Source organism: Vibrio antiquarius, assembly GCF_000024825.1.
Classification (GTDB): Bacteria; Pseudomonadota; Gammaproteobacteria; order Enterobacterales; family Vibrionaceae; genus Vibrio; species Vibrio diabolicus.
Genome location: NC_013456.1, coordinates 1,209,440 through 1,324,782, shown reverse-complemented (window position 1 = coordinate 1,324,782; position 115,343 = coordinate 1,209,440). Strand labels below are relative to the sequence as shown.

Below are 115,343 nucleotides of genomic sequence, written 5' to 3'. Positions count from 1 at the left end.
TGGCTGTGCGCCTTGTGGGACATTCCACTCACCCAAATTGGGGGAGTTCAAATACTCGAAGTCATCTTTTGCTTGACGACGTTGATTGGCACCACCTGAACAGGCAGTCAATACGAATACAGCTAATGAACTTAACACTAACTGGCTTGAAAGCTTCATCTATACTCCTAAAACACCGAGGGCGCTTTGGCCCCCAGTATGAACTTCAATCCTAGTAACTCAATCTTAATAGCTCAATTTTAATAAATACCGGCGTCGGTTAACGCCTGTTCAACGATCGGCTGCGATTTTTCAGAAAGTGTGGTTAAAGGAAGACGCAAACCACCTTCTTCAATCAAACCAAGCTTTTGCGCTGCCCATTTTACTGGGATAGGGCTTGCTTCAATGAAAAGGTTTTTGTGTAGAGTCATCAAGCGTTGGTTAATCGCTTCTGCTTCTTCGTACTTACCTTCACTTGCCAAATGGAACATGTCAGCCATGTCTTTAGCTGCAATATTGTTCGTTACCGAGATAACACCATTGCCGCCAAGTTTCACAAAATCGAGACCCGTCGCATCATCGCCACTTAGTAAGATAAAATCTTCGCCACAAAGTTCACGGTGAATTGCAATTCGGTCCAAATCGCCCGTTGCATCTTTTAAAGCCACGATATTATCAAGCTTTGACAAGCGTGCCACTGTTTCTGGCTGCATATCAACAGCAGTACGGCCTGGTACGTTGTATAAAATTAGAGGCACATCACTCGCTTCAGCAATTGCCTTGTAGTGCAAGAACAAACCTTCTTGAGTTGGTTTGTTGTAATACGGTGTCACACTCAGGAAGCCAGCAATACCAGAATCAGCCAGTAATTTGCTAAATGTTACTGCCTCGTGGGTTGCATTTGCACCCGTGCCAGCAATCACAGGGATGCGACCGTCGGCAAACTCAACAGTTTTATTAACGACCTTTACATGCTCTTCAATGGTCAGTGTCGCTGACTCACCTGTTGTGCCTACCGCCACAATACCGTCTGTACCCGCTTCAACGTGGTACTCTACTAGCTTTTGCAGACTGTCAAAGTCTACTTCGCCATCTGCTTTGAATGGCGTAATCAGCGCTACGATACTTCCTGAAAACATGTTTATCTCCCTCATTTAACTCTTTCTGCATGGTACTGTAATGCGATTGAAAAACACAAGAGCGTAAACTCGCTTACAAAGTACAAATGAATGAATAATTATCAGTTGTTAGAGGTCTAGCAACTTAATTGCTCTATTTGGTTTGATTAGCGGCAATATTGATAATCGTGTTGGGCTTTCGAGTGACTTTAGAATCTATCAGTGATTTGGAAAATACTGAAGTGCACAAGCCAGGAAAATATACTCTTTGGTCGTGCTCACCAAGTCAGACCTGAGTGAATAAAAAGACCAAACAACACGCAAGCACATCATGCAAACGTTTTATTCCCTCAACTCCCTCGTTTACTGCTTGCCTCCAATCGTTCACCTCGAGAGCCAACCTACTTTTTTGTAAACTAAAAAAAGAACTGACTCGATATTTCTCCGCAATATCTGTGCTAACATCTCTCTATTGAAGAAAGGACAAGAAGCTCATTTATGAAGCAACATCTGGTACTTACAGCAGTTGGAACGGACCGTCCAGGCATTTGTAACCAAGTCGTACACCTCGTTACTCAAGCCGGTTGTAACATAGTCGATAGCCGTATCGCTATCTTTGGAAGTGAATTTACGCTGATCATGCTCCTAACTGGGAACGCCAGTAGCGTGACTCGGGTAGAAACGCAATTGCCTCTACTTGGCCAAGAGCATGACCTGATTACGATTATGAAGCGTACGTCGGCGCACGAATTGCTCGACAACAGCTACACAATGGAAGTGTTTATTGAGTCTGAAGACCGCCCAGGTCTGACTGAAAAGTTTACTAAGTTCTTCGCGGATCAACAGATTGGTTTGGACTCTCTTAGCGCCCAAACTATCAGTAAGTCGAAAATTCAACTTGATGCGGACCAATTCCACATTGCGATTACCGCATCAGTAAGTGCGGATTGTAACTTAATGCAATTACAAGAAGATTTCGATGAACTTTGTCAGTCGCTCAACGTACAAGGTTCTCTGAATTTCATTAAAAACACACTATAAAGTAAAGGAAATCACCATGAATACGCTGACAGCAGGCTCGCCAGCGCCAGCCTTCTCTTTGCTCGACCAAGACGGAAATACCGTTTCTCTTGAAGACTTTAAAGGCAAGAAAGTACTTTTCTACTTTTACCCTAAGGCGATGACTCCGGGTTGTACTACACAAGCAAAAGGTCTTCGTGACATCAAAGCTGAACTCGATGCACACAACGTGGTGGTACTTGGCGTAAGCATCGACCCTGTAAAACGCCTAGGCAAATTCATCGAGCGTGATGATTTAAACTTCACCCTGCTTTCTGACGAAGATCATGCCGTTGCAGACCAATTTGGCGTTTGGGGCGAAAAGAAATTCATGGGTAAAGTATACGATGGTCTTCACCGCATTAGCTTCCTGATCAATGAAGAAGGCGTGATCGAACACGTGTTCAACAAGTTCAAAACCAAAGATCACCACGAAGTCGTATTAAATTACCTCAACGAAAACGCATAAGCGCGATCCGTTCTTCAAATAACAAAAAGCCCAGCAAACTGCTGGGCTTTCTTTTGAGCATTGTACTTTGGTAACGCCTACTCTTGTTCGACTGGTTCGTTTTCTTCCGTACTTGGTAAAGCATGCCATACGGCTTTAACTAGTGTCGCCAACGGAATGGCGAAGAATACGCCCCAAAAACCCCACAAGCCACCGAAGACTAACACTGCCACAATGATGGCAACTGGGTGTAGATTTACCGCCTCAGAAAACAGAACAGGAACCAACACATTACCATCCAGCGCTTGGATAATACCGTAGGCAAGCAGCAACCAATAAAACGGAGGCGCAAGACCCCATTGGAACAGACCAACGATGGCGACAGGCACAGTTACAGCTGCCGCGCCGATATAAGGAATTAACACAGATAGACCGACAGCTACGGCAAGCAGCGCCGAATAGCGAAGATCTAAAATGGCAAAAGTCACGTAACTCACGCCACCCACTATTAAAATCTCGAGCACTTTACCGCGAATGTAATTGGAGATCTGCTCGTTCATTTCATGCCAAACTTTATTCGCGAGTTTACGGTTTTTCGGCAAAACACCACTCGCGATTCTTAGCATCTCTTCTTTGTCCTTCAGTAAGAAGAAGATAAGTAGTGGCACTAAAATCAAGTATACCGCTAGCGTCGCAATACTGACTAATGACGCAAGTGAGCCTTTTACTACACTCTCACCAAGTCCCAACGCTTGGTTTTTGGCATTTGTCACCACGGTTTCTACAATTTCTAAGTTTGCTAACTCAGGGTGACGTTCTGGTAGCGTGACAATAAACTTTTGTAACCCGTTGTACATATTTGGAATATCGTTAATTAGATTACCGACCTGAGTCCAAATCGTCGGAACCAAACCAAACAAAGCGATCAACATCAATCCGACGAACATTAAGATCACGATGATGACCGACAAAGTGCGCGGCACGCCCATGCGACACATTTTTACGACTGGCCATTCAAGTAAATAAGCCAAAACGATCGCGACAAGCAATGGCGCAATCAAATGCCCAAAGAAGTAAATGGTGATAAAACCAAACAGCAAGATCGCGACGAGACTTACTGCATGAGGGTCTGAGAAACGTCGTTTATACCAACGACTAACCATTTCAAACATCTTATGCGGATTCCTTATTGAATACAGTCAATGTGTAGTGCTCTGATGTAGATTGGCAATCCACTAAGTACCCTTGGGCACTGAGATAGTTCACAATGTCTCGTTTAGAGCTGTTATCCACCACTTGAATAACAAGTTGATGATACTGCTGCGTTTCTCCTTGAAAGACTTCAGCAACGTGACGCTTTGCAAGTAACAGTGCCATAGGGCAACGTTGTTCACGCAAATCAAGTAACATGGATTCCATTGTATTGCTCTGCACTTATGATAGGGTTGTATTGTAACGGCTTTTTGAGCTGGTGCTAGCACTTCTGACATGATTTAACCACATGCTGAAATGACTCGGATATAAAATAATTTACGAAACCAATTCATTTATTTCCGGTCTTATTGCTAGCTTATATCCTCGCGGATAACCAAAACGCATGTGGCGCTGTTGAGAGGTTCTCAGCCTCTAACCACATGCTTATGTATTTTGGAGAACCTTTTAAACGTATGTTAAAACGCACTCGCTCGCTAGTTTGCTTATGTCTTGCAGCTGCAATCAGTTCGCCGACAACTTATGCCAATAGCATTGACTTGCCAGACATTGGCACGGCTGCTGGTGGCACGCTCTCAATAGACCAAGAGTTGATTTACGGCGACGCCTATATGCGTATGCTCAGAGCCAGTAAACCTATCGTTAATGATCCTGTTATCAATGAATATATTGACGCTCTCGGGCACAGACTAGTAGCCAATGCGAACGATGTGAAAACGCCGTTTCACTTCTTTATGATTCGCGACCGCAATATTAACGCGTTCGCGTTTTTTGGTGGTTACGTAGCGTTGCACTCTGGGTTGTTTCTTCATGCGCGTTCAGAAAGTGAGTTGGCCTCTGTTGTTGCTCACGAGATTGCGCACGTCACACAACGCCACCTTGCGCGCAGCATGGAAGAGCAAGCACGTCGCTCTCCGGCCACATTAGCTGCACTCGCTGGCGCATTACTGCTTTCGATTGCCTCACCAGAAGCGGGGATGGCTGCAATTACGGCGGCAACCGCAGGTAACATGCAAAGCCAAATCAACTACACTCGCGCGAATGAAAAAGAAGCGGATCGCTTTGGTATTTCAACACTGGCAAAAGCTGGTTTTGATGTTCAAGCAATGCCACGTTTTTTTGGCCGTCTTGCAGATGAATATCGTTATGCGAGTAAACCGCCGCCAATGCTACTGACTCACCCACTACCTGAAGATCGAATTACCGATAGCCGTGCGCGAGCAAGGACCTATCCACCAATGCGAGTAGTGCCTTCAATAGACTATCACCTAGCGCGTGCGCGCATTGTAGCGCGGTACGCCGGCATTGACGGACAAGCTGCTTTAGGCTGGTTTGAGCGAACTCAAAAGAAAGCCTCTGCGGACATTACACCTGCTTTTGACTATGGGCGAGCACTCGTACATTTAGACAGCAAACGCTTGTCTCAAGCGGAACCTATTTTGAAAAAGTTGCTGGAGCAGGACCCAAGTAACCCGTTCTACCTGGATGCTATGACGGATTTGTATATCGAGAAGAAGCAGCCAGAAAAAGCAACCGAGATGCTCCGTAAAGCGTTATCTCGGAACCCTCAAAATAAAGTATTGACCATTAACTATGCCAATGCGCTACTTGAGGACAATAAAAACGATCAAGCCACGCGAGTTCTTCAAAGATACACTCATGATTATCCTGAAGATACAAATGGCTGGCACCTAATATCGAAGAGCTACCACGCGCTAGGACGTAGTGATGAAGAGTTGGCTGCGCGAGCGGAAATTTTGGCGTTGCGAGCAAACTGGAATAAAGCGATTCAATATTATAGTGAAGCAAGTAAAATGGCCAAGTTGGGCAGCTTAGAGCAAGCTCGATACGATGCCCGTATTGACCAACTCATGATCCAAAGAGATCGATTCATGGCATTACAATAACGAAATGGAGAAAACCATGTCAGTCGTGATTTATCACAACCCTCGTTGCTCAAAGAGTCGTCAAACTCTTGAACTGCTTGAGCAAAATGGTGTTACACCGGAAGTCGTCAAATACCTAGACACACCACTTAACGTAGATGAGCTAAAAGCGCTGTACGCACAGCTTGGCTTTTCATCTGTACGTGAAATGATGCGCACCAAAGAAAGCGAATACAAAGAACTTGGCCTAGGCGAAGACTCTGTTAGCGATGAGCAATTGTTCGAAGCAATGGCGAAAAATCCAAAATTATTTGAGCGTCCGGTGGTAGTTGCCAACGGCAAAGCGAAAATTGGTCGACCACCAGAGCAAGTGTTGGATATTCTATAAATGGATTGCCAGATCCTTATTTTGTATTTCAGCCGTCACGGCTCGACAAAACAACTGGCAAGACAGATAGCAAGAGGAGTCGAATCGACTCCTCAATGCCAAGCAATTTTGCGTACAGTTGAAGAATTGTCACCTCACTCACACTCCCCTTCTGATCCAATTGTTACTCTAGAGGAACTGAAAACGTGCGACGGTCTAGCGTTTGGCAGTCCCGTCTGGTTTGGCAACATGGCTGCGCCTTTAAAGCACTTCTGGGATCAGACTACATCTTTATGGGTCAGTGGTGACTTAATCGATAAGCCAGCTTGTGTCTTTACCTCTTCCTCTTCGATGCATGGTGGTCAAGAAACAACGTTACAAAGCATGATGACCCCTTTATTGCATCACGGGATGATGGTTTTGGGCATTCCTTATGCCGAACCAGAGCTACACACTACGCAGTCCGGAGGCACTCCGTATGGCGCCAGCAGTGTAGGCCATGAGGCAACCCTCAGCAGTGAAGAGATTCGTCTGGCACAACAATTAGGCAAAAGGCTGGCAACTGCAGCGTTAAAACTAAAAGTCTGTTAGTAAAATCAAGGATAGTTAATCGATGTCTGACTCTTTAGACCAAACACCACTCGGTACACAGGCTAAAACCTATCGTTACCTGGCTTTATTTGGCAACTTAGCCTTATTGGCCTGGGTCGCTATTTGGCAGCTTGCGTTGTCCCCTCACCCTCACCTCAGCAGCACAACACTTGCTATTGCTTGGTGTATTCCGCTATTACTTCCGTTGCCTGGTATTTTGGCCGGCAAGCCTTACACTCATGCTTGGGCTAACTTTGTTCTTATGCTGTATTTCTTGCATGCGCTGACCATCCTTTATGTGGATGGCGGAGAACGTTGGCTTGCGGCAGTAGAGTTGCTCCTGACTTCACTCGGTTTCGCTGGCAATATTTTGTTTGCTAGAGCGAGAGGCAAAGAGCTAGGTCTTAAGTTGAAGCGTCTCTCTCAAGTAGAAAAAGAAGAAAAAGCGAAATTCAATAAATAACGCCAATCGCAGTCAATCACTGATCATTGGTTCGAATACGAATTTAGAAAACAAAAAGAGTCGCTATTGCGACTCTTTTTTACGCTTACCACATTGGTGTTTGATCCTTGCGCTTCACGCCTGGAAAGCTATCAATGCGATTACGATGCCGAGCGCCACTCGTAGATCAAGTCATACTGTTCTCGGACAGGCTCCACAATCATCGGCTGAGTTGGTTGCGTTTCGTCCTTTGCTTCCGCCGCGATATCCGCAGGCACTTCAGACTGCACTTTTTCTACCATAGCTGTATCTTTAGCTTCATTCATCGGAGCAATTGGCTCTGCTTCTTGAGTTAAAGCTGGGGCATCAACTTCACCCAAAGGATCTTCAAAAACCATTAATTGAGAAATAGAAGAAGCTTCTTTCTCAAAAGCTTGTTGAGATGCCAAAAGATGGATGTTGAGCGTCAGCTCATCACCTTGGACACGCTTAATTTCCGTACCCGCAACCGAATTAAGTTGTTTTAACGCATTCTCTAAACGGAAGAAGTCCGTGGCAGACGTTACATTAAGGACTTTCACCGCCAACGCTTTTGAAGATTTTCCAGATACTACCACTGCGCTCTTACTCGCGTAATAGTCAGCGATGCCATCAACCATCTCAGCAATGGCATTGGCGCCTGATGCGGAACCGTTACGCGGAGAGCGTTGTGCTTCAACAATTCTCATTGGTGATTGATCGTATAACGTCCAGCGAATTTGTTCACCTTGAGCGCGCACAACTAAAACGGCATCCGCTGGGTAGCGCTGGCTCGCTTGGCCAATAGGTTCAATAAAGCCGCCCCAAAGATCAGAAACATTCACACCAGTTACATCATCAAAATCACCAACCGGGATCGTGATCGGCAAGCCTCTCGATTTCGCAGCACTGCGAAGTGCTACAACGTTTGAAGAGTCGGAATGCTCCCAAGCAATATTACGATCGTAGCTCTGCTCTTCCACCATCCAAACCAAAATATTGGCGCGATTTGGCGACCAAGATGGCAATTGTGCTTGTGTTAAAAGCGAGCTGATTTGGTCACTGTTAAACAACATTTTTAAGCTCGCCTTTCCATCAACCTGCCCATAGCTCAGTTGGGAAATGTAACGCGCACTTGAACCAAGTGCCTTTTTTATCACTGGATTGCTTAAAGAGGATTGAGAACCGGTCGCTCGAACAATCACATCCTGCATACCTTGTTGACGAGCCAGAGACTCACCGTCGTTCTGCTCACTGTCGATAACCACTTCGGCACGATAGATATCCACCTGAGTTAATGCATATACTGGTAGGGACAACCAACCTATCAGTAAGAGAGCTAAATAGCGCATAGTTTTTATAATCCTCTGAACAAGAACCCGAATAATAAGCAACTATCAAATCTTGAGCAAGGTAAGTACTGAGTAAATTGTCTGTATTATGAGCAGCTTTGTTAACTCGGGTCTCAACGAGCACTCTAGTGTTGTTTTTCATAATAAACTCATTGCTTATCCAACTATCCCAACAAGTTAGACAGTTCATTTTTCATCGTCACGCAAGACTCGTAAAAGAGGCCAATTTGCAAGCAACTAACTCTCAAAAACGCTATTTATGGGAAAGATTCAATCGAAAGTTTGATCCATGCAACGTTGCAAACGATTGCAGGATGATAGTATTCGCCGGATTTGTCTGCGTATCTTGAAAATAGGGAATTATTATGAAAAACGCGTTACAAGGCGCTCAAATGCTCTTTGTCGCTTTTGGTGCTTTGGTGCTTGTGCCGCTGTTAACTGGCCTTGATCCAAATGTCGCCCTCTTTGGTGCCGGTGTCGGTACTCTCCTCTTCCAATTAATGACTAAACGTTCTGTTCCCATCTTCCTTGCCTCTTCTTTTGCGTTTATTGCTCCTATTATGTTCGGTATCCAAACTTGGGGTATCGGCGCAACGATGGGCGGCTTAATGGCAGCGGGCCTGGTTTATGTGGCTCTAGGGGCGATGATCAAAGTGCGTGGTGTTGGATTTATCCATAAAATTCTCCCGCCTGTTGTCGTTGGTCCTGTGATCATGGTGATTGGTCTTGGCCTTGCTCCAACAGCAGTGAACATGGCGGTAGGTAAAACCGGTGATGGTGTTGCACAGCTTGTTAATGGTGATGCTGCGATCATCATCTCGGCGGTCTCACTGCTCACAACCATTGTACTAAGCGTGTTTGCAAAAGGCTTCTTGAAGCTCGTTCCTATTGTTGGTGGTATTCTTGCTGGTTACTCTGTTTCTCTATTCTATGGGGTGGTTGATTTCACTCCAGTAACACAAGCGGCTTGGCTAGCTATGCCAAACTTCACCGCGCCAGAGTTCAACATAAACGCAATCTTGTTTATGATTCCTGTCGCTATCGCACCTGCGGTAGAGCATGTAGGTGACATGCTTGCTATCTCAAACGTTACAGGTAAAAACTACCTAAAAAAACCTGGCCTTCATCGCACAATCGCAGGTGACGGGGTGGCAACTATCGCAGCCTCAATGGTGGGTGCTCCACCAAACACCACTTACAGTGAAGTTACAGGAGCGGTAATGCTAACCAAAGCATTTAACCCTGTGATCATGACTTGGGCTGCGATCACTGCAATCGTACTTGCATTGGTAGGTAAGCTAGGCGCGGTTCTTCAAACGATTCCAGTACCTGTCATGGGCGGTATCATGATTCTGCTGTTCGGCTCTATCGCCACAGTAGGCCTCAACACACTGATCAAGAATAACGTTGATTTACATAAGTCTCGCAACCTAGTGATCGTTGCCGTAACACTTGTATTTGGTATTGGCGGTATGGCTTTCGGTATTGGCGAGTTCAGCCTACAAGGTGTGAGCCTATGCGGTATCGTGGCAATTATTCTTAACCTTGTGCTACCAAACGATTTAGGTGAAAACCACGTTGTAGATAACGCACAAATGGAAGAAGAGAACGCGAAATAGTGCGTCTGCGCTGCTTTACTGAATGGCGCATTTTATTCTTCTCGTATTATAGATATAAAAAAGGCTTGGTTTTCACCAAGCCTTTGTTTTTTCTGTTCAGTCGTAGTAATACATTAAAGAATTACTTAGTACCGAAGATCTTATCACCTGCATCACCTAGACCCGGTACGATGTAGCCTTTGTCATTTAGCTTCTCATCGATTGCCGCAGTGTATAACTCCACATCTGGGTGTGCTTTTTCTAGCGCTTCAATACCTTCTGGTGCAGCAACAAGTACCAACACTTTGATTTGGTTACAACCTTTCTCTTTTAGAAGATCAATCGTAGCAATCATAGAACCACCCGTTGCAAGCATTGGGTCAACAACAAGCGCAATACGCTCATCGATGTTAGAAGCAAGCTTGTTGAAGTAAGGAACTGGCTCAAGTGTTTCTTCATCACGGTAAATACCAACAACACTGATACGTGCGCTTGGCATGTGCTCAAGAACACCGTCCATCATACCTAGACCTGCACGTAGGATTGGTACTACGGTTACTTTTTTACCTTTAATTTGGTCTACTTCTACCGGACCGTTCCAACCATCAATGGTCACTTTTTCTGTTTCAAAGTCTGACGTTGCTTCGTAAGTAAGTAGGCTACCGACCTCAGTCGCTAACTCACGAAAACGTTTTGTGCTGATGTCACCTTCTCTCATTAGACCAATTTTATGTTTTACTAGAGGGTGCTTTACTTCAACAACTTTCATGTCCATCTCCGGCTATAGTTGGCAATATTTAAACAAACCTTCAGATTATACATGATTTTGACAGGGATATCAGGATAAATCACTAAAGAAAAAAACAGACGCAAACGTTTGCTATCTATGTTTAAGCACTGTTAGAATAGCGCCGTTTTCATATCCAACTTAATACCGAGGACTTCCCTGTGAGTGGTAACAACTCTTCTCTTAGCTATAAAGACGCTGGTGTAGATATTGATGCAGGCAACGCGCTTGTGGATCGTATTAAGGGTGCGGTAAAACGTACTCGTCGCCCTGAAGTTATGGGTGGTATCGGTGGTTTTGGCGCGCTATGCGAATTGCCAACCAAATACAAACAACCTGTACTGGTTTCTGGTACTGATGGCGTAGGTACTAAGCTTCGCCTAGCACTGGATATGAACAAGCACGACACTATCGGCATCGACCTTGTTGCGATGTGTGTAAATGATCTTATCGTGCAAGGCGCAGAGCCACTGTTCTTCCTAGATTATTACGCAACAGGCAAACTAGACGTTGATACCGCAGCGGATGTTGTTTCAGGTATCGCTGAAGGGTGTGTTCAAGCAGGTTGCGCCCTAATTGGTGGCGAAACTGCGGAGATGCCTGGCATGTATGAAGGCGAAGACTACGACGTTGCTGGTTTCTGTGTTGGCGTAGTCGAAAAAGAAGACGTGATCGACGGCACGAAAGTCGCTGCTGGTGATGCACTTATCGCTGTTGGCTCAAGCGGCCCACACTCAAACGGTTACTCCCTTATCCGTAAAATCCTAGAAGTATCAGGTGCAGATAAGAACGAAGAACTAGCAGGTCGCACTATCGGTGAGCACCTACTAGAACCAACTAAGATTTACATCAAATCAGCACTTAAGATGATTGAGAAACACGACATCCATGCGATTTCTCATATCACTGGTGGTGGTTTCTGGGAAAACATACCACGTGTGCTGCCTGAAGGCACAAAAGCAGTTATCGATGGTAACAGCTGGGAATGGCCAGTGATCTTCAAGTGGCTACAAGAGAAAGGCAATGTCGACACACACGAAATGTACCGCACATTCAACTGTGGTGTGGGTCTAATCGTCGCACTACCGAAAGACCAGGCAGACGCAGCAGTTGCTCTTCTTAAAGAAGAAGGCGAAAACGCGTGGGTGATTGGTCAAATCGCACAAGCAGAAGCGAACGAAGAGCAAGTTGAAATCCAATAATTTGCAAATCGAGCCCACAAGATAAAAAGAATGAGGACACTAGATGACTAGGTCCTCATTTTGCTATCTAGAACAATAAAAACCATTCTATTAGTAGGTAGTTTAGAAGCTACATAACTCCAACCTACAATACCAAGGCACTCTCGACATCATGAAAAACCATACCCTAAAAAACATTGTGGTCCTCATCTCGGGTAACGGAAGTAACCTGCAAGCTATCTTGGAAGCTTGCGAAGACAGCATGCCAAACGCACGAGTAGCAGCCGTGTTCTCTAACAAAGCTGATGCTTTTGGTTTAGAACGTGCAAAAAACTTTGATGTAGACGGTCACTTTGTCGACCCTAAAGCATTCGACTCGCGTGAAAGCTTTGATGCAGAGCTAATGAGTCAAATCGATGAATACCAACCAGACGTGATTATTCTGGCGGGCTACATGCGTATTCTGAGCAGCGAGTTTGTTTCTCATTACATGGGTAAGATGATCAATATCCACCCTTCTCTTCTACCAAAATATCCTGGGCTACACACACACCAGAGAGCAATTGATGCTGGCGACAAAGAACATGGTACGAGTGTGCACTTTGTAACGGAAGAGCTTGATGGTGGCCCTGTCATACTGCAAGCAAAAGTTCCGGTGTTCGAAGACGATAATGCTAGTGTACTTGCAGCACGTGTTCAGGCTCAGGAGCACCGAATCTACCCTATGGTGGCTAAGTGGCTGGTAGACGAGCGGTTGATCATGAAGGATGGTAAAGCCTATTTAGATGGCGCAGAACTTGGCGCACACGGCTACGCCTCCGATGAGTATTCCTGAATACTAAACTCCAAACACAAAAGAGCAGCCTGAGAGCTGCCTTTTGTTGTTTTGAAACTTATAAACTTGATTCAAGAAAGCCGCAGTGCGACTAGAAACCTAAAACCCAACATTCTAAAAAATCCCATAACCACTTGAGTAACACAACACTCGGAAAGTAGATTCTGAATCTGGTTCGTTCCTCACCGTTCAGAATAACGTGGTGTTTCATGAGAAATTTCTATCAGTTACGTCTTTCCAGCAAGCCTTAGCGAGACTTGGAGGCTAGAAAGTATGAGAGTTCACCAGTATCCGCCCTCGGTTTAAACGCATAAAAATAAAGCTCGCGATTAAGCGAGCTTTACGAGTTGTTCCGAATTAACCGCTATTCTAACGGCTCAGTTGGCGCCTGATTGCCCGGTTTCGCCGCTGCAAACGGCACATTCACCAGTTCAGAGGCATTGTTTTTCACTAGTTCACCTAGGTGAAACAAGCCGTACTCGCCAGGTTTCATCCGCTGCCAAGCTTCGTTACCCGTTAAAGGTTGAGTCGCGATCACAGAAACAATGTCATGTGGCGTTGTTTCTTCTTGGAAGTTAATTTCCACATCTTCATCAAGCAAAGCGGCTTTACCAAACGGTGCGCGTCTCGTGATCCAATACAAATGATTGGTGCAATACGTCATTACATACTCACCATCACTCAGAAGCATGTTAAATACACCCTTCTCTCTTAGCTCATCACAACATTTAGCAACATATAAGAATACCGATTCCATATCCTTTGGCGGCTCAGGATATCGATCTTCCATTTGCTTCAGCAACCAACAAAAGGCCAGTTCGCTATCTGTCTCGCCGACAGGTCGGTGTCGACCCGTATGTAAGTCTTGATAGCCTGAGAGCTGACCGTTGTGCGCAAACGTCCAATACCTACCCCATAACTCACGTGTAAAGGGATGAGTATTTTCTAAATTAACACCACCACGATTCGCCTGCCGGATATGACTAACGACAGCACGACTCTTGATAGGATAATTTTGCACTAACTCTGCAATTTGCGACTCACAACTTGGCTTGGGATCTTTGAAAGTTCGAAAACCTTTCCCTTCGTAGAAGGTAATTCCCCATCCGTCACGGTGTGGGCCAGTTCGACCTCCACGCTGCATGAGCCCGGTAAAACTGAAACAAATATCCGTCGGAACATTAGCGCTCATACCGAGCAATTCACACATGATTAAAAAAACTCCCTAACAACACAGCTCGAAAAGGTGGCCGTGAAACGACTATTCCATCTCTTTTTCAATCAACTGAATGATGATATGAATAATCTTAATATGAATTTCCTGAATACGGTCTGCATAACCAAAGTGTGGCACGCGGATTTCAATATCGGCAAGCCCTGCCATTTTGCCGCCATCTTTGCCTGTTAGCGCAATCGTCTTCATGCCTTTCGCTTGCGCCGCTTCAATCGCTTTAAGGATGTTACCTGAGTTACCTGAAGTCGACAGACCAAACAGGACGTCACCTTTTCGGCCAACCGCTTCTACATAACGGGAAAACACGAAGTCATAACCAAAGTCATTACTCACGCAAGAAAGGTGGCTTGGATCTGAAATAGCAATACCAGCATAGCCAGGACGGTTTTCTCGGTAACGGCCTGTTAACTCTTCGGCAAAGTGCATCGAATCACAGTGAGAACCACCGTTACCACATGACAGTACTTTACCATCTTGCTTGAATGAGTCAGCAATCATTTTCGCCGCTGCTTCGATTTGCGCAATGTTATGGTCATCGCTTAAAAATTTGTTGAGCACTTCAGCAGCTTCGTTTAATTCACTTCTAATCAGATCATGGTACATAAGACGTTCTCTTTATTATTTCGGCTTCAGTCAGTCCTAGATTCACTGAGCAAATTGTTCTGATACCAATTTGGTATCGGACATTTCATAAACCTGAACTCGGGTTTGATTACTCTGAGTTTACCCACAAACGAGAATTAGTGTCGATAGTGAACCAACAGATTTAGATTGGTGATGGTAATAAACTTGTCAACTTGCTCATGAAACCATCACTCAAATCGCAACTTTAGAACTTTAACTCTACTTAGATCACTTTTTATCCAATCTTATGTTTTACATTTCCTTAATATTTTGATTACACTTAAACCAACTGGTTAGACCTCTTACCTAACATACAGACGTACAACACTTATAAAGTCTGAAAAGGAAAATACATATGGACATCTTGCTCTCAATCATCACGATGACGGTCGTGTTAGGCATTACGCTCTACCACCGCATGTCTCTCGTGAAATCTATTAGTTTACTCACAGCAGCTATGTTAGCGCTTACAGTAACAGGCGCGGTTGGCGTTACTGGTTGGACGATTTACGTTCTTGCTGCCGCTGTATTCGCGGTTCCTGGCGTACGTCAGTCTTTGATAAGTCGCAAAGCATTAGCGCTTTTCAAGAAAGTGCTGCCAGCTATGTCTCAAACCGAAAAAGAAGCGTTAGACGCAGGTACCGTCTGGTGGGAAGCCGAACTATTTAAAGGCAAACCAGAATGGCAAAAGCTACACGCGATTCAAGCACCTAAGTTAAGTGCGGAAGAACAAGCCTTTTTAGACGGCCCTGTGAATGAAGTGTGCGCCATGGTGAGTGATTTCCAAGTGACCCATGAACTCGCGGACTTACCGCCAGAAGTTTGGCAATACCTGAAAGATCACAAATTCTTCGCCATGATCATTAAGAAAAAGTACGGTGGTCTTGAGTTCTCAGCATACGCTCAATCACTAGTACTACAAAAACTAACGGGTGTTTCTGGCGTTCTATCGTCTACCGTTGGTGTTCCTAACTCTTTGGGCCCTGGTGAGCTACTGCAACACTACGGTACTGAAGATCAGAAAAATCATTACTTACCGCGCCTAGCTGAAGGTAAGGAAATCCCTTGTTTCGCCTTAACGAGTCCAGAAGCAGGCTCTGACGCTGGCTCTATTCCAGATTACGGTGTGGTTTGTAAAGGCGAATGGGAAGGAAAAGAAGTACTGGGTATGCGCCTGACTTGGAACAAGCGCTACATCACCCTAGCGCCAGTCGCAACGGTACTAGGCTTAGCATTTAAACTTCGCGATCCTGAAGGTTTGCTAGGCGACAAAGAAGATCTTGGCATCACTTGTGCGCTTATCCCAACTGATGTCAAAGGTGTTGAGATTGGTAACCGACACTTCCCGCTCAATGTGCCATTCCAAAATGGTCCAACGCGCGGTAAAGACATCTTTGTTCCTATCGATTTCATTATCGGTGGTGAAAAAATGGCGGGCCAAGGTTGGCGTATGCTGGTTGAGTGTCTATCGGTTGGTCGTGGTATCACGCTACCTTCAAACTCAACAGGTGGCATCAAAACTGCGGCAATGGCAACGGGCGCTTACTCACGCATTCGTCGCCAGTTCAAACAACCTATCGGTCACATGGAAGGCGTAGAAGAGCCATTGGCACGTCTGGGTGGTAACGCTTACGTAATGGACGCGGCAAGCAACTTAACCGTGGCAGGTATCGACCTAGGTGAAAAACCTTCGGTTATCTCAGCTATCGTGAAGTACCACTGTACTCATCGCGGTCAGCAAAGCATCATCGACGCAATGGACATCGTGGGCGGTAAAGGGATCTGTATGGGACCTTCTAACTTCCTAGCCCGTGGTTACCAAGGTGCACCAATCGCGGTAACGGTTGAGGGTGCAAACATTTTAACACGCTCAATGATCATCTTTGGTCAAGGTGCGATTCGCTGTCATCCATACGTTCTTGAAGAAATGAACGCCGCGTACTCTGATGCCAGTGACTCTGTAGAGAAGTTTGATAAAGCGCTTGCTGGTCACGTGAGCTTTACCATGAGTAACCTCGTTCGCAGTATCTGGTTTGGTTTGAGCGACGGTTTAGGTTCTTCATCACCAACCAAAGATGCAACCAAGCGTTACTACCAACAGTTGAACCGCTACAGTGCAAACCTTGCCTTGCTATCGGATATCTCGATGGCAGTGCTAGGTGGCTCTTTGAAGCGTAAAGAGCGTCTATCAGCGCGTCTTGGTGACATTCTAAGCCAGCTATATTTAAGCTCTGCGACGTTGAAACGTTTTGAGCAAGATGGCCGCCCAGTCGAAGATTTACCATTAGTACACTGGGGTCTACAAGACAGTTTGAAACAAGCGGAAGTGGCGGTAGACGAATTCTTAGCAAACTTCCCGAACAAAGTGATTGGTCGTGCACTGCGCGTGTTAATCATGCCATTCGGTCGTGTACGCAAAGCGCCAAGCGATAAACTAGACAGCAAAGTGGCGCGCATTCTACAAACGCCTAGTGCAACGCGCTCACGCATTGGTCGCGGTCAGTACCTTGAACCAACCGAGCACAACGCAGCAGGTAAGATTGAGCTTGCCCTGTCAGTCATTCTTCAAGCTGAGCCAGTGTTCGACAAAGTATGTAAAGCTCAAGGCAAACGTCGTCCATTCCTACGTTTGGATATGATTGCTCAGGAAGGGCTAGAGCAAGGCTTGATCACGCAAGAAGAAGCCGACCTACTAAGAGAAGCTGAACAGCATCGTCTGGATACAATCAACGTTGACGACTTTGAGCCGGAATTGCTCGCAGCAAAGCCGCTATACCCTCAGATGGATAGCGTTGCCTAACTCTCTAATCTGAAACCATAAAACGGGAGTGACAACTCCCGTTTTTTATTGCTACCAGAATAGCGTTCATAACACCTCACACCACGAAGAACCTCTGCGCAAGCGCAATAAAATCCACGCACTCCGAACCTTCCCCCCGATTTCCAGTGATAACTAACTCACAGACGTTCCAAGCAAGCGGTGTATACTTTTAAGTAACTCACTCACATATATGGTAAATCCGTTGGCTAAAATATTATTCGCACAGTGGTTCCCTGGGCTTGTTCAGCTTAAGCATTATCAAAAAGAATGGTTTGTTAACGACTTTAGAGCCGCCTTTTCTGTTGTCGCGGTTGCCCTGCCAGTTGCCATAGCTTATGCACAGCTAACCGGTGTATCCGCAATTGTCGGTCTGTACTCGTGTGTACTGCCAATGTTGGTGTACGCCATGATGGGCACATCTCGACAACTGATTGTCGGACCCGATGCAGCAACTTGTGCAGTGATTGCCGCCGTTGTTACGCCGCTTGCCGCGGGTGATCCTACAAAACATTGGCAGTTAGTCATGACCATGACAGCGATGACTGGTATTTGGTGTGTACTGGCCAGTCGTTTCAAGTTAGGGGTGTTTGCAGACTTCCTTTCTCGCCCGATTCTTTTGGGTCTACTCAACGGTGTCGCTCTCACAATTATCGTTGGTCAGTTTGCCAAAGTGGTCGGTTTGAAATACGAACAACGTTATTTGCTGGAACGCTTATGGGAGGCTCCACAACGATTAACCGAGCTTCATTGGCCTACCGTAACTCTGAGTATCGTGACGGTTGTCGTTTATTTACTCACCAAACGCTACCGACCAACTTGGCCTGCTGCCATGCTGGCGATACTCGTGACTACCGCGTCAGTTTGGTTTTTCCATTTACAAGAGATGGGCGTATCCGTAGTTGGGCTCACTCAAGGTGGTTTCCCTCAGTTTCAAACGCCGGAGTTTGAGCTAGGTGAAGTTCGTGAGCTAGTGGTCCCGGCGCTCAACCTTGCGATTGTCAGCTTTGTTAGCATGATGCTCACCGCGCGCAGTTTCGCCGCTAAAAACGGTTATGATATTGATGCAAATAAAGAGTTTCAGGCGTTAGGCTTTGCCAACATTGCCTCAGCGTTTTCGCAAGGTTTCGCGATAAGCGGCGCTGACTCACGCACAGCGGTAAATGATGCAAATGGCGGTAAATCTCAATTAGTTTCGATTGTCGCCGCAATCACCATTGCCATTATTGCGGTATTTATTTATGAGCCTTTACAGTTTATTCCCATCGCATCACTTGGTGTCGTGTTGATCATCGCATCCCTGTCGCTGCTCGATCTCAAAGCCATTTGGAAATTAAAATCTCGTGACAAAGATGCGTTCTATCTAGCAATCATCACTTTTATTTCTGTTTTGATCGTAGGCGTAATACCGGGGATCACTTTGGCGGTACTGCTAGGGCTGTTTCAATTTTTACGTATTGTCATGCGACCGAGTGATCAGCTACTTGGCTTGGATGAAAAAGGCACCATTCGGACCATCGACGACTCAGGAAAAGCTTCGCCTATTCCTGGAATGGTGATTTACCGCTTTAACTCGCCGCTGACTTACTTCAACGCACCGTACTTTAAACGCCGAGTGTTAGAGCAAGTAGAACATCACAAAGACGCAAGTTGCGTTGTCATCGACGCCGTATCGAGCTTTACTCACTTAGATCTCAGTGTGATGGCAACACTGTCAGATATTCACAATACTTTAAAAAAGAGAGGCGTACGCTTAATCCTCGCAGGAAGGAAACGACGCTTACGTCAATGGTGTGAGCTTACTGGTATCAGCACCAGTGAAGGAGGCATCTTACTGCGAGCCGATATGTACCTTGCCATTAAACTTAGTGGCTGTTACATCAGTGCTGTGGGTGAGGGACAAATTCCTACTGTTCAAAAAGAGCCTGATTTAGAGCAGCCACCCAAACCAATTCCAGAAGTGGCTTAAATGGAAATTTAATATAGAAAACAGGAGATTAAACTCCTGTTTTCAAGTACTTATCTTCACAGCTGAATACGTGTTACCCCTTCGGCTTAAACTTTTTTGTCATCCCTTGGCTTTTAGGAGCCACCAGCCTATAACCAAGCTTTTCGTAAAAGACCGGCTCATCAGCAATCATAGAAACGTAAGAGCCTTCAAGTGCAACAGAAGAAAGATAGCCGTCGATGTATTCCATGACTTTTCTACCTAAACCGTTACCTTGATAATCAGAATCAACGGCAACGTCGACAATTTCGAAGTTACACGCCCCGTCACCAACAACCCGACCCATTGCAATGAGCTTTCCCTCATCCCGAACAGATACACCATATAACGAATTGGGTAGACCAATTTCAGCAGCTTTCAACGATTTGGGTGATAGCCCGGCTTTGACGCGCATATCACAGTATTCTTTCGGGCTTGGCACGTGTTCTTCATATCTTATTGTCATTATGTACGACTCCTTTGTATCACCTTGGAGCTTACATAACCAAACTGTATAAATAACCAGTTAAAATTGGAAAGATGTTCCCATTAAGCACACAAAGTGTCGGGTCTGGAAAAGAAGCCACCGACAACTCTGACGCCATAATAGATATAAGTCGCTCTGAATCTAGACATTCCTTTTTCTAAACATGTTTCTCTCAGCAACATATCCGCATGCTTTCGAGCACTTTGAGGCAACACCTCTTCCCTCATGAGTTGGTAAAGAGCATCATGCACTAAAGAAGCTTTCATAATGTTTTTTGTGTCTAATGCTGGCCCACTCGCTCCATCCCAAGCATAGCCCTTTTTAATCGTTAACATGCCTTGTTTGGACAAACTAAGAAAAGGGCTGTCATACGCCTGACTCACTGAAATGTGAGTCTCAATCTTTTCTTCAGAATGGAGAGTGTATTTATACTTCTGACGCTTTTTGTATTTCATCAGAGACCTCGCGTTTACTTATTCTTATTTATCACGCACAGCTGAATATTTATCCAGAAACCCTACAAGATCGGCTCTTGTTATTATGGCGTACTACCTATTACAAAGCCCAAATCAATATAAATAGAACTCCATGCAATCAATAAAGCCAGAACCCCTGACTTTATTGATCAAAATTTAACCAGAAATCCTTATTCTGAAGGAAGTCTACTCAATTTTTTATGGATATCTTCTACAAAATTGGCTTGTTCACTTGGAGAAACCTCTAGAACATAATGAAAAAACGGACTTGTATGCTCAGTAATTTTATACTCTTCACTTAACAGCTTAATTACTTGTTCATGATTAAATCGTGCGGAGACTAAGCCACTCTCGGTTTCTTGAGTTATAACTATATAGTGAGCGGTTGGAAAAACCGTAAACCTTCCTTCGACAGGAAACCAGGGAGCAAAAGAAATAATCTCGTCATCAATTATGTATGCTTGAGGTTTACTGACATAAGTGTAAGGGTACTTTTCATCTAAATAGGGTCTTGCTGTATCAAACAAGCCATCATAATAAGTTGGTATTTCTACTTTTTGGATTTTACTTAAGGGATCAAAAGTGAAGGTATCAAGTGATTTTAAATTATTACTTCCCGCATCTGTATTATTAATACCATTATCAATAGAAGAGCAACCTACAATTATCACTGCACAAAAAAAAGCTAAAATTTTATTCATTATTTCTTTATCTTTAATTGATTATTTTGAAAGTTAGTCACATTAAAAATGCAACCAATTTAGAAAGTAAAAATGATATATTATTTATATAAAATCCCAAACATATATTTGAGTACAGTAAACTTAAATATTCATAATTTATCCATTTTTCTTCTTCCAATTTGGTAACTTGAAAAAAAAACGGAGCCGATTGGCTCCGTTTCTCGCTTCATGTGTTACTACTATTTCTTTGGCACTTCTAACTGCATCTCTGGCATGGCATCGCGCTTCGCTTTAATTTTGCGCCAGACTATCCATGCAATGATCACAATCAGCAGCATTATCACGTTACCCACCGCGATAATAATCATGCTGCGCTTACGCTCAGCCTCCCGCTCAGCGATAATTTGCTTTTCCATTTCAATACGGCGCTGCTCGGCTAATTCAGCTTCTTTTGCAATTCGAGCGGCTTCTAGATCAACTTCATCAACAACACTGAAGGTTTGCTCTGGAATAGGAAACACCAGTGGACGTTGAGTCGCAAAATCAGTGGCAAAGATCTCGCCACGCCATGCGTACTTACCTAGCTCAGCATCGTTATTGAGGTTCAGCGTGGTTCTCATTCCATCTTCAGACACCTGCCCTTGGCTGTAGCTAACGAAGCCATCGGGTGCATCTTGTTCCACCGTGACTGCGATTGAGCCTGGCGCGATCATACCTTGCTCACCACTCACCACCAATTGGTGTGGTTTGTCAGGATTACGCGCCTGAATAAAAGTACGAGAAATGGGGTTCGGATAAACCAAGATGACTTGCTCTTGCGCTCGTAAGAATACGCCATTACCAGAGGTGATTCGCGCACGGTACTTACCGGGCTCAACGTCTATTGGTAGTTGGACAGTGAACACACCATCCCCTGCTTTTTCATCCAAGCCGCGGCCATCATCAGCAAACTCACCCACAACCATCGGCACTGGACGTGCTTCTTTGATCAACTCATCTTCATTTTCGACAAACTTGGTAAATGTCACGCGCAGATTCACGCGGTCAAGGAAGTCACGCAGTACAAGAGGTTTGTCGTCGGAGGTTAGGCGAGCTGTAAACTTAAGCGCTTCCCCATTATATAATCGGTTTGGGAACACATCCGTGCTGAGCTTTAAGTGAGAAATTAAGCGGATGTTATTTTTAGGAGTGACTTTCCCCACAGCCTGCCATGGGCCTGGCATAGGGTTGTCAACGGAGATAATATCGAGTGAGGCTTCTTGGTACCAACGTACATTGTCGTAGGCGTCCCAAGCATAGTACTTTTTACCGTCAGGGCGGACTAAAACAACTGGCTGAGAACTTTGCTCACGATAAACTAAAAAAGTGATCTGCTCGATGGTTGGATCCACTCGAAAGCGATTGTCTAACAAAGACATAGCAGATTCACTCGATGCACTCGAGAGACTACTCCATATCGCTAAAAACGCGACCAACAAAGCCCTCAGCATAGCTTCTCCTATTGATGCCAAATACAGTCGTTCACCAACTCTAATCTTTTTTGGTGAGCTTCTAGTTCATCGGCACTTGCGCGCAAAACCTTTAGCGCTTTTCTTCCTTCAATACGGCGAATGGTTTCTACCCCACCCTCTTGTTTATTCGCGTTAAACTCTAGACTCGTTTGACCACCCGTCATAAAGAGGTAAACGTCGGCTAGAATCTCCGCATCGAGCAAAGCTCCGTGGAGTGTACGGTGCGAGTTATCAATACCGTAACGTTCACATAAGATATCAAGGTTGTTTCGCTTACCTGGGAAGATTTTCTTCGCCATAGCAAGGGTGTCGGTCACCTTGCAGTAGTCGTCCGTTTTGCCGATGTTAGGATCGAGCATGCCAAACTCGTAATCCATAAAGCCCGTATCGAAGGGCGCATTGTGGGCAACAAGTTCGGCGCCTTTAATAAACTCAAGAAACTCTTGGTGCACGCTCGCGTATTCCGGTTTATCAACCAAGAATTCATCCGTAATACCGTGAACTTCAACCGCTTCTGGTTGGATTTCACGATCGGGTTTTAAATAAACGTGGAAGTGACGACCAGTCAGCTTACGGTTGATGATCTCCACGGCACCGATTTCAATAATGCGGTGTCCCATGTAGTGAGGACCACCCTCGCGGTTCATACCTGTGGTTTCGGTATCGAGAACGACAATGCGGTTATATTCAGAATTGCTGCTGGTATTCATAAGGTTATGTATGTCAGACTATGCTTTATTAAATGTTTCGGCTAATAGTACCAAAAAATATGACCAAACACGTTGAGATTTTCACTGACGGTTCTTGTTTAGGTAACCCAGGACCAGGTGGTTACGGCATTGTATTGCGTTACAAAGACGTAGAAAAGACGCTTTCCAAAGGCTACACGTTAACCACCAACAACCGTATGGAAATGTTGGCGGCTGTCGTCGCGCTGCAGACGTTAAAACAACCTTGCAAAGTCACTTTAACGACTGACAGCCAATATGTGCGCCAAGGTATTACTCAGTGGATCCATAACTGGAAGAAGCGTGGCTGGAAAACAGCGGATAAAAAACCCGTGAAGAATGCCGATCTATGGCAAGCTCTAGACAAAGAAACTGCACGCCATCAAGTTGAATGGCACTGGGTAAAAGGCCACGCTGGTCATCGTGAGAATGAAATTTGTGATGAGCTAGCCCGTACCGCCGCAGAAAACCCAACCGAGGAAGATACTGGTTACCAACCCTCTTAACGAGATTCTTTCCTCATAGTATTGCCCTCTCGATTCATCACCCCTAGTGGTGTGAGCTTTTTCTTCAAACGCCAATGCGGTTTGATAGGCTTGAGAGGGTATGTTCGTTTCCTTGCCACAATGTAATACAAACTCCCTGCAGGTGACGCCCAATCACCGAGACTGTTTTCCAACCATGTCCACATCGTGCGGTAACGCTTCATCGGAAACAGCGCGTAACGATCGCAATGAATCACTTGATAATTAAGTAACCCTAACCAGTCGTTGATGCGGTTCGACGTAAACATTCGTCCACTCCAAGGCAAATTATGTTTACGCCATGGAAGCAAACTCGCTAATCCAGTCAAACTTAGTGGGTTAAATCCAGTGATTATCAAATAACCATCATCCATCATCACTCTATCGACTTCCCGTAGCAAACGGTGTGGATCGCTTGCATAGTCGAGCTGATGAGCGAGTATCACAACATCAAAGCTTTTTTCCAAAAAGGGCAATTCGTAACCATCTGCAATCACATTATGCAACGGGTTCTGGATATCTACGTTGACTTGGTGTTGAATGTTACAATTACAGCTGGTTAGCTCACAGCTCAACCCGCCCAGTTTGAGCATATGGTAACCGAAGAGTTTCGGACACCATTCATCAAGTCGGGTCTGGATTGACTCAAGCACCCACGGACCGTTGTTCATTGCTGACCAAGTCGACGGGTGTGGTATAGTTTTGTTGCTGAGTGCTGGTTTCATTAACCACCTGACTAAAATGGGTGACGGAGAACGAATCGTGTTAGAGATCAAAAGCATACCCGCATTTAATGATAATTACATCTGGCTGATACAAAATAGCGATAAGCGTTGCGCAGTCGTTGATCCGGGCGATGCGAAGCCAGTGTTAGAATACTTGCAGGCTAACGAATTAACTTTAGAAGCGATTTTAATTACGCACCACCACAACGATCACATTGGTGGCGTTCCAGACTTAGTGCGTGCCTTTCCTGAAGTCGCCGTTGTGGGCCCGAAATCTGAGCCAATTCCAACCCTAACCACCCCCATGGAAGAAGGCGACAAACTGGAGTTATTTGGCGAAATCTTTTTGGTGCTAGGTTTACCAGGCCATACCTTAGGTCATATCGGTTACGTTGGAGACGGAAAACTGTTTTGCGGTGACGTGTTGTTTTCCGCAGGCTGCGGTCGTATTTTTGAAGGTACGCCAGAGCAAATGTTTGAGTCACTTAACAAACTAACGTCTCTACCAGAAGAAACTCAAGTTTTCTGCGCGCATGAATACACCGCGAGTAACGTGGCGTTTGCTTTAGCGGTTGAGCCTGATAATGAGCAGCTCCGTCAATATCGCGATGATGTAAACCGACTGCGAGCCCTAAACATTCCGACACTTCCAACAACAATACGCAAAGAAAAGTGGATTAATCCGTTCTTGCGAACCACCAACCCTGACGTGGTTCAATCTGTTGCTAGTCGCATTAAAAATAGCGATCCATGCTCGGTTTTTACTGCTTTGCGTGAGTGGAAGAACGAATTTTAACCATTTTCTGCTTGTAAGTTTGCAAGACCCCAGTATTATCAGGGGCTGATTTTTCGAGAAGCGCCACTGGCGCTTCTCTTACGTTTGGGGTTGATATAAATCTATTTGAATTTCTCCCCATTGCATAATTTAGAAGCTCTTTGCCTCTATTAATTAGTTAGTGTTTAAAAGATGTCTATTATCTTGCGACTGCCACGCACATTGTGTTGCGCGACAGGCAGGTGAAGATAAAAAGGCCCTAAATAGGCTGAATCCATGCGTTTGAAGTATACCTGGGCGTTGGCGTTGTTATTATCTGGCTGTCAATTGACTCAGTCAGACTCAACGTCTTCTACACCAGAAACCAATAAATCTGAGCAGACTGCAAAACAAAATGCAGCGAAGACTCAACCGGGCAACACATCGTCTTTAGCAAAAAAATCCGCTAACGACGCGCCTAAAGTTCTTTCCCCTCAGGAACAAGAAGATGTATGGCAACGTATCGCCATGCAACTTGAAATGGATATTCCAAACCATAAGAAAGTGGACTACTACCGTACGTGGTATCTAAAGCACCCGAATCACCTTTACACAGTGTCTAAGCGTGCGACTCCTTTTCTATACATGATCACAAAACGTATCGAAGAACGTGGACTCCCAATGGAGCTTGCTTTGCTTCCTGTGGTGGAAAGCTCATTCGATGCCTTTGCCTACTCACACGGTAGCGCGGCTGGATTGTGGCAATTTGTCCCTGGCACCGGAAAGATGATGGGACTAGAGCAAAACTACTGGTATGACGGTCGCCGAGATGTGGCAGCAGCAACGGATGCCGCACTGGACTACCTTGTACAACTAAACGAGCGTTTTGATGGTAGCTGGGAGCATGCAATTGCTGCTTACAACAGTGGTGGTGGCCGTGTTTCTAGCGCAATTCGTAAGAATAAAAAGCTCGGTAAACCTACCGATTTCTTCTCATTGGACTTACCAAAAGAGACCAGCAGTTACGTACCTAAGCTGCTAGCCTTGGCTGACGTCATCGCAAACCAAGATAAGTACGGACTTAATATTCCTGCGATTCCAAACAAGCCTGTTCTAACGCTTGTCGATCCGAAAGAACAGCTTGATCTAGCCATTGCTGCAGATTATGCCGGCATTGGTGTGAAAGAGTTACAAAGTTACAACCCTGCATACAACCAATGGTCGACTGCGCCTGAAGGTCCGCACAAACTTTTGATTCCGGTAGAGAAAAAAGAGACTTTTCTCTCTAAGGTGGAGAAAAACCGTGGTAAAGGGATGAAGGTCGCTCGCTACAAGGTGAAGTCTGGTGACTCTTTAAGTGTGCTAGCTAATAAATACGGCACAACCACAAAAGTGATTCGACGTGCAAACGGCCTGTCGAATAACAATATTCGTATTGGCCAGTACCTACTGATTCCGACGTCAACAAAAGACGATGCGAAATACGCACTAACGGCACAAAATCGATTAAGCAAGACTCAATCACGTGCTCGTGGACAACTCAAGCTCACTCATGTCGTTCAGTCTGGAGAAAGTTTGTGGTCAATCGCACGTGAAAATAAAGTGTCGTATAAATCGTTAGCAAAATGGAATGGCATGGGCCCTAAAGATCCATTGCGTGTGGGTCAAAAGCTCGTGATTTGGAAGGACTCAGACAAAGGTGCTGTGATCCGTACCGTTTTCTACAACGTTCGCTCCGGTGACACCATTAGCGGCATTGCAAGCAAGTTCAAAGTAAAAACAAACGACATCGTAAAATGGAACTCGCTACACAAGAAAAAATACTTACAACCAGGTCAAAAACTTAAGTTGTACGTTGACGTAACGAAGGTAAGTGTATGAACCCATCAAGCAACCCACTTGTGATGCTGTTGGACATTTTTCGTTCTCCAACATCTTGTTTTCTAGCGCTTTACCAACGCGGCGGATGGGGATGGCAACCGTTCATCTTCTTGATGCTTAGTCCGTTTTTATTCTGGGGCGCTTACTTTTCGAATGTCGATTTCACGTGGCTCAGTGACCAACTTGCCGCGCAGTTTCAGCAAATCGACCCAAAGCAGGTTGAGCTATTAGAGCCAAACACGCTAATGGCAAGTGCGATCATTAATGATGTATTCAACCGCTTTGCCACCTTACTGTTGCTTGCGCTTTGGTTCTTTCTTGCAACGAAGGCAAGCAAGCAACAATATGGTTACTGGAAGTGGTTTGCCGCGTCGTGTGCAATCTTATTCCCAGCAGTATTGGGCGATATCGCAAGCTACGCGAGCCTGTTACTCAAGCATGGTCAGGTGATGACTTACGCAGCAGATTTAAACAGCCTAAATGGTTTGTTAAAACTGCCGCTTACCAGTGAGTGGTCTCAGTTCGCTAGCTCATTGCCTTTGCTTCTACCTTGGTACATTGTGCTCGGCTACGGCGTTGTACTGACGTGGACGGAGTTTGAACGTGGGCAAGCCTTGGTGATTGCAAGCCTGCCATGGGTATTCTTCTACGTTATTTGGGCGCTTTATATTGTAGTGACCTAAGCTAGTCATCTAACGTAAATGACAGTAACAATGGGTTATGATCGGAAGCGTCGCTCTGCGGCGCTTTCGCGTATTTGAGGGTCAGCCCTCGGTAAAATACGTGATCCAACGGTAATCCCGTTATAAATTGGACTCGATGATCAGGCGAGAACGTCACTTCTTGCAAGTCCGCGGCTTTTAAGGCCTGTCGCATCGCATTAACGCGAGATTCACTCCAACTATTGAAGTCTCCAGCGAATAGGATCGGCCCTGTATGATGCTTTAAAAGCATTTCAAGAGCCGTTAACTGAGAGACATACTCTTGCGTGCCAACCGTGAAGTTAATTGCATGTACATTCACCACAGCGAGTCTCTCGCCATTGCTTAATTGATATTGGCTGTATAGTGCAGACTTGGGTAAACGCAGCCAAGGCTCTTTAGACGTATAAGCACAGGCTTTTTCTGGTTGCCCTTGAGCGATACTAATCACACCCGCACCGCTGCCCAGCGCCTTAAAGGCACTCACTTGGTTGCTGACCCAGTTGCCATCCACCAACCATTGCTTAAAAGATGGTGTCATGCTGGCTTCTTGCAATAACAGCAGCTGCTTATCAGCAGAGAATTCATTGAGTGCGCTTTGCCAATTATTCCGGTTCTGTTTGTAGATATTCCAGACAAGTACATTGATTTCACCGCCCTGATCCAGAGCTTTTGAGCCGCTAAATTCGATACACCTAATATCCTGCGTCAGCTCTGAACCTGTTTGAGTAATGATTTGCGGCTGATCTGGTACGGTGAAAATAACCTGGAAGCCGACCAATACCGCCATAATAAGAAAAGCTAACGCCAGAAAAAAACGCTTAAACATACGACAAACCTGAATATACGCACCCTAAAACTGGAACAACCAACCTCGGGTTATTTGATTTCACTGAAAGTAAAAAACAAAAAAGGAGCCACTTGGCTCCCTTTTAGCATAATAAATACGAGACAGGTAACAAGAAACCTTAGATCGCGTCTTCGTCTTCTTCACCAGTACGGATACGAACCACACGCTCAACATCAGTAACAAAGATTTTACCATCACCAATTTTGCCGGTTTGCGCGGTTTCAATGATCGTCTCTACGCATTTATCAGCCACATCTTCCGTTACAACGATTTCGAGCTTCACTTTAGGCAGAAAGTCCACCATGTACTCTGCACCACGGTAAAGCTCGGTGTGACCTTTTTGGCGACCAAAGCCTTTCACTTCAGAGACGGTCATCCCTGTAATGCCAACTTCAGCTAGCGCTTCTCGAACATCATCCAATTTAAATGGCTTGATAATCGCTTCAATTTTTTTCATGTTCATCCCTTAAGCTTCAATCGATTGCGCTTATTATCGTTTAGCGTTTCGCAACATTCAATGTTTGTCTCTGCTCCACCAGCGAAAATCCAGATTGAGCAAATTAACATGACGAATATCGTGAGTTGATAAAACCCCAATGAGGACTGCTCAATGCCCAATCGTCCAAGCTTTTTCAGACTCGCGTTTACTTCAAACTTGCGTAGTAAGCCGCTAGATTTGCGATATCTTCATCAGACAACAGTGAAGCTTGAGCTTGCATAACAGCAGCAAGACCACCTGTTCGCTCTTTGTTTTTATAGGCTTTAATTGAACTGATAATGTATTGCTCGTTTTGCCCTTTCAGGTTTGGGTAACCCGGAATGACAGCAATGCCGTCGGCGCCATGACACGCAGCGCATACTCCTGCCTTTGCTTGACCTGCTGTGGCATCTCCCGCAGCTAGAGCCTGCCCACTGAGCATGGTTAGCGCCACCATTGCGCCCATGATTGTTTTCTTCATTGCTTCACCTAATCAATTATTATTTAAGGATTTTTATATTTTATAATCGACATTGTGGCATGAATTTTCATTACCTGCGCCAAATAAGTTCACAATCTTGACCATTAAACGCCTGATCAACGAACAGATCTGCCACTGCAACGACTCGGTCTTGATACATCAAAATCGGAATTTGACGACGCAGCCAGCTTGGCACGTTGTATTCTTGGAACAACTTCTTCAGTTTTCGACTGTGATTACGCGTGGTTGGATGCGCTGATAAGCCTTCCGGATTGAAGGTCACGCGAAGCAATTCTGGCTGACTCGGAAGCGCAATCGTTGCGTTGCTAGAACTCGTCGTTAAGGTCAGCTCCCCTAGCCGCTCTGGAAGCGATAAAACGGTATCGACTTGAATCGTACTTTGCCACTCAGTGACGTCAGCGATTTCCGTTACCCAATAGAGACGATTTCGAAAACGGCGCACTTCACCTTGTTTAAGTTGTAGTTTGGGGTTGGCATCTTGCTGAGCTAATGCGACTTCATTCCAGATAAGATTGAGTTGTACCTGAGTCGGCATACTAGTATTAAGCTTAGCCAGCCACATACGAATCAAGCGCGCACGCGCTAATTCACTGTGCTTAGCCAGTTCTTCAATACTCAAACTTAGATCCGTTTGTAAAGCGCGTTCAAACACCGCGCTCAATAGTTCATCCAATAGCGCTTCTTGTTGAGCACATAAGCTTGCACTGCGCTGAACCGCTTGATGGATACTCGGCCAGCGACCAGACAATTCAGGAATAACACAATGACGAAGAAAGTTACGATCATAACGGGTATCTTGGTTGCTTTCGTCTTCCACCCACTCCAAGCCTAATTTAGTAGCCGCGTCTTCGATGGTCTTCCGCTTGATAGTAAGCAATGGTCGAACTAGGGATCCACTAGAAAACGGCATACTCTCCGCCATCGAAGATAACCCTTTTGGCCCGCTGCCTCGCTTAAGAGCAAGGAGAAAAGTCTCTAGTTGATCATCAGCATGTTGGCCGGTCAACAGTATATCACCTTCTTGAATGTACTTAGTTAAGGCTTGATAGCGAGCTTCACGAGCAAGAAGTTCAATACTTTCACCATTGCTGATGTCTAAGCTCACTAGCTCAATCGAGCATGATATGCCCACTTGTTTTGCCCAAAGTAAGCATTTATCGGCCCAATCATCGGCATTCGAGCTCAAACCATGGTGCACATACACAGCGTGACACTCTATCGAATGCGCTTGTTGATAGCGACTGAGTAATTCGAGTAAAAGACGTGAATCCACTCCTCCGCTAAACGCCAAGACAACCTTAGTGCCTGATTGATAGTAGCGGCCGAGAACTTGAGCAAAATGCGGGTACAGCGATTCCATAAGCGATCCGATAGGTACAAAAAAGGGCTGGACTCTCATCCAACCCTTTCTATTTTAACTGTTATCACTTGAGATATCAGCTAACGCTTAATAGCAATCACCGAAATTAACAGTAACCGTAGCTCATTAGGCGCTGGTAACGACGTTCACGTAGCGTCTCTTCATCCAATTGCTCTAGATCTTCTAGTTGACGAAGTAGTGTCGCTTTCATATTCGCTGCCATTTGAACATGATCGCGATGAGCGCCGCCTAGTGGCTCTTCAATGATTTCGTCGATCAGTTCAAGCTCTTTAAGACGAGGAGCAGTTAGACCCATCGCTTCTGCCGCTTGCGGCGCTTTGTCAGAATCACGCCATAGGATTGAAGCACAACCTTCAGGAGAGATTACTGAGTATGTAGAGTACTGAAGCATGTTCACGTAGTCGCCTACACCAATTGCTAGTGCGCCGCCTGAACCACCTTCACCAACAACGTTACAGATTACTGGCACTTTAAGACCAGACATCACTTTTAGGTTTTTCGCGATAGCTTCAGATTGACCACGCTCTTCTGCGCCCACACCTGGGTACGCGCCAGCCGTATCGATAAATGTGATGATCGGCATGTTGAAACGCTCAGCCATTTCCATCAAACGTAGCGCTTTACGGTAACCTTCTGGTTTTGGCATACCAAAGTTACGTTTCACTTTCTCTTTGGTTTCACGACCTTTTTGATGACCGATGATCATCACTGGACGGCCTTCAAGGCGAGCCATGCCACCCACAATCGCTTTGTCGTCTGCAAACGCGCGGTCACCCGCTAATTCATCAAACTCCTCAAAAGCGTGTTGGATGTAATCCAGCGTGTAAGGACGTAGTGGGTGACGAGCCAGTTGAGCTGTTTCCCATGCGCCTAGGTCGCTGAAGGTTTTTTTCTTCAGCTCTAAGCTTTTCTTCTCAAGCTGTTCGATTTCTTTATCCAGGTCAATCGCAGAATCACCACCGTGACGAGAGACATCACGTAGTGCTTCAATTTTCGCTTCTAGTTCTGCAATTGGCTTTTCAAATTCAAGAAAGTTTAGGCTCATCTATGAATCCTTGTTTACTCAGCGTCTAACATATTGCGCTGAATTTTTAGTTAAATTCGAGTTCTACCTGGCTTTTGCCAAGTAACTGTTTTAAATCGTCGAGTAATGTATCACTTGGCGTTACTCGCCACTCGGTGCCCAATGTTAACCGCGCTCTGGCGTCGGCACGCTGGTAGTATACATTGACGGGTACGGTTCCGGCTTTGTGCGGTTCTAAAATACGGCTGAACTGCTCAAAAAACTGATCGTTGATCTGAGTTGCATCTATCGATACCGACAAACCACGAGCGTATTTCTCGCGCGCACTGCCGAGATCCATAACTTCACGCGCCGACATTTTAAGGCCACCGTTGAAGTCATCAAAGCTGACCTGTCCGGAAACGACCAAAATTCTGTCTTTTTCGAGAAGTTCAGCGTATCGATCCAGTGCATCTGAGAACAACATCACTTCCATACGACCACTTCGGTCATCCAGTGTCATAATGCCAATTCGTGTACCACGCTTGGTCGTCATTACACGAGCGGCAATAACCAAACCAGCCACCGTGACAGATTGGTCGCGACGCGTAGGCGTTGCGTCTTTTAGTCGACAACTGGTGTATTTGTTTAGTTCCTTTACGTAGGCGTTAATTGGGTGCCCTGTCAAATATAGGCCTAGGGTATCACGCTCGCCCTCTAACCACACTTTTTCTGGCCAAGGCGGAACTTGCGTATACTTGTGCTCTACTTCTTCAGGCGCATCCGTTAGCACACCAAACATATCCGTTTGGCCAAACGCCTCGGCTTGGTGATGTTGACTTGCCGCTTTTACCGCATCATTGAGTGATGCCATCATCGCCGCGCGGTGTGGACCTAGTCGATCTAACGCGCCCGCGTAGATCAGCTTCTCTATCACTCGTTTATTGACGCGTTTTAGATCAACTCGAGCACAGAAATCAAATAGGTCTTTAAAGTGACCACCTTTATTTCTCGCCTCAAGAATCGCATCGATAGGGCCTTCACCTACCCCTTTTATCGCACCAATACCGTAAACAATTGCGCCATTTTCATCAACATTAAAGCGATATAGGCCAGAGTTGATGTCTGGTGGCAGCACGGTGAGCTTCATACGGAAACACTCATCGACCAAGCCAACGACTTTTTCCGTGTTATCCATATCAGCTGTCATTACCGCGGCCATAAACTCGGCAGGATAATGGGTTTTCAGCCAAAGAGTCTGATAAGAAACCAATGCATAAGCAGCAGAGTGCGATTTGTTAAAACCATAACCAGCGAACTTCTCTACCAAGTCGAAGATTTTCATCGCCAACTCGCCATCGATACCGTTCTTTATCGCACCTTCTTCAAAGATAGCACGTTGTTTTGCCATCTCTTCTGGCTTTTTCTTACCCATTGCACGACGGAGCATGTCCGCACCACCTAGCGTGTAACCCGCTAAGATCTGCGCAATCTGCATAACCTGCTCTTGGTACAAGATGATGCCGTAGGTTGGATCAAGCGTCTCTTTTAGCGACTCGTGTTGCCACTTTTCATCTGGATAAGAGATCGCCTCTCGGCCATGTTTACGGTCGATAAAGTTATCTACCATGCCCGATTGCAAAGGACCCGGACGGAAGAGTGCTACCAAAGCAATAATGTCTTCGAAACAGTCGGGCTGAAGTCGTTTGATCAGCTCTTTCATGCCTCGAGATTCAAGCTGGAATACTGCTGTCGTTTCAGAGTTTTGCAACAAACGGAAAGAGGCTGGGTCTTCTAACGGTATGGATTCAATTTGAACCGGTTCTTTACCTTCTCGCTCTAGACGTGGGTTAATCAGCCCTAACGCCCAGTCAATAATGGTTAAGGTACGTAAACCCAAGAAGTCAAACTTAACTAGGCCAGCGGTCTCAACATCGTTTTTATCAAATTGAGTAACCGGAAAGTGACCTTCAGCGTCTGCATAAATTGGTGCAAAATCGGTAATTGTTGTAGGTGAAATTACAACGCCACCAGCGTGTTTACCGGCGTTTCGCGTACAGCCTTCCAAAATATGACACATGTCGATGAGTTCTTTAACTTCCTCATCGGCCTCATACAATTCAGGTAGCGCAGGTTCAGCTTTAAACGCCTTATCTAGCGTCATGCCTGGATCAGGCGGGATCAGCTTTGAAATACGATCAACAAAACCAAATGGATGACCCAATACGCGGCCAACGTCACGGATTACCGCTTTTGCCGCCATGGTACCAAACGTGATGATCTGAGACACCGCGTCGCGACCGTACATTTCCGCAACGTGGTCAATAACCTGGTCACGTTTATCCATACAGAAATCGACGTCGAAATCGGGCATCGAGACACGTTCTGGGTTCAAGAAACGTTCGAACAGCAAGTCGTATTCTAATGGATCCAGGTCGGTGATTTTTAATGCGTAAGCCACCAAAGAGCCGGCACCGGAACCACGTCCAGGACCTACAGGAATTCCATTATCTTTTGACCACTGGATGAACTCCATTACGATCAAGAAGTAACCAGGGAATCCCATTTGGTTGATAACATCTAGCTCTATCTGAAGACGTTCATCATATTCAGGGCGACGACGTTTCCTCTCTTCCTCATCTGGAAATAGGAACTCTAAACGCTCTTCCAAGCCCTCTCGGGATTTCATGACTAAGAACTCAGTCTCTTTCATCCCTTCAGTTGGGAAGGCTGGTAGGAAGTACTCCCCTAAGCGCACAGTCACGTTACAACGCTTCGCTATCTCGACACTGTTTTCTAACGCTTCAGGAATATCAGCAAACAGCTCGCACATTTCTTCTTCTGTACGAAGATATTGCTGCGGACTGTAGTTTTTTGGCCTACGCGGATCTTCTAATGTGTAACCATCGTGAATCGCTACGCGTATTTCATGAGCATCAAATAGGTCTGGACTCAGGAATACAACTTCATTGGTCGCCACTACTGGCAAGTCTTGCTGCTCTGCCAATTCAACTGCAAAGTGAAGATAAGTCTCTTCATCTGGACGACCGGTACGAAGTAACTCAAGATAAAAGCGATCTGGAAAATGCTGTTTATAAAAATCAACACACCCTTGCACTATTTGACGGTTGCCTTTCAAAAGGCCGCGACCAATTTCCCCGCTTTTACCGCCGGATAATACAATCAAGCCTTCAGACATTTCAGCCAACCAGGCTTTATCAATCACAGGGTGGTGTTGGACATGTCCACGTAAGTACGCTTTTGATATCAATAACGTCAGGTTCTTATAACCCACATTATCCGCCGCAAGCAAAGTCACTTGAGTCAACTCTTCACCAAACTCGTCCGACTGCATTTTAAAGTCAGCACCAATGATCGGTTTAACACCACTGCCATGTGCTGTACCGTAAAACTTCACCAAACCACATAGGTTGGTAAAGTCGGTCAACGCCATTGCGGGCATACCGAGTTCAGCAACTTTCTTTACGATTGGCGGAACTTTGTTGAGGCCATCCACCATCGAGAAGTCACTATGAACACGCAGGTGGATGAATTTGGGATCTGACATTAACAGGTACCGTGTAACTCTATTTTGTTGGGGATTCTAACCTAAAGAGGTTGGGTTTATAACACCAATTAGATCGTTTGATTATTCTATGCCTAACGCTTTTTTTACTGGCTTGAAACTCTTGCGGTGTTCACTGATCACTCCGTGTTGCTCAATCGCTTCAAAGTGCGCTTTAGTTGGATAACCTTTGTGCTTGGCGAAGCCAAATTGTGGATGAAGTTTATCCAACTCTTCCATCTCTTGGTCACGCACGACTTTGGCAATAATGGAAGCCGCACTGATTTCGGCAACGCGTAGATCGCCTTTTACTACAGCTTGAGCATCCATTGGCAGCTCTGGACAACGGTTACCATCAATCAACACCAAATCAGGTTGAACCTTTAACCCCGCCACTGCACGCTGCATCGCAACCATAGTCGCCTGCAAAATATTCAGTTGATCGATTTCTTCAGGAGAACAGCGCCCGACCGCCCAAGCCAATGCTTTTTCTTTAATTTCAGGAAGCAGCGCCATGCGTTTCTTTTCGGTCAATTTTTTCGAATCGTTCAAACCTTCAATAGGATTGTTAGGATCAAGGATAACCGCAGCGGTGACGACGTCTCCCACCAAAGGGCCACGTCCTACCTCGTCGACTCCGGCCACAAACTGATAACCTTGTGGATATTCAAACGGAGGGAGTTCAACTTTGGTTTTGGTCGCTTTTGGTTTAACAGCCATGATAAATCTCTATTTCTCAATCAATTTTAGAACCGCGTTTGCGGCTTGTTGATCCGCATCTTTACGGATCCAATGATGCATTTCCGTAAACTTATCTAACATCGGTTTATTGTCGCTTTCCAATAAGCGAGAAACCTCAGTAAACAAATTGTCTGGTGTGCACTCATCTTGTAGATATTCTTTGACGAGCTCATCATCCGCTAAGATATTCGGCAATGACACATACTTCGTTTTCAATAGACGTTTAGCTAAGAAAGCAGTAAATGCATTCACACGATAACCCACCACCATTGGACGCTTGAGAAGCATACACTCCAACGCTACGGTACCAGAGGCCAGCATCACGGCATCGGATGCGGTGATGACGTTGCGTGCGGTGTCATCAACTAACTTGAAGTCCAACTCTGGTGCGAGTTCTTTCCAGGCTTGTTCAAACTGCTCACGGCGTTTTTGATTAACAAGCGCGACAACAAACCCCAGTTCTGGAAATTTTTTATGGAGTAACTTGCAGGTTTCAATAAATGGCTCAGAGAGCATTTTTAACTCGCTACCACGACTGCCTGGCAGGACAGCAAGCCACTTTTTATCTTGTTCTAAACCAAGCAACTCACGTGCAGGCGCTTGTTCTGATTCTAGTGGGATGGAATCAGCCAAGGTATGACCAATGAACTCGCAAGGTACATTAAATTTGTCGTAGAACGCTTTCTCAAACGGAAGAAATGCTAGCACCAAGTTCGTTGCCGCTTCTATTTTAAAGATGCGCTTCTGACGCCAAGCCCAAACAGACGGACTCACGTAATGAACGGTTTTAATGCCCGCTTGCTTGAGGTCAAGCTCTAGGCGTAAGTTGAAGTCAGGAGCATCGATCCCGATGAAAACATCAGGCGGATTCTGAGTAAAATACTGAACGAGCTCAGCTTTCACTTTAAGAAGTCTCGGTAAGCGGCCTAAAACCTCGACTAACCCCATCACCGCAAGCTCTTCCATATCAAACAGAGACTCGCAACCTTGGGCTATCATTTTCGGACCGCCAATACCTACGAACTCTGCGTCTGGATATTGCTGCTTTACTGCTTTGATAAAGCCTTCACCTAGCGTATCGCCAGACAATTCTCCGGCAATGATGCCAATACGTAATGGTCTTTCCATATCTACTTCGCTATTTTTCCTGTGCGCTATGGATAACGGTTTGCCTTATCCATAAAACACAAAAAGATCGTAACCTCAAATTCGGTCACGATCTTTTTATTTATTGCTTCATTCGCCAATTAACGAATAATGCCACGTTCCGTCGTTTCCAGAATATCTGAGAAACGCTTCACAGCCGGCCACTCTTGAGCCATTTCAGCCAGAATAGGCTTCACTTCTTCTAGCGTCTTACCTGAACGATAGATTTCTTTATACGCTTTTTGCAGCGCACGAATCTCTGGTTTCTCAAAGCCGTTACGCTTCAAGCCAACAAGGTTCAAGCCGAAAGGAGTCGCGTGGTTGCCTTGCGCGAGTACGTAAGCAGGGACATCTTGCACCACTGCTGAGCAGCCGCCAATGTACGCGTAAGCGCCCACTGTACAAAACGGGTGAATCGCAGACAGTGCCATCACACCAGCATAATCATCAACAGTAACGTGACCACCAAGAATCGAGTTATTACCGATATGAGTGTGGTTACCAATAACAACATCATGCGCAACGTGTGCATTAACACACAATAAGTTATCATCACCAATGATCGTGGTTGCTTTGTCCTGCACTGTGCCGCGGTGAACTTGGACCGCTTCACGAATGACGTTACGATCACCGATAACCACAGTTGTGTCTTCACCACCGTATTTTTTGTCTTGGTTTTCTTCGCCAATGACAGCATGCGGGAAAATACGGTTATCTTTGCCAATAGTCGTGTGACCTTTGATCACAACGTGAGACATCACTTCTGTGCCTTCACCAATTTCAACCGTAGAGGTGATGTACGTAAAAGGACCTACCGTTACGTTAGCACCAATTTTGGCGCCCTCTTCTACCACCGCTGCCGGGTGGATTTTAGCGGTTTCATGAATCATATTAAAACTCTCGACGAGCACACTTCAGTTCTGCAGAACATACCACTTCGCCGTCAACTTTTGCTACACCGCTAAATGCAGCAATGCCGCGACGTTCTTTCAGAAATTCTACCTCAATAACCAATTGGTCGCCCGGAACCACTGGTTTACGGAATTTCGCGCCGTCTACGCTTGCAAAGTAGTACAGTTCATTTTCTGTTGGTGCACCAAATGATTTAAATGCAAGTAAGCCTGTTGCCTGAGCCATTGCTTCTAAAATCAAAACACCTGGGAATACTGGTAGTTGAGGAAAGTGACCTGTGAACTGAGGTTCGTTAACCGACACGTTTTTAATCGCGTGAAGGTACTTCTCTTCTTGGAAGTCTATCACTCGGTCGATCAATAAGAATGGGTAGCGATGAGGTAGTAGCTCTTGAATTTCAGAGATGTTCATCGTTTTCTTTTCAGTAGTCAAAGTCGTCTTCCTATATCAATTTTTTGCCGCCAAGATGGCAAACGTGGCAACAGGTCGTAAAGCCGAATCGCTTTGCAATATACTAGCAAAATACGCACCATCTTGGAGTTAAATCTACTTAGAGCGCGTCATTATAGAAGAAAAAGACCCGCATTTCGCGAGTCTTCTTACAGAATATGGAACTAGAGCTTATTAGCCTTCGTGTTAAATACAGAGCGAAAGATAACTGGCTCTAAATTTCTTCTTTCTGTTCCAGCTGTTTTTCAACCGCTTTTAGGCGCTTATTCATCTCATCAATACGGTGAACTCGAGTTGCGGTCTTACGCCACTCTCTGTTCGTTTGTAGTGGAATACCTGATGAGTAAAGGCCTTTTTCTTCGATACTGCGCATTACCATGCCCATACCTGTAATCGCCACACCATCTGCGATAGTGATATGGCCATTCAGAACAGACGCGCCGCCAATCTGGCAGTACTTACCAATTTTTGTACTGCCCGCGACAATAGTACCACCAGGCATCACGGTACCATATCCGATCTGCACGTTGTGCGCGATTTGAAGTTGGTTATCCAGAATGACATTGTCTTCAATGATAGTATCTTCGAGTGCACCGCGGTCAATCGTAGTACAAGCACCAATCTCAACGCGGTTACCGATACGCACTGAACCAAGCTGAGGGATTTTGATCCACTCACCTTTGTCATTCGCATAACCGAAGCCATCAGAGCCAATGACGGTACCCGATTGAACGAGACAGTCATCACCCAATGACACTTCATGATAGATAGTGACATTAGCCCAAAGCTTGGTGTTATTCCCTAGCTTGGCGTTCTTACCGATAAAACAACCAGCGCCAATGCTTACGTTGTCGCCGAGTTCCACGCCCGTTTCAATCACGGCGTTAGCGCCGATTGTAACGTTCTCACCCATCTTAACGTCAGCGGCAATCACAGCACTTGGTGCAATATCGTCTGCCGGTTTTGGTGTGGTATCCATCGCTTGGACCACACGAGCAAATGCGACATAAGGGTCTGAAACCACTAGCGCGTTTCCAGCGCATTGATCTTTATGCTCAGCCTTTACCATAACAACGGTAGCTTGGCACTCAGAAAGGTGTTTTGCGTATTTTGGGTTAGACAAGAAGGTTACGTCACCTTCTTGTGCTTTATCCATTGGGGCAACACGGCTTACAACGAGAGACTCGTCACCAAACAGCTCACCCCCGGTAATTGTCGCCAATTCGGCTAATGTTAATGTCTTCATAACTTCTTATTTTAGAGCTTTAATTACGTCTTCAGAGATATTGTATTCTGGCTTGCCGTACTGCAAAGCAGAGATATCAATCACAAGATCGTAACCATTTTTGTCTGCGACTTTCTTAACTGCATCTTGAATCGTTTTGAAAAGCTTCGCTTTTTCTTCAGCTTCACGACGCGCACTTGCTTTTTCAAGTGCTTGTGCTTTCACTTTGTACTCGCTGTCTAGCTTCGCGATATCGATACGTAGCTTTTCAACTTCGTCTTGACCCAAAAGCTCGCCGTCACGTTGTAGCTTTTCGATCTTTGTTTTAGCTTGCGCTTGGATTGACTTCAGTTCATCAGCTTTGCTTTTGAAGTCTTTCTGCATTTTTTGTAGTACAACTTCACGTTGAGGAAGAGCTTGAAAAACTTGAGCTGTATTTACGTAAGCAATTTTCTGTGCAGCTTCTGCCGCATTTGCAAACATTGAAGAGCTCAGTACAAGAAGGCCAATCCCAGCCGCTTTGATCATTTTATTCAAAATATTTTCCTCTTTAGAAAGTTCTACCGATAGTGAATGTGAAGAACTCTTCATCATCGCCATCAAATTTCTTAATTGGTTTCGCTAGTGAGAATACTAGTGGCCCCATTGGAGACATCCACTGCAACGCCGCACCGTAAGAAGAGCGGTAGTTGGTTGGATCTGAGTAATCGTAATAGTAACGGTCACCATATTCCGCACCTGAATCGCGATAGTCAAACTCGGTATCCCAAACACTTGCCATATCAAAGAAGATACTGGTACGAATTTGGTTTTGTACTTCCTCTGATGCGAACGGCGTTGGAACAATCAACTCGACACTCGCTAGCGCCACGGCGTTACCACCGACAGAGTCATCTGTTGCTGTATCTGCACCATTGTTTGAGCCTGATGTATCACGGTAAACCGCTTTAGGGCCAACAGAGTTTGAACCAAAACCACGAAGCGACGTAAAGCCACCGGCGTAGTAGTTTTCATAGAATGGGAACAAGTTATCGTTACCATCTGTTTGGCCGTAACCATTGCCGTAACCTAAGCGACCACGGAACAAGAGGGTAAACTCGTGCTTCTTAGTCAATGGCACATACTGGCGAACATCGTACTGCATTTTGAAGTATTGAACGTCAGAGCCAGGTACGGTCATTTTATAGAACGCACGTTGGTGGTTACCTGCCGTTGGGAAGTAACCACGGTTTAAGTTATTACGTGTCCAAGAGATATTGAAGTCGAAGTCGTTCGTGTTCAACGCTCCACTAGAATCAATGTTGTCTGCTTGTGCTCGTAAGAATTGCTCTACCTGCAAGTAAGGCGATAAGTTACCGATCTTGTTGTGCGTATAACCGACACCGAATTCAAAACGGTTCAGCTCATCGAATGGGAAGCCCCACGTTAAGCTCGCACCATAGCTTTCGTTGGTATAGTCAACGATATTGGCTTCTTTCGCTTCAAATTCGTTGTAGAAGACCTTACCACCTAAGCTAACACCGTCTAAGTTCCAGTACGGGTCTCGGTAATCTAGACTGATGTTTTTCTGGTAGTCATTCATCATCGCGTTGATACCAACACGGTTACCGCTACCAATGAAGTTATCTTGTTGCAGACCGACCTGGAAGCTCACGCCTGATTCGGTACCGTAGCCAACACCGAAGTTAACGCTACCAGAGTTCGCTTCTTTGACAGAGTAAACTAGGTCGACTTGATCATCACTACCTGGCACTCGAACGGTTTGTACTTCAACGTTTTCAAAGTAACCCAAACGGTTTAGACGAGTTTTACCCGTTTCAATCGATTTCGAGTTTAACCAACTGCCTTCCATCTGACGCATTTCACGGCGAAGTACTTCATCTTTGGTTGAGTTGTTACCCGTGAAGCGGATATCACGAACGTAAATTCGGTTACCTGGATCGACGTTAACGACCAAAGAAACTTCTTGATTCTCGTCGTCAAACTCAGGAATGGTATTCACTTGAGGATAAGCGTAGCCGGACTCACCAAGCACACGTTTAATACCCTCTTCCATTGAAGTGACCAACGAGCCGTTGTACGTCTCATTGTCTTCAAATGGTACAAGTCGTTCGAACGTCGCTTCCTCACCAATCAAATCACCACGGAACTTTACGTCCTTGACGGTGTAAACCTCGCCCTCTTCTAAGCCAAGAGTAATGTATACCCCTTTCTTGTCAGGAGAGATTGCAACTTGTGTCGAATCAACGTTAAATTTTAGGTAACCGCGGTCCAGATAGAATGATTTGAGCGCTTCAATATCACCTGCAAGCACTTGTTTTTGGTACTTTTCGTCAGACAGAAAATTCCACCACGGCACATCAACATTCAAGTTAAAACGAGAAAGAAGGTCCTCATCGCTGAAAACTTCATTGCCGATAAAATTGATTTGCTGAATTTTTGCCGACACGCCTTCAGTAAAGACAAACTTTAGGTCAGAACGGTTACGTGGCAGTGGAGTCACCACCGCTTTTACTGTTGCGTTGTATTTACCTACGCTGTAGTAAAAGTCTTCTAAGCCTTTTTCAATGTTGCTTAGCGTGGTGCGGTCAAGCGCTTCGCCTTCACGAACACCAGATGCGTTCAGGTTTTCTTGTAGCTGCTCGTCCTTGATTGCTTTGTTACCAGAAAATGAGATGCTGGCAATGGTAGGACGTTCTTTGACTTGAACCATCAGAACGCCGCCGTCACGTAACACTTTCACATCTTCAAAGTTACCAGATGCATACAGTGCACGGATAATCTCTGCAACATCGCCTTGGCCAATGGTATCACCGACACGTACAGGCATTTTCAACAACGCAGCACCCAGTGCTACACGCTGCAATCCATCGATTTCAATATCTTGAACTACGAAGTTCTCTGCTCCATTTGCAGATACACTGGTCGCCAGTAAACTTGCAAATAGAATTCGCTTAATCGCCATACTTGTTCTAATTATTCCTTGCTACTGCTTTTGTCTCTGAACTATCACAGACGAGTAAAATCATTAAATAGCGCTAACGCCATGAGCGAGAAGATGATCGCACCACCAATTCTAAAACCCATTTCCTGCACTCTCTCAGGAACGGGACGTCGAATGACTGCTTCAATTGCAAAAAACAACAAATGACCGCCATCCAACATTGGTAAAGGAACGAGATTAATAATACCTAGGTTAACACTAATTAGAGCGAGAAAACCTAAAAAGTAGACCAAGCCATAATCAGCCGTCGCACCTGCGCCTTTGGCTATTGATATTGGACCACTCAGATTATTCAGACCAACGTCACCAACAATCAGTTTCTTAAGCATGCTGATTGTCAAGCCAATGACTTGGCCGGTTTTGTCTACCGCCTTACCTACTGACTCGAATACACCAAACTGAAGGTCGAAGCGATAACTTTCTGGCCATTCTGCGACTTTAGGTGCAATACCTGCAAAACCAACGACTTCTTTGTTAGCTAGCTCACGGCTACCAGGCGTCAGCGTTAATGTTTGCTCATAGCCCTGACGCAATACCGTTAATTCAATCGGTGTATCAGGATTAGAGCGAACCGCTTCAACAACCTGCTTCCACTCCGTGACGCGTTGTTCATCAATAGCGACAATCTCATCACCTGGAAGCACACCTGCTTTTTCCGCCGCTCCACCTTGCGAAACCTGTTCGATAACGCGATACACCTCCGGTGTATACGGCGCAAAACCCAAGGACTGCATCGCAGACTGAGTTTCAGGGTCGAACTCCCATTCGCGCAGATCGAGCGTTTTCGTTACTTCTGAACCAACTTCATTCGCTGACGTCAGTGTTACTGTCATCAAATCATCGCCAATATGAGAAATCAATCCCATATTTACCGATTCCCAATCCGGAGTTTTGATACCAGATATCGATTTAAGTTCCATTCCAGATTCAATTCCGGCTTCTGCGACGATCGAATTGGGCGTAACTTCACCAATTACTGGCTTAACTGCTGGGATACCAATAAGAAATACGAGCCAGTAGGCGAAAATTGCGAAAAGGAAATTAAAGATAGGGCCTGCCGCAACAATAGACGTTCGCTTCCATAGCGGCTTCTTATCAAACGCTAAATGCTTCTCATGTTCTGGCACCTCATCAACACGGCTATCAACCATTTTTACATAGCCGCCGAGAGGTATCATTGAGATGCTGTACTCCGTTCCGTCTTTGCCTACCTTACTCCAGATAGACTTGCCGAAACCGATTGAAAACTTTTCAACTTTCACGCCGCAACGGCGAGCAACCCAAAAGTGCCCAAACTCGTGCACAGCGACAAGAATGCCCAGTGCGACGATAAAAGAAATGAGATTCCACAATATACCTGTCATCAGCTACGCTCGCGTATGGTTTCTAGGGCAATAGTTCGTGCCATTCTATCTAGCTCTAACAAGCTTTCCAAGCTATTCGCATTCTCAGCTTTGCAGCTTGCATTGATTTTATTCAACACAGACTCATTGATGCGAGCGATATCCGTAAAACCTAGGCTGTTATTTAAAAATGCATCAACAGCGACTTCATTCGCTGCATTCAGTGCCGTTGTTGCATGTTGACCTTCATAACAAGCATCAATTGCTAGTTTTAAACATGGGTAACGAGCAAAATCAGGTTGCAAAAACGTCAATTCGCCAATTTGCGTGAAGTCTAGTGGCTTAACCCCAGCTTCAACTCTTGATGGGTATGACATAGTCAGTGCAATAGGGGTCGCCATATCCGGCTCACCCATTTGTGCCAAAACCGAACCATCGCGGTATTGAACCATTGAATGAATAACAGACTGCGGATGAATAATAACCTTTAGCTGCTCGCGAGCCGCATTAAACAACCATTTAGCTTCGATATACTCTAAGCCTTTGTTCATCATCGTGGCTGAGTCAACGGAAATCTTTGGTCCCATCGACCAGTTTGGATGGGCGATCGCCTGCTCAGGAGTCACCTTTTCCAGTTCTGCGATGTCAGTGTAACGGAAAGGACCACCAGAACCAGTCAGCAAAATATGAGAAATGCCATGTTCTTGTAAATTACAACGACCTAAATTGGTTTGTACTTGCTGTGGTAAGCACTGGAAAATAGCATTGTGTTCACTATCGACGGGAAGTAGCTCCGCACCAAACTCTTCTACGGCATCAATAAATAACTGTCCTGACATTACCAGCGCTTCTTTATTTGCCAACAATACTCGCTTACCAGCTTTCACAGCAGCCATGGTAGGCAGTAGACCAGCCGCTCCGACAATAGCAGCCATCACACTGTCAACTTCGTCCAATGAAGAAATATGGCATAGAGCATCCACACCACCTAATACTTCGGTGTTTGGCGAAACCAAATGTAACTCAGATTGGAGTTGAATCGCTGCGGCTTTGTCCGCCATTACCGCGTATTTAGGTTGCCACTGACGACATAGCCCGATCATCTTTTCAACGTTGGTGCTTGCCGCTAAGGCAACGACAGAAAACAGCTCTGGGTTTTGTTCGACCACTTTAAGCGTGCTTGCACCAATGGATCCAGTAGCACCAAGAATCGTTAACTTTTGCATGTTGTAAGACCGTTAGAAAGCTCAGGAGCGACAATGCCGCTCCTGATAAATTAGAATACGTAGTAAAGAAGAGCAAAAACTGGGAATGCTGCGGTTAGGCTGTCAATACGATCGAGCACACCGCCATGTCCTGGGATAATGTTGCTGCTGTCTTTAATGCCTGAGACACGCTTGAACATACTTTCCACCAGATCGCCGAGCACTGATATAACAACAGTAACCAACGTAATCAACACCATATGGACAGGACTGGAGAACTGAATATCAAACCAATCAGCAAATGCCCACGCCACGATCAATGCCGTGATAATGCCGCCAATAAGCCCTTCAATGGTTTTATTCGGACTGACATGTGGCGCCATTTTACGTTTGCCTAAGCTTTTGCCTGCAAAGTAAGCACCGCTATCTGCAGCCCATACCAAGAAACAAACGTATAACACGAGCTTTGCTCCGTGGTATGGATCTACCGTAATGTCATGAGCTCTAAGAATAACTACACTCCAAAGGAATGGAATTAATGTCAGAAAACCAAACACATGGCGTAAAACAAAATTATTTTGCCAAGATTTCGTCGTTTTGGGATAAGTAATCGCCATTAAGCTAGCAACAATCCACCAAACAAAACCAAGGCCCAGCACAACATAATGAGGCGTTGCTAAATGGTTGAGGCTATGTGCGTCAGGCGAAATATATAGAAAACTAAGTCCGGTAACAATGACTGCCGGAACGAGGGCAGCAAAGCGAGAGTTGCTTCCTGTAAATTGAGTCCACTCCCAAAAACCTAATAGGGTAATTGCAGTTAAAGCGGCAATAAAGCCCATTAGGGGTAATTTAAAAATGCCTAAAATAACCAGGGGAGCTAAAATTAGTGCTGTTATTATTCTCTGTTTCAAACTAACTAGTCCTTATTGAGCTGCCATCAATGCCTTTATTTGTTCCCCTGTACAGCCAAAACGACGCTCTCGATTGATAAACCAAGTTACAGCTTCAACTAAGCTGTCTTCGTCGAATTCCGGCCAATACTCGGGGGTAAAGTACATTTCTGCATAAGCCATTTGCCACAACATAAAGTTGCTGATGCGACACTCTCCACTGGTACGAATCAAAAGATCCACTTCAGGTAAGTCTGCCATGGTCAAATGCTCAGTGATTAGCTGCTCATTGATATCCTCTACACGAATCTCACCGTTACGTGCTTTTAACGCTAACGTTTTGGCCGCTTCTGTGATGTCCCACTTACCGCCATAATTGGCTGCAATGTTGATCACCATCCCCGTGTTACCTGCCGTTAGATTTTCAGCTTCTACAATCTTCTTTTGTAGACGCTCACTAAATCGACTGGTATCACCGATCACGCGCAACCGTAAATTATTTTTGTGTAGTTTTTTTACTTCACTAGACAGGACCGTGATAAACAGTTCCATCAAAAGACCCACTTCTTCCTCCGGACGACGCCAGTTTTCACTACTAAAAGCAAATAGCGTCATGGCTTTAATGCCAAGCTTTGAAGCAGCAGCCACGGTCTTACGAACGGCATTAACGCCTTTTTTGTGACCAAATACGCGAGGTTTTCCTTTGGACTTAGCCCAACGGCCATTACCGTCCATAATGATGGCAATATGCTTAGGAAGGGAATCAGAGAAGGCTTGAGAATTTTGCATAGGGAGTTAATTGAGTTCCATCAGTTGGATAGACTAACATAAAAAAACGCTGAGCTGTGAGCACAGCGTTTTCCAACAGTGATGTGTGTGGGAGTATTAAACTTCCATCAACTCTTTTTCTTTTGCAGCAAGAACTTCATCGATCTTCTTAACTGCAACGTCAGTTAGTTTTTGAATTTCGTCTTGTGCTTTACGATCTTCATCTTCAGAGATTTCTTTATCTTTTAGAAGCGCTTTTAGATCGTTGTTTGCGTCACGACGGATGTTACGAACAGCAACACGACCACCTTCAGCTTCACCACGAACAATCTTAACTAGGTCTTTACGACGCTCTTCCGTTAGTGGTGGAAGTGGAACACGGATGATAGTACCAGCAGACATAGGATTTAGACCAAGATCAGACGTCATGATCGCTTTTTCTACTTTCGGAGTCAGCTCTTTATCGAAAACCGTGATTGCAAGTGTACGTGCATCTTCAGCAATAACGTTTGCTACTTGGTTTAGAGGTGTTGCTGCACCGTAGTATTCTACAGAAATACCAGATAGTAGGCTTGGGTGTGCACGACCTGTACGAATTTTAGAAAGGTTGTTCTTAAGCGCTTCAACGCTTTTATCCATGCGCTCTTGCGCGTCTTTTTTGATTTCGTTAATCACAGTTTCACCTTAAAAATGTCATCTTTCCTGAAGAAAGCCTAAAACGGTTGAGCAAAGCAAACGCCACCCTAACGCTTTGGGTGGCACCTTGGGACAAGCTTATTCGTTGATTAGCGTGCCTTCTGCTTCGCCCATAACCACGCGACGTAGTGCGCCTGGCTTGTTCATGTTAAATACGCGGATTGGCATTTTGTGGTCACGAGCTAGCGTAAACGCCGCCAAGTCCATCACTTTCAGCTCTTTATCCAGAACTTCTGCGTAAGATAGCTTATCATACAGCTCTGCGTCTGGGTTTGCTACAGGGTCAGCAGTAAATACACCATCAACTTTCGTCGCTTTTAGTACAACATCCGCTTCGATTTCAATACCACGTAGGCAAGCAGCAGAATCCGTTGTAAAGAACGGGTTACCCGTACCAGCAGAGAAGATGACAACACGGCCTTGGCGAAGCTCACGGATCGCATCAGCCCAATTATAGTCGTCACATACGCCTTTTAGAGGAATGGCAGACATAACGCGCGCATTCACGTATGCGCGGTGAAGAGCATCGCGCATCGCTAGGCCATTCATTACTGTAGCAAGCATACCCATGTGGTCACCAACTACGCGGTTCATACCAGCTTCAGCAAGGCCTGCACCACGGAACAAGTTACCGCCACCGATAACTACACCAACCTGAACACCCAGTTCAACCAGTTCTTTAACTTCTTGTGCCATGCGATCAAGGACCGCAGGATCAATACCAAAACCGTCTTCACCTTGAAGAGCTTCACCACTCAGTTTTAATAGAATACGTTGATACGCTGGTTTAGGGTTCGTAGTCATGGAGTTTACCTTCCAAAGAGAGTTGTTGATTAACAGTCATGAATAGACACAAATTCAGTTATGGCTATTCATCACGGCTAATCGTTCACTGCTCATAAAAAGACCGCAGCCAAGGCTACGGTCTAATCTTTATACAGTCTCTAAGGATTAACCTTTTTGAGCTGCAGCAACTTCTTCAGCGAAGCTCATTTCTTCTTTCTTCTCGATACCTTCACCTACTTCTAGGCGAACGAATGTAGAAACTGAAGCGCCTTTTTCTTTCAGCATTTCACCTACAGTTTTCTTAGGTTCCATGATGAAAGCTTGACCTGTTAGAGAGATCTCGCCAGTGAATTTCTTCATGCGGCCAACAACCATCTTCTCAGCGATTTCAGCAGGCTTGCCTTCGTTCATTGCGATTTCAACTTGAACCGCTTTCTCTTTTTCTACTACGTCAGCTGGTACGTCTTCTGGGTTAACGAACTCAGGCTTAGAAGCAGCAACGTGCATTGCAACGTGCTTAAGAGTTTCTGCGTCGCCTTCACCAGCAACAACAACACCGATTTTCTCACCGTGACGGTAAGAAGCAATTGCAGTGCCTTGAACGTATTCTACGCGACGGATAGTGATGTTTTCACCGATTTTAGCTACAAGAGCTACACGTGCGTCTTCGAATTGTGCTTGTAGCTCTTCAACAGTCGCTTTTGAAGCTAGAGCTGCAGCTGCAACTTCTTCTGCGAATGCAGTGAAGTTACCGTCTTTAGCAACGAAGTCAGTTTGGCAGTTAACTTCAAGAAGAACAGCAACGCCGTTTTCTTCTTTGATGATGATTGCGCCTTCAGCTGCAACGTTACCAGCTTTCTTAGCTGCTTTCGCTGCGCCAGATTTACGCATGTTTTCAATTGCTAGTTCGATGTCAGCGTTTGCTTCTACAAGCGCTTTCTTACATTCCATCATGCCAGCGCCAGTACGCTCGCGAAGTTCTTTAACTAGAGCAGCAGTTACAGTTGCCATTCTGTATTCCTCGTTTGATTCGAAATAAGGTAAAAAACAGGGGCCTAACATTGTCGGCCCCCATTGCTAACTATAACTTAGTTTATGCTACACAAAGGTTTCACATAGACCAAGTGTGACACAGAGCCGCTATTATTCAGCTTCTACGAAACCGTCTTTTTCAGCAACTGCAGCTACGTCTTTGTTACGACCTTCAGATACTGCTGAAGCAGCAGCGTTCAGGTATAGCTGTACAGCGCGGATCGCGTCGTCGTTACCTGGGATTACGTAGTCAACGCCGTCTGGGTTAGAGTTAGTATCTACCACAGCGTATACTGGAATACCTAGGTTGTTAGCTTCTTTAATTGCAATGTGTTCGTGATCAGCGTCGATTACGAATAGAGCGTCTGGTAGGCCGCCCATGTCTTTGATACCACCAAGAGATTTCTCTAGCTTCTCCATTTCGCGAGTACGCATTAGAGCTTCTTTCTTAGTTAGTTTGTCAAAAGTACCGTCTTGAGATTGAGTCTCTAGATCTTTTAGACGCTTGATAGACTGACGAACTGTTTTGTAGTTTGTAAGCATACCGCCTAACCAGCGGTTGTTTACGTAAAACTGGTTGCTTGCGATTGCAGCTTCTTTAACAGCTTCAGATGCAGCGCGCTTAGTACCTACGAATAGAACTTTACCTTTCTTCTCGCCAACTTTAGCTAGTTCAGCTAGAGCGTCGTTGAACATTGGTACAGTTTTTTCTAGGTTGATGATATGAACTTTGTTACGAGCGCCAAAGATGAATGGCTTCATTTTTGGGTTCCAGTAACGAGTCTGGTGACCGAAGTGAACACCAGCTTTTAGCATATCGCGCATTGATACAGTTGCCATTTTAAATTCCTCTATGGGGTTAGGCCTCCACATTCCCCATAACTCCGACCAAGCTTCTGCTCAGCACCCCGGAATATGTGACGGAATGTGTGTGATTTAAAGATAAAAGGTTATTCGGATGAAGCTTGCTTCGCCGCTTAGCTTTGCTGAGCGAAGAGAACAGTCCTCTATTCCGGCGCGCTTTATACCATATTTTAGCTCACTGTGGCTAGTAAAAATTATTTCTTCACCGTGCCACTTTCTCCTATTTATAAGCAAAACTTTAAACATACGATCGAATTAAGAATGATGCATATTCCTATCTAACTTGGGTTAACGCCCCGATGTCTGATAGAATGCGGCCATTCGCACGTTTACGTGCTTAGGAATAAGTAGAGAAAGCCAATGTCAATCAAGATTAAAACTGCTGAAGAAATAGAACGCATGCGCATTGCGGGCAAGCTGGCCGCAGAGATTCTAGAAATGATCGAACCACACATCAAAGTTGGTGTGACGACAGAAGAGTTGAACAAAATCTGTCATGAGTACGCTCTAGAAAAAGGCGCATACTCTGCTCCGCTTGATTACCATGGTTTCCCTAAGTCGATTTGTACTTCAATCAACCATATCGTATGCCACGGTATTCCAGCAGAAAAAGACGAAATCGGTAGCAACGGTCAAATGAAGCCAGCGGTACTAAAAGATGGCGACATCTTAAACGTTGATATTACCGTAATCGTTCCAAATGACGAAAATGCGGATCTGAGCGTGCGTCCTCAAGGTTACCATGGTGACACTTCTAAGATGTTCCTAGTCGGTGATGTTTCACCTGCAAACAAACGTCTATGCATGGTTGCTCAAGAAGCACTGTATGTTGGTATGCGTACCGTAAAGCCAGGTTCAACGGTTGGTGACATCGGCACAGCTATCGAGAAATACATCAAAGAGAACAACAAAAACAACCCTCGCAACAAGTTTTCTATTGTGAAAGACTTCTGTGGCCACGGTATCGGCGATGAGTTCCATGAAGAACCACAAGTGGTTCATTACAAGAACAAAGACCGCCGCGTACTAAAAGAAGGCATGTGCTTTACTATTGAGCCAATGATTAACGCAGGTAAATTTGGTTGCTCTGTTGACGCTCAAGACGATTGGACCGTTTACACAGGCGACGGCAAGAACTCTGCTCAATGGGAACATACCATTGTTGTAACAAAAGAAGGTTGTGAAGTACTGACGCTTCGTAGCGACGATACGATTCCTCGCCTAATGAAAAACGCGTAAAGCTGACGACCACTCGTTGTTTACTATATCCCTGCTTCGGCGGGGATATTTTTTATCTGCCACAAATTTGTTAGATTGTAACTAGATTAGCTTGCACGGATGGCAAATATGACACTTCAGTCCCCTCTTACCTTTTCCGATGAACAAATCAATATCGGAGAGCTCAAACAAGAGTTAGAGAAATTTAGCTCCGATCAAAACCAAGAGTTTCTCAATCATCATCCGGTAACAAGCTTGGTTTTAGCCAGGGCAGAATACATGGATCTGCTTCTGAATCGTTTGTGGCAACATTTTGGCTTCAAAGATATTTACAACATTTCCCTAGTTGCCGTGGGTGGCTATGGGCGTGGCGAGCTGCATCCGCTCTCCGATATCGATATTTTGATTCTGTCGAACAATAAGCTGCCGACCGCGCTAGAAGCAAAAATCAGCGAATTCATTACGCTGTTGTGGGATTTAAAACTCGAGGTCGGACACGCTGTTCGCACCGTTAACGAATGTGCGGAAATTGGTAAAGCCGATCTGACCGTCGCGACAAACCTTCAAGAAGCGCGTCTACTGTGTGGCAGCGAGGATACCTTTCAGGCACTGAAGAAAGTCGTATTATCAGACTCCTTTTGGCCAAGTGAAACGTTTTATCGCGCTAAAATTCAAGAGCAGAGAGAACGCCATGCCCGTTACCATGATACAACCTACAACTTAGAACCAGACATTAAGTCGACCCCTGGCGGGCTGCGCGATATTCATACATTAAGCTGGGTCGCCCGACGTCACTTTGGTGCCACGTCATTGCTGGAAATGAGCCGATACGGATTTTTAACTGACGCAGAATACCGAGAATTGGTTGAATGTCAGGACTTCCTTTGGCGAGTGCGTTTTGCTCTGCACATGGAGCTTCGCCGCTATGACAACCGCTTGACCTTTGCCCATCAAGCACAAGTTGCGGAAAATCTAGGCTACGTCGGTGAAGGCAACCGAGGCGTAGAAATGATGATGAAAGAGTTCTATCGCACACTTCGTCGTGTGGCAGAGCTCAATAAAATGTTACTCAAACTTTTTGATCAAGCGATCATTAATGGTGGGGCGACAGAAAGTGCCGAGATTCTCGATGCCGACTTCCAACGTCGTGGCTCTTTGATTGAAGCGCGGAAACCCGCATTGTTTCAAGCTCGCCCAGAAACTATTCTGGATATGTTCTTACATATCGCGAACGACTCAACCATTGAAGGGGTGAGCCCACCAACACTACGTCAGCTGCGCACCGCGCGCCGTCGACTCAACAAATTTTTGCACACCATTCCTGCTGCGCGTGAAAAGTTCATGGCGTTATGTCGTCACCCTAATGCTCTGCATAAAGCATTCAGCCTAATGCACCGATTAGGGGTTATGGCGGCCTATTTACCACAATGGAGTCAAATTGTTGGTCAAATGCAGTTTGACTTATTCCACGCCTACACCGTTGATGAACACAGTATTCGCTTACTGAAACACATCAACACCTTTAGTGACCCAGAAAATCATGCGAAGCACCCTATTTGCTGTGACGTCTACCCTCGGATGCAAAAGAAAGAACTGCTGATTATTGCCGCTATTTTCCACGATATCGGTAAAGGACGTGGCGGCGATCACTCTGTTATAGGCGAAGGTGAGGCTTACGACTTCTGTATTGAGCATGGCTTATCAAAGCCCGAGGCCAAACTTGTCGCTTGGTTGGTAAGGCATCATCTATTAATGTCCGTCACCGCACAGCGCCGAGACATTTATGATCCCGATGTGATTACCGAATTTGCCAAAAAAGTCAGAGACGAAGAATCTCTCGATTATCTTGTGTGCCTGACAGTTGCAGATATTTGTGCAACCAACCCAGAACTTTGGAATGCTTGGAAACGAACCTTACTGGCAGAGCTGTATTACTCCACACAACGTGCTTTACGTAGAGGGTTAGAGAATCCTGTCGATGTGCGTGAGCGAATTCGCCACAACCAACAAATGGCCTCTGCAATGCTGCGCAAAGAGGGGTTTGCCGCGCGCGAAATTGAAGTATTGTGGCAACGCTTCAAAGCTGACTATTTCCTTCGTCATACCCATACGCAAATCGCGTGGCACTGCGAACACTTACTTCGCATGGAAGATCCGACTAAGCCTTTGGTCTTGATCAGTAAAAAAGCCACTCGTGGCGGCACTGAGGTGTTTGTATATACGAAAGACCAGCCTGCTTTATTTGCGACGGTCGTGGCGGAGTTAGATAGGCGTAATTTTAATGTACACGACGCACAAATAATGACCAGCAAAGATGGGCACGTGATTGATACCTTTATGGTACTCGATCAACATGGCGAAGCGATCGATGAGTCTCGTCACGCCGCGGTGATTAAGCACCTCACCCATGTACTAGAGGCGGGCCGACCAACCAAGATTAAAACACGCCGTACTCCGAACAAACTTCAGCACTTTAATGTGAAAACCAAAGTCGACTTCTTACCAACCAAAGGTAAAAAGCATACTTTAATGGAGTTTGTCGCGCTAGACACACCAGGGCTGTTGGCCAAAGTAGGCCGTACGTTTGCTGATTTAAATATCAACCTTCATGGTGCCAAAATCACCACCATTGGTGAACGAGCAGAAGACTTGTTTATTTTAACCAGTGATGCAGGGGGAAGATTAAGTGAAGAACAACAGGATGAGCTAAGAGAGAGATTGATCGAAAAGTTATCTGATGAGGTCGCTGCTTAGATCAAACCTGCCAATCTTTTCGGTTCAGGGCGAGAGCGATCTTGCCCACAAGTTAAGCATTTTGGCTAAATATCAGCTATCTAGCTCATACATAGGCTGCTACAGTTATATCAATATCAATTCGATGTAATAGAGGTAGCCTATGTATCCCCACCTCACTGGTTTGGGTATTCACGACCCTAAGCAGATTGAACGTTATTCCCTACGCCAAGAAGCACACAAAGACGTGCTCAAGATCTATTTCCACAAGCAAAAAGGCGAGCTGTTCGCCAAAAGCGTTAAATTCAAATACCCGCGCCAAATCAAAAATGTTCTTGTGGACAGTGGCAGTCACAAATATAAAGAAGTAACGGAAATCAACCGTAACCTCACATTGGTCATTGATGAACTGAATAAAATCACTAAGCCAACGAAACAACCTGAGGTTGATATCAAAGAGAAAATTCTCTCAGACCTTCGTCATTTAGAAAAAGTTGTTTCGAGCAAGATCGCAGAGATCGAAGCAGATCTCGAAAAACTGAAGTAAAACGTTAAGTCTTAAATATTAAAAAAGGGTTAGCATTGATACTAACCCTTTTTATTTGTACTCAATCATTATCTAGATCTAACTGCGCCGATTATCGGTTGATCATCGATTCATCCCACTCAAATCGAGTAAACAATTGCTGCCAAGTCTCATCAAGATTGGCCGTCATGACAATATCTTGATCGGTAAATGGATGGACAAACCGTAACTCTGAAGCGTGCAGTAGCAAACGATGAGAATCAAACTCTGTGCGATATAGCTTGTTGTGCTTGCCATCTCCGTGCGTTGTATCACCCACGATCGGATGGCGTAGATGCGCCATATGACGACGAAGTTGGTGCTTACGCCCCGTTTTAGGTTTCATCTCAACTAAGCAATAACGCGTTGTAGGAAATTTACCCGTCGAATAGGGAACTTCCACTTTAGCCAACGGTTTATATTCCGTCACCGCTTCTTGCGCTTCTTTTTCTTGTGAAGCAAACTTATCCGCAATCTTGTCTAACTCGACTTTAAGTGCGTAATCCAAGACGCCCTCTTCCTCAATCCAACCACGTACTATCGCGTGGTACGTCTTTTCCATTTTATGTTCAGCAAACATCGGCATGACTTGTGACGCGACTTCACTCGACAACGCAAACACGAGCACACCAGATGTTGGACGATCCAGACGATGTAATGGGAACACATGCTGACCAATTTGGTCGCGCAAAGTTTGCATGACAAACTGAGTTTCGTGTTTATCTAACCAACTGCGGTGCACCAGCATGCCGGCAGGCTTGTTAACCGCTACAAAATATTCATCCTGATAAACGATCTCCAGTTCCACTGGTTCTGAAGATCGCGCTATTTCTTGTTCTAGCATTCGTTTACTTACACAGTTCGTCAATGGTTCGGATTGTAACAAGCAGCTCTGCGAACTGCGGTTCCTGCTTCCACGCTTCTGAAAAATAGGGCTCGAGAGAAAACCCTCTTGGCAATGGTTGGTTGTTTTCCACTAGCACGTGCATTCTGTCTATAAAGATCCACTGCAACCACTCATGAGGATGCAACGTATCAATCGCAAATGGCTCCACGCTTTGTAAGGCTTGCTCTGAAGGCCTAGTGTGTTGCCACAACTTATGTTCTTTAAGCTGCGTTTCAAGTTGGTGAAGTAAGTCGACCAATTGAGTATTTGTTACCATTAATTCTATCTCGAACCTTGAATTAGCCGAGAATGATACCATTTCTTGTGAAAAGAACGTTAGGACGTCGTATTTAATGGAAAACATTCAAACCCTCACTCAACTGTTGAACAACAGCCGCTGTGATTATCAAATCTTCGATCTTGGTCGTCGTATCAAAACCATCGCTAAGAAAGAGTTTGCCGATGTAGAAAAAGGTCAAGCACCGTACCCATTTCCAATGCAGCGTAAAGCACACCTTGCCATCGCTTATTGGAATGAACAAAAGCAACCTTGGATTTGGTTTCTAAAGTTTGAATTGGACGAGCGCGGTTTGTTAAAGCAAGCGGATATCGGCAATTTCATTAAATACGTAGTGGAAGCCATGGGAACACGCCTCAATGATGATATCACTGAAGAGCAACAGCAAAAGCTGTCTAATAACCCATATACGTTCAAACCTTCCGAAGACAAAATGGCCGTGTTCCATAGCCAGGTCCGCGCGAATCTCGATCTTCCTACCAGCCAATATTATGAGCACACTCAGCATTACTTTTCAGGTGGCTTAGGCTGGGATAATTGGCAAACCGTAGGTCTGCAAGGAATCACCGACATGGCCGCTCGTTTGGACAAAGAGCAAAACGGGGTAATGATACGCAAAGCATTGAACCACCTACCGAATGAACCACTTTATGCTCTGTTGGGTGCGCTTGAGCATGTAGAGTTACAAGAGCGTTTAGCTGAGCGTATCGCCGACAAAGCACAACAAGAAATCGCAAGTAGCGAGCCTGATCTCTTCCTACTTTCAGCGCTTATCCGAGCTTTGGCTGGCGCACCAACAGCCATTGCCTCTCCAGTGTTAGAAGCGATTTTACAAAGCCCTCGTTTAAGCCATCAGGAAGTACTGATTGGCGTGGCTGGCCGAGCTTGGCACTTACTAGCCAATGAAAAGGTAGCAGAACAGTTTTTGCTACGTTTAGCTCAAACCGGTAATCAAGCCCTATTTAATCAGTTATTTGCCGATTTAGTGATGCTACCAGAGTTAAGAATGGTGCTATTGCCCCTGTTACATTCAAATCCATCTGAAGAACTAGCAAAGGCGCTAGTAAGCTTACAACAAGCAACAAAGGGATAATAAAGGTTAAGGGATGATTGGTGATCTTTTAGCAATTTTAGGGCTATGCTTTTTCTGTTATCTGTTTTGGCAACAACGTCGTCAAGCCGAACTCGCAAAAGTGGCAATCACGCGTAAATGTGAGCAATTGGATCTCCAATTAATCAGCATCGCCTTTGGTGCCCATAAACTAAAAACGCCAGACGGAGTCTGGCGTTGGCATACGGTGTATCAATTTGAGTTTTCATCGCTTGGTGACGATTGCTACCAAGGAGAGCTAACTATGGTCGGTTTCAGGCCGCAGAACTTTCACCTACCACCGCATCGCTTGTAAATTCCATTTCAAAGTAAGGACCATATAGATCCTTACTTTCTTTTGTTTCAACAAATCCCAGTTTTTTCAGCACCGCCATAGAAGCTTGATGGTTGCTATTCACGTTAGCTTTAACCTTATGTAGCCCCAGCTCACGGCACGCCTTGGGGAAAAACGCTTTTAGAGCTTCTGTCGCTAACCCTTTACCCCAATAAGATTTATCAAAAATAAACCCTAACTCAGGCTCGGAATCGAGATGGGAAATGAACACGTGCCCCATATAGTCACGACTGGTGCTTTCTAGCACCGCCATACTATAAATATTTTCATCATCCAGTATTTTCTCAAACATCTGTTTGGCAGACGCGACAGTATACGGACCGTTCATTTCAGCACGGTTTTTCGCACAGCAATTCAGCATGACGAACTCTAGTTGCAACGACTCATTGTAGGGTAGAAGAAGCATTCTTCTGGTTACTATGGCCACATCTGTTCCTTGATTACAACAAACTTTATTTATCCGCAGATCACAAACTCGATGAGCTTGAATATGCTCAATAACTGCGGGGCATAACACCTTGTAGAGAAGCCGAAAGTTAAACCAACTGGTTGGAAAGGATATTGATCTGGATTGTTTTTTATTAAGTGTTATTAGGAATTTATAAATTTTGTGATATTGATATACCCAAGTCACCTCAAGGTGCCTAATTCAACGAGAACGACTAGGTATCTTTTTTATATAAGAAAGACCCCGACACATAAGTATCGGGGTCATGGTCTTACTCGCAGCAGTCCGGCTACTAAAAGTGCTCCATGCATCATCCATAATAGTGGCTGATTCCGTCAGCTTATTCCTTACGTCGCCGTCCTAGCGGTGTCCTTATCATCCTGATAGCTAACATTCCCCGTTAGCACACATCACTTGTTCCTTGAGCGGTGTCCCTTGCATCTTCCTGACGCTGTCCATGACCTCTATCCTAGAGGGGTCCATTGTCTATCCTTAGTCATCAACATCCTATTGATGATAGTGTCCTTACAATGTCCTACGCTCCATGCTTGATTAATCATCCTGACCAACCAAATCGTCTTCCTGACGATAACCAAATCCTTGGTGCTTTCCTGTTCCATGTCTGCTTCCTGCTGACAACTCTCAATTTACGCCTTTCCTAAAAATTGACAATCTATCCTAGATAAATATTTACACACCACATTGGTTAAATAGTTGTTAAATCATTATTTATCAATAACTTGATGTTTGTAATTTCTATTTTTCCGCTCACGAAATCGTTTTCTCTCACAACCTATGTAAGAGATCTCTCACACCACACATTCCAAATTGCTATTCGCCAAATTAGGGGACTCAACGTATGATGATAGATATATCGTTGTTAAGGATTAAAAATGTTAACTCAAGACGTTACTAAAGAATTAGAAGCGGTAATGGAACAACTGCAACAACAAGGAAAAGAACCAACCGTAGCGTTAGTGAAAGCACGCTTGAAAACGCCCGTCCCAATGCCTGCATTAATCACCGCAATAAAAAGTTGGAAAAGTGCTCAGCGTGTTCCCAAGGTTGAAGTCGCAGCGCAAGCGCATACCGATAATGATCGTCTTGCAGCGCTAGAAAGCACGGTGAAAAAACTAGTCGCTCGCATTGAAGAGCTAGAAGCCAAGCTAAGTGAGAAGTCATCATGAAGTTATGGGTAGATGCAGACGCATGTCCGAAAGTCATCCGCGAAACCATTGTGCGTGCAGCCGAACGCACAGGGATTGAATGTACGTTTGTCGCCAACCACGTTGTCCCGGTGCCCAAAAGAGACAACATCCACTCGCTGCAAGTTCCAGCTGGATTTGACATCGCTGACAACGAAATCGTTAAGCGTGTGGAGGCCAACGATTTGGTGATCACATCAGACATTCCGCTTGCAGATGAGGTCATCTCTAAAGGCGCTCAAGCCCTCAGTTCACGTGGCGAGCTTTATACGAAAGACACCATCAAAGCGCGTCTAAATATACGCGACTTCATGGAAACCATGCGTTCAAGCGGAATTCAGACTGGTGGTCCCGCTGCGCTTTCCCAAACCGATCGCCGCGAATTTGCGAACCATTTAGATCGTATTTTGGCTAAATTTAGGAAGTAATCCTCACTCTATTCATATTGAGCCAGCGAATCAAAGCCTGGCTCATTCCTGAAAATTCATTTTCAGCATTGCACCCAAAGCGTGCTCTTACTCCCATTTGTTTTGTTCTGTTTATTTTTCATCTCGCTCACCATAGCTTCAATATGCAACGTGGTTTATTTTGAACGACGTTTTTAATAAATGTATAGAGAATAATGGGCTTTAACATCGTTTCTAGTGGAAGCTACCTGCCAACGAATCAATGGTCAGATCGAGAGATGGATCGCTTCCTAAAATTGGCGCCAGGGACCTGCCGAAATAAATTCGACGTTGAATATCGTCATGTAGCCAATACAAAAGAGACCGCTATTTACATGGCGGTGCAGGCGATAGAGCAGTGTTTAGGAAACATATATACCTTGGGCTCCATTGATCTCCTTATCTACGCCAGCGGCACTCACCACCAATCTCTGCCCTACGACGCCTCAGCGGTTCTCGCCGCGTTAGACGCTCCAACATGGCTAGAAAGCTTTGATTTGAACAGCACCTGTTTATCATTTCTCTCTGCGCTTGATCTTGCTCAGAGTCTATTCTTCGCAAAACGGTACCGTCGGATTCTCATTGTCACCAGCGAACTCGCTACTGGCATCACACTGAATCGAAATTTTACGCTAAAACCAGAAGTTGCAACCCTATTCGCAGACGGTGCCGCCGCATTTTTGCTCGAAGAACACAACGGTGATGGATTGCTCACCAGTCACTTTGAAACGCATCATACCGGGTATTCATTTTGTCAAATTAAGGGCGGAGGTAGTCATGTCAACCCTCATACCTCAGAGCATCAAGCCTATTTAAAAAGCTGCCAGTTTGAGATGGAGGGCAAAGCACTGTTTAAACATGTGCGTAAAACCTTACCGGCGTTTCTAAAAAAAGGCTTTGACGCCTCTCCGGTAACACTCAGCGATATTGATTATTTTCTTCCGCATCAAGCCAGTGCGCACGGGTTAAAAAAACTTCCATCACTCACCGGGTTACCAACCGAGAAAACCGTTAATCACTTTTCGACTTTGGGAAACCAAGTCGCAGCCTCACTCCCAATTAACTTACACTGGCTGCGTAATCAGCCAGAAACAGCAGGAAAACATGTGTTATTAGCTGGCACCGCCGCAGGGTTGTCACTAGGGATGGGAGTGCTAAAACTATGAAAATATTAGTCACTGGTGGCAGTGGGATGTTAGGTAGCGCAATTCTAAGAATGTTTCACCAGCAACATGAACTGCATTTTACAGCACGAAATACAGTCATCGCCAAACAACTCGCTGAGCAATTCGATGTAATCCCACATTTAGTCGATTTGAGAGACCACTCTGCTGTTCATGCGGTATGCCACGGCATGGATGCAATCATCCATTGTGCCGCTCTCTCAAGCCCATGGGGCAATTGGGAAGCGTTTTATCAAGCCAATGTAGATGCCACCAAAAACCTCGTCAATGCGGCTAATACGCATCAAATCTCGCGTTTTATCCATATTTCCTCCACCAGCGTCTACTTTGACCATCAAGACCGTTGGAATATTCGAGAAACCGACGCCATTGCTTCACACTGGTGTAATGATTACGCACACACCAAATACCTATCTGAACTTGAAGCCATAAAAGGCCAAAGCAAAGCGATCATTTTAAGACCGCGTGGCATTTTTGGTCCCAACGATCGCGCGATTATCCCAAGAGTGCTTAAGGCGATAAAAAACAACACTCTGCTTCTGCCATCGGGTAGGAACCCAGTGGTTGATCTAACTTATGTCGACAACGTTGCCCATGCGGCGATGCTCGCTTGCACTCAGGCAGACCGACTTCAGCATGGTGATGTCTTCAATATATCCAACAACGAACCAATGCCAATTGAGACTGTACTGCAAGCTTTATGTGTGGGGTTGAACCTAAAAGTAACGTTACAATCACTACCATACGGTGTGGTATCACCATTATTAAAGCTCAGTGAGCAAATACGAAGGCGCTTACCACATCAGCCAGAGCCAAGGCTCACTTCATACAGCGCAGGATTGTTTAACTATCATCAAACTCTGGATATCAGCAAGGCGATAAAAAACCTGAATTACCAACCGCTTTTTTCAATTCAAGAAGGAATACAGCAGTATGCAAACTGGTCTAAAAATAAAAATCTTTGAGGCTGGACACTGCGTACACCCAGGCTTTGTTGTCAAACCAGGTTCTGGTATTAAGCCTAGAGCATTTCCTGCAGCCGTTGCGTTAATTCAGCACCCGACACAAGGCAACATCCTGTTTGATACGGGATATCACGAGCACTTTTTTAGCGCGACTCGTCCCTTCCCTGAACGCTTTTATGCTTGGACAACACCTTGCCGCTATCAACAAGAACATGGGATTGTTGCGCAGTTAGCAAAAGAAAATCTCAAACCTCATGATATTGAGCATTTAGTGCTCTCCCACTTCCATGCCGATCACATTGCTGCTGTGTCTGAGTTTTCCCACTCTCAATTGCATTGCCAACAAAAAGGGGTGGATGCAATTACTAAAAGTGGTCGAATTGGAGGCGTAAGAAAAGGCTACCTAAAAGCTCTACTCCCTCCACAGCTTGAATCTAACTTCATCATTCATGGTGATTTTTCTGTGCCAATCAGCCAAATTCTTCCTCAGTGCCAAGGGGTTAACTTGCTCTGTAAAGACATGTTCGACGATGGACTTATTTATATGGTTAGCTTGCCAGGCCATGCAGCTGGCCAAGTGGGCTTGCTGGTTAAAAGAGACCAAAGTTGGCTGTTCTTACTCGCCGATGCATGCTGGTTAATCGAGAGCTTGAGTGAAAATATCGATCAGCATTGGCTGGCGAACATGCTTTGCGATGACACAAAGGCCTATAAAAACACCCTCTCCGAGTTGAGAAGTTGCTACCAACGAACCCACCACGTTGTTCGCTTCGTACCTTCACACTGTCAGGAAACTATCCAGCAGCTAATCAAAGAAGGATGGATGAAGTGAGAACGCTTATCTCAGAATTCTGGCGAACCCGCTACCGCCCTTTCGGTTCAAGGGAACAAGTCGAAGCGTGGCAGCAACAACATTTAACGCAACACCTGGATTGGGTATGCTGTCATTCACCGTATTACCGCTCTTTTCAAGGTGCACCACTCAGTGATTTCCCTATCATGAATAAGCAAACCATGGTGGAGAACCTTTCAGAGTTAAATACGAAGGGCTTAGATGCTGAACAGTTAATGCAGCAGGCACTCAAAGCAGAGCAGTCACGCAACTTTGCCGCTTCGAAAGTTGGCGATGTTACGGTTGGGCTTTCTTCGGGCACATCAGGCATGCGTGGGTTGTTTCTTGCTGACAAGCAGGAAACACAACTGTGGGCCGGCAATATATTGGCTCGCCTTTTGCCCAACCTATGGCAAAAGCACCGAATTGCACTAGCCTTGCGAGCCAACAGCCCACTGTATAAATCCGTCGCGAAAGGGCCTGTCACATTCTTTTATGCCGATTTAACCAAACCTTACCAAGAATGGATAAAAGAGCTGGATGAGTTCCAACCCACGCTTTTGGTTGGTAGTGCGCAAGCTCTTCAGCTCTGCGCCCAGTTCAGCGGTCAATTTGGTCAACCCGCAATTCAACCACAGCGGATCATTTCTGGGGCAGAGGTTCTAACCGAGAGTGACCGTCACTATATTTCTCAACGGTTCGACAGCGAACTCCATGAAGTCTATCAATGTACTGAAGGTTTTCTTGCATGTACTGATCAGCATGGACAAATGCGCTGGAATCAAGATGTTGTTTACATCGAAAAACATTGGCTGAATACCGAACGTACTCATTACAGCCCAATCATTACCGATTTTCGTCGTAAAACTCAGCCAATTATTCGTTATCAGCTCGACGATATTATTGAGAATAAACAGGATAATGGCGTATTTGAACCTCTTGGCGCAATTGCCGGACGATGTGGTGATCGCCTCACGCTAAACTCAAACCACGTCCCAGTGACGGTGTTACCAGATCTCATCTACCGCGCTATAACACTATCTGCCCAAGGTCGCGTGGATTACCGAATCACCCAAACAGGGTCACAAACCATTCAAATTGAAGCGGATGTTCACCACCATAGGGTTATACATCAAGCCTTGATAAAGTTGTTTGACCAATTACGGCTTGATCCTGTCAGATTTAGTTACCGCCCTACGCCTATTTGGACGCCAATGAATAAACAACGACGTGTGGTGAACATATGCGGGTCTTAATCACCGGAGCCCGAGCACCAGTTGCACTAGAGTGGGCAACCATGTGTATGCATCATGGGCATGAAGTAATTCTCACCGATTCGCTAAAAAAGCCTCTGGGATCATTTTTGCGAGGCATCGAGTCTTATATACCCACCGCTTCACCTCGATTTGCGTTTCCCACCTATCAACAGCAGATCCTAAAAATCATTACTCAGATGCGTATTGATATGGTGATACCCACTTGTGAAGAAGTTTATTACTTGGCCCATGTTGCCAAGCAATGCCCAGAAGTAGATTTTTTTCTGCCCAATGTGGGACTACTCAATGCCTTGCACAACAAGTTGACCGTTTTTGAACAGCTTCAAGGCTTGCCAGAGATTACACTTCCAAAAACTCGTTTGGTCGCAGATAAAAGTGAGATTGAAATTAATAAGAGAACCGTTCTAAAGCCAGTTTACTCTCGGTTTGGCGGGCAAGTCATACGAGATGTGACTACTCAGTCTATTTCAGCCGCCACGATATCGACCCTTTATCCTTGGGTGCAGCAACAAAAAATCCACGGAACGCCAATGTGTAACTATGCGATTTTTGAACATGGTGACCTTAAAGCACACCAAGCTTATGTGCCGAAATACTGTGTAAACGGATCGGCCGCCAGTGCTTTTCAGCCGATCTCATGCGAACGACTAGATACTTTTATCGCAGCTTTTGGTGAGCGTCATACTTATCATGGGCAGGTGTCGTTTGACTTCATCCAATCACAAAATGATCTCTACGTGATTGAATGCAACCCAAGAGCCACAAGTGGTTTGCACCTACTCTCATCTCGATGCAATCAACTGCTTCCTAATATGGAGTTTACCAGTCCTTCCAAGCAGCGATTGCATCATTTAGGTCCAATAACACTCATCGCTGAAGGTGGATTATCCCTATTTAAGGCTCGAACTTGGCAAGATTGGTGGTCTGGAGTGAATGTAATGCAACAGCATAACTTGCCGGTAGGGAGCCAAATCCGGAGTGTGTTTGAATTACTCCGGTTAGCTAGGCAGAACAAGGCAAAATGGAGCGCCGCTTCTACCGTTGATATTGAGTGGAATGGAGAAGCGTTGCCATCATGACACTTTCCTCTCAAGAATGGCATAAAACCTTTATCACTCTTATGCAATCGAATCCTATTAATGAATGCACAGCAAGCTTTGGTTGCTACTATATCAATGATGTTGCCATTCCCTACTCCGTAACACCAAAAATACCAAACAACTGTTATGCCGTGTCCCCTATGACACTGCTTAGTGGCTACGCCGAAGAAGAGCTTCACAAAGTCAAAAATGTGGCTGTTCGATGGGTATGTAAGCTACTTATTAATATGACTAAACCAATCTTATCATTGGCTGGATTGGATCAAGTCCAAACGCTCAACAATCAGTGCTTGTCCACCAATATGTATAGCGAACAATGGGAATCCTTAAACCTTGATGAGCTGCGCCGCGTGGCACTCGATCAATACCCCACCTTTCCCTTGGTGCTTCGCTCCCTCAACCAACTTCAGCACTCACACTTAATTCAGCGATTAGAACAGCAACAATGGCAAAGCTTGGTAACACGACAAGTGTATTTACTTGAGGATTGGCAAGCATTCAGCTTCAACCGAGATTTAACAAAAGATTTCAAGCTGTTTAATGATAAAGATTGGCAGTTTAAGCCACTGGCTACTGATGAAGAGTTTCAGCGCGCCAAAGTGTTATATGACATGCTTTACCTTGATAAATACAGCCGGAATAACATCCAGTTTTCAACCCAATATTTAAAGCAGGCTAGCCAGAATAACTTAGTGCATTTAGTGGGACTGTTTTATCAAGACGAGATGCTGGCTACGTTAGGCATAGTAGAAATTGATAACGACATGACTTGCCCAATTTTTGGCTACGATACCAATAAGCCGCAGAGTTTTGCGCTGTATAGAAGAATATCTGCTTATACCATCCGCCACGCAATGATATGCCAGCGTCGCTTTAATATGAGCTCAGGGGCACCAGCTTTTAAACGCAACCGAAAAGCCCAGCCAGAAATTGAATTTAGCTATGTTTATATTGCGCACTTACCTTGGTACAAACGCGTAATTTGGCAAAGCTTGTGCTGGCTCACTCAGCACTTTTATCGCCCTTTGTTGATGCGTTTTCAGCTATAAAACGACATCGATAGCCAAACAAGCCTGCGTGCACACAATCTGGATCGATAAAAAAAGCCTGCGACGTTCGCAGGCTTTTGTAATGGAGCTGTGTGAGGTAACCGTTTTTTACGGTGTGTAGTATGTTGCTGCGCCAGGGCCTACTGGTAAACCAAATACGAATACCCATAGATAGAACAACACACTCCAACCGACAATGAAGCAGATTGAGTAAGGTAGCATGGTCGCGATCAGCGTACCGATACCCAAGTTCTTCATGTAACGAGTTGCTACCGCTAGGATCAAACCAAAGTAGCTCATCATTGGAGTAATGATGTTTGTCGTCGAGTCACCAATTCGGTAAGCAGCCTGAATCGTTTCCGGTGCATAACCAACAAGCATCAACATAGGAACAAAAATCGGTGCCGTCACTGCCCACTGTGCCGATGCCGAACCAATCATTAGGTTGATAAAGCCACACATGAGGATGAAGGCAAAGAACAACATTGGGCCAGTTAAGCCAATTTCTTGCAGGAAGCTTGCACCAGCAACCGCAAATACCTGACCGAAGTTGGTCCATTTAAAGAAAGCAACGAACTGAGCAGCAAAGAAAACCAATACAATGTACATGCCCATAGAAGACATAGATTTCGCCATTGCATCAATCACATCGCGATCCGTCTTCATCGTGCCAACAACTTTACCAAACACAAAGCCTGGGATAGCAAAGAACACAAAGATGAATGCCACGATACTTTTCAGGAATGGAGAACCTGCAATTGTACCTGCATCAGAACGTAAGATGCCGTCAGCTGGAACAACCGTCCAAGCAAGCAACGCGGAAACAACCAGTACAGCAACACCTGCTAGTTTTAGACCTTTCTTCTCAATGTCTGTTAAGCCGCCCATTTTGTCGTTCGACAAATCTTCTGAGGCTTCTTCTTCACTGTATTTGCCAAGCTTTGGCTCAACAATTTTTTCAGTAACAAACGCACCAGTGATTGCAATGAAGAACGTCGAAACAAACATGAAGTACCAGTTAACTTCTGGACCAACAGTGTAAGTTGGGTCAATCATTTGCGCTGCTGTTTCAGTAATACCTGACAGTAGCGGGTCAACCGTACCGATAAGTAGGTTTGCTGAATAACCACCAGATACACCAGCGAATGCCGCAGCGAGGCCTGCAAGTGGGTGACGACCTAGAGAATGGAACAGCATTGCTGCCAGTGGAATAAGTACCACATACCCCAGCTCTGATGCCGTATTTGAAATGATACCAGCGAAAACAACAGTCACTGTTACCATGCGTTGAGATGCGCCCATGACCAAGCCACGCATAGCTGCAGATAGCAAACCAGAGTACTCAGCAATAGCAACACCCAACATCGCAACCAAAACCGTGCCTAAAGGTGCAAAGCCAACAAAGTTTTTCACTAAGTTAGTAACGATAAGTTCGAGTCCATCAGCGTTAAGTAAGCTGACGACATGAATCATGCCATCTGCGGCACGACCTTTTGCGCCCTCAGGACGAGGGTCTACAACGGAAACTTCGAAGTATCCTGCAATGCCCGACATCACCAGAATGGCTAAACAGAAAATGGCAAATAGTGTGATCGGGTGAGGTAATAAGTTCCCCAAATATTCGACAGTATCCAAAAAGCGCGTAAACAGCGGCTTCTTAGGCGAGTTTTGTTTAATTGAATCAGATGAACTCATCTGTTCCCTCCTTGTTTTTATTCCTGTGCAAATGTGACAAAAATGTCAAAAAAGCGAGCGAAGGGTACTTGAGTAGAAGGTTAAAGAAAAGCCCTAAATGTTACAAACTGTGACCATTAGAGAGTTTTATAACCAATAATAAACAAAAACGTAGATATTTCATCCATGTAAAACAGTTAAGTCAAAATTATCAATTAAACAAAACCATAAGCCAGAAATATGCAGAACGATTACTTCTGCACTGCTTTAAACCTCGGATTCGCCTTACAAATGACATATAGACGCCCTCTTCGTTTTACGATCTGGCAATCCGGATGACGACTTTTTGCACTTTTTAATGATTTCAATACCTTCATGATTTATTCCTTTTCGCTCTTAAATTGACCAAAACGACGGTTGAAGTTCGCAATACGACCTTCTGTTTGAACCACTCGCTGTTTACCGGTGTAGTACGGATGGGATGCTGACGACACATCTAACGTAAAGTAAGGGTAGGTTTTGCCATCTTTCCATTCGATGGTTCTCTCTGTTTTCAACGTAGAACCAACAACGAAGTATTCATCTACGCTGGTGTCGTGGAACACCACTGGACGATATTCAGGGTGGATTCCTGGTTTCATAATACTTTTCCTCTTAATTAAAATGTTATGTTATAACGTTTTAATTAATAATCATTATCAACAAGAAAAGCAAGAGAAATTTGTGATACTTTTCATCTCAATGAATTCTTAAAGATGTCCACCATGTATTCCATTGAACCCATCGGCGTCATTGAGACACCGTACAAAGAAAAGTTTGCAGTACCGCGCCAGCCTCGCTTAGTACCAACAGCGAAAGCACGCGTAAAACTGTTAGGCGCAGCGAATAGCCCTGAAGCAGTGCGTGGGCTAGAACAGTTCTCTCACGTTTGGCTGTTATTTTTGTTTGATCAAAATCTGGAAGCAGGTTGGAAGCCAACCGTCCGTCCACCACGACTGGGCGGCAATGAACGAATAGGTGTCTTTGCCTCACGCTCGACTTTCCGCCCAAACGGAATCGGAATGTCAGCCGTTGAAGTAAACGGAGTCACTAAGCAAGGCGATCAAATCTATCTTGATTTAGGCAGCGTTGATCTCGTTGATGGGACACCGATTGTAGATATTAAGCCTTATATCCCCTATTCGGATTCTATTTCGGAAGCACAAGGCGGATACGCAGACCAAGAACCAGAAAAGTCACAAGTCACCTTTTCTACTCAAGCATTAGCAACGATAGAAAATCGATCCGATACTGACTATGTAAGATCAGTCATTGAACAAGTTCTGGCCCAAGATCCTCGTCCTGCATACAAGAAAAGCAAGCCGGACGACAAAGAATATGCGGTAAATTTGTTCGACTTGAACGTAAAGTTCACAGCAACAAGCAACTTAATAACGGTTACCGCTATTGAAAGCTTTTGACAAACGCAATTGGCTGATATTATAGACGGCTAATAAATTTCCCTTTCGGGAACTCCTATACTCCAGCTTATTCAAGCTTGAGTATCTAACTTAAATAAACGGATAAATTTAATGCGTACCAGTAATTATCTTCTTTCTACTCTGAAGGAGACTCCAAACGACGCAGAAGTAGTGAGCCACCAGCTCATGCTACGTGCAGGTATGATCCGTAAGCTGGCTTCAGGTCTATACACCTGGCTACCTACTGGTCTACGTGTACTGCGTAAAGTCGAAAACATCGTTCGTCAAGAAATCGACAATGCAGGCGCAGTCGAAACTTTGATGCCCGTTGTTCAGCCGTTTGAACTATGGGAAGAGACAGGCCGCAGCGAAAAGATGGGTCCTGAGCTACTTCGCTTTACTGACCGTCATGTTCGTCCGTTTGTACTTAGCCCAACCGCTGAAGAAGTGATCACTAGCCTTGTTCGCAATGAAGTGAGCTCTTACAAACAGCTTCCGCTAAACCTGTACCAAATCCAAACCAAATTCCGTGACGAACGTCGTCCACGCTTCGGTGTAATGCGTTCACGTGAATTCTCAATGATGGATGCGTACAGCTTTGACATTGATAAAGACGGCCTACAAAAGTCATACGACGCAATGCACGATGCTTACTGCAAAGCATTCGATCGCATGGGTCTGGATTACCGTCCTGTACTAGCAGATAGCGGTGCTATCGGCGGTAGCGGCTCTCAAGAGTTCCACGTACTGGCTGAAAGTGGCGAAGACATCATCGCATTCTCTACCGAGTCAGATTACGCGGCAAACATCGAAAAAGCAGAAGCACTAGCTCCAGCCTCTGAAGCAGCGGCACCAACGCAAGAAATGACGTTGGTAGATACGCCAAACGCAAAAACAATCGCTGAATTGGTTGAACAGTTCGAGCTGCCAATTGAAAAAACAGTGAAAACTTTGTTTGTGAAAGCGTCTGACGAAGTTGATGCACCAATCATCGCGCTTATCATTCGTGGCGATCATGAGCTGAACGAAGTGAAAGCAGAAAACCTTCCTCAGGTTGCAGCTCCACTGGAAATGGCATCTGAAGAAGAAATTCGTGAGCTTATCGGTGCAGGCCCTGGTTCACTAGGCCCTGTTGGCCTTAAACTGCCGTTCATTGTTGACCGCAGCGTTGCGGTAATGAGCGACTTCGGTGCGGGCGCGAACATCGATGGCAAACACTACTTCGGCATTAACTGGGGTCGTGACGCAGAGCTTGGTCAAGTTGAAGACCTACGCAACGTGGTTGAAGGCGATCCAAGCCCATGTGGTAAAGGCATTATCCAGCTTAAGCGTGGTATCGAAGTTGGCCATATCTTCCAACTTGGCAACGCTTACTCCGCAGCGATGAACTGTGGTGTACTTGGTCCTGATGGTAAGAACGTCATCCTAGAAATGGGCTGTTACGGCATCGGTATCACTCGCGTCGTTGCGGCTGCTATTGAGCAAAACCACGACAAATACGGCATCATCTGGCCAGATGCAATCGCACCATTCCAGGTTGCGATCGTTCCAATGAACATGCACAAGTCAGAAGAAGTAAAAGAAGCCGCTGAGAAGTTGTACGCTGAGCTAACGGCAATGGGCATCGAAGTCCTATTTGACGACCGTAAAGAACGCCCAGGCGTAATGTTCTCTGACATGGAGCTTATTGGTGTACCGCATACCATTATTATCGGTGACCGCTCAATGAAAGAAGGCAACTTCGAGTACAAGAACCGTGCTACTGGTGAGAAAACGCCAGTCGCAATGACTGATATTATCGAGCACGTAAAGGCTCAACTAAAGTAAGCGCTCGACGGTTCTCATTTGAAGTAATTTCAAAATAATTAGAAAGGGTTGACTTCGGTCAGCCCTTTTTTATTACTGTGCAACCTTACTACTCCCCTTTAGATCTATTCACTTTGTTAATCTTTGGTTCAGCTTCTTGCTATTAAACTGATTTCATCATCTAAAGGAGGTCAGTTATGGATTTAAAAAGTCTTCTAAACCAAGCACTCAAATCAGACTTACTCAAGCAAGGGGCTGATGCGTTAGGTAAACAAACTAACAACATCAAATCCTCATCAAACTCAAGTAGCCTGAAAACGCTAGGAGCAGGCGCCGTTGGCGGAGGCCTTATCGGTATGCTGATGGGCTCGAAGAAAAGTAAAAAAATGACCAAGAAAATAGGCTCGGGCGCATTAAAAGTCGGTGGCGCTGCTGCGCTTGGAGCATTAGCCTACAAAGTTTATAACGACTGGCAAGCCAAACAGTCCGGTCAAGGTGTTCATGAGACCTTTGACCCCGATGACAGCAAACACAGTGTACTAATTTTAAAAGCAATGATTGGAGCCGCAAAAGCCGATGGCCATGTCGATGAAGAGGAAATGGCCCGCATCGAGCAAGCCCTCACGGATATGGGCGCAGATGAGCACGTACGTCAACTCGTTCAGCAAGAACTAAACAAACCGCTTGATCCTGCTGAAATTGCTAATCAGGCGACCTCTCCCCAACAAGCGTCAGAAATTTATCTCGCGTCTTTGATTGTTGCTGATGAGCAAAACTTCATGGAAAAAGCGTATTTGCAAGAACTGGCAAAACAACTTCAGCTTTCACCAGAAGTCACTCAGCAGTTAGAAGTACAAATGCAGTGATTAAATCTCGCTCAAGCAACTCCTCAACTTGAGCCAAAACAACTCTGCACTTTGAGTTTCAAATCTGCTGTGTGTATATTGAGATAAGTTATCATTTAGTGGAAAGAAAACATGCAAGTATACGGCTGTTGTGAACTGGTTCGTGAGCTTTATGCTCAAATTGGTAGTGGCGATCAAGCTTACATTCCTCAGGCAATTTCATGTGCTGTTAAAGCGCTGAACGATGTTGCGGCGGATGAGTCTCTGCCTAAAGAAGTGCGTGAAAAAGCGGCATTTGCTGCGGCAAACCTACTGATTTCAGATTTTGAGGATAAGTAATGAATCTAGCGAACTTTGAATCCATGGATCCTGTCATGCTCATGAGCATTGTAAATATGAAGCTACGCGACGACTTCGGTGGTGACTTAGATAAACTGGTAGCTTTCTTCGATATCGATCGCACAGCACTAGAAGCAAAACTGGCTTCTGCTGGTTTTGACTTTCTTCCAGAAGCAGGACAATTCCGTTAACCCGCAGCAATCACCGCGGGTAACTGAAACGGGGAATAACCAACATGAAAAAGGGCTTGATGATCACTCATCAAGCCCTTCTCTTTTGTCCAATAGACGTTTCGGTTAGCCGAATGAAGCCCATATGACCGTAGCCACAAGAATTGGACATACAAACTTCACATACGCAGGCCATAACTTACCAAACCAACCTTGCGTAAACTCCGGGCAACCTTGCTCAAGCTCTTTGATTTTTGAGTTGCGATTCCATACCCAACCACCAAATAAGCAGAATAAGAGCGCAGCGGTTGGTTGTAGATACTGAGTAGCAACCGTCGCGACCATACCAAACAGAGCGCCAAAGTTATAAACAATCACCACACTGAACAAGGCGATGAGACCACCTAAAACCCAGCTCGTTGCGCTACGCTTGGTGTTGAAACGCTCACTCACTAACGCCACTGGACACTCTAACATTGAAATTGAAGACGTTAGCGCCGCAATCGTCAGCAATAAAAAGAACACAATAGAGAACAATTGACCAAGCAAACCTAAGCTATCAAACATCAACGGCAATACGGTAAATACCAACGTATCAGAGCTTAATAGAGAGCCATCTTCAGCATAGATTTGAACGCCTTTTTGCATCGCAACAAACATCGCTGGCATCACCACTAACCCTGCAATGAAAGCAACGGCAGTATCTACCATGGTCACGTTCATCGCCATCTTTGGTAGGTTCTCTTTCTTACTCAAGTAAGAGCCATAAATCAGCATTGAACAGCCACCGATCGTAAGCGAGAAGAAGCCCTGCCCCATTGCAGCAAGAATCAACTTGCGGTCCCATACCTTTTCGAAATCCGGTACCAAGTAATGCTTTAGCCCTTCCATCGCACCGTTTTGCGTCATGATGTAAGCAAACAGTAGAGCAAACAAAACAAACAATGCTGGCATCAAACGTGTGGACCACTTCTCAATACCTTGTTTTACGCCACCTTGTACGATGAGAATCGTTAGCACATAAAAAGTAATGGTTCCGAACAAGTTACGTTCAACGCTAAAGCCCTTTAGCCATTGAGTTGCGGCTTCTAACCCCATTAGATCTGTGATTGCACCCAGTAAAAAGCAGATCAACCAACCACCGACAATAGAGTAAAACGCTAAAACAGCGCTTGGTACGCTTAAACCTATCCAGCCCACAATACCGCCGAGCTTTTTACCTACCGGATGATTGGTAAGCGAACGCATACTATCTACCGGGTTGGCTTGACCATGACGACCAATCGCCATTTCAACCACCAGCATAGGAAATGCGACGATAAGAATCATCACCAAATAAACCAACAGGAAAGCACCGCCGCCATTACTGGCAGCTTGGGTTGGAAAGCCCCAAATATTGCCAAGGCCAACTGCGGCACCTGCGGCTGCTAAGATGAATCCGAGACGAGAGCCAAAATGCTCACGAGGCTGAGAAGAGGTTTGCTGTGTCATACTACTCACACAAAATATCATTGAACTAGCTAACTAGTACACTATAGCAATATTCACTATTCAACAAGAGCACTCCGGTTAAATACTCGACAGTTGAAACAATTCACAGTCATTCAGCTTGTAAATTTTAACGTACATCTCACATTCATCATTCTAAGACCTGGCGACTTTTGTCTTTTTCACACGCCTAGAATTTGTGATTCTCCCATCGTGAAGTGAGCCGAAAAATAATGAGCTTTGGTGTAAGGAACGAATAGTTCCTCGTGATACTGTGTCGAAAAGCAGAATATTGTGCTTCGCTTTTTCCCCCTTATGTCTATTTATCAGCTAGTTATTACTCTGTTCTCATTTATATCCATGACTCAAGGAGAGGAAAATGAAGGTCACTCTACTTCACGGAGCGATGGTTGCAGCACTCAGCGTCAGCTACCAAGCTCAAGCCTATAACTGCCAAAGCCTACCCGACTGGGACAGCACTGCGACTTATACATCGGGCACTTTAGTAAAAACGCAAGGAGCCGCTTACGAGGCCGCGTATTGGACGCAAGGCAATGACCCTGTTACCAATTCAGGGGCTTGGGAGGCATGGAAAGCGTTAGGGCAATGTGATGGTGGAAGCAACAACCTAGAGCCAACAGTGTCATTCTCCTCTCCAACAAACAACGCACAAATTCCCGAAGGCAGTGCGATCACCTTGCTAGCCAACGCAACCGACGAAGATGGCCAAATCGCACAAGTTGAGTTTGTTGCAGGCAACCAAACGGTTGCTGTGGTAACTCAAGCACCATTCGAAGCTTCTTGGACCGCTATTGAAGGGATCTCGCAATTGACCGCAATTGCGACCGATAATGAGGGAGCCGTTAGCACCACGACGATTTCTATCCAAATTCAACCACAAGTCGAATTACCACCACCAAGCATTTCATTGACCAGCCCAGTAGGCACAGAAGTGCTTAATGTAGGTGATAACCTAACCGTAGCCGCTCAAGCTGACGATATTGATGGTGTGGTCACACAAGTTGAGTTCTTCGTGAACAATCAATCCGTCGCGATTGATACCAGTGTACCTTACGAATATCAATGGACCGCGAGTGCTGGTACACATTCGTTTAAAGCACAAGCGACTGATGACACAAACCTCACAACCATGAGCCAAGAAGTAACGCTTGTTGTTAGTAATTCAGAAACAGGGACGGGCGGATGTGCAGATGCAGTGCCTTACGCGGCGGGCACGAGTTATCAAGTTGGCGACCTAGTTTCTCACTTCAACCAAAAATATCGTTGTGATGTTGCTGGTTGGTGTTCCTCGGATGCGGCATGGGCTTACGAGCCAGGTGAAGGGTTATACTGGCAAGATGCTTGGAGTGGCCTAGGTGCTTGTTCGACGCCACCGCAAGTTACCATTACGGCACCAACGGATGGACAAGTCGTGCTCGCTGGCAGCAATAACGAAATCACGGCTAACGCAAGCGATGCTGATGGCACAGTCAAGCAAGTTGAGTTTTTTGCGAACAACACCAGCTTAGGGGTCATCACTCAAGCTCCATATTCCGTTACTTGGAACGCCACACTTATTGGCGCTAACCAGCTTAAAGCCGTCGCAACCGATAATGATAACAACACGTCAGAGTCCTTGGTTGGTGTGGAAGTCAGCGATAAAGATTTGGTCGTCTCACTGACTTCACCAAGTAGCGGTCAAACCGTCGGCTTAGGCAAAAACCTCGCATTAAGTGCCGATGCAACGTCTTTAACCTCAGGCATTAAACACGTTGATTTCATGATCAACGGCTCTATTGTTGCAACCGATACCACGGCACCTTACACAGCTAACTGGACACCAACTGCACTTGGTAACTTTACAGTTAGCGCCCAAGCTGTGGATTTGTCAGGAAGCAATGCATTGTCTGACGCGGCAGCAATTACGGTGGTTGAGCAAGCAGAGAAACGTCACAAACTCATCGGTTACTGGCACAATTTTGTAAATGGGGCTGGCTGTCCAATTCGTCTAGCGGATATGGCTGATGCGTGGGATGTGATTGATATTGCCTTTGCCGAAAATGACCGCAACAGTGATGGTACCGTGCACTTTAATCTATATTCAGGCGATATTTACAGCGATTGTCCAGCACTCGATCCAACACAATTCAAGCAGGACATGGCAGCGCTTCAAGCTAAAGGTAAGAAGTTTGTTCTCTCTCTTGGCGGCGCAGAAGGCACGATTACGCTGAATACCGACCAAGATGAAGCCAACTTTGTCTCTAGCCTAACAGGTCTTATCGCTGAGTGGGGCTTTGATGGTCTTGATGTGGATTTAGAGAGTGGATCTAACTTGGTTCATGGCTCGCAAATTCAAGCTCGCCTTGGTCGTGCTTTGCTTCAAATAGAGCAAAACATGGGTGGCGACATGTACCTAACCATGGCACCTGAGCATCCTTATGTTCAAGGCGGCTATGTGGCTTACAGCGGTATTTGGGGAGCTTACATTCCTGTGATTAACGAGACACGCAGCACGCTCGACCTACTTCACGTCCAGCTATATAACAACGGTGGTTTACCAAACCCATATCTGCCAGGCAGTGCACCAGAAGGCTCTGTGGATATGATGGTAGCGCAATCTAAAATGCTTATCGAAGGCTTTGAATTGGCCGACGGCACTCAGTTTGCACCACTACGTGATGATCAAGTCGCAATCGGCTTACCTTCAGGTCCTAGCTCGGCAAATTCAGGTCAGGCTCCGACACAGAATATTATCAGCGCACTAGATTGTTTAACCAAAGGCACTTCATGTGGCACCGTTAAACCAGCGTTCAATTACCCGAATTATGCAGGGGTAATGACGTGGTCTATCAACTGGGATCAGCATGATGGTTTTAATTTCTCAAAACCTGTCGGCGATAAACTCACTCAGATGAACGCGCAGTAAGTTGTTAATGAGCAAACGAATAACATCGTCTTGCTTTCATTACTTGTTCAAGTATGTAAAAACGAAAAGAGAGCACAATTGTGCTCTCTTTCTTTATACCGTTGAGTTCTACTTTTTGAAGGGTAATTAAATCGTAAATACTCGGTAATCTTTTAGCTCAGGGATTTTCTTCAACAGATCGTCTTCTTGCCCTGCCATGTCATCCAGCGAATCGCACAAGTCTTCTGCTTGTTGTTCTACCTCTTTCGAATGCTCAGCTAAACGCTCTTCTACTTTCGCGCTGAGCTCAGCCATACTCTCTGATAATGCAGTGAGGTTTATCCCTCCCTCTTCCTTCATTTTTTTCGATAAAGCATCCAACGAACTGGCTAAAAACTCTTTATTGAAGATCTCTTGTGCTTTTGCAAAGTCTTCAGTCCACCCTTGTGTCATGGACTCAAAACTTTCCGCTGGTAGAATGAAATCGCCATCTTTGTAGTAACGTGATTCAACATCAGCGAAAAAGTCCTGTACTGCGACTTTGACGTTATCAAACGCGCCAGGTGCGTCTAGGCTTTCCGCAACATCATCGATGATGTCATTTGCAAGCGCTAAACCATCACTCGCCAACTGCTTTGCTTGTGGAATATACGCGTTCATTTTTTCGCGATAGTCTTCAATTGCCGCTTTTTGGTCGGCATTGAGTTCAATTAGCTCACCTTTGATGAATAGGTTGTTATCCTCATCCACGACAGCTTTATCACCTGTCGTTTGGCGAATTTCCAAGCTTTGCCCATCCATACGGACTTCATTATTGATGTCCACACGACACTGCGCTGCATAACCAGTAGCACTGACCATCAGCAATGAGAGTGTAAAAAGCTTTTTCATGTCATTCTCTTTTATTTAACATTACTCGTGTTAAACATAACACTGAGTGATACATGAGATGTCAGCAAACCGTCACGACTTCGTAACAAGTTGTTTTTTCTCCTATTTTCACATCAATCTCATCGCCTTCTTCTTTCCCGAATAACGCTCGACCAAGAGGAGATTTTGCTGTTAAGACAAAGACTTCCTGAGCCTGATATTTAACAGTCAGACCACCAGAACAAGGGCCTACAAAGAAGTGTTTTTCAAGCAAATTCTCATCTGCGAGAACGACGTAAGCACCTACACCAACAGGTGCTCCTTTAAAGTCGCGAGTCACTAGAGCGCGATATTGACGCAGCTCGTCTTCACTCTCTTGGATTCGCATAGCTTGTCCATGAGCAAGATACGCGGCTTCAAGTGCTAACGTATCGTACTTATGCTCGGGAACAGTTTCTTCATCTGTCGCGGCATCAATGGCTAGCTGAGCCGATGCATGGGCCACTTGAAGTTTTTCTTCCAGATGTTGGATGATAATTTGGACTAAGTCAGCTTTGTTCATACTTTTAGGACGCGCGTTTGGCACTCAGGGTGTGTTAATGTACCTAAGTTTACCATCAAAGAAAGGTTTCCCTATTATGCAAAGTGACTCGCTGCATCAAACACTTCAATCCGTATTTGGTTTTGACTCATTACGCCAAGGTCAACAACCCGTTATTGAAGCGGTTATGAATGGTTACTCTGCTGCGGCCATCTTTCCTACAGGTTCGGGTAAGTCTCTCTGTTACCAATTGCCAGCAACCGTATTGCCCAATCTTACGTTGGTGATCTCGCCGTTGTTGGCGCTAATGAAAGATCAGCTGAACTTTTTGCAAAGTAAAGGGATCCCGGCCGCTTCTATCGATAGCAGTCAAAGCAGAGAAGAGTCACAACGCGTCATGGCAGGGGTAAAAAATGGACAGATCAAAATATTGATGATTTCTGTTGAGCGCCTAAAAAACGAGCGTTTTCGTGAGTTCATTCGCCAAGTACCGATCTCTTTGATGGTGGTTGATGAAGCGCACTGTATTTCCGAATGGGGACATAACTTCCGCCCTGATTATCTCAAGCTACCGCAATATCAACGTGAACTGAACATTCCACAATCTTTGCTTCTCACTGCAACAGCAACGCCCGCAGTTATTGAAGACATGAAACAAAAGTTCGATATTGCCAGTGAACATATTACCGTTACAGGCTTCTACCGCCCCAATCTGGATATCTCGGTGATCCCATGCGAGGAAGCAACGAAACAAGAAGTGCTAAGTGAGCTCATCGCCTCTTCTCCTAAGCTTCCGACTATCGTATACGTGACACAACAGCAGACAGCAGAGCAAGTAGCAAAATCACTAATCCATATTGGCATTAATGCTCACGCGTACCATGCAGGTATGAAAAGCGACATCCGTGAACAAATCCAACAGCAGTTTATGGATAGCCAAATTGACTGTATTGTTGCCACGATTGCATTTGGTATGGGGGTCGATAAATCTGATATCCGCCGCGTCATTCACTTCGACTTACCCAAATCGATCGAGAACTACGCACAAGAGATTGGACGTGCAGGCAGGGACGGGCAACGTTCTGAGTGCATTCTGCTGGGCAATACGTCCGGCTTAACGGTGTTGGAAAACTTTGTCTATGGTGACACACCTGAACTAACCTCGATTAACTATGTAGTCGAGCAAGCGAAAGAACATGCTCCACAATGGGAGGTAGTGCCACTGCGTTTATCGCGTGAAAGTAATATCCGCCAATTGCCACTCAAAACCTTGTTGGTTTATTTGGAGCTACATAAACTCATTGAAGCAAAATACAGTTACTTTGCGGAATATCGCTTTAAGTTTTTGCACGATCAGCAATTTATTGTGAATCAATTTCAAGGCGAGCGACGTCAATTCGTGGAGGCTATTTTCTCCTGCTCGCAAAAAGCCAAAGTGTGGTGCCAAGTTGACCTAGAAGCGTTATGGATGAACTATCAATCGGAACGCAGCCGAGTTGTCGCAGCCCTCGACTATTTTCACCAGAATGGTTGGATAGAGCTAGAGAGCAAACAACTGACCGACGTATACTCTGTTTTGCCAACCACACAGAGTTCTGATGTTTTAATCCAACAACTGTATGAACTGTTCCAATCCAAAGAAAGCAAAGATATCGAAAGAATTCACACTATGCTGCGCTTGTTCCAGTCAGAGCACTGTTTGAGCTCACAATTGGCGAACTACTTTGCGGATCACAATGCACCAGAGCAATGTGGTCACTGCTCCGTGTGTCGTGGTCAAGTCGCTTCGTTCCCAACACCACAAGGTGAGGATATTGAGCCACCTCAAGTAGCAATGTGGGTGCAGGAATTTATTCAGCTCTCCCCTTCAGCTATCAGCAATGATGCTGTCGCCCGCTTCTTGTGCGGAATTAGTACCCCTTTAATTAGCCAGCTAAAAGCTTCAAAACTGGCGGGTTATGGTGCGATGGCCAACACAAGCTTTGAACAAGTATTAGCTCAGGTAGAAGCAGTAAGAGCCTAGAAAAAGCTCAACTGGCGCGCTTGGTTCTCGGGCTTGAGCATCACGTTCAAGCCTAAAAGGCGTATTTCCCGTCCGTTTTGGCGCTTAAGAATATCTCTTAGCAAGATCTTGAAGTCCTCAAGCTCTAATTGCGGATGGATATGCTCAATTGTTGTCAGTTGAAAGTCGGCAAATTTAACTTTAATACCTTGTTTAATAATCGATTTATCTGGGCTTGCACGCTCTAAGCGTTTCTCGAGTTCAGGATAAAGTTTATCCTCGATCACTTGCCAACATTCATCATAGCTCGAGATATTCTGGCTGAATGTCCGTTCCACACCGACGGATTTTCTCTCGCGCTCAACAACGACTTCTCGATTATCAATTCCATGGCTACGCTGCCATAAAGAGGCCCCCTGACGACCAAACTGTCTCAGCAATTCACGATAGTCGCTGTTTTTAATATCCTCACATCGATAAAAGCCCGCTTGATGCAATTTCTCAAGACTCACCTTCCCTACTCCAGGAATGTTTTCCAGCGGAAGTGTATCGATAACTTCCTGAACCTTATCTGGCGGGATAACAAACTGACCGTTGGGTTTATTCATATCAGAGGCGACTTTGGCAAGAAACTTAATCGGTGCAATGCCCGCCGATGCCGTCAGCCCAAGCTCATTCCAAATGTCGCGTCGAATAGACTCTGCGATCAACGTTGCGGAGCCACGACAAGCTGTAGAGTCCGTGACATCGAGGTATGCTTCATCTAATGATAGAGGTTCAATGATAGGCGTATAACGCTCAAAAATAGCACGAATCTGCTGAGAGACTTGTTTGTACACGTGCATTCGACCGGGAACGACTAGTAAATGGGGGCAGAGTTGCAATGCTCGCGCCGTTGACATTGCACTACGAACGCCATATTTGCGCGCCTCATAATTACAGGTGCTAATCACGCCACGCTGTTTTTCATGACCGCCAACGGCGAGTGCAATGCCACGGTAACTAGGATTATCTCTCATCTCAACGGCAGCATAAAAACAATCCATATCGACGTGAATGATTTTTCTAATTAGGTCTGACATAGCCATCAAATACTGTTCAAAAAAACAGTATAAATTAAATCTGCCTTGATAGAAATGAGAGTTTGTAAACGTGCTTTAATCTCGTAACATCACATCAAGCTGATCGACCAACTCTGCCCAGTCTGCGTCTTCTTCAATGGCTTGTTTGAGAAATGTGGCCTGCGAACTTGTCCAAAAGCTGGCTTCATGCAAAGGGGCTGAAGCTCTTTTGTGTCGATGTTCGTTAATAAAGTCCTTTATCTCTTGAGGAGAGCTGCCGAGGCCTAATTGTTGAAACAATTCAGCCATACCGTGTTGATGCATTTCCATATTTCCTCCTAAGTTAACGCGCTTTAGTTTGAGTATATAACCAAATAACAGTTAAGTACGGTGATTAAAGGGAAATGACGTGGCTGTGAAGTCTGCACCGACTTAAGCCTCCGGTCATCCTAGATTAAACGTAGCAAGCAAAGTATAAACTCTCAGAGAAGTAGAGCGAGAAATATAAAAAAACCCAGCTTTAGCTGGGTTATTTTGTATTACTCTTTGGACGATCGATACTTAAGCAATTCGATCTTTTTCCCATGCAGCCAATTTCTCAGCTCGCGCCGCTTCACGTGCTTCACGTTTCTTACGCGCGTCACATGGTTCTGGACAGTTACATACTTTCTCAATACCTACTGCACCAAGACCGCCACAGCTACCCTTCACTACTTTCTTCTGGAAGATGTAGCCAACAGCCATCGCTGCGATTACCGCAACAAAAACTGCAAACGTAATTAGAAATGTACTCATAAGAACATGCTCACTTCTGTTGTTATTTCTTCATGAACGGCTTGTATGCTTCCGAAGCCAGCTCTTTAAAACCATTTTCCGTCTTCACAATCATGAAAACAGGAATATTATTTTCGTTCGCAATTGCCATGCCTTTGTCTTCACCTAGCACCATAAGGCCAGTTGCAAGACCATCAGCAGTCATCGACGATTTATCTAGTACCGTTACAGACACCACTTTATGATGAATAGGTTTGCCTGTTCTTGGATTAATAATATGAGAGTATCTCACACCATTACTCTCAAAGTAATTACGATAGTCACCACTTGTTGCAATTGCCATATCCCCTGGCTCAATAATTTCTTGAATTGAACGCTCATCAATAGTCGGCTTTTCAATCGCAATGCGCCACGGCACGCCTTCACGATTCACGCCTTTGAGACGCATTTCGCCGCCCACTTCTACCATGAAGTTATGAACCCCTTCAGATTGAAGGTAGTCAGCAACCACGTCAACCCCCCAACCTTTAGCAATAGTTGATAAATCGACATACAAGTTAGGAATATCTTTGGACAATTTATTGCCATCAATAGATAGATGATGAATGCCAGTATTGGCTTTGCGTGCCGCTAGCTCTTCATCTGTAGGAACGACATCAGGGCGAGCTTCTGGGCCAAAGCCCCACAGGTTAACTAAAGGACCGACTGTCACATCCAATGCGCCTAAAGTAAGACCGTTGAGACGAATCGCTTCTTTGACTACGGTTGCTGTTTGTGTCGATACAGTAAATGGCTCACTCGTTTGATGCTGGTTAAAGCGACTTAATTCTGAATCATCACGGTAAGTCGACATTTGGTCATTAACCTCTTCCAGTAAGCGATCAATTTCCATCTGCATCGCTTTTGGCGTAGGAATACCATCTTGCTCGATATATTTGATGTTATAAGAAGTCCCCATGGTAGGGCCACTTAGATGAATTTGATCTGCTGGCTGCTCACAGCCAGCCAAAATCAATAGAGAAGCGAATGCAACAAGCCACGTTTTCACTTGTTAACTCCCAATGTTGTTGAATTGATATGGGGAATGGGACCGATTACTTAAATCCAATTACCTATATCAACTGTTGAATATTATTTTTACTTCTACAAAAAATAATGGCTAGCTCTTAGAGAGCTAGCCATAGATTCAATCACTTGGAGGGATTAACCACCGAAGTCATCTAGTAGGATGTTTTCATCCTCTACACCTAGATCTTTTAGCATGCCGATAACAGCAGCGTTCATCATAGGTGGACCACACATGTAGTATTCACAGTCTTCTGGCGCTTCGTGATCACGTAGATAGTTCTCGTAAAGAACGTTGTGAATAAAGCCAGTGTAACCATCCCAGTTATCTTCTGGAAGTGGATCAGACAGTGCACAGTGCCATACGAAGTTGTCATTCTCAGCTTGTAGCATATCGAAGTCTTCTACGTAGAACATTTCACGCTTAGAACGTGCGCCGTACCAGAAAGACATCTTACGCTTAGAGTGTAGACGCTTAAGTTGGTCGAAGATGTGTGAGCGCATCGGAGCCATACCAGCACCACCACCAACGAATACCATTTCTGCATCTGTATCTTTCGCAAAGAACTCACCAAATGGACCAGAAATAGTACACTTGTCGCCTTCTTTTAGAGACCAGATGTACGAAGACATGATACCTGGTGGTACGTCTGGGTTGTTCGGCGGCGGAGTCGCGATACGAACGTTAAGCATGATGATACCGTGCTCTTCTGGGTAGTTAGCCATTGAGTATGCACGGATTGTCTCTTCGTTAACTTTAGACTCGTAACGGAAAAGGTTGAACTTCTCCCAGTCTTCACGGTATTCCTCAGGAATATCGTAGTCTGCGTATTTCACGTGGTGAGCAGGTGCTTCAATCTGGATGTAACCACCAGCACGGAAAGGTACTGATTCGCCATCTGGAATTTGTAGCTTAAGCTCTTTGATGAATGTCGCTTTGTTATCGTTAGAGATAACGGTACATTCCCACTTCTTAACGCCAAAGATTTCTTCAGGAAGCTCGATGTCCATGTCAGTTTTCATTGCAACCTGACACGCTAGACGCTCACCTTCACGAGCTTCACCTTTAGTAATATGGTCAAGCTCGGTTGGTAGGATGTCGCCACCACCTGATTTAACTTTTACGCGACACTGACCACATGAGCCACCGCCACCACAAGCAGAAGATACGAATACGCCAGCACCGGCTAGAGCACTCAGTAGCTTACCACCTGGTTGTGTAACGATCGCCAGAGAAGGGTCATCGTTCACAGAAATTGTAATGTCACCTGTTGGTACAAGCTTAGACTTAGCGAAAAGAATCACTAGTACTAGTGCAAGTACGATCAGAGTAAACATCACTACACCAAGAATAATGTCCATTGACTATTCCTTAATTGTTGCGGTTTACCCGACTTACAGTTGAACACCAGAGAAAGACATAAAGCCTAACGCCATAAGACCTACAGTGATAAATGTGATACCAAGACCACGTAGACCTGGAGGTACGTCAGAGTACTTCATCTTCTCACGGATACCTGCAAGAGCAACGATTGCTAGCATCCAGCCCACACCAGAGCCGAAACCGTAAACGATAGATTCAGCAAAGTTGTAGTCACGTTGTACCATGAAAGATACACCACCGAAGATTGCACAGTTTACTGTGATCAGCGGTAGGAAGATGCCTAGCGCGTTGTACAAAGGTGGGAAGAAACGGTCTAGAACCATCTCTAGAATCTGTACAAGTGCTGCAATTACACCGATAAAGGTGATGAAGTTTAGGAAGCTAAGGTCCACGCCCTCAACTAACGCGTTCTCTCTCAGAACTAGGTTGTATACTAGGTTGTTCACAGGAACAGCGATAGTCAGTACTACCACAACTGCAACACCTAGGCCGAAAGAGGTCTTAACCTTCTTAGATACGGCAAGGAAAGTACACATACCTAGGAAGAAAGACAGAGCCATGTTTTCGATGAAAATCGATTTAACTAACAGACTAATGTAATGTTCCATGACGTCCTTACTCCTTCGCTTCTACTTGTTCTGGTTTCAGAATACGGATTACCCAGATAAGGAAGCCGATTAGGAAGAATGCTGATGGTGCTAGTAGCATTAGGCCGTTAGGCTGGTACCAACCACCGTTGCTCACTAGAGGTAGAACTTCTAGGCCAAATAGTTTGCCTGAGCCAAATAGCTCACGGAAGAAACCTACAGTGATAAGAACGAAACCGTAACCTAGACCGTTACCAATACCGTCAATAAGAGATGGTACTGGCGCAGACTTCATTGCGAATGCTTCAGCACGACCCATTACGATACAGTTAGTGATAATCAGACCAACGAATACAGATAGCTGTTTAGAGATATCGTATAGGTAAGCTTTTAGCACCTGGTCTACCACGATTACTAGCGATGCGATAATTGCCATCTGAACGATGATACGCACACTGTTAGGAATGTGGTTACGGATCAATGAAACAGAGAAGTTAGACAACGCAGTTACAAATGTTACCGCTAGCGTCATTACAAAAGCTGTTTCTAGTTTAGTTGTTACTGCAAGAGCAGAACATACACCAAGAACTTGTAGCGCGATTGGGTTGTTATCCAATACTGGCGCTAGAATGCTCTTTTTAACGTTTTGTGCACTAGACATTAGTTAAGTTCTCCGTCACGAACTTTTGCTAGGAAAGGACCAAAGCCCTTGTCACCTAACCAGAAGTCAAATGTGTGTTGAACACCATTACTAGTGAGCGTTGCTCCTGATAGACCATCAACACCGTGCTCAGAACCTTGCGGTGCGCCGCCTTTCACGACCTTAATCGCTGGCTGATGATCTTCATTGTACAATTTCTTGCCAATGAATTGATCGCGCCATGAAGGGTTCTCTACTTCACCACCAAGTCCAGGAGTTTCACCTTGCTCGTAGTAAGTAATAGCAGACACAGTGTTACCATCAGTTTCAACGGCTACAAAGGCATACATCATCGACCATAGTCCTTTACCGTGCATAGGCAAGATAACTTTTTGGACTTCATCTTGGTCTTTTACTAAGTACACCACTGCTGTATTCGCACGACGACGGATATCAGCGACATCTTCTTCTGGTGTCAATGCGATTGAACGTTCTGCATCTTTTGATGCTTCACGCTGATCGTACGTAGATGCATTACCCTCAGTAAAGTTACCTGTTTCAAGGTCTACCAGACGAGGTTCGATGTACTCAGCAAATAGCTCTGGTACTTTCTTACCGTTCGCGTCAATGCCTGCAACTTCAACGATCTTTGATTGCTTATCTAGGACAGCGTTAGCTTTTTGCTTATCACGCAGACCTACTGCTGCTGTTGATACGATGATTGAACAAACAAGGCTCAACCCGATAACAACACCCAGCGTCTTTTTAATGCTGTCGTTATTACTTGCCATAGCGTGCTAGTCTCCGCTTGATGTTCTTCTCAATCACTACATGGTCGAACAGAGGTGCGAATAGGTTCGCGAATAGAATCGCCAGCATCATACCTTCTGGGTACGCCGGGTTAACTACGCGGATCATCACACACATTGCACCAATCAGGATGCCGTACCACCATTTACCTTTGTTAGTAAATGACGCTGATACTGGGTCCGTTGCCATGAAGAACATACCGAATGCAAAACCACCTAGAACTAGGTGCCAGTGCCATGGCATGTTGAACATTGGGTTAGTGTCAGAACCGATCACGTTAAACAGAGTCGATACTGCAATCATACCGATCATTACGCCCGCAATGATGCGCCATGAAGCGATTCGCATGTAAACGATCATCGCTGCACCGATCATTAGAGCTAGAGTCGATACTTCACCAATAGAGCCAGGGATGTTACCGATGAAAGCGTCCATCCAAGTGATAGGAGAACCAGTTACTGTGTTAACTAGAGCACCGTTACCACCTTGAGCCCATTGGCTAAGAGCAGTTGCACCAGAGAAGCCGTCAGCTGCAGTCCATACTACGTCACCCGAGATTTGCGCTGGGTAAGCGAAGAATAGGAATGCACGACCTGCAAGTGCAGGGTTAAGGAAGTTACGACCTGTACCACCGAAGATCTCCTTCGCAACAACAACACCAAATGTGATACCTAGTGCCGCTTGCCATAGAGGTAGCGTTGGTGGAACGATAAGTGCGAACAAGATAGAAGTAACAAAGAAGCCTTCGTTTACTTCGTGCTTACGCACCATACAGAAAAGCACTTCCCAGAAACCACCAACAAGGAATACTGTTGCGTAGATAGGTAGGAAGTAGGTCGCACCTAGTAGCATCTTGCTGCCAACCCCTGCATCAGCGGCAATCGTTCCGCCCAGCATTTCAGTTAGCCAGTAGTGCCAGTTACCAGAGATAACTGTCGCTAGTTGATCACCAGCGTACATGTGGTTAAGCGCTGCAATAGCTTGGCCACCTGCGTTGTACATACCCCAGAACATTGCTGGGAATACCGCAAACCAAACCATGATCATGATACGTTTTAGGTCAACGCTATCACGAACGTGCGAGCTTTTATTTGTTACGATACCTGGAGTGTAAAAAACTGTTGCTACAGCTTCGTACAGGGCAAACCATTTTTCGTGTTTACCACCAGGCTCAAAATGATGCTCGATGTCTTCAAGAAACTTTTTAAGAGCCATGAAAATTACCCTTCCTTCTCGATAGTATCTAGGCATTCACGAAGTAACGTACCGTACTCGTACTTACCTGGACATACAAAGGTACACAATGCTAGATCTTCTTCATCCAGTTCAAGCGCACCCAGTGCTTGAGCACTGTCTGTATCACCTGCACATAGATCACGAAGCAGCAGAGTAGGCTCCATATCTAGAGGCATTACGCGTTCGTAGTTGCCAATTGGAACCATTGAACGATCACTACCATTGGTCGTCGTTGTCATATTGAACAACTGACCTTTGAATACGTGACCAAGGAAAGAGCGAGTTACCGAGAACTTATTCTTACCAGGCATTGCCCAGCCAAATAGTTCTTTCTCACGGCCTTCACGTAATACAGAAACCTGTTGATGGTAACGGCCAAGGTATGCGTGTGGACCAGTTGCATGTGTACCTGTCAGTACAGAACCAGAAATCACACGAACTTCGCCAGGCATCAGCTCGTTATCTGTTAGGTCATCTAAGCTTGCACCGATTACGGTACGAACTAGACGAGGGTTATTCACAACTGGACCAGCTAGAGACACAACACGATCTGTGTATAGCTCACCAGTTAGGAACAGCTTACCGAACGCGATAACGTCTTGGTAGTTGATGCTCCATGCCACATTTTCTGCATTCACTGGGTATAGGAAATGCATGTGGGTGCCAGCAAGACCTGCTGGGTGAGGGCCATCGAAGACGTGTTCTTCTACGTTAGACTGTGAAGAGCGTGGCAAACTAGTGCCAGATTTACATACGTAAACCTTGCCTTCTGTCAGGGCTGAAAGAATGTCTAGACCAGCAATGAATGCTTCTTGTTGCTCATTAATGATCAACTCAGGCTTAGCTGCTAATGGATTAGTATCCATTGCAGTTACGAAAATAGCCTTAGTAGAAGACTCGATTGCAGGAACCTTGCTAAACGGACGAGTACGTAAAGCGGTCCATAGGCCAGAGTCAACCAACTGAGTCTTGATCACTTCACGATCTAGACCTGAAAGTTGAGCGGCTTCGAACTTATCAAATGTCACCTGCTCTTCACCTGCCACTTCAATCACTACAGATTGAAGGACACGTTTAGCGCCACGGTTAACTTCGATCACTTTACCGGCTGCTGGTGCAGTAAATTTCACGCCAGGGTTCTTTTTATCTTCAAAAAGAACTTGCGCTTTTTTCACTTCATCACCAACGCGGACATGCATGGTAGGACGCATGCCAACGTACTCTTCGCCAAGCAAGGCGACTTTTTTGATGGTCTTACCATCATTAATCACCTGGGATGGAGTTCCTGCGATAGGAAGATCCAAGCCCTTCTTTATTGTAATCATACGCACTTGCACTACTTTTATCGGGAAAAAGATTCTTTTGATTGCGTAACTTTTAGACACGACATCAGTGTCCGGTTTTGATGTTGTTTTAAACATCAAAATCGCAACATCCTATTAAAAATCTCGTCACAAGGAATACGCGAGATTTATCAGGTGCCGTAGTCTAGCATTTTTTAGGAACTTGATGCCATGACCAATCATTAGAATAGAGGGGTTATTTCGGTAGAATCAGGTCTAAAAGGTCAAAGAATAGTCATAACTTTGACCGATCGCACAAATGCCATATTCCATACATATCTTATGGAAAAGTCATATTCATCGCCTGAAATATCCTGCAATTTCCATTCATTTGTTGAAACACTGTTAACACATTTTTTAACCAGAATTTGTGCCACATCAATGCCCCTAAAGAATGTAAAACGAAAAAAGATGGCCTTAGCCACCTTTTCTCTGCACCTTTATATTTTGCGTCTTTAGTGACCGCCCCCCATACACATAGGGCTATCAGGAGCGCCATCTTGTTCACGCTTCCACTCTTCATCAGTGTATGTATGGATAGCTAGTGCATGAATGTGGTTATCCAGCTCATCTGCCAAAATTTGATGAACTTGGCGATGGCGTCCAATCAAACGCTGTCCCGCGAACGAATCACTCACAACAATCACTTTGAAGTGACTCTCCGAGCCTGGTGGCACATTATGCATGTAGCTCTCATTAATCACTTTGAGATAGCTTGGTTGCAGCTCACTGTGTAGTTTCTTCTCTATGATTTCTTGGATCATATTCGTTCCTCATTGATGCGAATTCCATAAGTATATACCTAAGTAAAGCAGACGTGTATCACTCAAACATCACTCTCATTATTGATGCATTTTACGTTCAACTGATTTCAAAGCGCTTGACGCCATGAACATGCCTAGAGAGCGACCACCACTGAACACGTAAAATTTGACAGCTTTTTGTATCTCGACACGTCATCATTTGCGACAATAACACTTAATTTCTAAATCAACTTACATTTAGCTATGAAAACCGAACTGAATCTTCACGAGCGAAGCTTAACACTTCATCGTTTCCCAAAACGCAGCAATGAAACTCTACAAGCGTGGGATGCCGGTGATGAGTATCTTATTAATCATGTTGAAGAACTTGCTTTGCCAGACAATCAAAACATCCTCGTGATTAATGACAGCTTTGGTGCCCTCTCCTGCTGGTTTTCAGAAAAGCACCATGTAACGCTAATGAGTGATTCATTCATTTCTCATAAGGGTGTGCTGCAGAACCTTGAGCAAAACCAGTGCAATAAGGTAGCATTTGCAACCACGATGGACCCCGTACCTTCCAATACTGATCTCGTATTGCTGCAACTGCCAAAAAGTAACCGTCACCTCGTTTGGATACTCAGTCAGTTAAGAAAAGCACTGCCTGCATCCTGCCCCGTCATTGCAGTTAATAAAGCGAAAGACATTCATACTTCAACGCTAAAACTGTTTGAAAAATATTTGGGTGAGACAAAAACATCTCTGGCCTGGAAAAAGCACCGATTGGTATTTGCTCAAGCAACGGTTGAACCAACAATTGAAGTGAGCCCTTTCACTACTTGGCGCGTTGATGGCGAAGATATCGAACTCAAGAACATGCCAAATGTCTATTCAGGAGAAAGCTTAGATTTAGGTGCGCGTTTTATGCTGCAGCACCTACCTCAAGACCCATTGGTAGATAATGTTATCGATCTCGGTTGCGGTAATGGTGTTTTGTCTGTGAAGTTTGGTCAGCTGAATCCGAATGCTCGATTAACATGTGTTGATGAAAGCTTTATGGCGCTTGAGTCCGCGAAGCAGAACCTGCTAGATAACCTTGGTGAAGATAGAGACATACAGTGTGTTGCAAACAATTGTTTGGACGGTTTTAAACACAACAGCTGCTCTATGATTATGTGTAACCCACCCTTTCACCAACAGCAGGCAATCACCGATCATATTGCTTGGCAAATGTTCTGTGATGCAAAGCAAGTATTGAGTGAAGGTGGTAAGTTACTGGTGATTGGAAATCGTCATCTTGGTTACGACGCAAAACTAAAACGGCTGTTTGGCGATAAGAATGTGAAACTTATCGCTTCCAACAATAAGTTTGTGATTTTACAGGCCACAAAAAATCCTGCTAAATTAAGCGCAAAATAAGCTTTAGCAAAATAGTTAAAAGGAATAATAAAATGAGAAAATTGGTACTTGCGGCTTCGGTTGCGTTGCTTGCTGCGTGTTCAGCGCCTCAACAGCCTCAGCTGAATTTGATGCCAGAAAGCACACTGAGCACCAATCCAATTGTTCAAGGCAAGACTTACAGCTTGACCAGCAAAGATGTACGTGCAGCGCAGTACGTGGCGTTGGTGGATAACGGCCGTTCGAACATTCTTCCTCTTCATGCTAAACAGAATTTACGTATTGCGTTAGAAGAAGCATTAGAGAAGCAGTTTTCATCTCAAGGCTTCCATGCCGATCTAAACAGCAACAATGCAATTGAATTAAACGTTCAAGAAGCATTAGTTAACGTAAAACATTCGGTGATGGAAAATGAGATGGATGCGAAAGTCGTGCTTGAAATCACCGCAGAAACACCAGAAGGCAAACTGGTCAAAACTTACACAGGCACTGCGAAGCGTTCTGGCACATTGAGTGCGTCTGATGCCGACATTGAGCAAACACTGAATGATGTAGTGACATTAACACTTAAAGAAATTGCCAATGATCCAGAGCTTCGTCAATACATGCAGGAGCGTTTCTAATGTTACGCAAGGCAATTCTTTCTCTCGCGCTACTCAGCTGCAGCGTTTGGGCTGGACCAAAAGTGGCGTTTGAAACAACGTTAGGTTCATTTACTGTCGAACTGAATGAAGAGAAAGCGCCGATTACGGTAGCGAACTTCCTGAAATATGTAGAAGACGGTAGCTATGAAGGCACTATTTTTCACCGCGTTATTCCAGGCTTTATGGCGCAAGGTGGTGGCTTTAACCAAGATATGCAAATGGTGAAGACTTACGCTCCAATCAAAAACGAGGGTAATAACGGTTTAAATAACGACCGTGCGACGATTGCAATGGCACGCACCAACGCGCCTGACTCTGCTACTCGTCAGTTTTTTATCAATTTAGTCGACAATGATTTTCTAAACTACGGCGCTCGTCCACCGGGTTATGCGGTATTTGGCGAGGTCACGGAAGGATTCGACATTATCCAAAAAATGGCAAAACAGCCAACTACGACGACTCGCGGTATGCGTGATGTTCCCGAGACTCAAATCGTCATCACTAAAGCAACACTACTTAAATAGCCAAAACGATAAGCCCTTTGAATAATCGAAGGGCTTTCTCTTTCAACGGCTTCATTTTATTGGATTGATTTATGTCTTCATTACCTTCCATCACTTGGTTGGAAACGGTAAAAAGTTACCTCGATAAACGACTCATGTGGGTTTTCATGTTGGGCTGCTCTAGCGGCTTTCCGTGGGTACTTATCGGTTCAAATATGTCTGGCTGGCTAAAAGACGCTGGTTTGACCCTATCCGCAATAGGCTACTTTGGTAGTGTCTTTGCGGTTTATGCAATTAACTTTCTCTGGGCGCCACTCGTAGACCGGGTGAAGCTACCGGTGCTCTATCGACTACTTGGACAAAGGCGTAGCTGGATTTTCTTCTGTCAAAGTATTGTACTCGTCGCGACGGTATTTATTGCGGGCGTGAATCCAGCAGAGAACTTGGTGTTTGCGTCTCTACTCGCCTTGTGTATTGCAACCGCATCAGCCACACAAGACATCGCGATAGATGCTTTTCGTATTGATACTTTCCCAAAATCAGAAGAATCTAAGCTGCCACAAGCTTCTGCAATGGCAGTTATTGGCTGGTGGACAGGTTATTCATTACCAGGTTATTTAGCGTTTGTTAATGCTGATAGTGTCGGTTGGAATGGCGTGTATTACGGGATGGCGGTGATAGTCGGCATTCTAATGGTCTTTACGATTTTAGTCGGAGAGCCTAAGACTCAACGCGAACAACTTCAGTCTGCCGCTGAACAACGCCACAAAGAAGTGGTTGGTTCAAAAGTCGTGGCTTGGTTTACTGTGACTGTTGTAGAACCTTTCCTTGACTTCTTTAATCGCAATGGCGTCCGTGTCGCGATTACTCTTTTACTGTTCGTTTTCCTATTCAAAATTGGCGAAGCGTTTTTGGGCAGGATGTCGATCGCGTTCTATAAAGATATTGGTTTTAGTAACGAACAAATTGGTTATTACTCCAAACTGATCGGATGGGGAGCCACTATCTTCTTTACCTTTGTCGGAAGCATGTTCAACGTCAGGTTTGGTATTGTACGTGGATTAATGATCGGCGGTATTGCTATGTCTGCCAGCAACTTGATGTTTGCTTGGATTGCATCGGTAGGCCCAAATGAGCACCTGTATTTAGCAACCATTATTGTCGATAACTTTACAACTGCTTTCTCAACCGTCGCTTTTGTTTCATTTTTGACGATTCTAACCGGACAAGCATTCTCGGCAACTCAGTATGCGTTGCTTGCCTCTTTGGGGAACTTCGGACGAACGACTCTTGCTTCTTTCAGTGGAGAACTGGTTGACTACCTCAATGACTGGAGCACGTTCTTTGTGCTTACCGCTGTTATGGTCGTGCCAAGCTTGATTATGTTGTACTCGCTACGACATTACTTTGATGCTTTATTAGAAAAAGCACGTCACAAGCACTAAGAAGCGCATCAAAAAACCACCGAATTCGGTGGTTTTTGTTTTGCGAGATATGAGATAAGAGGTCTATGGGTATAGCCCTTTGCCAAACATATTAAATATACGTGCCACACCTTGAGTAAAGATCATCGGCTCGGTCAATACGGTTAAACACAAGCAATCTTCTCCGACTTTAGTGTAAGGGCTGTGCTTCACTGACGCGTCTCGAATCATCAAATCGCCCTCTTCATATTGGCCATCCTCATCACTAAACCCACCATGTAGGATCAATGTAGATTCTAAGCCTTTGTGCGTATGTTGAGGGATTTGCACATCTTCTCCGATGTACATTAAGCTAACACGAGCATCTTCCCCTAGATCAATCTGAGCACTGAAAACCTTGCCTCCGTAACTTCTCCATGACCCTACGAGGTCAGAGAAACGCGCTAAGGTTTTGGGAAGCTCAAAGCTCTTTCCTGCAACATTCACTGCGGCAGGATCTCGGATAACGATGTTATCTGTCGCTGGCTCCGCATTGATAATATCATTGAACATATCGTCGAATTCAGGGACATATTCAGAGGGGATGTCGCTCACGATATTCGCTTGGCTGGCTTCGACTTGGTTCACATAAGCTCGGCACTTGGTGCATGTTTCTAAATGGGTTGCGACCACAAGACCAGAAACTGCATCAATGCTTCCCGAAGCGTATGCTTCTAACAAGCTGTTATCTGGGTGTTTGTTCATAGTTGCTCCGTATGCATTGAATGCCTTAGCTTTTCTACTGCAAGCCTCAGCCTGGATTTTACGGTACCGAGGGGTATATCAAATAATTCAGCGACCTGTTGATGAGGTAGCTCTTCAAGATACACCGCTTGTAAAACGTCTCTCTGATTTTTCGGTAAAATATCTAAAAATTTAACCACCTGTTCTTTCAACATGTCTTGCTCTGGTGAATAGTGATCAACAAGATCTGGTGGATAATATTCTGACGGCCAAATGTCATCAGAATGAATGTGTAACTCCTTACCTTTCTGCTTTCTCAACAGATCAAAGCATAGGTTTCGGATTATGGTGTATATCCAAGTCGATAACGCGCTCTTTTCCCCATCATAGAGGTGCGCTTTCTGCCAAACTGTCGCCATGGTCTCTTGCACCATCTCCATAGCAACTTGCTCATTACCAACATGTTTGTAAGCGAATTGCTTCAGCTTGGGTGCGTAAAAACGGAATACAAAAGCGAACGCGTCTTTATCTCGAGCTTTCACTTTGTCCATGTAATCGTTCCAATCACTGCGCCCCAGTTTTTTTGGGCTATCACTCATCATAATCGGCCTTAATTTTAGGGAGGAGTCATCTCCTCCCATTCGTCCTAATCGGTAACGTCATCAACCAACAAGTTGAAGCCACCGTTGTTCCCATCATCAATGGCAACCACTTGATACACAACACCATTCATCACATTGACTGGTGCTGAATCAATAGCAACCGTACTTGGATCGCCTGCCACTGTCACGGTTACATAATAGGTACCTTCAGCGACATATAATCCCTGAACGCTATCTTTGTACGCAAAATTAGCAATAGTTGGATCACTTCCATCTATTCCAGCACTTGTAGTGAGATAAATATCCACCATTTCCGCTACGGGATTCGCCGCCGCATGTGTCACATTCAGCGTCGCGCTAGTTGCCACTGCACGTCTCATGTCTTCAACAACTAGAGGTTCGATATCAATCGCTGGGCTAACAACACCGACTGCGTAAACACTGTAATCCATTCCGCCCGCAACCATTAATCCGTCAACATCGATAATAGGATTGGTTGTTGTGCCATCCACGTAAACGTCAATATCGTAAGCGCCAGCATCGAGATCCAAATAACCACGAATCTCTTTGAACGCTAAGTCGGCAAGAGGACCGAAGGCCGCCCCGTTAACGTTGACATCGACGATCGGCGCTCCATCGACAAGATGTCCGACTCTGACTTCAGCTTGGCTGCCCATATCCTCGATTATAGAAGATCCTGAACCATCCAATACCAACAGCTTAACCGGTGACGTGCTATTTGAATCTCCGGTACTGATAGCGGCAATCGTCAAGTTTGAATTAGCAGCAAGAGATATTGTGCCCGAGTCAAAAGCAACGCTATCCCCAACAGCAAGTCGAACTTGGTACTCACCAGCGGGGATGTTCAATACGTCTGTAGATGCTTTATATGCAAGATTCATAAGCGGTGTCGCGCTAGCAAGATCAGCCCCTGGCTCAGTGACGTAGAGATCAACGGCAGGAACGCCAGACGCTGCATGAACAACTTGAACATCTAAACTATTGGCATCAGCCATTGAATCGGCGCTGCGAGTCACAACTAAAGGTTCTACTGGGTTTGGTGAACCATTGGCATCACCAACAACGAACACGTTGTAATTGAGGTCTGAATCAAGGTCTAGTTCTGTTTTAGGTATTACGGTCGCGGTTTCATCGCCTGGAAGTTGAACATCAACTTGAATGGAGTTCATGCCCTCACGTAACTTCATGTAACCAGAACCCATACCATAATCAACACCTGTCAATGATGATTTATCGTTTATCCACACATTTGCAAGCGGCGCATCAGAAGACGCATGTACTGCTTGCAAATTGGAATACTCGATGGTGTCGCTGTCGGAGCCACACGCCGCCAGTCCTAATGCCGCCACCATAGTTAGCGCAGCTCTGCTAAATCCTTTCATATCCTTGCCTCTTTGTTAGTCGGGGCTTCTATGGCTTCTGTCAGAAATTGCAACGCAGGAATGCAGTTCTCTGCGCCAACGAGCTGTTCGAACAGATTGCAGTCTAAAGGAAGTAATTCAAGCCAGCGCTGGGTCACCCAAGCTGAGTCATCGTAAAAACGATGCTGGTAGAGGTTTCCAAGTTGAGGAAACTCTTCATAAACATGGGATAACTGCTGGCTTAAATAGAAGAAATCTGGTGAGTTGTCTGGATGTTGCCAATTGTCTAACCATTCGACCTCTGCATGGCGTAAGCCGTCCGCATCTGCACGAACTCGTTTGACAACAAAGCGTTTCTCACCAGCGACTGTAATACCAAGAAGACCATCACTGAGTGTTTCAAAATCAACGATCCTGACCAAAGTTCCGATAGATGAAACATTTCCCACGTCTTTAGGGTCACCTTCACTACCTACTAGGCAAACTCCAAAACCCACATTTTGTAGGCTGCATTCCTTTACCATTCGCTTATATCGTGGCTCAAAAATGCGCAGATTCATTTTACCTTCAGGGAGTACAACTGAAGTGAGTGGGAATAACATGACTTCTTTCATTCAAACGTCCTCTTTGATTCACCGATACATACGAATCCCTTATCACTCCGATCACTAACGATTTATGTTGGTTAATCGACTGGCTTAAAAAGTCATAAAATCGCTTACGCAAACGATCCAAATCACATATTTATTGCAATTAAATGCAACAAACAAAAAGTTCCGTAAATAAAGATAATTTCGTGACGCAACTCACCAAAAACGTTCAATTTTGCACCCTTTATCACTTTCATTTGGGATTTTTATCGCTATTATTCCCGCCAATTGGAAAGCGCAGCACAGATTGCGTGTTCTGAATCATTACAAACATAGAGAGTCCCCTTATGCGTAAATCACTTTTAGCTCTTAGCCTTCTAGCGGCTACTTCAGCTCCAGTTATGGCGGCAGATTACTCTGACGGCGATATCCACAAAAACGATTACAAGTGGATGCAATTTAACCTAATGGGTGCATTCAACGAGAAAGGTTATGCTGAATCTTCTCATGATTACCTAGAGATGGAATTTGGCGGTCGCTCTGGTATTTTCGATCTATACGGCTACGTTGACGTATTCAACCTAGCTTCTGATCCAGGCAGCGACAAAGCTGGTGGCGAGAAAATCTTCATGAAATTTGCTCCACGTATGTCTCTAGATGCAGTAACTGGTAAAGACCTATCTTTCGGTCCAGTTCAAGAGCTATACGTTGCAACTCTAATCGAGTGGGGTGGTAACTCTGATGTTAACTCTCAAAAAATCGGTCTAGGTTCTGACGTAATGGTACCTTGGTTCGGCAAAGTTGGCCTAAACCTTTACGGTACATACGATGGCAACAAAAAAGACTGGAACGGTTTCCAAGTTTCTACTAACTGGTTCAAACCATTCTACTTCTTCGAGAACGGCTCATTCATTTCTTACCAAGGTTACATTGATTACCAATTCGGTATGGATGACGACAAAGGCAATAAGTTCAACACTACAGCATCTAACGGCGGTGCTATGTTCAACGGCATCTACTGGCACTCTGACCGCTTTGCTGTTGGCTACGGTCTGAAGCTATACAAAGACGTATACGGCTTTAAAGATGGCGAAGCTCTACCATGGGGTCATAAGCCAGAGTCTTCTGGTGTAGGTCACTATGTAGCTGTAACTTACAAGTTCTAATTGAACCACTAAGTTTCATCAAAAATGGCGCCTTTCGGCGCCATATTTATTTGCTTTCCTTTTTTCCCTCATTATCCTTGCAGCAAACCTTTTTAATGAGAGCGTTTGGTGAATATCCTTATCCTCGGTCCAGGTGCGGTGGGCTCACTCTGGGCAACAAAATTTCAGCTTGCCGGGCACAATGTTTCATTGTGGGGAAGAAGTTCAGAGAGCCAACAATCACTTCAGTTGGATGACACACCCGCAATCGTATTCAGTAATCAAGATATTTCCTCCGTAAATCAAGCGGATCTCATTTTGATCACGGTAAAAGCTTGGCAAGTGGAAGACGCCATTCAGCCTTTACTGCCTCATATCAACGCAGACACGATTATCATGCTGATGCACAATGGTATGGGTACCGCCTCTGGCGTGGAGACGGTTGTGCCAAACAATCCGATAGTGCTCGCCACAACGACGCACGGCGCATACAAACCAGATAACCAACACGTACTGCATACCGGTCACGGAACAACGCAAGTGGGTGGTTATAATGACAAGGGAATGCAGTGCGCTTTTCTGCAAGATGTTATGCATCATGCCCTTCCAGAGGCCATTTGGAATCCACACATCCAATCTGCGTTATGGACTAAGTTAGCAATTAACTGCGCGATTAACCCACTGACTGCGATTCACCAGTGTAAGAATGGTGAGCTTGCGCAGCCCGAGTTTAAGATACAACTCGAAAGCATCACTCAAGAATTGGTTGAAGTAATGAGTAAAGAAGGTATTGCTATAGAGTTTCGCTCTCTTTTCGATACGGTAATGCAAGTGGTGAACGCCACAGCTGAGAACTATTCTTCAATGAGACAAGACGTATTCCATCAGCGTCGAACGGAAATTGATTTTATAACCGGATACTTGTTAAAGGCAGCCGAGAAACATCGCATCAATACGCCTGAGAATTTAAAACTTTACCAACGCATCAAACAAATAGAACAAAGCTGGACAGAACAATGAGTAAGAAAATCTTAGTGCCAATCGCTCCGGGCACCGAAGAAATGGAAGCCGTCACCGTTATCGACATGATGGTTCGCGCGGGTTATGACGTTACGGTAGCGAGTGCTGCTTTTGATGGCTCATTGACGATGAAAGCTTCTCGCGGAGTCACATTAACAGCCGATTGTAAGCTGGTCGATATCGCTGATGATGAGTTTGACGCCATAGCGCTTTCTGGTGGTGTTGGTGGTGCAGAAATTTTCCGTGATAGCACGGTGATGATAGAAATCCTTAAGCAGCACATCTACGAGGGAAAGTTGGTCGCTGCTATCTGCGCAGCACCGGCGTTGGTATTGCAACACCATGATCTTTTCCCACAATCACTGATGACCTGTCACCCGAGCTTTCAGTCACATATCCCGGAAGAGAAGTGGCGCAGCAAACGCGTGACCTTTGATATCAACCACAACCTGATCACCAGTCAAGGTCCGGGCACTGCTTTAGAGTTCGCAATGGAAGTAATCATTCAACTCTCAGGTAAAAAACACGCATGGTCAGTTGCTGAACCAATGATCCCTCTGCCTACTCTGCATTACCATAAGCTTGGTGAAGAATAATGTTTGACGTAAATTCTGTACGTGAGCAATTTCCCGCTCTAAATCAATCCGTCAACGATACGCCCTTAGTGTATCTAGATAGCGCAGCCACAACGCAAAAACCGCAATGTGTGATTGATGTCATCAGTCATTACTACAGTGCGCAAAATGCCAATGTTCACCGTGGCAGTCATAGTTTAACGGCTAATGCCACCAGCCAATTTGAAGCGGCACGAGAACGAGTGGCAAACTTTATTGGTGCAAACAGCTCTAAAGAGATCATTTGGACACGGGGCGCAACCGAAGCACTGAACTTAATTGCTCAGACTTACGCCCGCAGCACGTTACAACCGGGTGATGAGATCTTGATTAGCGAGATGGAGCACCACGCTAACATCGTGCCTTGGCAAATCGTGGCAGAGCAAACGGGCGCCAAAGTCATAAAAGTTCCAATGACATCAGATTGCCAGTTCGACATCAGTGCATTTAAGGCGCTTCTGTCTGACCGCTGTAAAATTGTTGCTTGTGCGCAAATCACCAACGTCACGGGCACACGACAACCTATCGAAAAAATCACTGAACTAGCGCACAGCGTTGGCGCGGTTGTTGTGATTGATGGCGCTCAAGGCATCGTCCATGAGCAGCTTGATTTATCGGTATCAGATATCGATTTTTACGTTTTCTCAGGTCACAAGCTTTATGCGCCAACAGGTATTGGCGTCCTATACGGCAAACTAGAGTTATTAGAAGCTATGCCACCATGGCACGGCGGCGGTAAAATGGTTGAGCGCGTTTCTTTCGAGAAAACGACCTTTTCAGCACTTCCTGGCAAATTTGAAGCGGGCACACCAAACGTAGCGGGCGCGATTGCTTTAGCGAAAGCCATTGAGTGGTACCAAGGCTTTGACTATCACGAAGTCGAGGATCATCTCCATGTGCTTCAGGATAAGGCCTACCGAGCACTAAACGCGTTGGATGACATCCATATTCTAGGCTATCAACCGAATGCCTCTGTACTGACGTTCGTAATGGACGGCGTTCATCACCAAGACATGGCGACGCTGCTCGATCAACAAGGCATTGCGGTACGAGCAGGACACCATTGCGCTCACCCATTGATGGATGCGCTAAACGTCAAAGGAACGGTACGCGTTTCTTTTGGTATTTATAACACGGCAGAAGATGTGGATAGGCTCATCGCCGCCGTAGAGAAAGCCGTCGACATGTTATAACGCCCACCTTTCGACTTGGAGTAACCAACAAGGTTACTCCATCTGCCTATCCAGAGTCGCCACGCAATTTCTGCCATTTCTTTTCGCAGCATAAAGCGCTTTATCTGCATGCGCATACAAGCGTTTGGTGGTTTCATTTCTGCCTATTTTGACCACGCCTACGCTCACCGTGACCGGAATTTCAATCTTTTCAAATTCAAACTGGCAATTTTGAATATGGGAACGTACTTCCTCTCCCACTTCTTTCGCCGCCGATAGAGAGGTTTCTGGCAGGATAATCGCAAACTCCTCCCCTCCGACTCTTGCAAAAATCTCGTCTTTAACCAACAAGTGTGAAACCAAATCGGCTAATGTTTCTAAGACATAATCTCCCGCATCATGGCCACGTTTATCATTGATAACTTTAAAAAAATCCAAATCAAACAATAATAGAGCAGATTGGTAGTCAGGAGTTTGGGATTTAATGACTTCTTCTGTGAGCTTTTCGAAAAAAACACGTCGATTGTAGATGTTTGTGAGAGCGTCAATTTGGCTTTGGTGGCGAAGAAGGGTTTCGACTCGGTGGCGGTTGGAAATGTTGCGGGTAAGAATGAGAACAACGCGGCGACCTTGATAGTTTATAGTGAGCGGACAGATTTTCCCTTCGTAATAGAGGTCGCCTTTTGGCCCACTGTTCGCATCTATTCCCTGAATGCTGTCGGCGCACATCTTGTACTCGATCGTCACAATACTGTCTTGATTGAGTGACCGATTGATCTGTTCGATAAACCAGTCGGCTTGCTCTTTCTCAAGTACGCTGTGCAGCGTCTTACCTATCAAATTGCTTCCATCGTGATAGGCTTTTTTGTCTGTTCCTCCAAAAACATCAATATAGATACCATCTTCACTCAAAATAAAAGTGGGGTCAGGCATTCCGGATAACACGTCTTGCGCATGTTCCAAGGTGAATTGCATACAGGGAGGTTCCTAGCGTTTGTATCTAAGTAACCCAATCGCTTCCAAATGTGTTTCAACATTGGGGAATAGAAGCGAATGGGGCATATGTCTATTATCTAATATAGACAAATTTTAAATACAATTGAGTCTATAAAAACCAAGTGGGCAATATAATGAATCTGGATCAATAGAAAGGTCAATTAAAGCCAAAATAGTCGACTATTTGCATATTTTTTATTCACACGCAAAAAACGTCTCAACTCAGATACAAAAAACGCCAAACAGCTAGCTATTCGGCGTTTTTTAAAAATTGGGGAAATGGCTCATTACACGACAGTGTGCTTAATCTGCTCAACAATAGCTTTCAGGCCATTACCACGTGATGGGCTTAAATGCGCGATGAGTCCCAGTTGCTCAAAATAAGCATCAATGTCAAACGCTCGAATTTGATCGGCCGTTTTACCGTCATAAGCCGCCATCACCAACGCAATTAATCCGCGCACAATGCGCGCATCGGAATCTGCACAAAAATGCCAAACGCCATCTTGCTCTTGGCTCACTAGCCACACCAAGCTTTCACAGCCCGAAACGGTAACTTGTTCTGATTTCAGCTCTTCTGGCATTTGTGGCAGCTTTTTACCCCACTGAATAACCTGACGGTAACGATCTTCCCAGCCTTTAAATTGCTGCATAGTCGCTACAATGTCTTCGCTGGTGATATCTGTACCAAATGGAGAAACGGGAAAATCTGTCATGATGCGCTCTTCTTCTAGTTTACTTCTTATATTTTGAAATCAACTTCTCAACGATTCGCGATACCGCGACAAAGCCAAACGTTGCAGTTACGACAGTCGCCGCACCAAAACCGCTAGCGCAATCCATACGTTTTGGGCCTTCCGCTGTCGACTTCACACCACACACTGAACCGTCTGCTTGAGGGTACTTCAGTTGCTCGGTTGAAAACACGCAATCAATACCAAACTTACGAGCCGGGTTCTTAGGGAAGTTATGATGACGACGCAGGGTGTCTTTGATTTTCTTCGCTAGAGGATCTTGGATCGTTTTCGTTAAATCAGCGACCATGATCTGCGTTGGGTCAACCTGACCACCAGCGCCCCCCGTAGTGATCACTTTGATCTTGTTGCTGCGGCAATACGCCAACAAAGACGCCTTCGCTTTTACGCTGTCAATGGCATCCAACACGTAATCAAACTCTTTGCTTAAGTACTCATGTTGATTGTCTGGCGTGATGAAATCATCAATCAGATTGACTTTACACTCTGGGTTGATCAATTTGACACGCTCGGCCATCACTTCAATCTTGCTTTGGCCAACGGTGCCCGTCATCGCATGAATTTGGCGGTTAATGTTCGTGACACAAACATCGTCCATATCAATCAGAGTTAGCTCACCGATCCCCGTACGAGCCAGCGCTTCCACCGCCCATGAACCTACGCCACCAATACCAATCACACAAACGTGTGCAGCGCGAAGAATGTCCACTTCGCTGTTGCCATAAAGACGACGAGTGCCGCCAAAGCGTTGATTATAGCTGTCAGATGCTGGGGTATCGAGTTCACGCATATTGAAGTCCAGATGATCGATAGAAAAACAAAGAGTGCGATTTATACGCACTCTTTGATGAAATGTCTAGATAAGAGAGTGTTCCTCTCTCTTGGACGACTATTGTAGCTTTTCTGGCGGTAAAGCCCAAGGCGCTTGAGTTGGTGAGTTTTCTAACCCAAGCTTCCACACTCGACCAAAATGCTTGTAGTGCCCTGCTTCCGTTCCTGCTCTCGCACCAATGCCATGATACAGATCCAAATGGTTCTGTTTTACCGCACCACCAGTGTCTAAAACGATCAGCATTCGCAGTTGATGCGCACCGCTCCACGTACCATCGGCATTCAACAGCGGCACTTCCGCCAAGATTGGTGTGCCCATTGGTAAGATAGAACGATCGCCTGCGACGGCAGCCATTGGCAACAAAGGAATACCAGCCGACCCCGTTACTGGCGCTTCCGCTTTTGGCGCAAAGAAAACGTAAGAAGGGTTTTGCTCCAACAACTCGCGTACTGTTGCATCGTCGTTGTCCATCACCCACTCTTTGATTGCTTTGAGGGACATTTTTTCACGCGGGACTTCACCACGCTCAATCAAAATGCGGCCAATGCTGACGTAAGCTTTATTGTTTTTACCCGCGTACGCAAAGTACTCCAACGTATCATCATCTTCAAAATGCACGTAGCCACTGCCTTGCACTTCCATCATAAATGGGTCGATACGATTAGGCGCGTAACCTAGCACCAAACCTTGTCCATCTAGTGCTCCATTGTAGATCTCCGCGCGAGTCGGACAATCTGATGAGCAGTTTGGTTTGCCATAAACTGGGTACTTAAAAATGTCGTTTGGTGTATGACGCAGTTCCATCACGGGAGAAAAGTATCCGGTAAACAACACATTACCTTTTTTATCACCACCTCCCAATTGCGCGGCTTGAATGCCAAACGCACTCAACGCACTGGTATCTCCGCTCTGTTGCGCCCACTCACTTAATCGTTGATATAGCGGTTGGTACATCTTCGCCATGGATGGTGACTTTATCACCACTTGCTCAGCTTGCTTGTTAAATTCAGTAAAATCGCGTGGTTTGTTAGACTCAACCACATCCACTTGATTGAGGATCTGAGGAAACTCACCATCAAGATATTGCTGAGCACGATCATTTTGTTGAGCACAGCCAAAGAGTAGGCTCAAAGAGATAATAGGAAGGAGTTTTTTTAACACGTGTCTTTTCCGTAAAAGAGAATAGCAAAAGGATGGCAAACAAATGCATACGACGCAATTGAAAAGCAACGACAAAATGTTTCAACGCTAAGCCAATCCGTTTACTCGTTGTGAATTCATTCAGTTAATGCAACATGATAACAGCGGAAGAATTACGGAATTGTCCGGATTATGTTTGAAAGTAAGATTTACCTATTGAGAGATGAAATTGTGATCATCCATGTGACTCACAGACGCAAGAGATCTCTGCTTAAAAGACAATGATAAAACGACTATCTTACCGCAATCCTTGCACGCCCCTCTAAACGGAATACAGGTAGATAATGTGCATTGGCATCCAGCTTCATTTCTGCATGCTGCTTACCCACAAAATTGAAGTGCCGCTCATTTGAACCCACTCGATACGAAAACGAATCCCCATCGAATTCAAAACTGGTAGCCACTGTAGAACCATTTACAGTAACACCGTGCTCACTCAACACAAATTCTTCACGAGCATAAGGCGCAACATCTTGCTCAACCCAGCGGCCATAAATAGTCGATTTAGGAATAGGCGGATTAATGGTTCGAGTAATCAAATCACTATACAGCATGCACACGACAACGGTTCCAACTATCGCTATAAGCATAAGAGAACGCTCTAGCCACTTACGAAGCATTGATTTAGATGACGTTTTTGACAGATTTGAAGCAGTGATCGCAGCATTCTTATTAACAGCAGAAGACATGAGGTTCACGTATTGAGAAAAGACGCGCTCATTGTAACTCTCCCCCTCAACGGGACCAAGAACCTACCTCAATATGTTTGTGCTTTATTCCAAAATTTCACCTTGCCACCAAGTGAATAAAAAGGCATTATTTTGACATAATTAAACAAAGGAATGGCTGTAGTGAAAATTCGTAGTACTGCTCTCGTAAAAGGATTCCGTCAATCAACACCTTATGTCAATGCTCACCGCGGAAAAACCATGGTGATCATGCTGGGCGGAGAAGCCGTCGCACACAAAAATTTTGGCAATATTATTAATGATATCGCACTCATGCACAGCCTCGGAATTAAAGTCGTGGTGGTGTATGGTGCACGTCCTCAAATTAATCAGCTGCTAGAAAAACAAGACCTCACTACGCCTTACCACAAAAATATCCGCATTACGGATGAATCGGCTTTATCTGTTGTTATGCAAGCTGCCGGACAACTTCAACTTGCGATTACTGCGCGCCTATCAATGAGCCTCAACAACACTCCGATGGCAGGCACCCAGCTCAATGTCGTTAGCGGAAACTACATCATTGCTCAGCCACTTGGCGTTGATGATGGTGTGGACTATTGCCATAGTGGACGCATTCGCCGCATTGACACCGACGCGATTAATCGCACGCTCGACCAAGGCTCTATTGTGCTACTTGGCCCCATTGCGAGCTCTGTGACTGGCGAGTGTTTTAACTTACTTTCTGAAGAAGTTGCGACACAACTGGCGATCAAATTAGGCGCAGACAAACTGATTGGTTTCTGTTCAGAACAAGGTGTCATTGATGACAACGGTAATGCTGTCGCCGAGTTGCTGCCAATTGAGGCGGAGCATGTTATCAAAACGCTCTCTGAAAATACGTCTCCTGACCTAGATTACAACACTGGGACACTGCGCTTTCTTAAAGGCTCTATTGCCGCTTGCCGTGCCGGAGTACCTCGTAGCCACTTGATCAGTTATAAAGTAGATGGCGCCTTAATTCAGGAGTTGTTCTCTTTCGACGGCATCGGAACCCAAGTTGTTATGGCGAGCGCTGAACAAGTGAGGCAAGCCAATATTGACGATATTGGCGGTATCTTAGACCTCATTCGTCCTTTAGAAGAACAAGGTGTACTCGTTAGGCGCTCTCGAGAGCAGCTTGAGCAAGAGATTGGAAAATTTACCATCATCGAGAAAGACGGCTTGATTATTGGCTGCGCAGCTCTTTATCCGTATCCAGAAGAGCGCAAAGCTGAGATGGCTTGCGTAGCGATTCACCCTGACTATCGTGATGGAAACCGAGGTTTGTTACTGCTCAACTACATGAAACATCGTTCTAAATCCGAAACCATTGATCAAATCTTTGTCCTCACGACACACAGTCTGCATTGGTTCAGAGAACAAGGTTTTTACGAAGTCAGTGTCGACTATTTACCTGGAGCCAAACAAGGGTTATATAACTTCCAGCGTAAGTCAAAAATCTTAGCGCTAGATTTGTAGCTTAACCTTAAATCAGGAAGAGAAATTTAAGGTTCCGCTATACCAACACCTCAAGGTGCGGGATTCAGCTCATTGACGCTCAATCCCACACATCAAGTTTGTTTTGGAGTAAAGCCTCACATAAATCCTGCTTCGAGCTAGTGAGTCATCATGTAAACACCAACTTAGAAATGCGCAAACCATTGCTTAATTTTCGTTCCAATTTTATCTTTTAAATATACATTTGGTTGGCTATACTCTGCTCGCTAGTGATTGGTTTTTAACCAATACGAATGGATCTAGGTGATGTAATGTAGCCTTCACCCTAAAATACTGGGCAATTGAAAAACTAGTTAGCTCTGTATTGCACACCAAGGACAGTTGTTAATCTGACTTTAAATAAGCCGAGACGAGCACTGTTATGAGAACAATCATTTGTAATTCGCTTCAAAGCTTCTGGGATATGGCTGACAATCAGTTTTTAGAAGGCCTAGACGTCCACTGTGTTTTCCCCGTAAATGACGCTATCCGAGATTTTATTCTTGCTTATCAACAGCAATACAAAATACGCAGCGTGTCTTTTACCAACGCGTTTGCAAAACATGCATAAAGGAAGACCGAGCCATAAGCTCGGTCTTCTTGTTTTAGTTAGTAAGCCGCTGTACTAATCCACTCGCACGAGTGGTTTTCACTTTAATACCTCGCTTCAGAACATTGAGTTCGGCGTAAAGAGCTAAACGCTTTTTCGCGCGGGTAATGCCTGTGTAAATCAACTCACGAGTTAATATCGGGCTAAAGTCTGGTGGCAAAATCATCAGGGTGTAATCAAATTCACTGCCTTGCGATTTATGGATGGTCATGGCGTAAGCCGTTTCATGTTCAGGCACTCGGCTTGGCAAGACCGATTTCACACTGCCGTCAGGTAACTCGAAAAAGACTTTCAAACGCGGTTCTTCTTCACTGTCATCTCGCATACAAATACCAATATCACCGTTATACAAACCTAAACCGTGATCATTACGCGTAACCATGACGGGTCTGCCGTGATACCAAATTTCATCCTGAACCTGAATTAACTTGCGCGCCGCGAGCGCTTTCTCGATGCGTTGGTTTAGCCCAGCCACACCGAAGTCACCTTCACGGATCGCGCACAGCAGTCGGCATTGGTTGAAGGTATCTAACACCGCTTTGGCTTTGTGCGTTAGCGACTCTGGCTCTCCGGTTTTAGGATCAGTTTCCTGTTGTCCAATTCGTTTGAGGTAACGACCGTATTCCTGCACCAACGTCTGCATCATTTGGTTGTAATGCTGACTACTTAGCGCGAAATGTTCGATGTCAGAAAAGTCACGCGCCCAGACGTTATCTACGCTCGCAGCAGAACCGGAATTAACCGCTTTTGCCAACTGACCAATGCCTGAGCGAGCGTCAAATCGGTAGCTCTTTTGCAGCATACATAAACTATCAGCAATGCTAGATGCACTGTTACCCGTATGGGCTAAAGTATCGAACCCCGTCAGTTTTGCGATGGCTGACGCCTGCTCTTTGCCATAACCCAATGCATGGAACGAACAGATATCACCCAACACTGCCCCTGCTTCAACTGAGGCAAGTTGGTCTTTATCACCTAACAAAATCAGCCGCGCATGTTTCGGTAAGGCATCGACCACTTTGTACATCATCGGTAAATCGACCATCGACGCTTCGTCGATAACTAAAATATCCAAATGCAGTGGATTTTGCTTGTTGTGACGAAATTCTGCGCTATTAGGAATCGCGCCAAGTAATCGATGCAAGGTGCTCGATTCAGTCGGAATTTTGGCTTTTAGCTCCGGAGAAACTGGCAGTTCTTGCACTGCTTTACCAATGGACTCGGTTAATCGCGCCGCCGCTTTCCCCGTCGGGGCCACCAGCTTGATGGTTAGATTTTTCTCGTGCGTCGCCTGTTCAATCAAAGCAGCAAGCAATTTGGTTACTGTCGTCGTTTTACCCGTACCAGGACCACCAGAAATCACAGCAAATCGACGAGTTAACGCAACCGCCGCCGCGACTTTTTGCCAGTTCACACAAGCTGAGAGTGGTACGAGTTCATCCAGTGTTTGCAAATCCTGAACCTTGCGCGCATTGCTAAGCACGGAATCAATGGCGTGCCAATCCAACGATTCGCTTGCGACCACATCAAGGTGGTCACACACCAATTGCTGACGCAACACTTGATTGCTGCTTCCCGCTTCTACTGCTTTGCCTAACGCGTTAAATAGAAAATGGTATTGGCGCGCAAACAGATGGTTGAGCAACTCGGATAATCGCACAAACTCTTGTGGTTGCAAGTTAACTGCGGCGCCCAACTGATTGAGCTTTTCCGCCAGTGTCACTTCATAATGCCAATAGCGGTGCAGATACAGACGCTCACCATCGAACATTAAAGGCAAGGCTTCTCCTTGCGCGCCGACCACGCTGGAATTTTGTAATACTTCAATCCAGTCTATGCCTTGCAACTGTGTGTTGAGCGCCAATGCCGACTCACCAAACAGCCCTAGCTTACTGGCTAAATCCGTAGATTGCCCTTGTGCATCGAACAGAGACAGACAGATATGTCCTTTGCCAAGCTCACTACTGACAACACCCGCGATAAACGCCAATGCTTGGTTGTCAGGCTGTTCATCATTAGTTTGAGAATCAATAAAGCAGGCGAATTGGTAGTCGAGCTGACGAAGCGCGCCTTTGTGCGCCAAGCGTTCCAACACTACCAATAGGCTATCTTGGTCAGAATGAAGATTGTGATTTGTCGTCATTAAAGTAGCTCCATCTGCCCGGCTTGAGTTGAGCGCGTTTCAAGTACTTGACCATCAATCAAACGATCCATCTCTTGTAAGAACTCTAAGGTTGGTTTCGCGGCAAAAATGCCGTGGTCACTCTGCCCATCCATGCCGCGCAAGAACAAGTAATACACGCCACCGAAGTGCTGCTCATATTGATAATTCGCCAATCGGCTGCGTAGGAAACGATGCAGTGCTAACGCATAAATCTGATACTGCAAATCGTAGCGGTGATCCGCCATGGCCGATTTCAGAGCCTCACCATGGTAGCTCGTTACATCGTCGCCAAGATGATTCGATTTCCAGTCAAGCACGTAGTATTTACCTTGATGTTCAAACACCAAGTCGATAAAACCTTTGAGCATGCCTTGCACGGTTTGGAAACCTAAATCCCCCGCTTTCGCCGACAACGGATCGTGACGTTGAATGACTCGGTTTAACGCCGGTGCAGACAACACTTCAATCGGCAACAAAAATTCCATCTCCACCAAACGTTGCGACGGTGCTTTTTGATTCAGCAGCAAAGACTTACCATCCAACGGCGTTGCGAGTACGGTATCAATCAATTGTTGTAAAATGGGCAACCACTCTTCATCGAGCTGTTCGCTTTCCATCAAACCAAGGATGATTTGTGTATTCTCTTCCGTCGTGGCTGGCTGAGTAAACTCAATTTCCTCAAACAGGCTGTGCAGGAACGTACCCGGACGCGCACCACGTGGAAAGGTAAAAATCGAACGCTCTGGCTCCAGTAAATCCGCTTCGTCTTGTTCTTCAGATGAGTCGATATCAAAACCCGTAATCTCAATCGTGGCATCATGCTCGGCGTGATGAGAGCCTTGCTTGACCAAGCCAGAATAACTGGTGATGCGCCAGTTTCTGTCGATAGGGTTTTGCAGTTCTTTCGCGCTAAGATCGTGTATTTCTTCTTGTGGCGCTACGTACTTCTCTTCGAGTTGCTGCGGCGGATCGGCCACAACGACACAATCAAGCTCGTCTTGTTGCTGTGTTAAACCTTGGTGCAAATCGTTAATGCCACCTTCTTGACCATTCTGAATCAAATAGCCAATCGCACTGCGGTGTACGCCAGTTGGCTCTTTGGTCGAACGACCATTGCGCAAAGGCGAGGCTCCAATAAAACACGCATACACAGCACGCGTTAGTGCCACGTATATCAAGCGTAAGTCTTCCGCCAAACGCTCTTTATCCGCTTGCTTCATGGACGCATCGTTGCCAGTGATATCCAGTACCGTGCGGTCATTGGCTGCATCGTAATATTTGGCTTCACTGGCTTCTCGATAGCTGAACACAAACGGCAGAAATACGAGGTCATACTCCAAGCCTTTTGATTTGTGAATAGTTACGATCTGCACTAAGTTACGTTCCGATTCTAAACGTTGGATTTGGTCATCACTGCCACCCAAACCGTTTTCCGCATCACTGATAGACTGAGCGAGCCAACGCAGCAGACCGTGGTCGCTATCCAGTTCATTACTGGCTTGTTGAAGCAGTTCACCGATGTGCATTAAATCGGTAAGTACTCGCTCACCATTCTCACCCTGTGAACTCGCACCTTCTTCTAGTAATCGCTCGGCAATATGGCGTTTGCTGATCACCGCGCGTAACATCGGCAGCACACCACGCTGAACCCAAAGTTTGCGATATTCTTTGAATTCGTTTACGGCATTTTCCCACACCACTTCATCGTTATTAAGCGCATCCAAACTTGCTGCATCGAGGGCAAACAGCTCAGAGGCAAGACTTGCACGCAGCGCACGGTCATTTTCTGGAGTCAGCACCGCTTGCAGCAAACGCTGTAGATCCTGCGCCACCGAACTGGTAAACACACTGTCTCGGTTAGACAGGTACACACTGGCAATGCCTTGGTCTGCTAGCGCTTGTTTGATCATTCGACCTTCACTACCTGTTCGAACCAACACCGCGATATCGCCCGCTTGAACCGCTTTCTGTTTTTCGCCATTCACCAGACACGCTTGCCCCTGTTGAGCCTGCGTCAAAATAGTTTGGATTTGGCTTGCGGTCGCCTCTGCCATTCGAGTCAAATACTCGCCTTTTGGTAGCGGTTTATCGTCCGCTTCTTGCAACCAATAAGTCAGCGCGGGTTGCTTTTGGCCACCCATAGTCCAAATGCGTTTTTCGGCATTGGGACTGTACTTAACGGGTAAGAACGGAATATCCGAATCATAGATAAATGGACTGTCTGGCAAAGCAAATACTTGGTTTACCGCCTGCACCATATCGGCACTTGAACGCCAGTTGGTTCCTAACGTGTAGTGGGCACTTACTTGGTTACGCGCTTTGATGTAAGTGAAAATGTCTGCTCCACGAAAGCCATAAATCGCCTGCTTGGGGTCACCGATCATAAACAAACCACATTCCGGGTTGTTCAGATAAATACGGCTGAAAATACTGTATTGAAGCGGGTCAGTATCTTGGAACTCGTCAATCATTGCGACAGGGTACAAAGTACGAATACGCGCCGCTAAAAGCTCGCTTTCGTCCGTATCGATAGAAGCAGAAAGTTGCGTCAGCAAATCATCGAAAGAGAGCCACTGTTTTTGATTTTTCGCATTGGCCAGCATCACACGACAATGCTCAATCGCATGCGCAAGCAGTGGCGCTTTTAAGCTGATTGGATTGGCAAGAAATGTTTCAATGGCTTCAAATACCGCGTGCTGCGGCGCACTGCCTTTCGGTGTTTTTTCCAACAAGACGTTTTGCGCGAATTTCTCCAGCTTGTCTGGATAATCGTAACCTGTAGTTTCCGTTGCCGCCCAAGCGTTTACCGCCTCCAACCACGTCGGCAGAGACTTTTTGGTGTAGCTGCGCTTGTTAATATCTGAATCTGAAATCAGCGTTAAGAAGTCATCTTGGCTTTCTCGCCACTGTGCTTTTAATTCATCAATTTTTTTCAAATTTTCAGTATGAAGATCAGCCAAACTGCCTTTCATTGCAGGAACAGAAAGGCTTAACGGCGCACCGGTTAAGTAATTGCTGATGTCAGACAACAACGCAGATGGAGAGCCCCATAGCTGGCGAATTTCTCCAGCCAAGGTAAATGGCAACGGGTAAAAGTTGCGGCGCCAGTAATCGGCTACAACTTGCGATTTTAGGTGACTTTCATCGGTCACAAACTCGTTATTAAATCGGCTGCCAGATTCAAACGCATTTTGCGTTAGCATGCGTTGGCAAAAACCGTGAATGGTGTAGACCGCCGCCTCGTCCATCTGACGCTCTGCCTGCAATAAAATTTCTGCGGCTTGCTTGTGATCGTCAAACTCATTAAGCAAAGGTTGGATCACCGGGTCGGAACTCTGTCCACGCGCAAACGCGATTCGCGCATCATGGATTCTTGCCCTGATACGATCGCGCAATTCCGCAGTTGCCGCTTCGGTAAAGGTTACAACCAGAATTTGGTCGACCGTAAGCGGTACGCGATGTCGAGTTTCCGCGCTGCCATGACCAAGCAAAAGACGCAGATATAAACCTGCAATAGTGAAGGTTTTACCTGTACCTGCTGATGCCTCGATTAACCTCGCACCATGCAGAGGAAACGTCATCGGTTCTAGTGGCGTTGGTTGAGGTTGCTCTGTGCGGTCTAACGTATGTAGAGGACACTCTGCACCTGACATTTGATCCATAACGCTGAATCTCTCCGGATTATTTACTAGGACGTATCACCTAATAAATGTGATCTATAGTTAAAAATTCTATTAATATGTTTAACAAGTTGGATAATTTAGAGCTTTGTGAGATCTTTCTCACGGTTATCCATAAGACGTACCGTTAGTATGCGCCCCACGAGATAAGCCAAACCTTTTTGGCGGCACAACTCAAATGAATTAAACAAAAGTATCATGGTCCCTCTGACCTTGTGGCCGTACAGCGAACGCCCTACAAAAAATAATGATTTTCTGGCGGCCACCCTACTCTTCCTTCTCTTTATCCAACTGTCTTTATTACGCTTTTACGTCATCAGCGTCTTGAACCGCTAAGCGCGCACCTTGCAAAACTAATGCTGTCAGCAAACGAACTTCTGAGGCCAACTCATCATTCCAAGCAGGCCAAATTCGAGAGATGTACGCATTATTGCCTTCACCCGGGCTCATGAAGCCATCATTGAATGCGTCAGCCATTTTCTTCAAAGATTTCTCTTCGTCATCGACCCACTGACCGCGGCTAAAGCCCGCTTCAACACAAGCCAACGCCGTTTTCGGGAAATAAGGCAAAGGCTTAGTCATGCCTTCGAAGAATAAGCGAACTAATTCAGTCAGTAGCTGTTTGGCATACTGCGCATCGGCAATTTCTGAGTAGATCAAATGCAGCGCGCCTTCTTTACGATCGTAGCCAATCAGGTGAGTTTTCTTGGCATAACCCGACGCCGACATGGCAAGGTGATCGATCCACGCTGCAAGGTAATCCTGCGATCGAATCTTACCGCTTCGATAGCGAATCAACCCAGATTGGTAACACTGGGTTAGCCAACCTGTTAGGCGAACGTTTTTCTCTTCGCCTTCATTTCGCTCAAATAAGGAGTCAAACGTCAGGTCGATTTCCAAATCGTCTTGAGGCGCACCAGATAAAAACGCCAGTTTATCCACCAGCTCTTCCGCCTGAACTCGGTTGGTTTCAAATTCGATATCACCAAACGCCCCCACCGGCAGTTTGCCTTGCGCACGCTGTTGACTCATAAAGTGTTTAAGCACCTCTGTTTTTTTCTCTGGCTGCATCAATGTCGTTTCAAGCAAGGCTTCTAACAGCTCATCACGCATTTGATAACTTTCCAAACCACCTAAAACAAAGGGTTCGTCGTCTTCCATCACCGGCAGTGGCGGTTCAAAGATTACTTTTAAGCGACGATTGAAAAAATACTGCACAGGTAAGCGCCAGAAACGTTGCAACTCGACTAAGTCGAGCTCAAGTGGGAACGTCGCTCCTAACAGATAGTCGTCTAATGCCCGATTAAAATCACGACGAACATAGCCTTGCGATTGACTACTTTGAGTCAATGCCGCTGGAATCCACTCTTTCGCGTAGCTGGCGTGCGTGCCTTGGAACGCACTTGGGCTAAACGGCACCATGGCGTGGGTATTCACC

General features: G+C 45.3%; 112 protein-coding genes (2 of these 112 running past the window's edge). 45 read left to right on the top strand and 67 right to left on the bottom strand.

Annotated features, from left to right (window positions below; genetic code table 11):
* Together bamC and dapA are read right to left on the bottom strand one after the other, a co-directional pair.
* Nucleotides 1-159, bottom strand: the start of a protein-coding gene (gene bamC / locus VEA_RS06285) for an outer membrane protein assembly factor BamC (RefSeq protein ID WP_006741687.1). 861 nt of this gene lie to the left of the window's left edge; the window shows 159 of its 1,020 coding nt (coding positions 1-159); its start codon is at nt 157-159; its stop codon lies beyond the left edge, outside the window.
* An 80-nt stretch (nt 160-239) separates the two neighbouring features.
* On the bottom strand, nt 240-1,118 hold the full coding sequence (gene dapA, locus VEA_RS06280; protein ID WP_012841516.1) for a 4-hydroxy-tetrahydrodipicolinate synthase: 879 nt from the start codon (nt 1,116-1,118) through the stop codon (nt 240-242).
* A 477-nt stretch (nt 1,119-1,595) separates the two neighbouring features.
* On the opposite strand from dapA, the gene VEA_RS06275 reads away from it, so the two are divergent.
* On the top strand, nt 1,596-2,138 hold the full coding sequence (locus tag VEA_RS06275; RefSeq protein WP_012841515.1) for a glycine cleavage system transcriptional repressor: 543 nt from the start codon (nt 1,596-1,598) through the stop codon (nt 2,136-2,138).
* A gap of 16 nt (nt 2,139-2,154) precedes the next feature.
* Nucleotides 2,155-2,625, top strand: a complete 471-nt coding sequence (gene bcp, locus VEA_RS06270; protein ID WP_005380418.1) for a thioredoxin-dependent thiol peroxidase — start codon at nt 2,155-2,157, stop codon at nt 2,623-2,625.
* Nucleotides 2,626-2,702: 77 nt separating this feature from the next.
* Here bcp and VEA_RS06265 read toward each other — a convergent pair whose 3' ends face one another.
* Together VEA_RS06265 and VEA_RS06260 are read right to left on the bottom strand one after the other, a co-directional pair.
* Nucleotides 2,703-3,776, bottom strand: a complete 1,074-nt coding sequence (locus VEA_RS06265; RefSeq protein ID WP_006741685.1) for an AI-2E family transporter — start codon at nt 3,774-3,776, stop codon at nt 2,703-2,705.
* Between the two features lies 1 nt (nt 3,777).
* Complete coding sequence (locus tag VEA_RS06260) at nt 3,778-4,014, bottom strand: sulfurtransferase TusA family protein (protein ID WP_012841514.1); 237 nt, start codon at nt 4,012-4,014, stop codon at nt 3,778-3,780.
* A 257-nt stretch (nt 4,015-4,271) separates the two neighbouring features.
* Between VEA_RS06260 and bepA the strand changes: the two genes are divergently transcribed.
* The 4 genes from bepA to VEA_RS06240 are packed head-to-tail and all read left to right on the top strand — an operon-like array spanning nt 4,272 to nt 7,123.
* Nucleotides 4,272-5,723 carry a beta-barrel assembly-enhancing protease gene (bepA, locus tag VEA_RS06255; RefSeq protein ID WP_012841513.1) on the top strand — a complete coding sequence of 484 codons (1,452 nt, stop codon included), beginning with the start codon at nt 4,272-4,274 and terminating at the stop codon, nt 5,721-5,723.
* Between the two features lie 16 nt (nt 5,724-5,739).
* A complete protein-coding gene (arsC, locus tag VEA_RS24435; RefSeq protein ID WP_005380410.1) occupies nt 5,740-6,090 on the top strand; it encodes an arsenate reductase (glutaredoxin) in 351 nt (116 codons plus the stop codon).
* Nucleotides 6,091-6,660: an NAD(P)H:quinone oxidoreductase gene (wrbA, locus tag VEA_RS24430; protein ID WP_012841512.1), complete on the top strand. Its 570-nt coding sequence runs from the start codon at nt 6,091-6,093 to the stop codon at nt 6,658-6,660. It abuts the gene before it with no gap.
* Nucleotides 6,661-6,682: 22 nt separating this feature from the next.
* The gene (locus VEA_RS06240) at nt 6,683-7,123 is read left to right on the top strand and encodes a DUF2069 domain-containing protein (RefSeq protein WP_012841511.1); all 441 of its coding nucleotides are present in this window, start codon (nt 6,683-6,685) and stop codon (nt 7,121-7,123) included.
* Between the two features lie 140 nt (nt 7,124-7,263).
* Here VEA_RS06240 and VEA_RS06235 read toward each other — a convergent pair whose 3' ends face one another.
* Nucleotides 7,264-8,472 carry a DUF2066 domain-containing protein gene (locus VEA_RS06235; RefSeq protein WP_006741683.1) on the bottom strand — a complete coding sequence of 403 codons (1,209 nt, stop codon included), beginning with the start codon at nt 8,470-8,472 and terminating at the stop codon, nt 7,264-7,266.
* A 365-nt stretch (nt 8,473-8,837) separates the two neighbouring features.
* Between VEA_RS06235 and VEA_RS06230 the strand changes: the two genes are divergently transcribed.
* Complete coding sequence (locus VEA_RS06230; RefSeq protein ID WP_006741682.1) at nt 8,838-10,091, top strand: uracil-xanthine permease family protein; 1,254 nt, start codon at nt 8,838-8,840, stop codon at nt 10,089-10,091.
* 121 nt (nt 10,092-10,212) lie between these two features.
* Here VEA_RS06230 and upp read toward each other — a convergent pair whose 3' ends face one another.
* A complete protein-coding gene (upp, locus tag VEA_RS06225) occupies nt 10,213-10,839 on the bottom strand; it encodes a uracil phosphoribosyltransferase (RefSeq protein ID WP_041852906.1) in 627 nt (208 codons plus the stop codon).
* A 179-nt stretch (nt 10,840-11,018) separates the two neighbouring features.
* Here upp and purM point away from each other — a divergent pair, with 179 nt between their 5' ends.
* Together purM and purN are read left to right on the top strand one after the other, a co-directional pair.
* Nucleotides 11,019-12,059 (top strand): phosphoribosylformylglycinamidine cyclo-ligase, encoded by a 1,041-nt coding sequence (purM, locus tag VEA_RS06220; RefSeq protein ID WP_006741680.1) that lies wholly within the window; start codon nt 11,019-11,021, stop codon nt 12,057-12,059.
* Nucleotides 12,060-12,210: 151 nt separating this feature from the next.
* Nucleotides 12,211-12,873 carry a phosphoribosylglycinamide formyltransferase gene (purN, locus tag VEA_RS06215; protein WP_006741679.1) on the top strand — a complete coding sequence of 221 codons (663 nt, stop codon included), beginning with the start codon at nt 12,211-12,213 and terminating at the stop codon, nt 12,871-12,873.
* 364 nt (nt 12,874-13,237) lie between these two features.
* On the opposite strand, the gene VEA_RS06210 is transcribed toward purN, so the two are convergent.
* On the bottom strand, nt 13,238-14,083 hold the full coding sequence (locus VEA_RS06210; protein WP_006741678.1) for a class II glutamine amidotransferase: 846 nt from the start codon (nt 14,081-14,083) through the stop codon (nt 13,238-13,240).
* A gap of 51 nt (nt 14,084-14,134) precedes the next feature.
* Nucleotides 14,135-14,710: a D-sedoheptulose 7-phosphate isomerase gene (gene lpcA, locus VEA_RS06205; protein WP_005380392.1), complete on the bottom strand. Its 576-nt coding sequence runs from the start codon at nt 14,708-14,710 to the stop codon at nt 14,135-14,137.
* A gap of 376 nt (nt 14,711-15,086) precedes the next feature.
* On the opposite strand from lpcA, the gene fadE reads away from it, so the two are divergent.
* On the top strand, nt 15,087-17,531 hold the full coding sequence (gene fadE / locus VEA_RS06200) for an acyl-CoA dehydrogenase FadE (RefSeq protein ID WP_006741677.1): 2,445 nt from the start codon (nt 15,087-15,089) through the stop codon (nt 17,529-17,531).
* 211 nt (nt 17,532-17,742) lie between these two features.
* Nucleotides 17,743-19,518 carry a SulP family inorganic anion transporter gene (locus VEA_RS06195; protein WP_006741676.1) on the top strand — a complete coding sequence of 592 codons (1,776 nt, stop codon included), beginning with the start codon at nt 17,743-17,745 and terminating at the stop codon, nt 19,516-19,518.
* 73 nt (nt 19,519-19,591) lie between these two features.
* Here the strand turns inward: VEA_RS06195 and VEA_RS06190 are convergent, their stop codons facing one another.
* The 5 genes from VEA_RS06190 to dnaQ all read right to left on the bottom strand — a co-directional run bounded on the left by VEA_RS06190 (nt 19,592) and on the right by dnaQ (nt 23,403).
* Nucleotides 19,592-20,002: a GNAT family N-acetyltransferase gene (locus VEA_RS06190; protein WP_041852904.1), complete on the bottom strand. Its 411-nt coding sequence runs from the start codon at nt 20,000-20,002 to the stop codon at nt 19,592-19,594.
* A gap of 83 nt (nt 20,003-20,085) precedes the next feature.
* On the bottom strand, nt 20,086-20,478 hold the full coding sequence (locus VEA_RS06185) for a DUF1353 domain-containing protein (protein ID WP_041852903.1): 393 nt from the start codon (nt 20,476-20,478) through the stop codon (nt 20,086-20,088).
* Nucleotides 20,479-20,669: 191 nt separating this feature from the next.
* Nucleotides 20,670-21,200, bottom strand: a complete 531-nt coding sequence (locus tag VEA_RS06180; protein WP_041852902.1) for a hypothetical protein — start codon at nt 21,198-21,200, stop codon at nt 20,670-20,672.
* A 221-nt stretch (nt 21,201-21,421) separates the two neighbouring features.
* Nucleotides 21,422-22,672, bottom strand: coding sequence for a TIGR03503 family protein (locus tag VEA_RS06175; RefSeq protein ID WP_006741675.1), 1,251 nt, complete (start codon nt 22,670-22,672; stop codon nt 21,422-21,424).
* An 8-nt stretch (nt 22,673-22,680) separates the two neighbouring features.
* Complete coding sequence (gene dnaQ, locus VEA_RS06170; protein ID WP_005380385.1) at nt 22,681-23,403, bottom strand: DNA polymerase III subunit epsilon; 723 nt, start codon at nt 23,401-23,403, stop codon at nt 22,681-22,683.
* 59 nt (nt 23,404-23,462) lie between these two features.
* Between dnaQ and rnhA the strand changes: the two genes are divergently transcribed.
* The gene (gene rnhA, locus VEA_RS06165) at nt 23,463-23,927 is read left to right on the top strand and encodes a ribonuclease HI (protein ID WP_012841509.1); all 465 of its coding nucleotides are present in this window, start codon (nt 23,463-23,465) and stop codon (nt 23,925-23,927) included.
* Here the strand turns inward: rnhA and VEA_RS06160 are convergent.
* Entirely contained in the window at nt 23,924-24,670 is a 747-nt protein-coding gene (locus VEA_RS06160) for a class I SAM-dependent methyltransferase (RefSeq protein ID WP_012841508.1), read from the bottom strand. The two genes, rnhA and VEA_RS06160, sit on opposite strands and share 4 nt — an antisense overlap.
* 37 nt (nt 24,671-24,707) lie before the next feature.
* Between VEA_RS06160 and gloB the strand changes: the two genes are divergently transcribed.
* The 3 genes from gloB to VEA_RS06145 all read left to right on the top strand — a co-directional run bounded on the left by gloB (nt 24,708) and on the right by VEA_RS06145 (nt 27,988).
* Nucleotides 24,708-25,466, top strand: coding sequence for a hydroxyacylglutathione hydrolase (gloB, locus tag VEA_RS06155; RefSeq protein ID WP_006741673.1), 759 nt, complete (start codon nt 24,708-24,710; stop codon nt 25,464-25,466).
* A gap of 255 nt (nt 25,467-25,721) precedes the next feature.
* Complete coding sequence (locus tag VEA_RS06150) at nt 25,722-27,305, top strand: lytic transglycosylase (protein WP_006741672.1); 1,584 nt, start codon at nt 25,722-25,724, stop codon at nt 27,303-27,305.
* Nucleotides 27,302-27,988 carry a YIP1 family protein gene (locus tag VEA_RS06145; protein WP_006741671.1) on the top strand — a complete coding sequence of 229 codons (687 nt, stop codon included), beginning with the start codon at nt 27,302-27,304 and terminating at the stop codon, nt 27,986-27,988. Before VEA_RS06150 ends, VEA_RS06145 begins: the two co-directional genes overlap by 4 nt.
* Nucleotide 27,989: 1 nt before the next feature.
* Here VEA_RS06145 and VEA_RS06140 read toward each other — a convergent pair whose 3' ends face one another.
* The 21 genes from VEA_RS06140 to rpsB form a co-directional block, all read right to left on the bottom strand.
* The gene (locus VEA_RS06140; protein ID WP_006741670.1) at nt 27,990-28,835 is read right to left on the bottom strand and encodes an endonuclease/exonuclease/phosphatase family protein; all 846 of its coding nucleotides are present in this window, start codon (nt 28,833-28,835) and stop codon (nt 27,990-27,992) included.
* A 139-nt stretch (nt 28,836-28,974) separates the two neighbouring features.
* The gene (gene glnB, locus VEA_RS06135) at nt 28,975-29,313 is read right to left on the bottom strand and encodes a nitrogen regulatory protein P-II (RefSeq protein ID WP_005436810.1); all 339 of its coding nucleotides are present in this window, start codon (nt 29,311-29,313) and stop codon (nt 28,975-28,977) included.
* A 187-nt stretch (nt 29,314-29,500) separates the two neighbouring features.
* Nucleotides 29,501-29,815 carry a c-type cytochrome gene (locus tag VEA_RS06130; RefSeq protein ID WP_012841507.1) on the bottom strand — a complete coding sequence of 105 codons (315 nt, stop codon included), beginning with the start codon at nt 29,813-29,815 and terminating at the stop codon, nt 29,501-29,503.
* A gap of 70 nt (nt 29,816-29,885) precedes the next feature.
* Complete coding sequence (tilS, locus tag VEA_RS06125; protein ID WP_012841506.1) at nt 29,886-31,196, bottom strand: tRNA lysidine(34) synthetase TilS; 1,311 nt, start codon at nt 31,194-31,196, stop codon at nt 29,886-29,888.
* A gap of 106 nt (nt 31,197-31,302) precedes the next feature.
* Nucleotides 31,303-32,262 (bottom strand): acetyl-CoA carboxylase carboxyl transferase subunit alpha, encoded by a 960-nt coding sequence (gene accA, locus VEA_RS06120; RefSeq protein WP_005380365.1) that lies wholly within the window; start codon nt 32,260-32,262, stop codon nt 31,303-31,305.
* Between the two features lie 46 nt (nt 32,263-32,308).
* Nucleotides 32,309-35,788 carry a DNA polymerase III subunit alpha gene (gene dnaE / locus VEA_RS06115; protein WP_006741668.1) on the bottom strand — a complete coding sequence of 1,160 codons (3,480 nt, stop codon included), beginning with the start codon at nt 35,786-35,788 and terminating at the stop codon, nt 32,309-32,311.
* A gap of 81 nt (nt 35,789-35,869) precedes the next feature.
* On the bottom strand, nt 35,870-36,505 hold the full coding sequence (gene rnhB / locus VEA_RS06110) for a ribonuclease HII (protein ID WP_006741667.1): 636 nt from the start codon (nt 36,503-36,505) through the stop codon (nt 35,870-35,872).
* A 9-nt stretch (nt 36,506-36,514) separates the two neighbouring features.
* Nucleotides 36,515-37,654, bottom strand: coding sequence for a lipid-A-disaccharide synthase (gene lpxB / locus VEA_RS06105; protein WP_006741666.1), 1,140 nt, complete (start codon nt 37,652-37,654; stop codon nt 36,515-36,517).
* A gap of 119 nt (nt 37,655-37,773) precedes the next feature.
* Nucleotides 37,774-38,562 carry an acyl-ACP--UDP-N-acetylglucosamine O-acyltransferase gene (gene lpxA, locus VEA_RS06100; RefSeq protein WP_005380357.1) on the bottom strand — a complete coding sequence of 263 codons (789 nt, stop codon included), beginning with the start codon at nt 38,560-38,562 and terminating at the stop codon, nt 37,774-37,776.
* A 1-nt stretch (nt 38,563) separates the two neighbouring features.
* Entirely contained in the window at nt 38,564-39,016 is a 453-nt protein-coding gene (gene fabZ, locus VEA_RS06095) for a 3-hydroxyacyl-ACP dehydratase FabZ (protein WP_005380349.1), read from the bottom strand.
* Nucleotides 39,017-39,248: 232 nt separating this feature from the next.
* Nucleotides 39,249-40,280: a UDP-3-O-(3-hydroxymyristoyl)glucosamine N-acyltransferase gene (lpxD, locus tag VEA_RS06090; RefSeq protein ID WP_012841505.1), complete on the bottom strand. Its 1,032-nt coding sequence runs from the start codon at nt 40,278-40,280 to the stop codon at nt 39,249-39,251.
* Between the two features lie 6 nt (nt 40,281-40,286).
* The gene (locus tag VEA_RS06085) at nt 40,287-40,796 is read right to left on the bottom strand and encodes an OmpH family outer membrane protein (RefSeq protein ID WP_005391804.1); all 510 of its coding nucleotides are present in this window, start codon (nt 40,794-40,796) and stop codon (nt 40,287-40,289) included.
* 13 nt (nt 40,797-40,809) lie between these two features.
* Nucleotides 40,810-43,224 (bottom strand): outer membrane protein assembly factor BamA, encoded by a 2,415-nt coding sequence (bamA, locus tag VEA_RS06080; protein ID WP_006741664.1) that lies wholly within the window; start codon nt 43,222-43,224, stop codon nt 40,810-40,812.
* Between the two features lie 44 nt (nt 43,225-43,268).
* Nucleotides 43,269-44,627, bottom strand: a complete 1,359-nt coding sequence (rseP, locus tag VEA_RS06075; RefSeq protein WP_012841504.1) for a sigma E protease regulator RseP — start codon at nt 44,625-44,627, stop codon at nt 43,269-43,271.
* A complete protein-coding gene (ispC, locus tag VEA_RS06070) occupies nt 44,627-45,832 on the bottom strand; it encodes a 1-deoxy-D-xylulose-5-phosphate reductoisomerase (protein ID WP_006743377.1) in 1,206 nt (401 codons plus the stop codon). Before ispC ends, rseP begins: the two co-directional genes overlap by 1 nt.
* 50 nt (nt 45,833-45,882) lie before the next feature.
* Complete coding sequence (locus VEA_RS06065) at nt 45,883-46,725, bottom strand: phosphatidate cytidylyltransferase (RefSeq protein WP_041852901.1); 843 nt, start codon at nt 46,723-46,725, stop codon at nt 45,883-45,885.
* Nucleotides 46,726-46,737: 12 nt separating this feature from the next.
* Complete coding sequence (locus VEA_RS06060) at nt 46,738-47,493, bottom strand: isoprenyl transferase (protein ID WP_006741661.1); 756 nt, start codon at nt 47,491-47,493, stop codon at nt 46,738-46,740.
* A 96-nt stretch (nt 47,494-47,589) separates the two neighbouring features.
* Nucleotides 47,590-48,147, bottom strand: a complete 558-nt coding sequence (gene frr / locus VEA_RS06055; protein WP_005380330.1) for a ribosome recycling factor — start codon at nt 48,145-48,147, stop codon at nt 47,590-47,592.
* A 99-nt stretch (nt 48,148-48,246) separates the two neighbouring features.
* Complete coding sequence (gene pyrH, locus VEA_RS06050; protein ID WP_005380329.1) at nt 48,247-48,972, bottom strand: UMP kinase; 726 nt, start codon at nt 48,970-48,972, stop codon at nt 48,247-48,249.
* A gap of 147 nt (nt 48,973-49,119) precedes the next feature.
* Nucleotides 49,120-49,965 carry a translation elongation factor Ts gene (gene tsf, locus VEA_RS06045; protein ID WP_012841502.1) on the bottom strand — a complete coding sequence of 282 codons (846 nt, stop codon included), beginning with the start codon at nt 49,963-49,965 and terminating at the stop codon, nt 49,120-49,122.
* A 132-nt stretch (nt 49,966-50,097) separates the two neighbouring features.
* Entirely contained in the window at nt 50,098-50,826 is a 729-nt protein-coding gene (gene rpsB, locus VEA_RS06040) for a 30S ribosomal protein S2 (RefSeq protein WP_012841501.1), read from the bottom strand.
* Nucleotides 50,827-51,210: 384 nt separating this feature from the next.
* Between rpsB and map the strand changes: the two genes are divergently transcribed.
* The 3 genes from map to VEA_RS06025 all read left to right on the top strand — a co-directional run bounded on the left by map (nt 51,211) and on the right by VEA_RS06025 (nt 55,348).
* Complete coding sequence (gene map / locus VEA_RS06035) at nt 51,211-52,089, top strand: type I methionyl aminopeptidase (RefSeq protein ID WP_005380326.1); 879 nt, start codon at nt 51,211-51,213, stop codon at nt 52,087-52,089.
* A gap of 108 nt (nt 52,090-52,197) precedes the next feature.
* The gene (gene glnD / locus VEA_RS06030; RefSeq protein ID WP_012841500.1) at nt 52,198-54,822 is read left to right on the top strand and encodes a bifunctional uridylyltransferase/uridylyl-removing protein GlnD; all 2,625 of its coding nucleotides are present in this window, start codon (nt 52,198-52,200) and stop codon (nt 54,820-54,822) included.
* A gap of 142 nt (nt 54,823-54,964) precedes the next feature.
* Complete coding sequence (locus VEA_RS06025) at nt 54,965-55,348, top strand: DUF3461 family protein (protein ID WP_012841499.1); 384 nt, start codon at nt 54,965-54,967, stop codon at nt 55,346-55,348.
* A 91-nt stretch (nt 55,349-55,439) separates the two neighbouring features.
* Here the strand turns inward: VEA_RS06025 and truC are convergent, their stop codons facing one another.
* Both truC and VEA_RS06015 read right to left on the bottom strand, forming a co-directional pair.
* A complete protein-coding gene (truC, locus tag VEA_RS06020) occupies nt 55,440-56,210 on the bottom strand; it encodes a tRNA pseudouridine(65) synthase TruC (RefSeq protein ID WP_006742533.1) in 771 nt (256 codons plus the stop codon).
* Nucleotides 56,211-56,214: 4 nt separating this feature from the next.
* On the bottom strand, nt 56,215-56,529 hold the full coding sequence (locus tag VEA_RS06015) for a YqcC family protein (RefSeq protein ID WP_005391784.1): 315 nt from the start codon (nt 56,527-56,529) through the stop codon (nt 56,215-56,217).
* Between the two features lie 76 nt (nt 56,530-56,605).
* Between VEA_RS06015 and VEA_RS06010 the strand changes: the two genes are divergently transcribed.
* Both VEA_RS06010 and VEA_RS06005 read left to right on the top strand, forming a co-directional pair.
* Complete coding sequence (locus VEA_RS06010; protein WP_006742534.1) at nt 56,606-57,643, top strand: DUF3549 family protein; 1,038 nt, start codon at nt 56,606-56,608, stop codon at nt 57,641-57,643.
* A 13-nt stretch (nt 57,644-57,656) separates the two neighbouring features.
* Entirely contained in the window at nt 57,657-57,956 is a 300-nt protein-coding gene (locus VEA_RS06005; protein ID WP_012841498.1) for a DUF3301 domain-containing protein, read from the top strand.
* On the opposite strand, the gene VEA_RS06000 is transcribed toward VEA_RS06005, so the two are convergent.
* The gene (locus VEA_RS06000) at nt 57,916-58,401 is read right to left on the bottom strand and encodes a GNAT family N-acetyltransferase (protein WP_080936742.1); all 486 of its coding nucleotides are present in this window, start codon (nt 58,399-58,401) and stop codon (nt 57,916-57,918) included. The two genes, VEA_RS06005 and VEA_RS06000, sit on opposite strands and share 41 nt — an antisense overlap.
* 935 nt (nt 58,402-59,336) lie before the next feature.
* On the opposite strand from VEA_RS06000, the gene VEA_RS05995 reads away from it, so the two are divergent.
* The 8 genes from VEA_RS05995 to VEA_RS05960 all read left to right on the top strand — a co-directional run bounded on the left by VEA_RS05995 (nt 59,337) and on the right by VEA_RS05960 (nt 66,501).
* Complete coding sequence (locus VEA_RS05995; RefSeq protein WP_012841496.1) at nt 59,337-59,630, top strand: hypothetical protein; 294 nt, start codon at nt 59,337-59,339, stop codon at nt 59,628-59,630.
* Entirely contained in the window at nt 59,627-60,076 is a 450-nt protein-coding gene (locus VEA_RS05990; RefSeq protein ID WP_012841495.1) for a YaiI/YqxD family protein, read from the top strand. Before VEA_RS05995 ends, VEA_RS05990 begins: the two co-directional genes overlap by 4 nt.
* Nucleotides 60,077-60,270: 194 nt before the next feature.
* Nucleotides 60,271-61,260, top strand: coding sequence for a ketoacyl-ACP synthase III (locus tag VEA_RS05985; protein ID WP_006742535.1), 990 nt, complete (start codon nt 60,271-60,273; stop codon nt 61,258-61,260).
* A complete protein-coding gene (locus VEA_RS05980; protein WP_006742536.1) occupies nt 61,257-62,243 on the top strand; it encodes an NAD-dependent epimerase/dehydratase family protein in 987 nt (328 codons plus the stop codon). The genes VEA_RS05985 and VEA_RS05980 overlap by 4 nt, the downstream gene beginning before the upstream one ends.
* Nucleotides 62,212-63,075, top strand: a complete 864-nt coding sequence (locus tag VEA_RS05975; RefSeq protein WP_012841494.1) for an MBL fold metallo-hydrolase — start codon at nt 62,212-62,214, stop codon at nt 63,073-63,075. Before VEA_RS05980 ends, VEA_RS05975 begins: the two co-directional genes overlap by 32 nt.
* Entirely contained in the window at nt 63,063-64,331 is a 1,269-nt protein-coding gene (locus tag VEA_RS05970; protein ID WP_208855289.1) for a F390 synthetase-related protein, read from the top strand. The genes VEA_RS05975 and VEA_RS05970 overlap by 13 nt, the downstream gene beginning before the upstream one ends.
* Nucleotides 64,319-65,431 carry an ATP-grasp domain-containing protein gene (locus VEA_RS05965; RefSeq protein WP_006742539.1) on the top strand — a complete coding sequence of 371 codons (1,113 nt, stop codon included), beginning with the start codon at nt 64,319-64,321 and terminating at the stop codon, nt 65,429-65,431. Before VEA_RS05970 ends, VEA_RS05965 begins: the two co-directional genes overlap by 13 nt.
* Complete coding sequence (locus VEA_RS05960; protein WP_012841492.1) at nt 65,428-66,501, top strand: hypothetical protein; 1,074 nt, start codon at nt 65,428-65,430, stop codon at nt 66,499-66,501. Before VEA_RS05965 ends, VEA_RS05960 begins: the two co-directional genes overlap by 4 nt.
* A 108-nt stretch (nt 66,502-66,609) precedes the next feature.
* Here the strand turns inward: VEA_RS05960 and VEA_RS05955 are convergent, their stop codons facing one another.
* The 3 genes from VEA_RS05955 to VEA_RS05950 all read right to left on the bottom strand — a co-directional run bounded on the left by VEA_RS05955 (nt 66,610) and on the right by VEA_RS05950 (nt 68,816).
* Entirely contained in the window at nt 66,610-68,196 is a 1,587-nt protein-coding gene (locus tag VEA_RS05955; RefSeq protein ID WP_006742541.1) for an AbgT family transporter, read from the bottom strand.
* A 230-nt stretch (nt 68,197-68,426) separates the two neighbouring features.
* Nucleotides 68,427-68,552 carry a type B 50S ribosomal protein L36 gene (gene ykgO, locus VEA_RS23155; protein ID WP_005593337.1) on the bottom strand — a complete coding sequence of 42 codons (126 nt, stop codon included), beginning with the start codon at nt 68,550-68,552 and terminating at the stop codon, nt 68,427-68,429.
* A gap of 3 nt (nt 68,553-68,555) precedes the next feature.
* Nucleotides 68,556-68,816, bottom strand: a complete 261-nt coding sequence (locus tag VEA_RS05950; RefSeq protein ID WP_012841491.1) for a type B 50S ribosomal protein L31 — start codon at nt 68,814-68,816, stop codon at nt 68,556-68,558.
* Nucleotides 68,817-68,939: 123 nt separating this feature from the next.
* Here VEA_RS05950 and tsaA point away from each other — a divergent pair, with 123 nt between their 5' ends.
* From tsaA to VEA_RS05925, 5 genes are all read left to right on the top strand, one after another.
* Nucleotides 68,940-69,635 carry a tRNA (N6-threonylcarbamoyladenosine(37)-N6)-methyltransferase TrmO gene (gene tsaA / locus VEA_RS05945; RefSeq protein ID WP_041852899.1) on the top strand — a complete coding sequence of 232 codons (696 nt, stop codon included), beginning with the start codon at nt 68,940-68,942 and terminating at the stop codon, nt 69,633-69,635.
* Nucleotides 69,636-69,746: 111 nt separating this feature from the next.
* Entirely contained in the window at nt 69,747-71,462 is a 1,716-nt protein-coding gene (locus VEA_RS05940) for a proline--tRNA ligase (protein ID WP_006742543.1), read from the top strand.
* 176 nt (nt 71,463-71,638) lie between these two features.
* Complete coding sequence (locus VEA_RS05935) at nt 71,639-72,307, top strand: tellurite resistance TerB family protein (RefSeq protein WP_006742544.1); 669 nt, start codon at nt 71,639-71,641, stop codon at nt 72,305-72,307.
* A 111-nt stretch (nt 72,308-72,418) separates the two neighbouring features.
* Nucleotides 72,419-72,625, top strand: a complete 207-nt coding sequence (locus tag VEA_RS05930) for a YaeP family protein (protein ID WP_005391765.1) — start codon at nt 72,419-72,421, stop codon at nt 72,623-72,625.
* Nucleotides 72,625-72,816 carry a DUF4250 domain-containing protein gene (locus VEA_RS05925; RefSeq protein ID WP_012841490.1) on the top strand — a complete coding sequence of 64 codons (192 nt, stop codon included), beginning with the start codon at nt 72,625-72,627 and terminating at the stop codon, nt 72,814-72,816. The genes VEA_RS05930 and VEA_RS05925 overlap by 1 nt, the downstream gene beginning before the upstream one ends.
* 105 nt (nt 72,817-72,921) lie before the next feature.
* On the opposite strand, the gene VEA_RS05920 is transcribed toward VEA_RS05925, so the two are convergent.
* A complete protein-coding gene (locus tag VEA_RS05920) occupies nt 72,922-74,286 on the bottom strand; it encodes a sodium-dependent transporter (protein WP_012841489.1) in 1,365 nt (454 codons plus the stop codon).
* A gap of 376 nt (nt 74,287-74,662) precedes the next feature.
* Here VEA_RS05920 and VEA_RS05915 point away from each other — a divergent pair, with 376 nt between their 5' ends.
* The gene (locus VEA_RS05915; RefSeq protein WP_006742546.1) at nt 74,663-77,209 is read left to right on the top strand and encodes an Ig-like domain-containing protein; all 2,547 of its coding nucleotides are present in this window, start codon (nt 74,663-74,665) and stop codon (nt 77,207-77,209) included.
* Between the two features lie 126 nt (nt 77,210-77,335).
* On the opposite strand, the gene VEA_RS05910 is transcribed toward VEA_RS05915, so the two are convergent.
* The gene (locus tag VEA_RS05910) at nt 77,336-78,079 is read right to left on the bottom strand and encodes a YggN family protein (protein WP_005385316.1); all 744 of its coding nucleotides are present in this window, start codon (nt 78,077-78,079) and stop codon (nt 77,336-77,338) included.
* Between the two features lie 61 nt (nt 78,080-78,140).
* Complete coding sequence (locus VEA_RS05905) at nt 78,141-78,620, bottom strand: GreA/GreB family elongation factor (protein WP_012841488.1); 480 nt, start codon at nt 78,618-78,620, stop codon at nt 78,141-78,143.
* A 76-nt stretch (nt 78,621-78,696) separates the two neighbouring features.
* Between VEA_RS05905 and VEA_RS05900 the strand changes: the two genes are divergently transcribed.
* The gene (locus VEA_RS05900; protein ID WP_012841487.1) at nt 78,697-80,622 is read left to right on the top strand and encodes a RecQ family ATP-dependent DNA helicase; all 1,926 of its coding nucleotides are present in this window, start codon (nt 78,697-78,699) and stop codon (nt 80,620-80,622) included.
* Here VEA_RS05900 and dinB read toward each other — a convergent pair.
* The 11 genes from dinB to bolA all read right to left on the bottom strand — a co-directional run bounded on the left by dinB (nt 80,619) and on the right by bolA (nt 90,265).
* The gene (dinB, locus tag VEA_RS05895) at nt 80,619-81,683 is read right to left on the bottom strand and encodes a DNA polymerase IV (protein WP_041853023.1); all 1,065 of its coding nucleotides are present in this window, start codon (nt 81,681-81,683) and stop codon (nt 80,619-80,621) included. The genes VEA_RS05900 and dinB overlap by 4 nt on opposite strands.
* Nucleotides 81,684-81,758: 75 nt before the next feature.
* Nucleotides 81,759-81,992, bottom strand: coding sequence for a DUF2789 domain-containing protein (locus tag VEA_RS05890; protein ID WP_012841486.1), 234 nt, complete (start codon nt 81,990-81,992; stop codon nt 81,759-81,761).
* Nucleotides 81,993-82,223: 231 nt separating this feature from the next.
* The gene (gene nqrM / locus VEA_RS05885; protein ID WP_005436655.1) at nt 82,224-82,457 is read right to left on the bottom strand and encodes a (Na+)-NQR maturation NqrM; all 234 of its coding nucleotides are present in this window, start codon (nt 82,455-82,457) and stop codon (nt 82,224-82,226) included.
* Nucleotides 82,458-82,479: 22 nt separating this feature from the next.
* The gene (locus tag VEA_RS05880) at nt 82,480-83,484 is read right to left on the bottom strand and encodes an FAD:protein FMN transferase (protein WP_006742549.1); all 1,005 of its coding nucleotides are present in this window, start codon (nt 83,482-83,484) and stop codon (nt 82,480-82,482) included.
* Between the two features lie 155 nt (nt 83,485-83,639).
* Nucleotides 83,640-84,863, bottom strand: a complete 1,224-nt coding sequence (nqrF, locus tag VEA_RS05875) for an NADH:ubiquinone reductase (Na(+)-transporting) subunit F (RefSeq protein ID WP_005380271.1) — start codon at nt 84,861-84,863, stop codon at nt 83,640-83,642.
* Nucleotides 84,864-84,896: 33 nt separating this feature from the next.
* Nucleotides 84,897-85,493: an NADH:ubiquinone reductase (Na(+)-transporting) subunit E gene (gene nqrE, locus VEA_RS05870; RefSeq protein WP_005380270.1), complete on the bottom strand. Its 597-nt coding sequence runs from the start codon at nt 85,491-85,493 to the stop codon at nt 84,897-84,899.
* 7 nt (nt 85,494-85,500) lie between these two features.
* On the bottom strand, nt 85,501-86,133 hold the full coding sequence (locus tag VEA_RS05865) for an NADH:ubiquinone reductase (Na(+)-transporting) subunit D (protein WP_005380269.1): 633 nt from the start codon (nt 86,131-86,133) through the stop codon (nt 85,501-85,503).
* Nucleotides 86,133-86,903 (bottom strand): Na(+)-translocating NADH-quinone reductase subunit C, encoded by a 771-nt coding sequence (locus tag VEA_RS05860; RefSeq protein WP_006742550.1) that lies wholly within the window; start codon nt 86,901-86,903, stop codon nt 86,133-86,135. The genes VEA_RS05865 and VEA_RS05860 overlap by 1 nt, the downstream gene beginning before the upstream one ends.
* Nucleotides 86,893-88,137 (bottom strand): NADH:ubiquinone reductase (Na(+)-transporting) subunit B, encoded by a 1,245-nt coding sequence (locus VEA_RS05855; protein WP_006742551.1) that lies wholly within the window; start codon nt 88,135-88,137, stop codon nt 86,893-86,895. The genes VEA_RS05860 and VEA_RS05855 overlap by 11 nt, the downstream gene beginning before the upstream one ends.
* Before the next feature lie 5 nt (nt 88,138-88,142).
* Nucleotides 88,143-89,483 carry a Na(+)-translocating NADH-quinone reductase subunit A gene (locus VEA_RS05850; RefSeq protein ID WP_041853022.1) on the bottom strand — a complete coding sequence of 447 codons (1,341 nt, stop codon included), beginning with the start codon at nt 89,481-89,483 and terminating at the stop codon, nt 88,143-88,145.
* A gap of 473 nt (nt 89,484-89,956) precedes the next feature.
* Nucleotides 89,957-90,265, bottom strand: coding sequence for a transcriptional regulator BolA (bolA, locus tag VEA_RS05840; RefSeq protein WP_005380262.1), 309 nt, complete (start codon nt 90,263-90,265; stop codon nt 89,957-89,959).
* A gap of 243 nt (nt 90,266-90,508) precedes the next feature.
* Between bolA and VEA_RS05835 the strand changes: the two genes are divergently transcribed.
* From VEA_RS05835 to VEA_RS05820, 4 genes are all read left to right on the top strand, one after another.
* Nucleotides 90,509-91,663 carry a methyltransferase gene (locus tag VEA_RS05835; RefSeq protein WP_006742553.1) on the top strand — a complete coding sequence of 385 codons (1,155 nt, stop codon included), beginning with the start codon at nt 90,509-90,511 and terminating at the stop codon, nt 91,661-91,663.
* Between the two features lie 32 nt (nt 91,664-91,695).
* On the top strand, nt 91,696-92,265 hold the full coding sequence (locus VEA_RS05830; protein ID WP_012841484.1) for a YajG family lipoprotein: 570 nt from the start codon (nt 91,696-91,698) through the stop codon (nt 92,263-92,265).
* Nucleotides 92,265-92,810 carry a peptidylprolyl isomerase gene (locus tag VEA_RS05825; RefSeq protein WP_012841483.1) on the top strand — a complete coding sequence of 182 codons (546 nt, stop codon included), beginning with the start codon at nt 92,265-92,267 and terminating at the stop codon, nt 92,808-92,810. The genes VEA_RS05830 and VEA_RS05825 overlap by 1 nt, the downstream gene beginning before the upstream one ends.
* Before the next feature lie 71 nt (nt 92,811-92,881).
* Nucleotides 92,882-94,234 (top strand): AmpG family muropeptide MFS transporter, encoded by a 1,353-nt coding sequence (locus tag VEA_RS05820; RefSeq protein ID WP_006742554.1) that lies wholly within the window; start codon nt 92,882-92,884, stop codon nt 94,232-94,234.
* A 63-nt stretch (nt 94,235-94,297) separates the two neighbouring features.
* On the opposite strand, the gene VEA_RS05815 is transcribed toward VEA_RS05820, so the two are convergent.
* The 4 genes from VEA_RS05815 to VEA_RS05800 are packed head-to-tail and all read right to left on the bottom strand — an operon-like array spanning nt 94,298 to nt 97,534.
* Nucleotides 94,298-94,957, bottom strand: coding sequence for a ChrR family anti-sigma-E factor (locus tag VEA_RS05815; protein WP_006742555.1), 660 nt, complete (start codon nt 94,955-94,957; stop codon nt 94,298-94,300).
* Entirely contained in the window at nt 94,954-95,538 is a 585-nt protein-coding gene (locus VEA_RS05810) for an RNA polymerase sigma factor (protein WP_005380255.1), read from the bottom strand. Before VEA_RS05810 ends, VEA_RS05815 begins: the two co-directional genes overlap by 4 nt.
* A gap of 44 nt (nt 95,539-95,582) precedes the next feature.
* The gene (locus VEA_RS05805; RefSeq protein ID WP_006742557.1) at nt 95,583-96,941 is read right to left on the bottom strand and encodes a DUF4397 domain-containing protein; all 1,359 of its coding nucleotides are present in this window, start codon (nt 96,939-96,941) and stop codon (nt 95,583-95,585) included.
* On the bottom strand, nt 96,938-97,534 hold the full coding sequence (locus VEA_RS05800) for an LON peptidase substrate-binding domain-containing protein (protein ID WP_005380253.1): 597 nt from the start codon (nt 97,532-97,534) through the stop codon (nt 96,938-96,940). Before VEA_RS05800 ends, VEA_RS05805 begins: the two co-directional genes overlap by 4 nt.
* Nucleotides 97,535-97,857: 323 nt before the next feature.
* Here VEA_RS05800 and VEA_RS05795 point away from each other — a divergent pair, with 323 nt between their 5' ends.
* From VEA_RS05795 to csdA, 4 genes are all read left to right on the top strand, one after another.
* A complete protein-coding gene (locus VEA_RS05795) occupies nt 97,858-98,676 on the top strand; it encodes a nucleoside-specific channel-forming Tsx family protein (RefSeq protein ID WP_006742558.1) in 819 nt (272 codons plus the stop codon).
* 108 nt (nt 98,677-98,784) lie between these two features.
* The gene (gene panE, locus VEA_RS05790) at nt 98,785-99,675 is read left to right on the top strand and encodes a 2-dehydropantoate 2-reductase (RefSeq protein WP_006742559.1); all 891 of its coding nucleotides are present in this window, start codon (nt 98,785-98,787) and stop codon (nt 99,673-99,675) included.
* Nucleotides 99,672-100,271: a DJ-1 family glyoxalase III gene (locus VEA_RS05785; RefSeq protein ID WP_006742560.1), complete on the top strand. Its 600-nt coding sequence runs from the start codon at nt 99,672-99,674 to the stop codon at nt 100,269-100,271. Before panE ends, VEA_RS05785 begins: the two co-directional genes overlap by 4 nt.
* On the top strand, nt 100,271-101,482 hold the full coding sequence (gene csdA / locus VEA_RS05780) for a cysteine desulfurase CsdA (RefSeq protein WP_006742561.1): 1,212 nt from the start codon (nt 100,271-100,273) through the stop codon (nt 101,480-101,482). Before VEA_RS05785 ends, csdA begins: the two co-directional genes overlap by 1 nt.
* 33 nt (nt 101,483-101,515) lie before the next feature.
* Here the strand turns inward: csdA and VEA_RS05775 are convergent, their stop codons facing one another.
* The 5 genes from VEA_RS05775 to VEA_RS05755 form a co-directional block, all read right to left on the bottom strand.
* Nucleotides 101,516-102,436, bottom strand: coding sequence for a sensor domain-containing diguanylate cyclase (locus VEA_RS05775; protein WP_005456666.1), 921 nt, complete (start codon nt 102,434-102,436; stop codon nt 101,516-101,518).
* A gap of 308 nt (nt 102,437-102,744) precedes the next feature.
* A complete protein-coding gene (gene csdE, locus VEA_RS05770; RefSeq protein ID WP_012841481.1) occupies nt 102,745-103,173 on the bottom strand; it encodes a cysteine desulfurase sulfur acceptor subunit CsdE in 429 nt (142 codons plus the stop codon).
* Between the two features lie 19 nt (nt 103,174-103,192).
* Complete coding sequence (gene tcdA / locus VEA_RS05765; protein ID WP_005380241.1) at nt 103,193-104,002, bottom strand: tRNA cyclic N6-threonylcarbamoyladenosine(37) synthase TcdA; 810 nt, start codon at nt 104,000-104,002, stop codon at nt 103,193-103,195.
* Between the two features lie 99 nt (nt 104,003-104,101).
* Nucleotides 104,102-105,205, bottom strand: coding sequence for a murein transglycosylase A (gene mltA / locus VEA_RS05760; protein WP_012841480.1), 1,104 nt, complete (start codon nt 105,203-105,205; stop codon nt 104,102-104,104).
* A gap of 272 nt (nt 105,206-105,477) precedes the next feature.
* Nucleotides 105,478-105,933, bottom strand: coding sequence for a DUF2850 domain-containing protein (locus VEA_RS05755; RefSeq protein WP_041852897.1), 456 nt, complete (start codon nt 105,931-105,933; stop codon nt 105,478-105,480).
* Between the two features lie 162 nt (nt 105,934-106,095).
* Here VEA_RS05755 and argA point away from each other — a divergent pair, with 162 nt between their 5' ends.
* Together argA and VEA_RS23145 are read left to right on the top strand one after the other, a co-directional pair.
* Nucleotides 106,096-107,433 carry an amino-acid N-acetyltransferase gene (gene argA, locus VEA_RS05750; protein ID WP_012841478.1) on the top strand — a complete coding sequence of 446 codons (1,338 nt, stop codon included), beginning with the start codon at nt 106,096-106,098 and terminating at the stop codon, nt 107,431-107,433.
* Between the two features lie 400 nt (nt 107,434-107,833).
* A complete protein-coding gene (locus tag VEA_RS23145) occupies nt 107,834-108,022 on the top strand; it encodes a hypothetical protein (protein WP_005380230.1) in 189 nt (62 codons plus the stop codon).
* A gap of 34 nt (nt 108,023-108,056) precedes the next feature.
* Here the strand turns inward: VEA_RS23145 and recD are convergent, their stop codons facing one another.
* The 3 genes from recD to recC all read right to left on the bottom strand — a co-directional run.
* The gene (recD, locus tag VEA_RS05745; RefSeq protein ID WP_006742564.1) at nt 108,057-110,204 is read right to left on the bottom strand and encodes an exodeoxyribonuclease V subunit alpha; all 2,148 of its coding nucleotides are present in this window, start codon (nt 110,202-110,204) and stop codon (nt 108,057-108,059) included.
* Nucleotides 110,204-113,878 carry an exodeoxyribonuclease V subunit beta gene (gene recB, locus VEA_RS05740; RefSeq protein WP_012841477.1) on the bottom strand — a complete coding sequence of 1,225 codons (3,675 nt, stop codon included), beginning with the start codon at nt 113,876-113,878 and terminating at the stop codon, nt 110,204-110,206. The genes recD and recB overlap by 1 nt, the downstream gene beginning before the upstream one ends.
* A 327-nt stretch (nt 113,879-114,205) precedes the next feature.
* A protein-coding gene (gene recC, locus VEA_RS05730; RefSeq protein WP_006742566.1) for an exodeoxyribonuclease V subunit gamma crosses the window boundary here: on the bottom strand, nt 114,206-115,343 show its end. The gene runs 2,354 nt beyond the window's last position; the window shows 1,138 of its 3,492 coding nt (coding positions 2,355-3,492); its start codon lies beyond the right edge, outside the window; it ends in the stop codon at nt 114,206-114,208.

Coding starts and splice junctions, on each gene's coding strand:
- dapA (WP_012841516.1), bottom strand. CDS start 1,118: ATGTTTTCAGGAAGTATCGTAGCGCTGATTACGCCATTCAAAGCAGAT.
- VEA_RS06275 (WP_012841515.1), top strand. CDS start 1,596: ATGAAGCAACATCTGGTACTTACAGCAGTTGGAACGGACCGTCCAGGC.
- bcp (WP_005380418.1), top strand. CDS start 2,155: ATGAATACGCTGACAGCAGGCTCGCCAGCGCCAGCCTTCTCTTTGCTC.
- VEA_RS06265 (WP_006741685.1), bottom strand. CDS start 3,776: ATGTTTGAAATGGTTAGTCGTTGGTATAAACGACGTTTCTCAGACCCT.
- VEA_RS06260 (WP_012841514.1), bottom strand. CDS start 4,014: ATGTTACTTGATTTGCGTGAACAACGTTGCCCTATGGCACTGTTACTT.
- bepA (WP_012841513.1), top strand. CDS start 4,272: ATGTTAAAACGCACTCGCTCGCTAGTTTGCTTATGTCTTGCAGCTGCA.
- arsC (WP_005380410.1), top strand. CDS start 5,740: ATGTCAGTCGTGATTTATCACAACCCTCGTTGCTCAAAGAGTCGTCAA.
- wrbA (WP_012841512.1), top strand. CDS start 6,091: ATGGATTGCCAGATCCTTATTTTGTATTTCAGCCGTCACGGCTCGACA.
- VEA_RS06240 (WP_012841511.1), top strand. CDS start 6,683: ATGTCTGACTCTTTAGACCAAACACCACTCGGTACACAGGCTAAAACC.
- VEA_RS06235 (WP_006741683.1), bottom strand. CDS start 8,472: ATGCGCTATTTAGCTCTCTTACTGATAGGTTGGTTGTCCCTACCAGTA.
- VEA_RS06230 (WP_006741682.1), top strand. CDS start 8,838: ATGAAAAACGCGTTACAAGGCGCTCAAATGCTCTTTGTCGCTTTTGGT.
- upp (WP_041852906.1), bottom strand. CDS start 10,839: ATGAAAGTTGTTGAAGTAAAGCACCCTCTAGTAAAACATAAAATTGGT.
- purN (WP_006741679.1), top strand. CDS start 12,211: ATGAAAAACCATACCCTAAAAAACATTGTGGTCCTCATCTCGGGTAAC.
- VEA_RS06210 (WP_006741678.1), bottom strand. CDS start 14,083: ATGTGTGAATTGCTCGGTATGAGCGCTAATGTTCCGACGGATATTTGT.
- lpcA (WP_005380392.1), bottom strand. CDS start 14,710: ATGTACCATGATCTGATTAGAAGTGAATTAAACGAAGCTGCTGAAGTG.
- fadE (WP_006741677.1), top strand. CDS start 15,087: ATGGACATCTTGCTCTCAATCATCACGATGACGGTCGTGTTAGGCATT.
- VEA_RS06195 (WP_006741676.1), top strand. CDS start 17,743: ATGGTAAATCCGTTGGCTAAAATATTATTCGCACAGTGGTTCCCTGGG.
- VEA_RS06190 (WP_041852904.1), bottom strand. CDS start 20,002: ATGACAATAAGATATGAAGAACACGTGCCAAGCCCGAAAGAATACTGT.
- VEA_RS06185 (WP_041852903.1), bottom strand. CDS start 20,478: ATGAAATACAAAAAGCGTCAGAAGTATAAATACACTCTCCATTCTGAA.
- VEA_RS06180 (WP_041852902.1), bottom strand. CDS start 21,200: ATGAATAAAATTTTAGCTTTTTTTTGTGCAGTGATAATTGTAGGTTGC.
- VEA_RS06175 (WP_006741675.1), bottom strand. CDS start 22,672: ATGCTGAGGGCTTTGTTGGTCGCGTTTTTAGCGATATGGAGTAGTCTC.
- dnaQ (WP_005380385.1), bottom strand. CDS start 23,403: ATGAATACCAGCAGCAATTCTGAATATAACCGCATTGTCGTTCTCGAT.
- rnhA (WP_012841509.1), top strand. CDS start 23,463: ATGACCAAACACGTTGAGATTTTCACTGACGGTTCTTGTTTAGGTAAC.
- VEA_RS06160 (WP_012841508.1), bottom strand. CDS start 24,670: ATGAAACCAGCACTCAGCAACAAAACTATACCACACCCGTCGACTTGG.
- VEA_RS06150 (WP_006741672.1), top strand. CDS start 25,722: ATGCGTTTGAAGTATACCTGGGCGTTGGCGTTGTTATTATCTGGCTGT.
- VEA_RS06145 (WP_006741671.1), top strand. CDS start 27,302: ATGAACCCATCAAGCAACCCACTTGTGATGCTGTTGGACATTTTTCGT.
- VEA_RS06140 (WP_006741670.1), bottom strand. CDS start 28,835: ATGTTTAAGCGTTTTTTTCTGGCGTTAGCTTTTCTTATTATGGCGGTA.
- glnB (WP_005436810.1), bottom strand. CDS start 29,313: ATGAAAAAAATTGAAGCGATTATCAAGCCATTTAAATTGGATGATGTT.
- VEA_RS06130 (WP_012841507.1), bottom strand. CDS start 29,815: ATGAAGAAAACAATCATGGGCGCAATGGTGGCGCTAACCATGCTCAGT.
- tilS (WP_012841506.1), bottom strand. CDS start 31,196: ATGGAATCGCTGTACCCGCATTTTGCTCAAGTTCTCGGCCGCTACTAT.
- accA (WP_005380365.1), bottom strand. CDS start 32,262: ATGAGCCTAAACTTTCTTGAATTTGAAAAGCCAATTGCAGAACTAGAA.
- dnaE (WP_006741668.1), bottom strand. CDS start 35,788: ATGTCAGATCCCAAATTCATCCACCTGCGTGTTCATAGTGACTTCTCG.
- rnhB (WP_006741667.1), bottom strand. CDS start 36,505: ATGGCTGTTAAACCAAAAGCGACCAAAACCAAAGTTGAACTCCCTCCG.
- lpxB (WP_006741666.1), bottom strand. CDS start 37,654: ATGGAAAGACCATTACGTATTGGCATCATTGCCGGAGAATTGTCTGGC.
- lpxA (WP_005380357.1), bottom strand. CDS start 38,562: ATGATTCATGAAACCGCTAAAATCCACCCGGCAGCGGTGGTAGAAGAG.
- lpxD (WP_012841505.1), bottom strand. CDS start 40,280: ATGAAGACATTAACATTAGCCGAATTGGCGACAATTACCGGGGGTGAG.
- bamA (WP_006741664.1), bottom strand. CDS start 43,224: ATGGCGATTAAGCGAATTCTATTTGCAAGTTTACTGGCGACCAGTGTA.
- rseP (WP_012841504.1), bottom strand. CDS start 44,627: ATGACAGGTATATTGTGGAATCTCATTTCTTTTATCGTCGCACTGGGC.
- ispC (WP_006743377.1), bottom strand. CDS start 45,832: ATGCAAAAGTTAACGATTCTTGGTGCTACTGGATCCATTGGTGCAAGC.
- VEA_RS06060 (WP_006741661.1), bottom strand. CDS start 47,493: ATGCAAAATTCTCAAGCCTTCTCTGATTCCCTTCCTAAGCATATTGCC.
- pyrH (WP_005380329.1), bottom strand. CDS start 48,972: ATGACTACGAACCCTAAACCAGCGTATCAACGTATTCTATTAAAACTG.
- tsf (WP_012841502.1), bottom strand. CDS start 49,965: ATGGCAACTGTAACTGCTGCTCTAGTTAAAGAACTTCGCGAGCGTACT.
- rpsB (WP_012841501.1), bottom strand. CDS start 50,826: ATGGCAACTGTATCAATGCGCGATATGCTAAAAGCTGGTGTTCACTTC.
- map (WP_005380326.1), top strand. CDS start 51,211: ATGTCAATCAAGATTAAAACTGCTGAAGAAATAGAACGCATGCGCATT.
- glnD (WP_012841500.1), top strand. CDS start 52,198: ATGACACTTCAGTCCCCTCTTACCTTTTCCGATGAACAAATCAATATC.
- VEA_RS06025 (WP_012841499.1), top strand. CDS start 54,965: ATGTATCCCCACCTCACTGGTTTGGGTATTCACGACCCTAAGCAGATT.
- truC (WP_006742533.1), bottom strand. CDS start 56,210: ATGCTAGAACAAGAAATAGCGCGATCTTCAGAACCAGTGGAACTGGAG.
- VEA_RS06015 (WP_005391784.1), bottom strand. CDS start 56,529: ATGGTAACAAATACTCAATTGGTCGACTTACTTCACCAACTTGAAACG.
- VEA_RS06010 (WP_006742534.1), top strand. CDS start 56,606: ATGGAAAACATTCAAACCCTCACTCAACTGTTGAACAACAGCCGCTGT.
- VEA_RS06005 (WP_012841498.1), top strand. CDS start 57,657: ATGATTGGTGATCTTTTAGCAATTTTAGGGCTATGCTTTTTCTGTTAT.
- VEA_RS06000 (WP_080936742.1), bottom strand. CDS start 58,401: ATGCTTCTTCTACCCTACAATGAGTCGTTGCAACTAGAGTTCGTCATG.
- VEA_RS05995 (WP_012841496.1), top strand. CDS start 59,337: ATGTTAACTCAAGACGTTACTAAAGAATTAGAAGCGGTAATGGAACAA.
- VEA_RS05990 (WP_012841495.1), top strand. CDS start 59,627: ATGAAGTTATGGGTAGATGCAGACGCATGTCCGAAAGTCATCCGCGAA.
- VEA_RS05985 (WP_006742535.1), top strand. CDS start 60,271: ATGGGCTTTAACATCGTTTCTAGTGGAAGCTACCTGCCAACGAATCAA.
- VEA_RS05980 (WP_006742536.1), top strand. CDS start 61,257: ATGAAAATATTAGTCACTGGTGGCAGTGGGATGTTAGGTAGCGCAATT.
- VEA_RS05975 (WP_012841494.1), top strand. CDS start 62,212: ATGCAAACTGGTCTAAAAATAAAAATCTTTGAGGCTGGACACTGCGTA.
- VEA_RS05970 (WP_208855289.1), top strand. CDS start 63,063: ATGGATGAAGTGAGAACGCTTATCTCAGAATTCTGGCGAACCCGCTAC.
- VEA_RS05965 (WP_006742539.1), top strand. CDS start 64,319: ATGCGGGTCTTAATCACCGGAGCCCGAGCACCAGTTGCACTAGAGTGG.
- VEA_RS05960 (WP_012841492.1), top strand. CDS start 65,428: ATGACACTTTCCTCTCAAGAATGGCATAAAACCTTTATCACTCTTATG.
- VEA_RS05955 (WP_006742541.1), bottom strand. CDS start 68,196: ATGAGTTCATCTGATTCAATTAAACAAAACTCGCCTAAGAAGCCGCTG.
- ykgO (WP_005593337.1), bottom strand. CDS start 68,552: ATGAAGGTATTGAAATCATTAAAAAGTGCAAAAAGTCGTCATCCGGAT.
- VEA_RS05950 (WP_012841491.1), bottom strand. CDS start 68,816: ATGAAACCAGGAATCCACCCTGAATATCGTCCAGTGGTGTTCCACGAC.
- tsaA (WP_041852899.1), top strand. CDS start 68,940: ATGTATTCCATTGAACCCATCGGCGTCATTGAGACACCGTACAAAGAA.
- VEA_RS05940 (WP_006742543.1), top strand. CDS start 69,747: ATGCGTACCAGTAATTATCTTCTTTCTACTCTGAAGGAGACTCCAAAC.
- VEA_RS05935 (WP_006742544.1), top strand. CDS start 71,639: ATGGATTTAAAAAGTCTTCTAAACCAAGCACTCAAATCAGACTTACTC.
- VEA_RS05930 (WP_005391765.1), top strand. CDS start 72,419: ATGCAAGTATACGGCTGTTGTGAACTGGTTCGTGAGCTTTATGCTCAA.
- VEA_RS05925 (WP_012841490.1), top strand. CDS start 72,625: ATGAATCTAGCGAACTTTGAATCCATGGATCCTGTCATGCTCATGAGC.
- VEA_RS05920 (WP_012841489.1), bottom strand. CDS start 74,286: ATGACACAGCAAACCTCTTCTCAGCCTCGTGAGCATTTTGGCTCTCGT.
- VEA_RS05915 (WP_006742546.1), top strand. CDS start 74,663: ATGAAGGTCACTCTACTTCACGGAGCGATGGTTGCAGCACTCAGCGTC.
- VEA_RS05910 (WP_005385316.1), bottom strand. CDS start 78,079: ATGAAAAAGCTTTTTACACTCTCATTGCTGATGGTCAGTGCTACTGGT.
- VEA_RS05905 (WP_012841488.1), bottom strand. CDS start 78,620: ATGAACAAAGCTGACTTAGTCCAAATTATCATCCAACATCTGGAAGAA.
- VEA_RS05900 (WP_012841487.1), top strand. CDS start 78,697: ATGCAAAGTGACTCGCTGCATCAAACACTTCAATCCGTATTTGGTTTT.
- dinB (WP_041853023.1), bottom strand. CDS start 81,683: ATGTCAGACCTAATTAGAAAAATCATTCACGTCGATATGGATTGTTTT.
- VEA_RS05890 (WP_012841486.1), bottom strand. CDS start 81,992: ATGGAAATGCATCAACACGGTATGGCTGAATTGTTTCAACAATTAGGC.
- nqrM (WP_005436655.1), bottom strand. CDS start 82,457: ATGAGTACATTTCTAATTACGTTTGCAGTTTTTGTTGCGGTAATCGCA.
- nqrF (WP_005380271.1), bottom strand. CDS start 84,863: ATGGACATTATTCTTGGTGTAGTGATGTTTACTCTGATCGTACTTGCA.
- nqrE (WP_005380270.1), bottom strand. CDS start 85,493: ATGGAACATTACATTAGTCTGTTAGTTAAATCGATTTTCATCGAAAAC.
- VEA_RS05865 (WP_005380269.1), bottom strand. CDS start 86,133: ATGTCTAGTGCACAAAACGTTAAAAAGAGCATTCTAGCGCCAGTATTG.
- VEA_RS05860 (WP_006742550.1), bottom strand. CDS start 86,903: ATGGCAAGTAATAACGACAGCATTAAAAAGACGCTGGGTGTTGTTATC.
- VEA_RS05855 (WP_006742551.1), bottom strand. CDS start 88,137: ATGGCTCTTAAAAAGTTTCTTGAAGACATCGAGCATCATTTTGAGCCT.
- VEA_RS05850 (WP_041853022.1), bottom strand. CDS start 89,483: ATGATTACAATAAAGAAGGGCTTGGATCTTCCTATCGCAGGAACTCCA.
- bolA (WP_005380262.1), bottom strand. CDS start 90,265: ATGATCCAAGAAATCATAGAGAAGAAACTACACAGTGAGCTGCAACCA.
- VEA_RS05835 (WP_006742553.1), top strand. CDS start 90,509: ATGAAAACCGAACTGAATCTTCACGAGCGAAGCTTAACACTTCATCGT.
- VEA_RS05830 (WP_012841484.1), top strand. CDS start 91,696: ATGAGAAAATTGGTACTTGCGGCTTCGGTTGCGTTGCTTGCTGCGTGT.
- VEA_RS05825 (WP_012841483.1), top strand. CDS start 92,265: ATGTTACGCAAGGCAATTCTTTCTCTCGCGCTACTCAGCTGCAGCGTT.
- VEA_RS05820 (WP_006742554.1), top strand. CDS start 92,882: ATGTCTTCATTACCTTCCATCACTTGGTTGGAAACGGTAAAAAGTTAC.
- VEA_RS05815 (WP_006742555.1), bottom strand. CDS start 94,957: ATGAACAAACACCCAGATAACAGCTTGTTAGAAGCATACGCTTCGGGA.
- VEA_RS05810 (WP_005380255.1), bottom strand. CDS start 95,538: ATGATGAGTGATAGCCCAAAAAAACTGGGGCGCAGTGATTGGAACGAT.
- VEA_RS05805 (WP_006742557.1), bottom strand. CDS start 96,941: ATGAAAGGATTTAGCAGAGCTGCGCTAACTATGGTGGCGGCATTAGGA.
- VEA_RS05800 (WP_005380253.1), bottom strand. CDS start 97,534: ATGAAAGAAGTCATGTTATTCCCACTCACTTCAGTTGTACTCCCTGAA.
- VEA_RS05795 (WP_006742558.1), top strand. CDS start 97,858: ATGCGTAAATCACTTTTAGCTCTTAGCCTTCTAGCGGCTACTTCAGCT.
- VEA_RS05785 (WP_006742560.1), top strand. CDS start 99,672: ATGAGTAAGAAAATCTTAGTGCCAATCGCTCCGGGCACCGAAGAAATG.
- csdA (WP_006742561.1), top strand. CDS start 100,271: ATGTTTGACGTAAATTCTGTACGTGAGCAATTTCCCGCTCTAAATCAA.
- VEA_RS05775 (WP_005456666.1), bottom strand. CDS start 102,436: ATGCAATTCACCTTGGAACATGCGCAAGACGTGTTATCCGGAATGCCT.
- csdE (WP_012841481.1), bottom strand. CDS start 103,173: ATGACAGATTTTCCCGTTTCTCCATTTGGTACAGATATCACCAGCGAA.
- tcdA (WP_005380241.1), bottom strand. CDS start 104,002: ATGCGTGAACTCGATACCCCAGCATCTGACAGCTATAATCAACGCTTT.
- VEA_RS05755 (WP_041852897.1), bottom strand. CDS start 105,933: ATGTCTTCTGCTGTTAATAAGAATGCTGCGATCACTGCTTCAAATCTG.
- VEA_RS23145 (WP_005380230.1), top strand. CDS start 107,834: ATGAGAACAATCATTTGTAATTCGCTTCAAAGCTTCTGGGATATGGCT.
- recD (WP_006742564.1), bottom strand. CDS start 110,204: ATGACGACAAATCACAATCTTCATTCTGACCAAGATAGCCTATTGGTA.
- recB (WP_012841477.1), bottom strand. CDS start 113,878: ATGTCAGGTGCAGAGTGTCCTCTACATACGTTAGACCGCACAGAGCAA.